Source organism: Allobosea sp. 2RAB26 (genome assembly GCF_052115465.1).
Lineage (GTDB): Bacteria > Pseudomonadota > Alphaproteobacteria > Rhizobiales > Beijerinckiaceae > Allobosea.
Genome location: NZ_JBFRGS010000018.1, coordinates 1 through 108,656, shown reverse-complemented (window position 1 = coordinate 108,656; position 108,656 = coordinate 1). Strand labels below are relative to the sequence as shown.

At 65.8% G+C, this 108,656-nt stretch carries 102 protein-coding genes and 1 tRNA gene; 40 read left to right on the top strand and 63 right to left on the bottom strand.

Annotated elements, in window-relative coordinates; all coding sequences use genetic code 11:
* Window positions 1-519: 519 nt before the first annotated feature.
* Both AB4118_RS27720 and AB4118_RS27715 read left to right on the top strand, forming a co-directional pair.
* Window positions 520-1,623 (top strand): NAD(P)/FAD-dependent oxidoreductase, encoded by a 1,104-nt coding sequence (locus AB4118_RS27720; RefSeq protein WP_441492767.1) that lies wholly within the window; start codon window positions 520-522, stop codon window positions 1,621-1,623.
* A gap of 75 nt (window positions 1,624-1,698) precedes the next feature.
* Window positions 1,699-2,151, top strand: coding sequence for a DUF1810 domain-containing protein (locus tag AB4118_RS27715; protein WP_441492766.1), 453 nt, complete (start codon window positions 1,699-1,701; stop codon window positions 2,149-2,151).
* A gap of 57 nt (window positions 2,152-2,208) precedes the next feature.
* Here AB4118_RS27715 and AB4118_RS27710 read toward each other — a convergent pair whose 3' ends face one another.
* The 9 genes from AB4118_RS27710 to AB4118_RS27670 form a co-directional block, all read right to left on the bottom strand.
* Complete coding sequence (locus tag AB4118_RS27710; protein WP_441492765.1) at window positions 2,209-4,038, bottom strand: cobalamin-dependent protein; 1,830 nt, start codon at window positions 4,036-4,038, stop codon at window positions 2,209-2,211.
* 36 nt (window positions 4,039-4,074) lie between these two features.
* Window positions 4,075-4,869 carry an aspartate dehydrogenase gene (locus AB4118_RS27705; RefSeq protein ID WP_441492764.1) on the bottom strand — a complete coding sequence of 265 codons (795 nt, stop codon included), beginning with the start codon at window positions 4,867-4,869 and terminating at the stop codon, window positions 4,075-4,077.
* A 20-nt stretch (window positions 4,870-4,889) separates the two neighbouring features.
* Window positions 4,890-5,402 carry a cupin domain-containing protein gene (locus AB4118_RS27700; protein ID WP_441492763.1) on the bottom strand — a complete coding sequence of 171 codons (513 nt, stop codon included), beginning with the start codon at window positions 5,400-5,402 and terminating at the stop codon, window positions 4,890-4,892.
* Window positions 5,399-7,015, bottom strand: a complete 1,617-nt coding sequence (locus tag AB4118_RS27695; protein ID WP_441492762.1) for an ABC transporter ATP-binding protein — start codon at window positions 7,013-7,015, stop codon at window positions 5,399-5,401. The genes AB4118_RS27700 and AB4118_RS27695 overlap by 4 nt, the downstream gene beginning before the upstream one ends.
* Window positions 7,012-7,842, bottom strand: a complete 831-nt coding sequence (locus AB4118_RS27690) for an ABC transporter permease (RefSeq protein ID WP_441492761.1) — start codon at window positions 7,840-7,842, stop codon at window positions 7,012-7,014. The genes AB4118_RS27695 and AB4118_RS27690 overlap by 4 nt, the downstream gene beginning before the upstream one ends.
* A gap of 2 nt (window positions 7,843-7,844) precedes the next feature.
* Window positions 7,845-8,825 carry an ABC transporter permease gene (locus AB4118_RS27685; protein WP_441492760.1) on the bottom strand — a complete coding sequence of 327 codons (981 nt, stop codon included), beginning with the start codon at window positions 8,823-8,825 and terminating at the stop codon, window positions 7,845-7,847.
* Window positions 8,826-8,853: 28 nt separating this feature from the next.
* On the bottom strand, window positions 8,854-10,458 hold the full coding sequence (locus AB4118_RS27680; protein WP_441492759.1) for an ABC transporter substrate-binding protein: 1,605 nt from the start codon (window positions 10,456-10,458) through the stop codon (window positions 8,854-8,856).
* A gap of 49 nt (window positions 10,459-10,507) precedes the next feature.
* Window positions 10,508-11,359, bottom strand: a complete 852-nt coding sequence (locus AB4118_RS27675) for a VOC family protein (RefSeq protein ID WP_441492758.1) — start codon at window positions 11,357-11,359, stop codon at window positions 10,508-10,510.
* A 375-nt stretch (window positions 11,360-11,734) separates the two neighbouring features.
* On the bottom strand, window positions 11,735-12,490 hold the full coding sequence (locus AB4118_RS27670; protein ID WP_441492757.1) for a GntR family transcriptional regulator: 756 nt from the start codon (window positions 12,488-12,490) through the stop codon (window positions 11,735-11,737).
* Window positions 12,491-12,627: 137 nt separating this feature from the next.
* Here AB4118_RS27670 and AB4118_RS27665 point away from each other — a divergent pair, with 137 nt between their 5' ends.
* On the top strand, window positions 12,628-13,404 hold the full coding sequence (locus tag AB4118_RS27665; RefSeq protein WP_441492756.1) for a pyrroline-5-carboxylate reductase family protein: 777 nt from the start codon (window positions 12,628-12,630) through the stop codon (window positions 13,402-13,404).
* Window positions 13,405-13,417: 13 nt separating this feature from the next.
* Here AB4118_RS27665 and AB4118_RS27660 read toward each other — a convergent pair whose 3' ends face one another.
* Genes AB4118_RS27660 through AB4118_RS27640 form a run of 5 tightly spaced genes read right to left on the bottom strand, consistent with a single transcriptional unit; the run spans window position 13,418 to window position 17,204 of the window.
* Window positions 13,418-14,173 carry an SDR family oxidoreductase gene (locus AB4118_RS27660; protein WP_441492755.1) on the bottom strand — a complete coding sequence of 252 codons (756 nt, stop codon included), beginning with the start codon at window positions 14,171-14,173 and terminating at the stop codon, window positions 13,418-13,420.
* A gap of 23 nt (window positions 14,174-14,196) precedes the next feature.
* Complete coding sequence (locus AB4118_RS27655; protein ID WP_441492754.1) at window positions 14,197-15,132, bottom strand: 3-hydroxyacyl-CoA dehydrogenase family protein; 936 nt, start codon at window positions 15,130-15,132, stop codon at window positions 14,197-14,199.
* A gap of 28 nt (window positions 15,133-15,160) precedes the next feature.
* Window positions 15,161-15,961, bottom strand: coding sequence for an alpha/beta fold hydrolase (locus AB4118_RS27650; RefSeq protein ID WP_441492753.1), 801 nt, complete (start codon window positions 15,959-15,961; stop codon window positions 15,161-15,163).
* Window positions 15,958-16,842 carry a hypothetical protein gene (locus tag AB4118_RS27645; protein WP_441492752.1) on the bottom strand — a complete coding sequence of 295 codons (885 nt, stop codon included), beginning with the start codon at window positions 16,840-16,842 and terminating at the stop codon, window positions 15,958-15,960. The genes AB4118_RS27650 and AB4118_RS27645 overlap by 4 nt, the downstream gene beginning before the upstream one ends.
* A 38-nt stretch (window positions 16,843-16,880) precedes the next feature.
* Window positions 16,881-17,204 carry an NIPSNAP family protein gene (locus tag AB4118_RS27640; protein WP_441492751.1) on the bottom strand — a complete coding sequence of 108 codons (324 nt, stop codon included), beginning with the start codon at window positions 17,202-17,204 and terminating at the stop codon, window positions 16,881-16,883.
* Between the two features lie 275 nt (window positions 17,205-17,479).
* Between AB4118_RS27640 and AB4118_RS27635 the strand changes: the two genes are divergently transcribed.
* From AB4118_RS27635 to AB4118_RS27625, 3 genes are read left to right on the top strand one after another with little or no spacing between them, the layout of a single operon-like run.
* Window positions 17,480-18,466 (top strand): thiamine pyrophosphate-dependent dehydrogenase E1 component subunit alpha, encoded by a 987-nt coding sequence (locus AB4118_RS27635; protein WP_441492750.1) that lies wholly within the window; start codon window positions 17,480-17,482, stop codon window positions 18,464-18,466.
* Window positions 18,466-19,440, top strand: a complete 975-nt coding sequence (locus tag AB4118_RS27630) for an alpha-ketoacid dehydrogenase subunit beta (protein ID WP_441492749.1) — start codon at window positions 18,466-18,468, stop codon at window positions 19,438-19,440. The genes AB4118_RS27635 and AB4118_RS27630 overlap by 1 nt, the downstream gene beginning before the upstream one ends.
* Before the next feature lie 13 nt (window positions 19,441-19,453).
* On the top strand, window positions 19,454-20,728 hold the full coding sequence (locus AB4118_RS27625) for an acetoin dehydrogenase dihydrolipoyllysine-residue acetyltransferase subunit (RefSeq protein WP_441492748.1): 1,275 nt from the start codon (window positions 19,454-19,456) through the stop codon (window positions 20,726-20,728).
* 488 nt (window positions 20,729-21,216) lie between these two features.
* On the opposite strand, the gene AB4118_RS27620 is transcribed toward AB4118_RS27625, so the two are convergent.
* Window positions 21,217-21,291, bottom strand: a tRNA-Gly gene (locus tag AB4118_RS27620).
* Window positions 21,292-21,485: 194 nt separating this feature from the next.
* Between AB4118_RS27620 and AB4118_RS27615 the strand changes: the two genes are divergently transcribed.
* From AB4118_RS27615 to AB4118_RS27600, 4 genes are all read left to right on the top strand, one after another.
* Window positions 21,486-22,010 (top strand): prolyl-tRNA synthetase associated domain-containing protein, encoded by a 525-nt coding sequence (locus tag AB4118_RS27615; protein ID WP_441492747.1) that lies wholly within the window; start codon window positions 21,486-21,488, stop codon window positions 22,008-22,010.
* A gap of 115 nt (window positions 22,011-22,125) precedes the next feature.
* A complete protein-coding gene (trxA, locus tag AB4118_RS27610) occupies window positions 22,126-23,025 on the top strand; it encodes a thioredoxin (protein ID WP_069878703.1) in 900 nt (299 codons plus the stop codon).
* 30 nt (window positions 23,026-23,055) lie between these two features.
* Entirely contained in the window at window positions 23,056-23,727 is a 672-nt protein-coding gene (locus tag AB4118_RS27605) for an LON peptidase substrate-binding domain-containing protein (RefSeq protein ID WP_441492746.1), read from the top strand.
* Window positions 23,724-25,130, top strand: coding sequence for an MFS transporter (locus AB4118_RS27600; protein WP_441492745.1), 1,407 nt, complete (start codon window positions 23,724-23,726; stop codon window positions 25,128-25,130). The genes AB4118_RS27605 and AB4118_RS27600 overlap by 4 nt, the downstream gene beginning before the upstream one ends.
* 55 nt (window positions 25,131-25,185) lie before the next feature.
* On the opposite strand, the gene AB4118_RS27595 is transcribed toward AB4118_RS27600, so the two are convergent.
* Window positions 25,186-27,579, bottom strand: coding sequence for a transketolase-like TK C-terminal-containing protein (locus AB4118_RS27595; RefSeq protein WP_441492744.1), 2,394 nt, complete (start codon window positions 27,577-27,579; stop codon window positions 25,186-25,188).
* Between the two features lie 124 nt (window positions 27,580-27,703).
* Here AB4118_RS27595 and AB4118_RS27590 point away from each other — a divergent pair, with 124 nt between their 5' ends.
* Window positions 27,704-28,186, top strand: coding sequence for an Lrp/AsnC family transcriptional regulator (locus AB4118_RS27590; RefSeq protein WP_043242082.1), 483 nt, complete (start codon window positions 27,704-27,706; stop codon window positions 28,184-28,186).
* 85 nt (window positions 28,187-28,271) lie between these two features.
* Here AB4118_RS27590 and AB4118_RS27585 read toward each other — a convergent pair whose 3' ends face one another.
* The 7 genes from AB4118_RS27585 to AB4118_RS27555 form a co-directional block, all read right to left on the bottom strand.
* Entirely contained in the window at window positions 28,272-29,039 is a 768-nt protein-coding gene (locus AB4118_RS27585) for an ABC transporter ATP-binding protein (RefSeq protein ID WP_441492743.1), read from the bottom strand.
* The gene (locus AB4118_RS27580; protein WP_441492742.1) at window positions 29,036-30,049 is read right to left on the bottom strand and encodes a FecCD family ABC transporter permease; all 1,014 of its coding nucleotides are present in this window, start codon (window positions 30,047-30,049) and stop codon (window positions 29,036-29,038) included. Before AB4118_RS27580 ends, AB4118_RS27585 begins: the two co-directional genes overlap by 4 nt.
* Window positions 30,050-30,053: 4 nt before the next feature.
* Window positions 30,054-31,088: an iron ABC transporter substrate-binding protein gene (locus tag AB4118_RS27575; protein WP_441492741.1), complete on the bottom strand. Its 1,035-nt coding sequence runs from the start codon at window positions 31,086-31,088 to the stop codon at window positions 30,054-30,056.
* Window positions 31,075-31,560, bottom strand: coding sequence for an SAM-dependent methyltransferase (locus tag AB4118_RS27570; RefSeq protein WP_441492740.1), 486 nt, complete (start codon window positions 31,558-31,560; stop codon window positions 31,075-31,077). The genes AB4118_RS27575 and AB4118_RS27570 overlap by 14 nt, the downstream gene beginning before the upstream one ends.
* A gap of 11 nt (window positions 31,561-31,571) precedes the next feature.
* Window positions 31,572-32,390 carry a molybdate ABC transporter substrate-binding protein gene (locus tag AB4118_RS27565; RefSeq protein ID WP_441492739.1) on the bottom strand — a complete coding sequence of 273 codons (819 nt, stop codon included), beginning with the start codon at window positions 32,388-32,390 and terminating at the stop codon, window positions 31,572-31,574.
* A gap of 310 nt (window positions 32,391-32,700) precedes the next feature.
* Window positions 32,701-33,489, bottom strand: coding sequence for a hypothetical protein (locus tag AB4118_RS27560; protein ID WP_441492738.1), 789 nt, complete (start codon window positions 33,487-33,489; stop codon window positions 32,701-32,703).
* A gap of 64 nt (window positions 33,490-33,553) precedes the next feature.
* Window positions 33,554-34,687, bottom strand: a complete 1,134-nt coding sequence (locus AB4118_RS27555; RefSeq protein WP_441492737.1) for a DSD1 family PLP-dependent enzyme — start codon at window positions 34,685-34,687, stop codon at window positions 33,554-33,556.
* A 143-nt stretch (window positions 34,688-34,830) separates the two neighbouring features.
* Here AB4118_RS27555 and AB4118_RS27550 point away from each other — a divergent pair, with 143 nt between their 5' ends.
* Window positions 34,831-36,651 (top strand): ABC transporter ATP-binding protein, encoded by a 1,821-nt coding sequence (locus AB4118_RS27550; protein ID WP_441492736.1) that lies wholly within the window; start codon window positions 34,831-34,833, stop codon window positions 36,649-36,651.
* Window positions 36,652-36,663: 12 nt separating this feature from the next.
* Here AB4118_RS27550 and AB4118_RS27545 read toward each other — a convergent pair whose 3' ends face one another.
* The 3 genes from AB4118_RS27545 to AB4118_RS27535 all read right to left on the bottom strand — a co-directional run bounded on the left by AB4118_RS27545 (window position 36,664) and on the right by AB4118_RS27535 (window position 39,301).
* Entirely contained in the window at window positions 36,664-37,233 is a 570-nt protein-coding gene (locus tag AB4118_RS27545) for an invasion associated locus B family protein (protein WP_441492735.1), read from the bottom strand.
* 113 nt (window positions 37,234-37,346) lie between these two features.
* Window positions 37,347-38,390 (bottom strand): GTPase ObgE, encoded by a 1,044-nt coding sequence (gene obgE / locus AB4118_RS27540; RefSeq protein ID WP_441492734.1) that lies wholly within the window; start codon window positions 38,388-38,390, stop codon window positions 37,347-37,349.
* A 44-nt stretch (window positions 38,391-38,434) separates the two neighbouring features.
* The gene (locus AB4118_RS27535) at window positions 38,435-39,301 is read right to left on the bottom strand and encodes a LysR family transcriptional regulator (RefSeq protein WP_441492733.1); all 867 of its coding nucleotides are present in this window, start codon (window positions 39,299-39,301) and stop codon (window positions 38,435-38,437) included.
* A 105-nt stretch (window positions 39,302-39,406) separates the two neighbouring features.
* Here AB4118_RS27535 and AB4118_RS27530 point away from each other — a divergent pair, with 105 nt between their 5' ends.
* Complete coding sequence (locus tag AB4118_RS27530; protein ID WP_441492732.1) at window positions 39,407-40,318, top strand: DMT family transporter; 912 nt, start codon at window positions 39,407-39,409, stop codon at window positions 40,316-40,318.
* 149 nt (window positions 40,319-40,467) lie between these two features.
* Here the strand turns inward: AB4118_RS27530 and AB4118_RS27525 are convergent, their stop codons facing one another.
* The 3 genes from AB4118_RS27525 to AB4118_RS27515 are packed head-to-tail and all read right to left on the bottom strand — an operon-like array spanning window position 40,468 to window position 45,567.
* Window positions 40,468-43,692, bottom strand: a complete 3,225-nt coding sequence (locus AB4118_RS27525; RefSeq protein WP_441492731.1) for an efflux RND transporter permease subunit — start codon at window positions 43,690-43,692, stop codon at window positions 40,468-40,470.
* 13 nt (window positions 43,693-43,705) lie between these two features.
* Window positions 43,706-44,905: an efflux RND transporter periplasmic adaptor subunit gene (locus AB4118_RS27520; RefSeq protein WP_441492730.1), complete on the bottom strand. Its 1,200-nt coding sequence runs from the start codon at window positions 44,903-44,905 to the stop codon at window positions 43,706-43,708.
* Between the two features lie 20 nt (window positions 44,906-44,925).
* Window positions 44,926-45,567 carry a TetR/AcrR family transcriptional regulator gene (locus AB4118_RS27515; RefSeq protein ID WP_441492729.1) on the bottom strand — a complete coding sequence of 214 codons (642 nt, stop codon included), beginning with the start codon at window positions 45,565-45,567 and terminating at the stop codon, window positions 44,926-44,928.
* 237 nt (window positions 45,568-45,804) lie between these two features.
* Between AB4118_RS27515 and AB4118_RS27510 the strand changes: the two genes are divergently transcribed.
* Together AB4118_RS27510 and AB4118_RS27505 are read left to right on the top strand one after the other, a co-directional pair.
* Window positions 45,805-46,608, top strand: a complete 804-nt coding sequence (locus AB4118_RS27510) for a glutamine amidotransferase (RefSeq protein ID WP_441492728.1) — start codon at window positions 45,805-45,807, stop codon at window positions 46,606-46,608.
* Window positions 46,605-47,846, top strand: coding sequence for an NAD(P)/FAD-dependent oxidoreductase (locus AB4118_RS27505; RefSeq protein WP_441492727.1), 1,242 nt, complete (start codon window positions 46,605-46,607; stop codon window positions 47,844-47,846). The genes AB4118_RS27510 and AB4118_RS27505 overlap by 4 nt, the downstream gene beginning before the upstream one ends.
* 159 nt (window positions 47,847-48,005) lie before the next feature.
* Here the strand turns inward: AB4118_RS27505 and AB4118_RS27500 are convergent, their stop codons facing one another.
* From AB4118_RS27500 to AB4118_RS27475, 6 genes are all read right to left on the bottom strand, one after another.
* Window positions 48,006-48,791 (bottom strand): succinate dehydrogenase iron-sulfur subunit, encoded by a 786-nt coding sequence (locus AB4118_RS27500; RefSeq protein ID WP_069878688.1) that lies wholly within the window; start codon window positions 48,789-48,791, stop codon window positions 48,006-48,008.
* Window positions 48,792-48,805: 14 nt separating this feature from the next.
* Complete coding sequence (sdhA, locus tag AB4118_RS27495) at window positions 48,806-50,638, bottom strand: succinate dehydrogenase flavoprotein subunit (RefSeq protein WP_043242101.1); 1,833 nt, start codon at window positions 50,636-50,638, stop codon at window positions 48,806-48,808.
* Window positions 50,639-50,643: 5 nt separating this feature from the next.
* On the bottom strand, window positions 50,644-51,036 hold the full coding sequence (gene sdhD, locus AB4118_RS27490) for a succinate dehydrogenase, hydrophobic membrane anchor protein (RefSeq protein ID WP_069878686.1): 393 nt from the start codon (window positions 51,034-51,036) through the stop codon (window positions 50,644-50,646).
* Window positions 51,037-51,047: 11 nt separating this feature from the next.
* Window positions 51,048-51,443, bottom strand: a complete 396-nt coding sequence (gene sdhC, locus AB4118_RS27485; RefSeq protein WP_441492726.1) for a succinate dehydrogenase, cytochrome b556 subunit — start codon at window positions 51,441-51,443, stop codon at window positions 51,048-51,050.
* A 156-nt stretch (window positions 51,444-51,599) separates the two neighbouring features.
* Complete coding sequence (locus AB4118_RS27480) at window positions 51,600-52,673, bottom strand: MaoC family dehydratase (RefSeq protein WP_441492725.1); 1,074 nt, start codon at window positions 52,671-52,673, stop codon at window positions 51,600-51,602.
* 180 nt (window positions 52,674-52,853) lie between these two features.
* Window positions 52,854-54,566, bottom strand: coding sequence for a serine/threonine dehydratase (locus tag AB4118_RS27475; protein WP_441492724.1), 1,713 nt, complete (start codon window positions 54,564-54,566; stop codon window positions 52,854-52,856).
* Between the two features lie 100 nt (window positions 54,567-54,666).
* Between AB4118_RS27475 and AB4118_RS27470 the strand changes: the two genes are divergently transcribed.
* Window positions 54,667-55,542, top strand: coding sequence for an HpcH/HpaI aldolase/citrate lyase family protein (locus AB4118_RS27470; RefSeq protein WP_441492723.1), 876 nt, complete (start codon window positions 54,667-54,669; stop codon window positions 55,540-55,542).
* A 108-nt stretch (window positions 55,543-55,650) separates the two neighbouring features.
* On the opposite strand, the gene ppa is transcribed toward AB4118_RS27470, so the two are convergent.
* Window positions 55,651-56,187 (bottom strand): inorganic diphosphatase, encoded by a 537-nt coding sequence (ppa, locus tag AB4118_RS27465; protein WP_441492722.1) that lies wholly within the window; start codon window positions 56,185-56,187, stop codon window positions 55,651-55,653.
* Window positions 56,188-56,341: 154 nt separating this feature from the next.
* Between ppa and AB4118_RS27460 the strand changes: the two genes are divergently transcribed.
* Entirely contained in the window at window positions 56,342-57,064 is a 723-nt protein-coding gene (locus tag AB4118_RS27460; protein ID WP_441492721.1) for a fused DSP-PTPase phosphatase/NAD kinase-like protein, read from the top strand.
* A 6-nt stretch (window positions 57,065-57,070) separates the two neighbouring features.
* On the opposite strand, the gene AB4118_RS27455 is transcribed toward AB4118_RS27460, so the two are convergent.
* Window positions 57,071-58,513: a polysaccharide biosynthesis protein gene (locus tag AB4118_RS27455; protein WP_441492720.1), complete on the bottom strand. Its 1,443-nt coding sequence runs from the start codon at window positions 58,511-58,513 to the stop codon at window positions 57,071-57,073.
* 220 nt (window positions 58,514-58,733) lie between these two features.
* Here AB4118_RS27455 and AB4118_RS27450 point away from each other — a divergent pair, with 220 nt between their 5' ends.
* A complete protein-coding gene (locus AB4118_RS27450) occupies window positions 58,734-59,741 on the top strand; it encodes an ornithine cyclodeaminase family protein (RefSeq protein ID WP_441492719.1) in 1,008 nt (335 codons plus the stop codon).
* On the top strand, window positions 59,741-60,562 hold the full coding sequence (locus AB4118_RS27445; RefSeq protein ID WP_441492718.1) for a phosphate/phosphite/phosphonate ABC transporter substrate-binding protein: 822 nt from the start codon (window positions 59,741-59,743) through the stop codon (window positions 60,560-60,562). The genes AB4118_RS27450 and AB4118_RS27445 overlap by 1 nt, the downstream gene beginning before the upstream one ends.
* Here the strand turns inward: AB4118_RS27445 and AB4118_RS27440 are convergent.
* The 9 genes from AB4118_RS27440 to AB4118_RS27400 form a co-directional block, all read right to left on the bottom strand.
* Window positions 60,559-61,515 (bottom strand): ABC transporter ATP-binding protein, encoded by a 957-nt coding sequence (locus AB4118_RS27440; protein ID WP_441492717.1) that lies wholly within the window; start codon window positions 61,513-61,515, stop codon window positions 60,559-60,561. The genes AB4118_RS27445 and AB4118_RS27440 overlap by 4 nt on opposite strands.
* Entirely contained in the window at window positions 61,515-62,147 is a 633-nt protein-coding gene (locus tag AB4118_RS27435; RefSeq protein ID WP_441492716.1) for an ABC transporter permease, read from the bottom strand. Before AB4118_RS27435 ends, AB4118_RS27440 begins: the two co-directional genes overlap by 1 nt.
* Complete coding sequence (locus AB4118_RS27430) at window positions 62,147-62,776, bottom strand: ABC transporter permease (RefSeq protein ID WP_441492715.1); 630 nt, start codon at window positions 62,774-62,776, stop codon at window positions 62,147-62,149. Before AB4118_RS27430 ends, AB4118_RS27435 begins: the two co-directional genes overlap by 1 nt.
* Window positions 62,773-64,296: an HAL/PAL/TAL family ammonia-lyase gene (locus AB4118_RS27425; protein ID WP_441492714.1), complete on the bottom strand. Its 1,524-nt coding sequence runs from the start codon at window positions 64,294-64,296 to the stop codon at window positions 62,773-62,775. The genes AB4118_RS27430 and AB4118_RS27425 overlap by 4 nt, the downstream gene beginning before the upstream one ends.
* A 25-nt stretch (window positions 64,297-64,321) precedes the next feature.
* Entirely contained in the window at window positions 64,322-65,221 is a 900-nt protein-coding gene (locus AB4118_RS27420) for a glycine betaine ABC transporter substrate-binding protein (RefSeq protein WP_441492713.1), read from the bottom strand.
* A gap of 130 nt (window positions 65,222-65,351) precedes the next feature.
* Window positions 65,352-66,035, bottom strand: a complete 684-nt coding sequence (locus AB4118_RS27415; protein ID WP_441492712.1) for a DUF1684 domain-containing protein — start codon at window positions 66,033-66,035, stop codon at window positions 65,352-65,354.
* 251 nt (window positions 66,036-66,286) lie between these two features.
* Window positions 66,287-66,829: a heme utilization cystosolic carrier protein HutX gene (gene hutX / locus AB4118_RS27410; RefSeq protein WP_441492711.1), complete on the bottom strand. Its 543-nt coding sequence runs from the start codon at window positions 66,827-66,829 to the stop codon at window positions 66,287-66,289.
* 11 nt (window positions 66,830-66,840) lie between these two features.
* Entirely contained in the window at window positions 66,841-67,188 is a 348-nt protein-coding gene (gene hmuQ, locus AB4118_RS27405) for a heme-degrading protein HmuQ (protein WP_441492710.1), read from the bottom strand.
* A 79-nt stretch (window positions 67,189-67,267) separates the two neighbouring features.
* Window positions 67,268-69,340 (bottom strand): TonB-dependent hemoglobin/transferrin/lactoferrin family receptor, encoded by a 2,073-nt coding sequence (locus AB4118_RS27400; RefSeq protein WP_441492709.1) that lies wholly within the window; start codon window positions 69,338-69,340, stop codon window positions 67,268-67,270.
* 301 nt (window positions 69,341-69,641) lie between these two features.
* Here AB4118_RS27400 and AB4118_RS27395 point away from each other — a divergent pair, with 301 nt between their 5' ends.
* The 6 genes from AB4118_RS27395 to AB4118_RS27370 all read left to right on the top strand — a co-directional run bounded on the left by AB4118_RS27395 (window position 69,642) and on the right by AB4118_RS27370 (window position 75,502).
* On the top strand, window positions 69,642-70,598 hold the full coding sequence (locus AB4118_RS27395; protein WP_441492708.1) for a heme/hemin ABC transporter substrate-binding protein: 957 nt from the start codon (window positions 69,642-69,644) through the stop codon (window positions 70,596-70,598).
* 26 nt (window positions 70,599-70,624) lie between these two features.
* Window positions 70,625-71,704, top strand: coding sequence for a FecCD family ABC transporter permease (locus tag AB4118_RS27390; RefSeq protein ID WP_441492769.1), 1,080 nt, complete (start codon window positions 70,625-70,627; stop codon window positions 71,702-71,704).
* Window positions 71,697-72,530: a heme ABC transporter ATP-binding protein gene (locus AB4118_RS27385; RefSeq protein WP_441492707.1), complete on the top strand. Its 834-nt coding sequence runs from the start codon at window positions 71,697-71,699 to the stop codon at window positions 72,528-72,530. Before AB4118_RS27390 ends, AB4118_RS27385 begins: the two co-directional genes overlap by 8 nt.
* Before the next feature lie 58 nt (window positions 72,531-72,588).
* A complete protein-coding gene (locus AB4118_RS27380; protein ID WP_441492706.1) occupies window positions 72,589-73,665 on the top strand; it encodes a tryptophan 2,3-dioxygenase family protein in 1,077 nt (358 codons plus the stop codon).
* Window positions 73,665-74,843, top strand: a complete 1,179-nt coding sequence (locus AB4118_RS27375; RefSeq protein ID WP_441492705.1) for an aminotransferase class V-fold PLP-dependent enzyme — start codon at window positions 73,665-73,667, stop codon at window positions 74,841-74,843. Before AB4118_RS27380 ends, AB4118_RS27375 begins: the two co-directional genes overlap by 1 nt.
* 173 nt (window positions 74,844-75,016) lie before the next feature.
* Entirely contained in the window at window positions 75,017-75,502 is a 486-nt protein-coding gene (locus AB4118_RS27370; protein WP_441492768.1) for a L,D-transpeptidase, read from the top strand.
* Between the two features lie 62 nt (window positions 75,503-75,564).
* On the opposite strand, the gene AB4118_RS27365 is transcribed toward AB4118_RS27370, so the two are convergent.
* Window positions 75,565-76,512: a 2-hydroxyacid dehydrogenase gene (locus tag AB4118_RS27365; RefSeq protein WP_441492704.1), complete on the bottom strand. Its 948-nt coding sequence runs from the start codon at window positions 76,510-76,512 to the stop codon at window positions 75,565-75,567.
* 239 nt (window positions 76,513-76,751) lie between these two features.
* Between AB4118_RS27365 and AB4118_RS27360 the strand changes: the two genes are divergently transcribed.
* Window positions 76,752-77,069 (top strand): DUF2853 family protein, encoded by a 318-nt coding sequence (locus tag AB4118_RS27360; protein WP_069878671.1) that lies wholly within the window; start codon window positions 76,752-76,754, stop codon window positions 77,067-77,069.
* Window positions 77,070-77,185: 116 nt separating this feature from the next.
* On the opposite strand, the gene AB4118_RS27355 is transcribed toward AB4118_RS27360, so the two are convergent.
* Together AB4118_RS27355 and AB4118_RS27350 are read right to left on the bottom strand one after the other, a co-directional pair.
* Window positions 77,186-78,487, bottom strand: coding sequence for a class I SAM-dependent methyltransferase (locus tag AB4118_RS27355; protein ID WP_441492703.1), 1,302 nt, complete (start codon window positions 78,485-78,487; stop codon window positions 77,186-77,188).
* A 64-nt stretch (window positions 78,488-78,551) separates the two neighbouring features.
* Entirely contained in the window at window positions 78,552-78,821 is a 270-nt protein-coding gene (locus AB4118_RS27350) for a DUF1674 domain-containing protein (RefSeq protein ID WP_441492702.1), read from the bottom strand.
* A 113-nt stretch (window positions 78,822-78,934) separates the two neighbouring features.
* Between AB4118_RS27350 and htpX the strand changes: the two genes are divergently transcribed.
* From htpX to AB4118_RS27315, 7 genes are all read left to right on the top strand, one after another.
* The gene (gene htpX, locus AB4118_RS27345; RefSeq protein ID WP_441492701.1) at window positions 78,935-79,861 is read left to right on the top strand and encodes a zinc metalloprotease HtpX; all 927 of its coding nucleotides are present in this window, start codon (window positions 78,935-78,937) and stop codon (window positions 79,859-79,861) included.
* A 1-nt stretch (window position 79,862) separates the two neighbouring features.
* A complete protein-coding gene (locus tag AB4118_RS27340) occupies window positions 79,863-81,224 on the top strand; it encodes an RsmB/NOP family class I SAM-dependent RNA methyltransferase (RefSeq protein WP_441492700.1) in 1,362 nt (453 codons plus the stop codon).
* A 72-nt stretch (window positions 81,225-81,296) separates the two neighbouring features.
* Window positions 81,297-83,024 (top strand): heparinase II/III family protein, encoded by a 1,728-nt coding sequence (locus tag AB4118_RS27335; RefSeq protein ID WP_441492699.1) that lies wholly within the window; start codon window positions 81,297-81,299, stop codon window positions 83,022-83,024.
* A 100-nt stretch (window positions 83,025-83,124) separates the two neighbouring features.
* Window positions 83,125-84,717, top strand: coding sequence for a bifunctional phosphoribosylaminoimidazolecarboxamide formyltransferase/IMP cyclohydrolase (gene purH / locus AB4118_RS27330; RefSeq protein ID WP_441492698.1), 1,593 nt, complete (start codon window positions 83,125-83,127; stop codon window positions 84,715-84,717).
* A 79-nt stretch (window positions 84,718-84,796) separates the two neighbouring features.
* The gene (locus tag AB4118_RS27325; protein WP_441492697.1) at window positions 84,797-85,975 is read left to right on the top strand and encodes a low temperature requirement protein A; all 1,179 of its coding nucleotides are present in this window, start codon (window positions 84,797-84,799) and stop codon (window positions 85,973-85,975) included.
* Window positions 85,976-85,978: 3 nt separating this feature from the next.
* Complete coding sequence (locus AB4118_RS27320; protein ID WP_441492696.1) at window positions 85,979-86,257, top strand: hypothetical protein; 279 nt, start codon at window positions 85,979-85,981, stop codon at window positions 86,255-86,257.
* Complete coding sequence (locus tag AB4118_RS27315) at window positions 86,254-86,721, top strand: YbaK/EbsC family protein (protein WP_441492695.1); 468 nt, start codon at window positions 86,254-86,256, stop codon at window positions 86,719-86,721. Before AB4118_RS27320 ends, AB4118_RS27315 begins: the two co-directional genes overlap by 4 nt.
* Window positions 86,722-86,727: 6 nt before the next feature.
* On the opposite strand, the gene AB4118_RS27310 is transcribed toward AB4118_RS27315, so the two are convergent.
* The 4 genes from AB4118_RS27310 to AB4118_RS27295 form a co-directional block, all read right to left on the bottom strand.
* Window positions 86,728-87,543, bottom strand: coding sequence for a DUF72 domain-containing protein (locus AB4118_RS27310; protein ID WP_441492694.1), 816 nt, complete (start codon window positions 87,541-87,543; stop codon window positions 86,728-86,730).
* Window positions 87,544-87,693: 150 nt separating this feature from the next.
* Entirely contained in the window at window positions 87,694-88,761 is a 1,068-nt protein-coding gene (locus AB4118_RS27305) for an NAD/NADP octopine/nopaline dehydrogenase family protein (protein ID WP_441492693.1), read from the bottom strand.
* A gap of 29 nt (window positions 88,762-88,790) precedes the next feature.
* Window positions 88,791-89,366, bottom strand: coding sequence for a peroxidase-related enzyme (locus AB4118_RS27300; RefSeq protein WP_441492692.1), 576 nt, complete (start codon window positions 89,364-89,366; stop codon window positions 88,791-88,793).
* Window positions 89,363-89,866, bottom strand: a complete 504-nt coding sequence (locus tag AB4118_RS27295) for a CMD domain protein (protein WP_441492691.1) — start codon at window positions 89,864-89,866, stop codon at window positions 89,363-89,365. Before AB4118_RS27295 ends, AB4118_RS27300 begins: the two co-directional genes overlap by 4 nt.
* A gap of 102 nt (window positions 89,867-89,968) precedes the next feature.
* Between AB4118_RS27295 and AB4118_RS27290 the strand changes: the two genes are divergently transcribed.
* The 6 genes from AB4118_RS27290 (at window position 89,969) to AB4118_RS27265 (ending at window position 99,134) form a co-directional block, all read left to right on the top strand.
* Window positions 89,969-91,342, top strand: a complete 1,374-nt coding sequence (locus tag AB4118_RS27290; protein WP_441492690.1) for an ABC transporter substrate-binding protein — start codon at window positions 89,969-89,971, stop codon at window positions 91,340-91,342.
* Window positions 91,339-93,282: an ATP-binding protein gene (locus tag AB4118_RS27285; protein ID WP_441492689.1), complete on the top strand. Its 1,944-nt coding sequence runs from the start codon at window positions 91,339-91,341 to the stop codon at window positions 93,280-93,282. Before AB4118_RS27290 ends, AB4118_RS27285 begins: the two co-directional genes overlap by 4 nt.
* A complete protein-coding gene (locus AB4118_RS27280) occupies window positions 93,279-94,631 on the top strand; it encodes a sigma-54-dependent transcriptional regulator (protein ID WP_441492688.1) in 1,353 nt (450 codons plus the stop codon). The genes AB4118_RS27285 and AB4118_RS27280 overlap by 4 nt, the downstream gene beginning before the upstream one ends.
* 194 nt (window positions 94,632-94,825) lie before the next feature.
* On the top strand, window positions 94,826-96,163 hold the full coding sequence (locus AB4118_RS27275) for an ABC transporter substrate-binding protein (RefSeq protein WP_441492687.1): 1,338 nt from the start codon (window positions 94,826-94,828) through the stop codon (window positions 96,161-96,163).
* A gap of 158 nt (window positions 96,164-96,321) precedes the next feature.
* Entirely contained in the window at window positions 96,322-98,034 is a 1,713-nt protein-coding gene (locus AB4118_RS27270) for an ABC transporter permease (RefSeq protein WP_441492686.1), read from the top strand.
* Window positions 98,035-98,036: 2 nt separating this feature from the next.
* Entirely contained in the window at window positions 98,037-99,134 is a 1,098-nt protein-coding gene (locus AB4118_RS27265; protein ID WP_441492685.1) for an ABC transporter ATP-binding protein, read from the top strand.
* On the opposite strand, the gene AB4118_RS27260 is transcribed toward AB4118_RS27265, so the two are convergent.
* The gene (locus AB4118_RS27260) at window positions 99,131-99,403 is read right to left on the bottom strand and encodes a hypothetical protein (protein ID WP_441492684.1); all 273 of its coding nucleotides are present in this window, start codon (window positions 99,401-99,403) and stop codon (window positions 99,131-99,133) included. The two genes, AB4118_RS27265 and AB4118_RS27260, sit on opposite strands and share 4 nt — an antisense overlap.
* On the opposite strand from AB4118_RS27260, the gene AB4118_RS27255 reads away from it, so the two are divergent.
* Entirely contained in the window at window positions 99,402-100,646 is a 1,245-nt protein-coding gene (locus tag AB4118_RS27255) for a Zn-dependent hydrolase (RefSeq protein ID WP_441492683.1), read from the top strand. The two genes, AB4118_RS27260 and AB4118_RS27255, sit on opposite strands and share 2 nt — an antisense overlap.
* Window positions 100,647-100,676: 30 nt before the next feature.
* Here AB4118_RS27255 and AB4118_RS27250 read toward each other — a convergent pair whose 3' ends face one another.
* The 9 genes from AB4118_RS27250 to AB4118_RS27210 form a co-directional block, all read right to left on the bottom strand.
* A complete protein-coding gene (locus AB4118_RS27250; protein ID WP_441492682.1) occupies window positions 100,677-101,147 on the bottom strand; it encodes an aminoacyl-tRNA deacylase in 471 nt (156 codons plus the stop codon).
* Between the two features lie 211 nt (window positions 101,148-101,358).
* Complete coding sequence (locus AB4118_RS27245; RefSeq protein WP_441492681.1) at window positions 101,359-102,594, bottom strand: metal-dependent hydrolase family protein; 1,236 nt, start codon at window positions 102,592-102,594, stop codon at window positions 101,359-101,361.
* Window positions 102,595-102,621: 27 nt separating this feature from the next.
* Window positions 102,622-103,110 (bottom strand): GAF domain-containing protein, encoded by a 489-nt coding sequence (locus AB4118_RS27240; RefSeq protein WP_441492680.1) that lies wholly within the window; start codon window positions 103,108-103,110, stop codon window positions 102,622-102,624.
* A 15-nt stretch (window positions 103,111-103,125) separates the two neighbouring features.
* A complete protein-coding gene (locus AB4118_RS27235) occupies window positions 103,126-104,040 on the bottom strand; it encodes a branched-chain amino acid ABC transporter permease (RefSeq protein WP_441492679.1) in 915 nt (304 codons plus the stop codon).
* A complete protein-coding gene (locus AB4118_RS27230) occupies window positions 104,040-104,903 on the bottom strand; it encodes a branched-chain amino acid ABC transporter permease (protein WP_441492678.1) in 864 nt (287 codons plus the stop codon). Before AB4118_RS27230 ends, AB4118_RS27235 begins: the two co-directional genes overlap by 1 nt.
* Before the next feature lie 19 nt (window positions 104,904-104,922).
* A complete protein-coding gene (locus tag AB4118_RS27225) occupies window positions 104,923-106,128 on the bottom strand; it encodes an ABC transporter substrate-binding protein (protein WP_441492677.1) in 1,206 nt (401 codons plus the stop codon).
* A 47-nt stretch (window positions 106,129-106,175) separates the two neighbouring features.
* Window positions 106,176-106,901, bottom strand: coding sequence for an ABC transporter ATP-binding protein (locus AB4118_RS27220; protein ID WP_441492676.1), 726 nt, complete (start codon window positions 106,899-106,901; stop codon window positions 106,176-106,178).
* On the bottom strand, window positions 106,898-107,662 hold the full coding sequence (locus AB4118_RS27215) for an ABC transporter ATP-binding protein (protein ID WP_441492675.1): 765 nt from the start codon (window positions 107,660-107,662) through the stop codon (window positions 106,898-106,900). The genes AB4118_RS27220 and AB4118_RS27215 overlap by 4 nt, the downstream gene beginning before the upstream one ends.
* Complete coding sequence (locus tag AB4118_RS27210) at window positions 107,659-108,312, bottom strand: TetR/AcrR family transcriptional regulator (protein ID WP_441492674.1); 654 nt, start codon at window positions 108,310-108,312, stop codon at window positions 107,659-107,661. The genes AB4118_RS27215 and AB4118_RS27210 overlap by 4 nt, the downstream gene beginning before the upstream one ends.
* Window positions 108,313-108,656: the final 344 nt, after the last annotated feature.

The following is a 108,656-nucleotide window of genomic DNA, read 5'->3' as shown; positions in this document are numbered from 1 at the left end:
ACCGATCTCTCGGCTACAAGGCCCGAAGCTCTCATGAAGCGCAGTAGAGCGGCCCCGCCAGCGGCGGCGCCGTCTCGATGGCTGCGTTATAGGCCCCACCCTCTCGACCTGTCAACGCCAAAACAAAACTTTTCCGACAGTTCGATGACAGGGCCTCATATTTTGGCAATCCGCCGTCGGGAACGCTGGAATAAAGCCAATGATCGCAATGCCTTGCTGAATTATCCACTCCCCGGGGCCCGCATCTGCTCCATTCCGAGGCGCGAGACGCCGCCATCGACGGCAGCGAAAGTCCTTGGCACGTGCACCGTCCTTGGGGGCCATCACTGACAGCGACCGGCCATTCCCACGACACGCCCGAGGGTCTGCGCTGCCGGCCTAGACGCCGAACGCGGCGCTCTGCACATTCCCAGGTCTGCCTCGCATCCGCTCGCGGCAGTCCAGGACGCCCGCCGGCAACAAGCCGGCGCGCGAACGGGACCGGATCAAGAGCGGGTTCACACCATGCCGGAGAATACTATGCCTGAGATCATCGTGGTCGGCGCCGGAGTCCTCGGAACCTCCGTCGCCTATCGCCTCGCCCTCGCGGGCGCGCGCGTCACCGTGCTCGAGGCGACACGGGTTGGCGGCGGTACGTCCGGCATCAGCTTCGCCTGGACCAACTCCTGCAACAAGGAGCCTCGCAGCTATCATGACCTGAACGTCGCCGGCATGAAGGCGCACGCAGCATTGAAGGAGGAGTTTGGCGCAACACCCTGGTGGCACGGCGGCGGTCGCGTCGAATGGAAGGCGGAAGCCGAGCGCGACGGTCAGCGCACCAAGGTTTCACGCCTGCAGGACTGGCGCTACGCGGCCGAATGGATCGACCGCAAGCAACTGCTCGAACTCGAGCCGGATATCGATCCCGCGGCGATCGGTGATGCGCCCATCGCCTGGTACCCGAATGATGGCTGGCTCGACCCGGTCGTCTACGCCCACGCCATGATGAGCGCGGCATGCCGGCTCGGCGCTGAGCTGAAGACCCAGACGCGGGTAAGGGCCCTCCTCGTCGAAGGCGGCAAGGTCAAGGGCGTACGCTGCGAAACCGGCGAGATATTTCATGCAGACCTGGTGGTGAACTGCACCGGGCGCTGGTCCAATGACACGATCGGCACGTCCGCTCCCAATGTCCCGCTGGAGCCCACGGTCGGTTTCCTGGTCTTTACACCGGCTGTGCCGGCTTCGATCCAGCGCGTGGTCTCCTCGCCGCTTTGCGATTTCCGACCGGATGGCGCCGGAAGGCTGATGGTGCATTGGGGACCGGCCGACGCGCAGGTGACGCCCGAGGTCAGCGAGCATCCCGGCATGGCGCAGGCTGCGGTCGTGATCGAACGGCTGACCAGGATCCTTCCCGGCATTGCGCCGATCCAACCCGAGGCCACGCGCGTCACCCAGCGCCCCATTCCCAGGGATGGCCTCTCGGCCATCGGGCCCGTGCCTGGCCTCGACGGCTATTATCTGATGGTCACGCATAGCGGCGCGACGCTCTCGCCGGCGCTCGGGGCCATGGCCGCGGACGAGATCCTCACTGGCATTGAACGGCAGGAGCTTGCCGATTTCCGCCCCGCGCGCTTCTTCACATAGAATGGGAATCCGCGGCGGCCCCCGGAGAACCGTCCAGCCGTGTGCTCGTCGCGCCGAATGATGGGAGGGCAAGCCGTGACGGAGGTTCACGACCTTCAGCGCTTCGTTACCGCCCAGGAGCCGATCTTCGAAACCGCGCTTGCCGAGCTGCGAGCAGGCCGGAAGCGGACCCACTGGATGTGGTTCGTCTTTCCGCAGCTGCGCGGTCTTGGCCTTTCGCCGACGGCGGAACGCTACGGCCTGGCGTCGCTGGCGGAAGCGCGTGCCTATCTCGCCCATCCCATTCTCGGCCCCCGCCTCGTCGCGTGCACCGCCGCCATCCTGGAGCTCGAGGGCCACTCAGCCCACACCATCTTCGGCTCGCCCGACGACAAGAAGCTTCGCTCGAGCTTGACCCTGTTTGCGCTAGCCGCGGCTAGCGGCGACACTATCTTCCGGCAGGGCCTGCAGCGCTATTTTGGCGGCGAACCGGATCCGCGCACGCTCGACCTGATCGGGCAGCCCCCGTCCGGCGAAATGCGCCCATAGTCCGCAAGCGGCAGATCGCTCACCAGGGGCCGTGAAGCTACCCCTGGAAGCGGATTGTCATTGCCCTGTGCTCGCGGCAACCGGCCGGCCGGGCCCACTCCCCGACCGGAGATCGCCACGCTTCGCGAGGGCCAAGGCTTCAAGCTCGAGGACCATTCGCTCCGGTGTCTCACATGGGAGGGCGCCGAGCACTGAAATCTCGCGGGTCACATCGACCGGCAAGCCCGAGTTCGAGTCGTCGGGAATCTGATTCAGCCGGCCGCCGATGCAGACCGGGATGGACCGGCCGGCCCGCTCGAGAGCGCCCAGTACCTCGCTCGCGAACCGAAGGGCGATGCCGTTATATGTGCTGATGGCGATGACATCGCATCCCCGTGCCAGCGCAATCTCGACAAGATCATCGGGGTCGACCGATGTACCGCCATCGACCGCCTCAACCCCCAGGCTCGTGAGCAGGTGCTCGATCAGATTCTTGCCGTGCTCATGGACATCGCTGCTGGCCACACAGACCGTGAGACCACTCGCTTCGATCAGACGACGGGCACTGACCGGAACCTTCGCCACCCAGGATTCAGTGGCGTGCTGGAGCTCCTCGACCCATTCGGCAAGCACAATGGCCCGCCGCCCGCCCCATGCCGCACGGTCGGCTGCCCCCGCGCCATACAGCGCCTCTAGGCGTTTCGGGCCGATTCGGCGCAGGGCCAACATGAGTGCGGCAGGATCGCGCGTGTCGATTCCGGCTTCCCGCAGGCCCGTCAAGACCTTGCCGGCAAAGGCCCGGCCGCCATCGACGAGGCTTGCGGCCATCCCGTCGACCAAAGCCAGGTCGATCAGGCCGAGATTGGCGGACGCGTGCTCGACCATCCGGGCTGCGAAAACCTGCGCATCGATGATTTCGTCGGTATCGGGTATCCGCTCGTTCTCGGTCACCGGGACCGGATTGATCGCGTGCCCACTCGCCCGGCGCTGCAGCGACCAGATATCGGCCTGGAGGTAGCTCGCCAGACTTGCGAAATTGCCGGCCGGCGTGGATCTGTAACTCACCGTGTTGCCGAAAATCATGCTTCCCGGCGTGTCCGACACCTGCATCAAGGCATGATGGAAGGCGAGCCGCATGAGCGGGGCCGTGAAATGGTGTCCGTAGCAATGCGAGACTTTGGCGCCGATCAACTCATCGACGATATATTTCTCGATCAGCACCATGCCGAGCGCCGAACTCATATCGGCGAACAAACCGGCAAAGCCGTCGTCGAGGTTCGAATGAACCAACACCTCGACGGGTTGAGCAGCGATCAACCCAAGCGCCGTCACCGTGGCCTCGGTGGTGGCGACATCGTCGTCCCAATCGGGGAGGCGGAACGTGAAATATTGGCCGAGATTCCCGACAGTGGTGACCCCGGCTGCCAGCGCGGCCCGGGTATTCTCCACGGCTCCGGGCAAGCCCAGCATGAAGTCGCCGAAATGCGCCGCGGCCGGCACGATGCCGGTGATCCGCGAAAAATCCTCGGGCCCGTCGAGGACGATGCCGGTGCCGCGCGGACGCTGGGAGCGCTGCGCGAGCGGGTACCCCATCGACCAGTCCAGGGTGATGCCGAAGCGATCGACCACCGTGCCGAGCCGGGCGCAGCTTTCATGCACGGTCCGGATTGCGTCCAGCGTTCTGTCGACGCTGCGAAAGCCGATATGGGCGTGCTGCATGATGCGCCCCTGAACGGCAGTCCTGCGCTTGTAAGCCGCCTCGGAAGGAACGCCCATCGTATCGAGGAAAAGATTGCGGCCCACCTGCCAGGTGCGCGCCATGACCGCGCCCTCTGCAAGCAGCTCGGCGCCCGGCCGAAGCGCGCCGGGAACGAGATCCGCGAGAGGCGGCAACACCGTGTTGGTCATGAAATCCTCCCGGCCATGCGCTCCTGAATTCCCGCGTCAGATGGCCACGATGTCGAACTGGCGTCGGATCGCGGCGACCAGACTGGAGGCCGTGATCGCCGAGGTCTTTGGGTTGCCGGCGGAGGGCAAGTTGGTGAAGCGCAGATAGGCCGAGCCGAGCGAGCTCTCCGCCTCGATCTCGTGAATATTTCCCCTGGCAGCGGGATCGGAGACGATCCGCGTCGTCACCCGTGCGGCACGCGCTGCGAGCGCAATGGTGAGCCCGACATTCAGGTTCCTGGGATAGAGCCGCGCCGCTTCCTCCGCGCTGCCTTCATAGAGCACGATCTCGGCGACGAGCGACCGCTCGCTAAGCCCGGCCTGCGCCAGCTCGGCCGCCCACGCGGCCGGTGGCTTGCGCGAGGTGTAGCGAATCCGGGCATCGTCGGCTTCGCGTAGCGCCGCGAGATAGTCGAGCCCCCCGACAGCCCCGGATGGCAGGATGAGCCGCGCCCCGCTCCGTGCCGCGATCCCGGTCAGGCGAGCCAGGAAATCAGTATCGGCAAGGGCGCCCGTCGAAGCCGCAATGACCGGGAGACCAGCGGCCAGAACATCCGGCAAGGCCTCCACGACGGCGGCATGCCCGGCCGCCTCGACAACGAGGTCGGGTCGGCTGGCAATCAGTTCCGGCACCGTCGTGGCGACCTCGACGCCCACCGGCACCGTGGCGCAACTCGGAGAATCCGGCCGCAACAGCACGGTGAAGTGAAAGTCCGCCGACTGTTGGAGGCGCGCATGCACCTCGCGCGCGATCGTGCCGAAGCCGATCAACCCTATTCGCTTCCTGCTCATGGCAGTCCCATTGCGACAGATCAGGGGTTGCGCTGGTCGGTCGGCGGCACGGCGAACACGGTCTGGCGCTCGATTTCGAGAACGTTGTCCGGTCGGGGGAAATTGGCCGGCGCCGCCTCGCCCGCGACCCGCGAACGGCCGATCAGACGGAAGAAATCCTCGAGGCCATTCGGCACGATCAACCAGACCCAGTGCAGGTCCTCGGTCCCCTCGTTGATGAACATATGCCGACGGCTCTTGCCGACGAAGATCGCGGTGCCGGGTTGAAGCGGAACGTCCTTGCCGTCGAGCACGGCACGCCCCTTGCCCTTGATGAAATAAATCACCTCCTCGTGTCGATCGTGGCTGTGTTCACGGACATAGCCACCGGGCGGCACGGTCTGGGTTCCCAGAGCCAATGGGTGATCCATCCGCACCCGCGCGGGGTCGACGACCACCTCGATATGGCCGTTGGCCGGAACCGGCTGCCAATAGCTCGTCGCCTGGCCGGGCTGGATAACGAATGTCTCGCCGGGTTCGTGAATTTCGGTCATGGGGTCATCTCCATTCCGTTGGCTCTTCCCGGGACGGCGGAAAGCAACTTCTGCGTATAAGGATGCTTGGGAGCAGCGAAGATCTCGGCCGTGACGCCGTGTTCGACCACCTCGCCGCGCTGCATGATCGCGATCCGATCGCAGATCTGGGCCGCGACGCGCAGGTCGTGCGTGATGAAGATCATCGACAGGGAGAGCCGATCGCGCAGTTCGACGAGCAGCTGCAGCACCTGCGCCTGGACCGAGACATCCAGCGCCGAAACCGCCTCGTCGGCGACCAGGATCTTTGGCTCGAGCGCAAGCGCTCGGGCGAGCCCGATGCGCTGCCGCTGCCCGCCCGAAAACTGATGCGGCAAACGGTCGGTGGCGCTGGGATCAAGCCCCACCAGCGAGAACAGCTCCTTGGCTTTGGCCAAGGCCTTGTCCTGCTTGACGCCGCGGGCGATCAGCCCCTGGGAGACCAGGTCCCCGGCCGTGCGCCGCGGATTGAGCGAAGCGTAGGGATCCTGAAACACCATCTGGACGAGATGACGCTGGCGGCGCAGCGTCTCGCCGCGAAGCTTGCCGAAATCGACGCCGTCGAGTTCGATCGCTCCCTGATCGGGATCGAGCAGGCGTACGATGCAGCGCGCCAGAGTCGACTTGCCCGAACCGCTTTCGCCGACGATGCCCAAAGTAGCCCGGCTCGGCAGATCGATATCGACCGCCTTCACTGCGTAGGTCACGCGGCGCTGCCGGTCGAACCAACCGCCACCCGTCCGATAGGTCTTGGACAGATCGCGCACCGTTGCGATCGTCCTATCCGGCAACACCCGCGGCGGCGGCGGTGTGATGCTCGGAACCGCTGCGATCAGCGCGCGCGTATAGTCGGCCTTGGGGTTGTCGAGCACCTCGCGGACTGTTCCGCTTTCGACGACGCGACCATGCTGCATCACCATCACCCGGTCGGCGATCTCCGCGACGACGCCGAAGTCATGGGTAATGAACAGAACCGCCATGCCGGTCCGCCGCTGGATGTCCCTGATCAGCGTCAGGATCTGCGCCTGGATGGTGACATCGAGGGCAGTGGTCGGCTCGTCCGCGATCAGGATCTTGGGTTCCAGAGCCAGCGCCATGGCGATCATCACGCGCTGGCGCTGCCCTCCCGACAACTCATGGGGATAGGCCCGGTAGGCCGAAGCCGGCTCGGGAATGCCGACCTCGTCCAGCAGCTTCAGCGCGCGCTCCCGGATCTCCTGCTTCGACAGCTTGGTGTGAGCCCGGAACATCTCCGCGATCTGGTCGCCCGCGGTGCGCAGGGGGTTCAGGGCCGTCATCGGCTCCTGGAAGATCATGCCGATCTCGGGACCGCGGATCGCACGCAGCTCGTCCTCGGAGAGGCCGAGAATGTTCCGCTCGCCGAGCATGATCCTGCCGCCCCGCACCGGCAGGCTGGTGGGAAGCAGCCCCATCAGCGCCGACGCGGTCATCGACTTGCCGGAACCGCTTTCCCCGACCACGCAGACGATCTCGCCCGGCGTGAGGGTCAGCGAGAGCTTCTCGACCGCATAAGGCCGGTCGGCCCCTCCGGGCAGGGCGATGGATAGATCTTCGATACGAACGAGAGGGGTCATCGGCCGCGGAGCCTCGGGTTCAGCGCATCGTTGAGCCCCTGTCCGACAAGGGAGACGGACAGGATCGTCAGCAGGATCGCCACGCCGGGAATCGCGGAGACGTACCACTCGCTGCGCAACACCTTGCGGCCCTGGCCGATCAGATTGCCCCAGGAGGCAATGTTCGGATCGGACAGGTCGAGGAAGGCGAGCGCGCTTTCGAGGAGGATCGCCGTCGCCATCACGACGCTGCCATAGACGATGATCGGCGCCAGCGCGTTGGGCAGAACCTCGCGGAAGATGATCCAGCGATTGGTCAGGCCGAGCGTCCGGCAGGCCTGGACGAACTCGCGATTGCGCAGGGTCAGGAACTCGGCGCGCGTCAGGCGCGCCACCGCCGGCCAGGACACGATGCCGATCGCAATCGTTACCGCCGTCATGTTCGAGCCCACCACCACCACGAGCACAAGCAGCAGGATGAAGTTCGGAAGCGTCTGGAAGGCCTCCGTCATGCGCATCAACGCGTCATCCGTCATGCCGCCATAGAAGCCGGCGATCGCACCGACGACGATGCCGATTGCAATCGCAATCAAGGTCGAGACGATGCCCATCAGCAATGTGGTGCGGGCGCCGTGGGCGATCTGTGCCGCGATGTCGCGGCCCGACGCGTCCGTTCCCAGCAGGAAGCGACCGCCGAGCGAAGGCCATTGCAGCGGCCGACCGGCAAGCCCCAGTGGATCGCGCGGGTAGAGCAGGTCGGCAAAGATGGCGAGGCCGACGATGCCGATGAGCAGGAGCAGGCCAAGCACGGCAGCGGGGCTGAACAGGAAATATCGGAGCGCCTTCATGATCAGGACGCCCCGGCCGTGATCCGCGGATCAAGGCGCGCATAGATGAGATCGACGACGAAGTTCACGCAAATGACCATGATGGCAGAGACAAAGACGATCCCGAGCAGCGTGTTGAGATCGCGCTGAACTACGGATTCGTATGCGAGCCGCCCGATGCCGGGGAGCGAGAACACGCTTTCGATGACGACCGAACCACCCAGCATCGTGCCGGCTTGCAGGCCGATCAGCGTGACCATCGGCAAGAGAGCGTTCCGCAGGACATGCCGCCGGACGATCTCGCTCTGCCTCAGGCCCTTTGCCCGGGCGGTTCGCACGAAATCCAGCGTCGAGACCTCGAGCATCGAGGCGCGCATGATGCGCAGATAGATGGCGAGGAAGATCAGGGAGAGCGTGATCGTCGGCTGGACCAGATGCCGTGCGATATCGAGCACCAGCCAAATGCCCGTCAGCCCGGCACCGATTTCCTGAAAGCCACCGGGCGGGAGCCAGGCCAGCCAGATCGAGAAGACGACGATGCTCATCAGCCCGAGCCAGAAGGACGGCGTGGCATAGAAGATGAGGCCGAGCAGCGAAATCAGCGTATCGGCCCAGCCGTTCACGCGCTGTGCCGAGACGATGCCAAGCAGCATGCCGGCAAAGAAGGCGAAGCTCAGCGCCGAGAACATCAGCAGGAGCGTTGCCGGCAGCCGCTCCAGGATAACGGTGGCGACGGGCTTGTTGTAGATCGCGGAGAATCCGAGATCCAGACGGACGAGCCGCCAGAGATAGTCCAGCAAGCGGACAGCCGCGCTGCCTTCCAGCCCATAGAAGCGACGCAACTCTGCCGCAGTGGCAGGGTCGCCACCGCCCATCTGCGCCATCAATGCATCAACCGTGTCGCCGGGCGCGAACTGAAGCAGCACGAATAATCCGGCGAGCAGGATGAGCAGCGTCGGAACGCTGCTCATCAGGCGTCGTCCGGCCAGTTTCAGAATGTGCATGGCCGTACTTTTCTGGGGCGCGCCAGGATCAGGATTCGATCCAGAGATCCGCCCAGTGGCTCGAAGGCCAGCGCGGATTGTTGTGGTGGTTCTTGAGCTTCTTGCTGGTGACCGAGATGAACTGGCGTTCTGTCGCCATCCAGAGCGGGAGCTCGGTGTTCAGCAGCTTGACGATCTCGGGATAGGCGGCCTTGCGCTTGGCCGGATCGATCTCGAAGGCGGCATCGTCCATCATCTTGTCGGCCTTGGGATCTTCCCAGCCCCACTGGTTGGTGAACGCGGTGCCCTTCGGGCTGCCCGAGCGGTACCAGACCATGGTGCTGATCGCCGGATCGGCGCGATAGATGTGCCAGCCGGTCGAGAGATCATAATTCCAGTCGCGATAGACGGCCGTGAGATAGGTCGCCGCATCGGGACGCTGAAGCTCGACCTTGATGCCGACCTGCTGCAGCGACTGCTGGATGAAGGTCGACCAGAGCGGGATGTCCTCGCCGAAGGGCGGGCTCAGCATCTTGAGCGAGAAGCGCGTGCCGTCGGAGCCGCGCTTGAAGCCAGCCTCGTCGAGCAGGGCGTTGGCCTTCTTGACGTCGAACGGATAGTCGGGCGCTCCCGCCTTGTAGAAATTGGTCGAGACGGACGGAATCGGCCCGTGCGCCCGCTTGCCGTTGCCGTACAGGAAGTTCTCGATGAAGAAATCGGTGTCGACCGCGTGTACGATGGCACGGCGGACCCGGACATCGGCGAGTTCCTTGCGACGCAGGTTGAATTCGATCGTGTTCTGGAAGGGCTGGCGCTCGTTGCCGCGCGAGGAGACCTCGAAGCGGGCGTCCTTGCCCAGCCGATCGATGTCGGCCAGCGGCAGCGAGGAATAGTTGCTCATATGGACCTGGCCGGCCTCGATCGCGGCAGTCGCCGCGGCCTTGTCGGTGATGAAGCGCCAGATGATCTTGTCGAGATAGGGGTAACCCTTGCGCCAGTAATCGGGGTTGCGCTCGGCGATGACATACTGGCCGCGCTCATACTGCGCGAACTTGAACGGGCCTGTTCCGATCGGCGCGACGTTCGCCGGGTTGTCGAGGATGTTGGTGCCTTCGTAGATGTGCTTGGGCGCGATGTAGCCCAGGTCGGGCGCGGCGCCCATGAACAGGTCCATCGGCATCGGACGGTTGTAGCGGAAGATCGCCGTATGCGCGTCCGGCGTATCGACCGCCTCCAGGGCGGAGTGCAGCGCCGTGCCGTAGTTCAGGTGCTTCTTCCACAGCTCCATCGCCGTGTACTGCACGTCAGCGGAGGTGAAGGGCTTGCCGTCGTGCCACTTCACGCCCTCGCGCAGCTTGATCGTGATGGTCTTGCCGTCCGGCGAACCTTCCCAGCTCGTCGCCAACATGGGCTCGAGTTCGCCCTTCTCGTTCAGGTCGACCAGCGGCTCCATGATCTTGGAGGCGATGACATAGACACCGGTCGAGGCCCGCAATGCGGGGTTCAGGATGCGCTGCTCCTGCGGCATGTGCACGGTCACGGTACCGCCCCGCCGCGGCTCCTGGGCGAACGCTCCGATCGGCGAGCCCGCTAGCAGCGCCGCCGCACCGGCCGATGCGAGCATCTGACGACGCGTAAATGTTGATGCAGTCATGTTCCCCTCCATTATTGTGAATTCAGGCCTGCTGGCGTCAGGCGATCGATCAAGGCCGCGCGGACCGCCTTCCGGCTTCCCAGCCAATCAGAGCCCCTTCGACGGAGGCGCAATGCAGCGGCCATTCGCCGGCTATGCTCCATTCGGCGAATGGCTCGGCGGTCGTGCCAGCCGCGACGTCGAGGACAATTCCGCAGCCTGTGCCTTGAGCCTGCGCGCCGACCTGCCAACGCCTGTCGAAACTCGGCGCATCCATGAAGACGAGATCCGCCCCCCGCGGGCGCATAGCGACGCAGAAACCACCGTCCTCGCCCCGCGCGAATGTGAGGCCGAGCATTTGCGCGCAGAGCGCCGCGGCAGCCGGCGGATCCTCAGCCACGATCTCGATGCGGCTCAGGGCGCGGGCACCATTGGCATGGCTGACGAGATCAGGCAGCCAGACGGTCTCGCGCGTCAGATGCTGGCAGGCGAAGAGGCGCACACCGGCAGGCGCTGGCTCGAGCGGCCATTGGAAGATGCGAAACCCCGCCTCTCCCACGCCGCCGCTGCCCAGTTCGACTGGCCGACGGAATTCGAACGGCCCAGTCGCCGAAATGCCGCCTCTCTTGAGCGTATCGAGCGCCGCCTGCGCATCGTCAGTCCGCATCGCGAGGCGTTCCAGCCCCGCTCCCGCGGCGAGGAAGTCGCGGGTCGGCCGATTGAAGTCCGTCGGGGCAAGCACGCCGAGCAGTTCGACGTAGTCGTCCTCGAACATGATCGTGTGATTGGCGGTGCCGAGATAGTCGCTGTGGAGACCACGCGGCGACACCGAAAACCCCAGCGCGCGCCAACGTTCGGCCGATGCCGAGAGTTCGCTCACGGCAACAACGATATGGTCCAGGCCGAGTACGTGATCGAGCATCTCACTACCGTTTTGCGCGGAGCCGCTTCCCCTGACACCAGTGACCGTGTCATAAGTGCATGCAGTTGTACAGGCACTTTTGAAACTTCGATTTCTGGCCGTTGCACAAAGATGAGAACGCGCGTGGCGCAAGGGTGGGCAGGCCATGCGAGGCCCCGCATCCAGCACCCCGAATCGCGGGGCATAGGGAATAAGAACGATCGCGATGTCAGCAGCTGGTTTGGCAGGCGGGCATTACCTGCACGCAGTCCCGCCTCGCCGGCTGACATTTGCCGGCCGAGTGAGCGCGCGCGCAAACGCGCGGCGGAAGGAAATGCGCGTCAGAGACGCAGCGGGTCTCGCCACGTCCTCATATCCCGTAGGCGGATCGGGATGTCAGTTCCGCGGAACGCGTGCCCGGCGCCGTACCGACCCCGACTCTTCCGGCACGAAAATCTTCAGAAGCGCATCCTTGAGAACACTGCGCGCCTCGGCGAAAGTCAGCGAAATATGTGCGCGCAGAATCTCGATGCCCTTTGCGGCGTCGCGCTCAGCAAGCGCCTGGACGATCCGCGAATGATCCCCGACGAGACTCGAGTGTTGCGGGCCGTTTTCGATCTGGACTCGTCGGATAAACCGGATTCGGGCGTTGACGCCGATAAGCTGGCGCACGACCTCGGGATTGCCGGCAAGCTCGGCGACATGGACATGAAAGGCTTCGTCCAGTTCGAGGATCTCGTCGGGATCGTTGTTGGCGTAGCGCCGACGCGCATCCTCCCAGAACGCCTGAAGGCGCTCGATCCCAGCCTGATCGACGCGCTCGCACGCAAGAGCGAACGCGCCGGTTTCAATGATGGAGCGCATCTCGAACAGATCGACGAGATCGTCGATATCGAGGCCGCGGAAGTAAAAGCCCCTGTTGGGCGTGAAGACGACAAACCCCTCGCTGGCCAGCCTGTTCAGCGCTTCTCGGACCGGCGTGCGCGACAGCTCCAGCATCTGCGCCAGATGCACCTCGTTGATGCGCTCCTCCGGCCGCATCTTGAATTCGACGAGCTGCTGCCGAATCGCGCGATAGGCGCGTTCTGCGCTGTCCGCCGCCCGACGCGGTGGGGCTGCCTTGACGGTCGGGGCCTTCGCGGTCTTCGGCATTCCGTCTCTCATTGTCGACGACGTTTCCCCGCTCTCGCATCACCAAGAAGCGGTCAGTGCAAGCTTCAAATCGCGCAACCGGAAAAAATCAACCAGCGCCCTCCGAATCCGGCCGGCAGCTTCTTCTTGGGATCATCATGACACGGATCGCATTTCTCGGAGTCGGCCATCTGGCCGAGGCGATGATTGAAGGCCTCTTGCGCGACCAGCAGACGGTTCCCCACCTTGCCCTGTCGCCGCGCGGTCAGGGACCGAAGTTGGCCGAACGCCATGAGCTTGAGCTGGCCGAGTGCAATTCCACGCTCATATCCGGTGCGGACATCGTCTTTCTCGCGACGCGGCCGGCCGATGCCATTGCAGCTATCTGCCATCTGCCATGGCGCCCGGAGCACATCCTGGTTTCGGCCTGCGCGGGCGTGCCCATTGCGCATTTGGAAAAGGCCGCCGCCCCTGCCCGCGTCATGCGGATCATGCCGCTCACAGCCGCATCTCTCGGCGCGAGCCCGACAACGGCGTTCCCGAGTTTTCCCGAAGTTCAGGCGCTGCTCGCACGGCTCGGCCCCGTCATCGTCCTTGAGAATGAAGCCCAGTTCGAGACCGCAACGGTCAGCGCCGCCATCTATGGCTGGGCTCAGAGCCTTATCGGCCTCGGTCGCGACTGGTCCGTCGCTCATGGCATGAGCCCTGAGGCAGCCCGCGAACTTGCCGCGACGACCTTCGTGGCGGCTGGCCGGATGATTGCCGAAAGGCCGGAGCCGGTCGAAACGCTGATTGCGAATCTCGCGACGCCAGGCGGGATCACGGAGCGCGGCCTCGCGGTGCTGTCCGAGCACGGCGCCAAAGAAGGCTGGACCGCGGCCTGCGACGCCGTTCTTGCCAAGCTCACTGACGGGAGGGCGGGCAGGCGCCCCTGAGCCCCACCCTCCTTCAGGCCGGCTGCGACTTGTAGACATGACCGCCCACAGCCTGATCGGTTGGCGACACCTCGATTTCGGTGACGTCGACATGCTCAGGAAGGGCAAGCACGGCCGCGATCGTTTCAGCGATGTCCTGCGGTTTCAGGGCCCGAACGGCGCCATACATCGAATCATGCAGGCGGGCGCGATCGCCCGCGAAGGCCTGCAGATAAATGTCAGTCTCGACGCGGCCTGGAGCGAGATCGGTGACGCGGACATTGCTGCCGGCGAGATCGTAACGCAGAGAACGACCGGCATGGGCGAGCCCCGCCTTGGCCCCACCATAGGCCGACGTTCCCGCAAACACGCCGCGTGCGGCAGTCGTCGTGATATTGATGACATGACCGCGACGACGCTCAACCATGCCGCCCAGTAACGACTGCATCAGCAGCATGGGCGCAGTGAAGTTCACCGCGATCGTCTCGGAGATTTCCTCCGCGGTCTGCTCGTAGAGCGGTTTCACCGAGGCGACCATACCGGCATTGTTGACCAGGATGTCGATCTTGGCCCCGTCGAGCGCGGCGACGATCGCCGCAACATCGCGAACATCGGCAACCACCGGGATGACCCCGGCCTCGGCGACGACGGTCGCGAGTGCATCCTCGCTACGTGCAACGCCGTAGACCGTAAGCCCAAGGGTCGCGAGCTTGCGGCAAATCGCGGCGCCGATTCCGCGCGATGCGCCCGTGACGAGGGCGGTTTGATAGGGGAAGGCGCTCTGCATCATCCGGTCCTCTTCATTGCCTGCGTTCAGAGTGCCGCACGCTGCGACATCACCCGCAGCAGGTCGACCAGCCCGGCATCGCGCTGGCTGCGCAGGTCGTCATCGCTGCGTTCGCCAATCGCCTCACGCACCGCTTTCGCCACGCGTGACACGGTCGGGGTATCAAGCCGGGCATCGCCGAGATCGTCCCAGATGTCCTGATAGGTTTTGCCGTATTTGGTCAGGAAGGATTCGATACCCTCGGCGTTGAGGTGGTTCGAGATGAACGAGCCCTGCAAGGTCCATTTCGGGCCAGGGCCGTAGCAGAAGGCTCGGTCGACATCTTCCGCCGACGCGACGCCGCTTTCGACGAGTGCGATGGCCTCGCGCCACATCGCTCCCATCAGCCGCAGGGCCAGATGGCCTGTGACCTCGCGCCGGAGCACGGCTGGCTTCTTGCCGAGATCCTCATAGAAGGCACGCGTCTGCTCGACGACCTCCGGCGAGGTCGCCTTCCCGCCGACGATCTCGACGAGCGGCATCAGGTGGACGGGATTGAACGGGTGGGCGAGGACCACCCGCTCGGGATGCGCACAGGCCGACTGCATGTCCGAGACGAGCAGGGCCGAAGAGGAGGACGCGATCACCACATCCGCAGCGATATGCTGTTCGATCTCCGCCAGCAGTGCCTGCTTCAATGGGAGTTGCTCCGGCCCCGATTCCTGGACGAAGCGAACACCGGCCATCGCGGTTGCGAGATCGCTCGCGAAGCGAATGTCTCCCGTTTCGGCCTTGGCCGGCGAAAGACGCTGCAGGTCGTCGGCAAGCGTTGCGCGCAGGGATTGAAAGGCCTCCCAGCGGGCGGGATCGGGATCATAGCAGGATACGTCATAACCGGCATGGGCAAAGGTCGCCGCCCAGCGCTGGCCGATCGTGCCCAGGCCGACGACGCCGATCGGTCCACGTCCCAGAATGTCTTGCATCGGTTCAGATCCTTGTCATGCGGGCCGGTCAGCCGCGCAGAAAATCGAGTACTGCGTCCCGGTAGAGCGCCGGCTCAGCCCGCATGGCGTAGTGACCGCCACGAGGGAGCACGGCGAGTTCGGCGCCGGGGATGGCATGCGCGAGGCGCTCGGAGTGATAGGGCGGGGTCACGATGTCGTCGGCCGCGACCACGATCCTGGCCGGACAGGCGATCGTATCGAGGGACTCGTCGACACCATGTCCCAGCACAGCCTTGATACGCGCGCGGATGGTCGCGGCGTCCCGTTCGGTCGCAGGCGCACCGCCGGTCAGCTCCGCAGTGACGCGGGCGTCGTTCTCGGCGAGCCAGTACGGCGCGTTCAGCAGGGTGACGGCATGACGTCGATAGGCATCGACGCCGAGCCGGTCGAGGATCTCGATACGGCCGGCGAACAGTCGCTCCATATAGGCGCACGGTCGCGCGAAGGTCGCCGAGAGGACGAGGCGCGAAAGACGTTGCGGATTGTCTATCGCCAATCGCTGCGCGATCGCGCCGCCGGTGGAGTGGCCGAGGATCATCGCTTGCTCAATGCCCAGATGATCGAGCAGGCCAATGAGATCGTCGCACATCGCGGCGATGCTGGTCGATCCGTCCAGTGGGCTCGAACGCCCGACGCCGCGATGATCGTAAGTGATCACGCGGAAATGGCCGGCACAGACGCTGGCGAAATCCTTCCAGAACGACGCGAGCCCGCCCAGCCCTGAGATCAGGACAAGCGGCGCGCCGGCGCCGGTCTCGGTGAAGGCGAGCGTGCCGCCATCTTGCAGGGGGGCGAGCGCGCTGGTCATGCCGCTTCGGCCCTCGCGTCCAGTGCCGTGCGGACGGCACCGTTGACGGCCGACCACGGGATCCGCAGGTCGAGCCAGGCTGCGAGACGACCTGCACACAGGATCGCCTCGTCGGTCAGTTCCGCCAGCGCAATCTCCGGGCGCCGGAACGCGGCCTCGAGCGCAAACAGGATTTCGGCGCTCTCACCGAGATGGCAGAAGTCGCGCAGGCGGGTACCGGCCTTGTTGCAGGCCAGCGCGGCGACGCTCCGCGAAACCTGCGGCTCCTCGCTCGCGAGACCGCTGCGGACCCACCACAGCAGCTCCTGCAGGATGCGCGCCTCGGATTCGGCCAGGAAGAGCGGGCCGGAGGGGTGCATGATCGCGCGCGAGGCGAGCATGCCGTCGATATCCGGCGGACTGGCCCGCCACAGCGTCTCGCGCCGCGCGACGAGCGCCTCGGGCAAGCTCGAAGCCGGGGACGCCGTCATCTGTGGCTGCGCGCCCTCGGCGAGCACCAGCCGCCCGTCGAACGCCTTCACTCCATGTCCTTCGCGCAGGCTTAGGCCAAGCGCCTGCAAGGCGGGCAGGCCACCTTCGATCTGGCCCAGCAGCGTGACCGTGGCGGTCTCGGCCTGCAGGGGTGCGAAGGTCAGCTCGAGGAACTGCCGCGCCGGCCAATACAGGAAGGCGCCGGGAGGCGCCTCCATGACATCAACCCCGCCCTCGGCGTCCTCGACGAACGGTGCATGCCAGTAGATGTGCTGGCCTGCGATCTTGGGCGTGTGGAGCTGCAGAGGCGCCGGCAGGGTGGAGGCCAGGGACCGAAGCGTGCGGGGCGCCCGCGCGGTATCGCAGGCGATCCGCCAACTCTCGTTGCCGGCAAAGAAATCGAGTTTCATGAAATCAGGATTCCGCGTGGACCGGCAAGCCGACCGGGTCAAGCCTTCGGGTTGAAGAACGACACCGGCTTCAGAATCTGGTTGCGCATGTCCATCAGCGGATGGGCCTCGACCACCTGGCGGCGATAGGCTTGCCACGCCGGATCGGCCTCCATCGCATCGCGGCGAGCTTCACGGTCGGCGAGGCTGTCGTATTTCCAGAGATGAACGACACGGCTGAGATCGCCGATATGGGTTTGGAAGAAGCCGAAGGGCTCACCCAGATAGTGGCGCTGCATCGGCAGGCCGACGTCCTCATAGAGCCGCAGGAAGTCCGGAAGACGGTTTGGTCGGGCCGTGTAGACGCGGTGGTCGAAGATCATCGTGCTTCTCCATGTTTGCGGAAGCGCTCTGCCCGCTCAACTCATGTGAGGCAGAGAAACGTCCAAGCCGATCGGGCACGAGGCCCTCTCGAGATCGAACGTTCGCCGCCATGCAAATAGTGCATTCCATTGTGCGTACACTTATAGCGCTCTGTCGGGAAATGCGCTAGAGCCGATCTCCGAAAACGCTTGGCTTTCTCCACGCATGCGCCGGTCACGCGCGGCGAACGTCTCGCATCAGGACGCTCGACTCGGCTGCGCGGAGAACACCGACGATGAGGAATTCGCCCACGATTGACGAACAGATCGAGATGTTGCGCCGCATGATTGCGGTGCGGCATCTTGAGGAACGGCTGGGTGAGCTTCACAAGGCCGGCAAGACCCGCGGCCCGATCCATCGCTGCGACGGACAGGAAGCGGTCGGCATTGGCGCGACTGCGATGCTCGATGCCTCCGATTTGCTGACCAGCACCCATCGCGGCCACGCCCATTACGTCGGCAAGGGCGTCGGACTTCATCCGATCGTGGCCGAGATTCTCGGCCGTTCAACCGGGACATGCGCTGGCCGCGCCGGTCATATGCTGATTGCCGATGTCGCGAACGGCCTTCTCGGGGGCAATGCCATCGTCGGCGGCGGAATCCCGGCAGCCACGGGCTTTGCGGTTTCGCTCCAGATGCGCAATCGCGCCGATGGCGGCGCTCGCGTCGCCATGTGCCTCTTCGGAGACGGCGCCGCACAGACCGGCATCTGCCACGAATCCATGAATATCGCAGCCTTGTGGAAGCTGCCGGTCGTCTTCGTGCTCGAGCACAACCAGTACGGCCTGACCGCGCATCACTCGACCCAGTCCTCGGTTCCGGATCTGGTGGTTCGCGCTGCCGGCTATGGCATGCCTGGCGACAGTGTCGACGGCAACGACATCACGGCCGTCTATCGGGCGGTGGCCGCAGCGGTCGACCGGGCGCGGCGCGGCGAAGGCCCCTCACTTGTCGAGGCCAAGACCTATCGGATGGTCGGGTTCTCGACCAGCGATGTCGGCGGCTATCAGAGCGCAGAAGACCGTGCAGCGTGGCGCGAGCGCGACCCGATCGTCTTCGCCCGCCGCTCGCTGGCCGCAAGCGTATCGCCGGCACACCTGGATGCTGTCGGCGCCGAAGCACGTGCTGCCGTCGATGCCGCCGTAGACCAAGCGCTGGCTGATCCGTTGCCGGGCTTCGTCGATCATGCCCCGAGTGCCCCCTACTACGCTGGAGCCGTGTGATGGCAATGATGCGTTATGCCGAAGCCCTGCGTGCCGCCCTGCGCGAGGAAATGCAGCGCGATCCCAATGTCTGGCTCTTCGGCGAGGACATCGCGGTCTATGGCGGCGTCTTCAAGGTGACGAAGGACCTGCTCGCGGAATTTGGCCCCGAGCGTGTTCGCGACACACCGATCTCCGAGCAGACGCTGACCGCCATGGCCGTCACTGCCGCGATGGCCGGCACGAGACCCGTGCTCGAAATCATGTATGCGGATTTCTTGCCTCTGAGCATCGACGCGCTCATGAACCAGGCATCGATCTACAACTATATCTGGAACGGTCAGGTCACCATGCCGTTCGTGCTCCGCACCCAGGGCGGCGGCGGGGCTGGTGCCGGGGCACAGCATTCCAAGAGCCTGGACGCGCTCGTCGCCCATATTCCCGGCCTGAAAGTGGTCGCACCGGCGACTGCCGCCGACGCCAAGGGCCTCCTGAAGGCTGCGATCCGTGACGATCACCCGGTGATCTTCCTTGAACATAAGCTCCTCTACAACAGCCGCGACGAAGTGCCGGACGGCGATCATCTGGTCGAGATCGGCAAGGCCCGCATCGCGCGGGAAGGCAGCAATGTCTCGATCATCGCCTCCTCGCGCATGGTGATCGAATCGCTGAAGGCGGCCGAACTCCTCGCGGGCGAAGGAATTTCCGCCGAGGTGATCGACCTGCGCAGCCTGCGCCCGCTCGACCGCGACACCATCCGGGCCTCGATCGCCAAAACCCATCACGCCGTAGTGGTCAATGAAGGCTGGCGCTTCTGCGGCTATGGCGCGGAGCTGAGCGCCACCATCATGGAAACGGCATTCGACGAACTCGACGCTCCCGTTGAACGCGTTGCGACCCACGATATTCCGATCCCCTACAGCGAGCCGCTCGAAAACGCCGTGCTGCCGGATGCGGCCAAGATCGCGGCAGCAGCGCGGCGGGCAGTGGCATGAGCGGAGGCCAGTCATGACGAGCGAGATCAGGCTCACCGGCGGCGCCGGCGAATACATGGAAAGCGCAACCGTGGTGTCCTGGGCGGTTGCCGTGGGCGACAGGGTGAAGCAAGGCGATGTCGTCGTCGTCGTCGAGACTGCGAAAGCAGCGACTGAAATCGAGGCGGAGCGCGACGGCATGCTCGTCGCAATCGTCGCTGCGGCAGGGGCCGAGGTCGGCGTCGGCAGCGTGCTGGGCCATATCGGCAATGACGGGGATGCGATCGGCGAAGCCGACATGCCCGAGCCAACCGTTGCGATTGCCACCCCGGAGCCTACCCGGTCCGCATCAATCAGCCTGTCCAGGGATCGAACCCCGATTTCCCCACTGGCTCGCCGCCTTGCCAGGCAGGCGGGGCTGGACACGACGGCGATGGTTGGCACGGGTCCGGGAGGTCGAATCAAGAGCCGCGATATCGAGCGGATCTTGGCCGAGCAACGGCCCGAGCCAGTACAAGTCGGTTCCGCGCCTCGGCAGGGGAGCCCTGTTGCCCGACACAAGGGCGGGCTCCCTCCGATAGTCTTCATTCATGGCTTTGGGGCCAATTCGGGCGCCTGGAACAACGTCCGCGCATATCTCGACCCCACCATCGCGTCATTCGCTCCCGATCTGCCCGGCCACGGCCGCACTGCGGCGGCGGGCAGCCCGAGCCTGAACGCGTTGGTGGATGCAACGCTCGCCTATCTCGAGGACACCGGGCTGACGGAATGCCACATCGTCGGGCATTCCCTGGGTGGCGCTGTCGCAGCCGCCATCGCCGCGAATTCGGCGATTCGTGCACGATCCTTGACCCTGATTGCGCCAGCCGGCCTCGGTCCGGACATTGATGGTGAATTTCTGGAGGGTTTCTTAACGGCCCGCTCGGCAGCCAGCCTGCTGCCTTGGCTGGAACAACTGGTCGCCGATCCCGCCTTGCTTCCCCAAGGCTATGCCGAAGCGGTTTTGCGGGAAAGGTTGCGGCGCGGCGTGGACGCGCCGCAACGGGAACTCGCAGCCCGCCTGTTTCCAGACGCGACCCAGACGATTCAGATCGGGAATGCAATCGCGTCGCTTCACATCCCGACCCGCGTGATATGGGGCAAAGCCGACCGCATCATTCCGGTCTCCCATAGCAGAGGTCTTCCGGGCTTCGTCGCTCTTCACGTGCTCGCCGACATCGGACACATGCCGCATGTCGAAGCCCCCGAGCTCATCTCGCGTCTCATCGTGCAAACGGCCAGGAGCGCGAATCTGCAGGCGGGGCAATAAGCCTGCCGGGCGCCCGACGGCCGGAAGCGAACCATCGCCGGCCGCGTTTCGCGGTCGACCAGGCTGATCGGGACGACGGCACAACCAGCGCGGAACGTAAGGAACCGATCCGTCCGCGGCGCGAGGACCACCGGCTGCGTCGGGCGGCGATATCCTGTCGAAGGCGGTGGCCTGGTTTGCGCACGAGAGCACGGCATGCCGGAACCGGCTCTCCGGCTCCCAAGGGCCCATCGGCGCGCGTTTCCGATGAGGATAATGATCAGCGTCGTCAGGAATTCCGCGCGGGACGCTGGCCTCGACACCGGCACCGAGTGCGAGGGGCCCAGCGTGAACGCCCAAACCGCGAATCGTCTGCGCAAGCGGGTGAGCTCCGGCACCACGGACGTCTGAGCGCCTGTGGCCCCCCTTCAAGCGATCGCCTCGACCTCAAAACGCAAAAAGCGCCGGGAAACCCGGCGCCTGCGACAGTCTTGGTTGGGAAGAATGTCTGGAGCGGGCGAAGGGATTCGAACCCTCGACCCCAACCTTGGCAAGGTTGTGCTCTACCCCTGAGCTACACCCGCATCCGGACATTGGCGCGCCAAGCGGCGCGTGGCGGGCTTATTGCCCAAAGCGCTGCGAAGCGCAAGCGCCTTGTTGCAAAGTTTTTCGCCGATGCCCTGATTGGCGCCCCGCCGGCGCCGGAACGGCGCCCTTGCGGTGATGCCGTCCGGCGGGCTAGGCAACGCCAAGAACTCTTTGTTTCCGACGAGTTACGATGACCTCGCCACTGACACCCGACGAGCTCTGCTCCCATCTGGCCACGCAGGGTATTCCTTTCCACAGGCTCGATCATGAGGCGGTCTTCACCGTCGCCGAATCGAAGTCTCTGCGCGGCACGATCGATGGGCACCACACCAAGAACTTGTTTCTCAAGGACAAGAAGGGCCGGCTTTTCCTGGTCTCGGCCCTGGAGAGCACACGAATCGATCTGAAGCGGCTGCATCAGACGCTGGGAGCCAGCGGTCGGCTTTCCTTCGGCTCGGCCGAACTGTTGGAGGAGAAGCTCGGCGTGACGCCCGGTTCGGTCACCGCCTTTGCCGTGATCAATGATCGCGCCGGTGATGTGACGATGGTGCTCGACGCCAATCTGATGAGCGGCGAGGCGATGAATTTCCATCCGTTGATCAACACCGCGACGCTGCGCATCGCACGCGACGACATGCTGGGCTTCCTCCGCAGCACCGGACATGAGCCGCTGATCGTCGATTTGCCAGCACCGGTCGATGGACAGAACGACTGAACCTCCCCATCTATGTGGCGCGCGGCCTATGGTCATGCGCCCGTTTTCGTATGCCCGACCGTGATCGGCCCAGCGTGGCCGCGGTCGATCTTGTTGACGAGATGAAGGAAGACCCATGCTGCTCAACAGCGATGCGGCCGAGCAACCCGGCCTGATCAAGGATACGACGACACAGGGCTTCCGGCAGGATGTCGTCGCCGAATCGATGAACCAGCCGGTTCTGGTCGATTTCTGGGCCCCGTGGTGCGGCCCCTGCAAACAGCTGACCCCGGTCATCGAGAAGGTGATCAAGGCTGCCGGTGGCAAGGTCAAGCTCGTCAAGATGAACATCGACGAGCACCCGCAGATCCCGGGCCAGCTCGGCATCCAGTCGATCCCGGCCGTCATCGCCTTCCAGCGCGGCCAGCCGATCGACGGTTTCATGGGCGCCCAGCCGGAAAGCCAGATCAAGGCTTTCATCGAGAAGCTCGTTGGACCGATGGGCCCGGGCGCGACCGAAGAGCTGGTCGCCGCCGCGCAGGAGGCGCTCGAGGCCGGCGATGCGGCCGGCGCGGGCGAACTCTATGCCAATGTGCTGGCGCTCGAGCCCGACAATGTCCCAGCGCTCGCCGGACTGGCGCGCCTGCATCTCGACATGGGTGATCTCGACGGCGCCAAGGGCATCCTGGCCACCGCTCCCGAAGCCAAGGCGTCCGATCCGGCGCTGGCTGCCGTGCGTGCCGCGATCGAACTCGCCGAGCAGGCCGCTTCGCTCGGCGATACGGCCGAACTCGAAGCGAAGGTTGCGGCCAACCCCGGGGATCATCAGGCCCGCTTCGATCTGGCGCTGGCGCTGAATGCCCATGACAAGCGCGAAGAAGCCGTCGACCAGCTGGTTGCCATCATCAAGGCTGACCGGACCTGGAACGACGACGGCGCCCGCAAGCAGCTGCTGCAGTTCTTCGAGGCCTGGGGTCACATGGACGACGCCAGCGTTGCAGGTCGGCGCAAGCTTTCGACGCTGCTGTTTTCATAAGGTGCCGCGATGGAAGGGAGCGACACGCCCATGGGCATGAATGCCGTCTATAACGGAGCCCAGGACTGCCCGCTGGTGATCCCGGTCTTCCCGCTGGCCGGTGCGCTCCTCCTGCCGCGCGGGCAGATGCCCCTCAACATCTTCGAGCCGCGCTATATCGCCATGATCGACGATGCGCTGCGGGACCACCGCACCATCGGCATGATCCAGCCCGAGCCGGAAAGCGGCCGCCAGACCGACACGCCCAGCCTGTTGCAGGTCGGCTGCCTCGGCCGGATCACGCAGTTCGCAGAGACCGGCGATGATCGCTATATCCTGACGCTCACCGGCATCGCGCGCTTCCGCATTGTCGAGGAACTCGCGGTGACGACAGCCTACCGCCAGTGCCGTGTCAGCTATGACGACTTCGCCATCGATTTCACCGCGCGTGCGGGGGAGGACGAGGTCGACCGCAACAGCCTGCTCAAGGCGCTTCGGTCCTTCGCCAAGGCCAATGACCTCAAGATCGATTGGAAGGGCATCAACGAAGCACCCAACGAGGCGCTGGTCAACGCGCTGTCGATGATGTGCCCCTTCGGTCCGCGCGAGAAACAGGCGCTGCTCGAGGCCTCCAGCCTGAAGAACCGCGCCGACGTCCTGGTCGCGATCACCGAGATCGAGCTGGCGCGCGGTGGCGGCGACCCAGAGACGACCCTGCAGTGAACCTTTCCCACGCGCCTGCGGCGGCAATCGCGCCCGTCACGTATCCGCCACGCCGGGCCGTCACGGCCTGGCTGTTCTTCGACTGGGCGGCACAGCCATTCTTCACTCTCGTCACCACCTTCGTCTTCGCGCCCTTCTTCGCCTCCGCCCTTGCGGCGGACGCAGCAGAGGGACAGGCGCTCTGGGGCTATGCCACGGGTTTCGCGGGTCTCTGCATCGCCCTGCTCTCTCCCCTGCTCGGCGGCATCGCTGACCGCACGGGCCCGCGCAAGCCCTGGATAGCGGCCTTCGGCGCGCTGCTCGTCATCGGCTCGGCCCTGCTCTGGTTTGCAAGGCCCGGCTCGCCCGCCGCGGTTCCGATCGCGCTCGCGGGCTTCATCATCGCCACGATCGGTGCCGAATTCGCCACCATCTTCAACAATGCGATGATGACGCGGCTCGTGCCGCCGGAACGGCTCGGATGGCTCTCCGGCACGGGCTGGGCCATCGGCTATCTCGGCGGTCTGATCTCGCTTGCAATCACGCTGGCGCTGCTCGCCGCAGATCCGCTCACCGGCAAGACGCTGGCAGGCCTCGTGCCGATTCTCGGCCTCGACGCAGCAGCGCGCGAGGGTGACCGCGCCTCGGGGCCGCTCACTGCGCTCTGGTTCGTCATCTTCGTCACACCGATGTTCCTGCTGACACCGGACTCACCGGGAACCGGCATGCGCCTCAGGGAAGCGGCGCAGGGCGGTCTCTCGCGGCTGAAGGCGACCATCGCCGAACTGCCGCGCCTGCCTGCACTTGGGCGCTTTCTGCTCGCCAACATGATCTATCAGGACGGGCTTGTGGCGCTCTTCGCCTTCGGAGGCATCTACGCGGCCGGCGTCTTCGGCTGGCAGACCATCGAACTCGGCATCTTCGGGATCATGCTCACCATCACCGGCACGCTCGGCGCCTGGTTCGGCGGCAAGCTCGATGACCGCATCGGCGGCAAGCCCGTGGTCTTGGGCGCCATCGCCTGCCTGCTCTTCGCCTGCCTCGGCATCCTCTCGCTCGGGCCCGACCGCATCTTCTTCGTGCTGCCGGCTACGCCTCCGGCACCAGGCGACGGGCTGTTCGCCTCGGTGCCCGAGCGGATCTATCTCGCTCTTGGCCTGCTGATCGGCCTGGTCGCCGGTCCGCTCCAGGCCTCTTCGCGCAGCCTGATGGCCCGTCTCGCACCGACGGGCCGGCATGGCGAGTTCTTCGGCCTCTTCGCGCTATCGGGCAAGGTGACCTCGTTCATGGGGCCGACCTTCGTGGCGCTAGCGACCACCGTCTTTGCCAGCCAGCAGGCCGGGCTGGCGGTGCTGATCGCGTTCTTCCTTGTGGGCGGCGCGCTGCTCGCAGGCGTCAACGTGAAACAGGGGCTGGCGAAGTAGAGCGCGGGGGCCTTTCGCCACCGCGCCTTGCCTTGCAAGGACTGATACCCCCCGCCTACGGCAGCGCCTTCAGATAGCGCACCGGCCGGCCTGGCGCCGCGGCCTGCGCCGCATGCACGATCGCGTTCGCGTCGATCCCGAAATGCCGATAGAGGTCGGCGACGCTGCCGGTCTGGCCGAAATGCTCGACGCCAAGGGCTTTCTGCTTGTGGCCGTGCACGCTGCCGAGCCAAGCCAGTGTCGCAGGATGTCCGTCGAGCACCGACACGATACCGCAATCGCGTGACAGTTCGCCGAGCAGCCGCTCGATATGACTGGTCGCGCCATGATTGCCGCGCTGTCGCGCCCGCTCGGCCGCCTGCCAGCCGGCATTGAGCCGATCGGCCGAGGTGATGGCGAGCAGGCCGACATCGCGCCGGTCTTCGCCGAGCAGCCCCACAGCCTCGATCGCCTCAGGCGCAACCGCACCGGTATAGGCGATGACGACGGAGGCGTTCGGGCCGGGCTTCCTGAGCCAATAGGCACCATCGATGATGTCGCGCTCGAGATCGGCCGTCATTGCCCGTTTCGGCTGCTCGACCTGCCGCGTCGAGAGCCTGAGATAGACGGAGCCGCCGGTCTCATCGCGCAGCCAGGTACGCTCGTCGGGATCGCCCTCGCCATCCTTCTGCAGGTATTCGAAGGACCAGCGCATCATCACGGCGAGTTCGTCGACGAAGGCCGGCTCGAAGGCGCAGAGCCCGTCCTGGCTCATGCCGATCAGAGGTGTCGCGATCGACTGATGTGCGCCACCCTCCGGCGCCAGCGTCACACCAGACGGCGTTGCGACCACCATGAAGCGCGCATCCTGGTAGCAGGCATAGTTCAGCGCATCGAGCCCGCGCGAGATGAAGGGGTCGTAGAGCGTGCCGATCGGGATCAGCCGCTCGCCGAAGATCGAATGCGAGAGGCCAAGCGCCGAAAGATTGATGAAGAGGTTCATCTCGGCGATGCCGAGCTCGATATGCTGGCCCTTCGGCGAGAATTCCCATTTCTGCATCGAGGGAATGCGCTCGTCCTTGAAGGTATCGGCCATCGAGGCCCGGGCGAACAGGCCGCGCCGGTTCACCCATGGCCCGAGATTGGTCGAGACGGTGACGTCCGGCGCGGTGGTGACGATGCGGTCGGCCAGGGGGCCGCCGAGCTTCGCCAGCTCGTCCAGCACCTTGCCGAAGCCCATTTGCGTCGACATCGTCGCCTGGATGCCGGCCTCGAGTTTCGCGGGCACAGGCAGCGACGGTGCCGAGAAGCGACGGCGCCCCTCGGAGAAGAAGGGCACCTTGTCGAGATAGCTGCGGAGCGCGGCTTCGGGCAGCGACAGCCCTTCAAACAGGTCCCACTCATGGCCGGGGCGGATCGTGTTGGCTTTCTTGAAGCCTTCCATCTGCTCCTTGGTCATCAGCCCGGCGTGATTGTCCTTGTGCCCAGCAAGCGGCAGGCCAAAGCCCTTCACGGTATAGGCGAGGAAACAGACCGGCCGGTCGTGATCGATGCCCTCGAAAGCTTCGAGCAGCGAGGGCAGATCGTGGCCACCGAGATTGCACATCAGCTTCGACAGCTCGGCGTCGGAGCGGCTCTCGATCAGCGTCGTCACAGGCCCTTGATCGCCGAGATCATCCATAAGGCGCTTGCGCCAGGCAGCGCCGCCCTGGAAGGTCAGGGCCGAGTAGAGCTGGTTCGGGCAGGAATCGATCCAGGCCTTCAGCCGCTCGCCACCCTTCTCCTTGAAGGCGGCCTGCTGCAGCGAGCCATATTTCAGCGTCACGACATCCCAGCCGAAATTGCGGAACATCGTCTCGAAGCGGTCGTAGAGCCCCTCGCGGATCACCGCGTCCAGGGACTGGCGGTTATAGTCGATCACCCACCAGGTGTTGCGGACGCCGTGCTTCCAGCCCTCCATCAGGGCTTCGAAAATATTGCCCTCGTCGAGCTCGGCATCGCCGATCAGCGACACCATGCGCCCATCCGGCCGGCTTGCGCCCCAGCCATGGGCCTTCACATAATCCTGGGTCAGCGAGGAGAAGAGCGTCTGCGCGACGCCGAGGCCGACCGAGCCGGTCGAGAAATCGACATCGTCGATATCCTTGGTGCGCGAGGGATAGCTCTGGGCGCCCTTGTATCCGCGAAAATTCTCCAGCTTCTCGCGGGTCTGCAGGCCCATCAGATAGTTGATGGCATGGAAGACCGGCGAGGCATGCGGCTTCACCGCGACCCGGTCCTGCGGCTTCAGGGCCGCCATGTAGAGCGCCGTCATGATCGTCGCCAGCGACGCGGACGAAGCCTGATGCCCGCCCACCTTCATCCCATCGCCGTTATCGCGAAGGTGGTTGGCGTTATGGATCGTCCAGGAGGCGAGCCAGAGAATCTTCTTCTCGAGTTCGGCGAGAATCGGCAGACGGGGATCGGTCATTTGGCTTCTCTCGATACGGCAAAGCCATCATGCACGCTTCCGGCAGCGATTTTTGCCAAAGATCGCCGACGATGCTTTCCATCTTAGCGCTTTCCGCTAATCCTGCGAACGAAAGCGAGACAAGATGCCAGACTATAAACTCGACGATATCGACCGGCGTATCGTCCAGGCTCTCCAGGCCGATGGACGCATGAGCAATCAGGACCTGGCCGAAAAAGTCGGGCTTTCGCCCTCACCCTGCGCAAGGCGGGTTCGCCTGCTGGAGGAGGCGGGCATCATCGAGGGTTATGTCGCGGTCGTGAACCAGGACAAGCTCGGCCTCCCGGTCTCGGTCTTCGCCTCGATCAAGCTGGAGCGCCAGCGCGAGGAGGAACTCGACCGCTTCGCTGCGGCGGTGACACGCTGGCCGGAAGTGGCCGACTGCTACCTGATGACCGGCCCGCGCGACTATCTGCTCCGCATCATCGTCAGCGACCTCGCCGCCTACGAACGGTTCCTGAAGGACAAGCTGACCCGGCTCGACAATGTCGCCTCGATCGAATCGAGCTTCGCGCTCGGGCAGGTCAAGCGCTCCTTCTCGGTGCCGGTTGAGCTGGGGCGGGGATAGCCAGGCCAGCGACCGGCCACGCCGACGCTCGATCATATCCTTCTGGATGCCTTCTGGCGGCCCCCGAGGCCACGCTCGGACAGCTCTATTCGCCCGGCAGGAACGCGACGCGGCCCGCGTCGTCCCGCACCGTCTCGATCCCGACGCCGTAGAGCTCCATCAGGCGCACCGGCGTCAGCAAGTCCTGCGCGATCCCGCTCGCCAGCATCCGCCCCTCGCGAATCATCATGACGCGGTCGGCATGCCGCAGCGCCTGATTGGGGTCGTGCGTGGTGAAGAGCACGCCCAGTCCTTCGGCCGCGAGGCGCCTGATCTGCGCCATCACCTTGCCCTGGTTGCCGAAATCGAGGCTTGCGGTCGGCTCGTCGAGGATGACGTAGCGTGGTTCCTGCGCCAGCGCGCGGGCGACCAGCACGAGCTGGCGCTCGCCGCCCGAGATCTGCGTGTAAGGGCGCTCGGCCAACCCCGCGATACCGAGGCGCTCCAGCATCGCCATCGCCACCTCGCGATCATGCCGCGAGGGGGCGGCGAACAGCGCGCCATGAGCGGTACGCCCCATCAGGACGACAGCGAAGACCGAGAAGGCGAAGGTTCCGGCATGTGCTTGCGGCACGTATCCCAGCGCTCGCGCCCGCTCTGAGACCGTCAGGCCAGCAAGCGGCTGCTCGTCAAGGGTGAGCCCGCCGGCATGTGGCGGCAGAAGGCCGAGCAGGGTTTTCAGCAGGGTCGTCTTGCCGCTGCCATTCGGCCCGAGCAGGGCAAGCACCTCACCCGCCCGCAGGGCCAGCGTGATCGCCCGGCCGATCTGGCGCTCTGGATAGCCATAGGCGAGATCGACGGCACTGAGGCTCACGACCAGCCTCCACGCGCCGACGCAAGCAGCCAGATGAAGAAGGGCGTGCCGATCACCGCGGTGAGGATGCCGAGCGGCGTCTCGACCGGGCCGATCGTTCGCGCCAGCGTGTCGATGATCAAGAGGTAGCCGCCGCCGAGGATCGCGGCGGTCGGCACGAGCTTGCCGAAGTCGGGCCCGACGAGAAACCGCGCGAGATGCGGCACGACGAGGCCGACCCAGCCGATGATCCCCGCCGCCGCAACGCTCGCCGCCGTGACCAGCGTCGCGGCCGCGACGATGGCAAGGCGCAACGGGCCGGTGTTCAATCCGAGCGCCCGCGCCTCCTCCTCCGGCAGCGACATCACGTTCATGCGCCAGCGCAGGGCGATCAGAACCACCGAGCCGAGGGCGACCGGGCCGAGCAGCGGCAGGAGATCGGGCTTGGCGGTCCCGGCAAGGCTGCCCAGCAGCCAGAAGGTCATGGCCGGGAGCTGATTATAAGGATCGGCCCAGTATTTCACGAGGCCGATTCCGGCGCCAAGCAGCGAGCCGATGACCACGCCGGTCAGGACGAGCGCCAGCACCGGGTCGCCGCGCCGGATGGTCGAGCCGACGACATAGACGGCGCCGACCGCGATCAATCCGCCGATGAAGGCTCCGAGCTGGATGCCGACGATGCCGAGCGAGAAATAGATGCCGACCACCGCGCCGAGCGCCGCGCCAGACGAAGCGCCGAGGATATCGGGCGAGACCAGCGGGTTGCGGAACAGCCCCTGGAAGGCCGTGCCGGCGATCGCGAGCGCCGCCCCGCAGAGCATGGCCGCAATCACGCGCGGGCCGCGGATATTCCAGATCACCGTTTCCAGCTGCGGCGGCAGGCCCGACGGCTGACCGCTCACCTCCGCCCAGAGGATGCGCAGCAGATCACCGGGCCCGACCGGGAAGCGTCCCAGCGCGAAGGCAAGCACGACGCCGAGCGCGAGCAAACCGAAGGCGAACAGGGTTCCGCGCGCGAAGGATGGCGACAAGGGGCTAGCCTCGCCCAGCCAGGACACGGTCGAGTTGCGCGTCGGTCGGCGTCACCTGATAGAATAGCGTGTGGAATTCGCGGGCGAGCGGGCGGATATCCTCGGGGAACTGGGCGGGATAGAGCAGCTTCGCCAGCCACCACAGCCCGATCATCCGGTTGACCGAAGGCGGGAAATCGACCCAGCCGAAAGGCAGCTTAGGGGAGAGATGCACGCGGCGATCGCGCACCGCCCGCACATTCGCCCAGGCAGGATCGCTGGCGACGCCATCGGCGAAGGCCGGATCGATGGTGACGATCACCTCCGGATCCCAGGACAGGATCTGTTCGAGCGAGACATTCGCAAGCCCGCTGCCCGGGGTCTCTGCCGCGACATTGCGCGCGCCGAGGAAGGAGAGCGTCTCGACATTGATCGAGCCGCCGAGCCCCGTCTCGAGCCCGCGTGGGCCGCGCGCGTAATAGACCGAGGGACGCTTCTCCCCGGGAATCGTGGCGATACGCCCCTTGATCGTCGCCATTGCGGTCTCGCACCAGCGCGCCAGCGTCTCGGCGCGTTCGCCGCGCCCGGCCAATTGGCCGAGGATGCGATAGCTCGCCGGAATCTGCTCGAAGCGACCATCCAGCAGCGCATAGGGAATGCCGGTCTGTTCCTGCACCCGCATTGCCAGCTCGACATAGGTTCTGCCCGTCGAACCGGCATCGACGATCAGGTCCGGCTTGAGGCCGAGCACCGCTTCGAGATCGGCGCTGTTGCCGCGCCCGGTGATGCGACCGACTTCCGGCCTGTCGCCAATTCCAGGCAGCAGGAATTCGCGCTCCTCCGCGCGATTGGCGCGCGGCCAGCCGAGCAGCAGATCGGGCGCAAGCGTATAGAGCGTGATCGCAGCAGGTGGCCCCGCCGGAAAGACGCGTTCGACCCGGACCGGAATGGCGATTTCACGCCCGGCGCCATCGCGCACGGTTGCAGCACGCGCAATGCGCGGCGCGGCGAGCGTCGCGGCAAGGCCGCCCAGAACGGTTCGACGGTCAGGTCCGCCCATGATCATGCTCCGTGCCGGCGCCCGCTTGCGGGCAGCGGTTCGGTTTGATGTCGAGAAGCGGAGTGCCGTCGACGCAGTCGAGCCCGCGCACCCGCAGCGCGCCCTCCTCCACCCCAATGAGCCTGACCCGCGACAGGGCGATCGGATTGGGCCGGACCGGCGAGCGCAGTGCAAAAGTGCCGAGGATCTGGCCGCTGGATTTCGGGCTCTGGGTCAGCAGATCCCTTCGGGCCAGGTTCATCCAGTACAGCAGGTCGAGATATGCGCAGGCTTCGACGCCGGCCAGCGCCGGCCACCAGGTCGCATCGACCTCGACATGGCAGATGGGCCCTGATTCCGGGTCTCCACGACGCGGGCATTGATCGCGTGAGGCGAAGGGCGTGCGCAGGCGGCCGATGAAGACGAGATGCGCATCCTGCCGATCGGGCAAGGCAGCGATGGTCTCGCCCCGCCGCGTCGCCTGCCAATCCATTGCCAACTCCGTCACTTCGACCCGCTATGTGGGAGCGCCGGCGCGGCAAAGCCGTGTTTTGCCAGAATCTCCTGCCCCGCCCGCGACAGGATGAACATGGCAAGCCGGTAGCCGTTTGGCGAGGCCTTGCTCATCACGGTCAACCCGTAATCGGCCCCCACCGCGAGCGCAGCCGGCAGCCGGACCAGCGTCACGCCGGGCTGCTCCCGGGCGAGTGGCTGGGTATTGGTGCAATAGGCCAGGAAGATGTCGGCCTCGCCACTGGCAAGCTTGTAGCCATAGGCATTGACGTCGTCAGGGGCGGCAACGCTGCTCGGACCGCCCGTCAGCTGCAGTGCCTTGGCCTCGAGCGCCGTCCTTGCGCCCGGCTTCAAGGCCTCGGCCCGCGCGAAGACCTCGAAAGCGTAATCGCCCGAAGGATCCGCTTTCGGCGTCGAGGTGCCGAGCCTGATGGATGGATCGAGCATGCGTTCCAGCAACGTCTCGGCGGTGACCATCAGGCCCGGCCGAACGAAGGCGCAGAGCTCGTTGCGCGCGAAGAGCACGACCGGCCCGGCCAGGCCCGCGTCCGCCAGTGCAGCCGGGTGGCCCATGTTGGCGGAAGCGAACACCTCCGCGGCTTCGTCCTTGGCCAACCGCTCGCGCAGCAATCCCGAAGGGCCATAGGCAGGTTTGACCTGAACCCCGGTCGCGGTCTCGAATGCCTGCGCCATCTCGGTCAAGGCTGCTCGCAAGCTCCCGGCGGCGTGCAGCAGGGCCGGCTGCTGCGGCTCACCGGTAGAAACCGTGTCCTGCGCCATCAGACGCTCGGCGACGACGAGAGTGCGCATAGGCTGATGCATCGGCCTGCATCGCTTTGCATGAGAAGGGCTGCGGCCGGTCGCCCCTGCCATGCGGCGATCACCTTCTGCCCTTCGGGGCTGATGAACCGATTCACGCCAACCTATCCGTCATTGATCGGGTCTCATGCGGGACTTGGCCAAGCCCCGCGCTCTGACAGGGTACTCGTTGACCTGTGGCTTGTCGCCATTAGCGACGCTGCATGCTCCGTCACGGTGCGGGTGCGGCCGGTCCTATCGCCATCGATGGTCGGCACTGCGCCGCCCTCGGTGCTCGCCCGGCCCAGGCTGACACGAACGGTCAGAGTTCGTGCGTCCGGAAATTCCTCCAGGCGCAGACGCGATGAACATATTCGCGGTCGCTTTCAGCCTCGCCAAAGGGCGCGACGAGCCAGTCCCAGCGTTCATCCGGCGGCGGTAGCGGGACACGGCGCGCCAGATCCAGCCGGTCCGTCACTGTGCCATCGCGGTCGTGCTCGAGCATCTCGACATCGCTGATCAGACAGACACGTCCCGCGAAGCGCGCAAGGTCCTGGAGATGCCAGGCGATGCAACGCGCCGGCAGATCATCCGGAAGGGCGGTTGCGCGGTCCCCGTTCTCCTCGAGCCAGTCCTCGATCGGCCAGGCGAGCTGCGACATCAGGTTAGCCGAGATTACCAGATCGACCTCCTTGTCCGCACTGAGATCGGCCAGCGGGTCGCTACGCCCCTGGCTCTCCCCCGCAAGCCAGTTCATGACGCCTGTCAGATCACGCGTCACCAGCTCGACATTGCGGCGCAGCGCCATGCGCAGCCTGACCTGGGGCAAATGGACCACGTCGATCAACACGACGCGCTGAAAGCGTGCGCAGAGCAGGTCGAGAGGCACATCGCGCACCAATCCCGAGCCGAGCACGATGGCCGTGCGGTGGCGTCCGAGCTCGCGGACGATCTGCGCGACGACCGCCTGACAGCGCTGGTGGTGCGGTGTCCAGCCTTTGCGCTGGCGTCGCCCTCGCGCCCAGAGCGCAGTGCTCTCCCGCAACAGGCCAAGCTGCCGCGTCATCCGTCCGACCGGGGTCGCAAGGGTCAGCAGGAACTCAGCCAGCATCGGGGCCTGCGTCCGAAACATGGGAAGCGAATTTCGGACGCAGCCATACGCAGTCCCTGTGTCCTCAGGTCAGCGCGCCACGCCCCGCAACTGGCCAAAGCGTCTCGACATGCGCATCGGGACCGTGCAGCCCGCGCACGCCGACATACCAGTCGTGCAGGTTCACCGTCGGGTCGCAATGGCCCGGAATGAGCAGGATGCGGTCGCCGCGATGCGGCAGCGCGATCGGATCACCGGTGAGCACGCCATGCTCGTCAGAGGGTTTGGTGTAGATGACGCCGTCGCGCTGGAACGGCATCGGCATGCCGGAATCGACCGCCGCCGCCTTGTGCCCGGCATCGACGATGGCACGGTCCGGCACGGGCTTGCTCATCACCCCGGCGAGGACGAAGAGCGCGTGTTCGAAGGCCCTGAAGGGGGTGCCGTCCGCCTGCCGATTGCGCGCGTAATCTGCATCCATGAAGATGTAGGAGCCGGCCTGAATCTCGTTCCAGATGCCGGACTGGCTTTCGAGCTCATAGGTACCGGTGCCGGCGCCGCTGACATATTCGCAGGTGAGGCCTGCCTGCCCGAGGCGCTCCACCGCGTTGCGGGCGAGCAGCCCGGCGCGCTCGATCGCCTCGCGCCGCTCGTCGATCGAGCGCATGTGCTGGGCAGCACCGTGATAGGCTTGGATGCCCGTGAAGCGCAGCGAGTTGCTGCGCGCGACCGCCTCGGCGATGCGGACGGCTTCGCCGACTGCGACGCCACAGCGGCGCCCGCCAATATCGAGCTCGACCATAACGTCGAGCATCACGTCGTGCCGCGCAGCCGCCTCCGCCGCCTCGCGCACGCCCTCGGGATGATCGACGCAAAGGCCGATCCGTGCGTTGCGCGCCAGCTTGGCGAGCCGATCGAGCTTGGCTGGACCGACGATCTCGTTGGTGACCAGAACATCGCCGACTCCGCCCGCGACGAGAATCTCGGCTTCGGAGACCTTCTGGCAGCACTGGCCGACGGCGCCATGCGCGATCTGAAGCAGGGCGATATCCGGGCTCTTATGGGTCTTGGCATGAGGACGAAGACGTACGCCATGGGCCTGCGTATAGGCGGCCATGGCGACGAGATTCCGCTCGAAGGCGTCGAGATCGAGAACGAGCGCTGGCGTGTCGATCTCGGCGAAGCTCTGGCCGATCTGGGCCGGCGGGGGCGCGGGCATGAGTATACGCTATCTCCGGAATCAGTTGCAGCACTGTGGCTATGGGACGCCAGCTTCGTGTCTGGAACAAGACCGGAGCGCGAGGAACGCCCCCGCCGCCAAGCCAGTGGCATATCGCGGTCGACCATGTTAGGCCCCGCGCCATGAAGATCGGCCGCGTTACCGACGACACCTTTGCGCTCTTCGCCCGCGTCTGGCGCGAGCGAGTCAACGCCTACCTGCCCCAGATGGCGATGATCCTGGCACTAGTGGTGGTGATCGCCGCGACAACCAGCTTCTACCCGCTTCTGATCAAGGCAGCCTTCGACGCCTTCGCCGACCCCCTATCGGCGGAAGCGACGGGCTTCGTGCGCCGGATGGAGCGTCTCGTTTCGAAGTCGATCGGGATCGAGATCGGCGTGGTCAACGCCGTTGCGGTCGTCGTCGTCATCGTCACTGCGATCAAGGGCTTCTCGCTGCTTACGCAAACGGTGATGACCAACAGCGTGGTCAGCCGAATCGAAGCGGATATGCAGTCCGCGCTCTACGCGCATCTGATCGACGCCGACCTTGCTCAGCTCCAGCGCGAGAACCCCGCGTCGCTGACCCAGCGCTTCACCACCGACTTCACCTATGTGAAGGAGGCACTGACCCGGATCATCAACATCGCCGTGCGCGATGTGATGACCTCCATCGCACTGGTCGGGGCCCTGCTCTGGATCGATTGGCAGATGACCCTTGTCGTTCTGCTGATCGCGCCGATCGTCGCGCGCCCGATCGGCCGGATCGGCAAGAAGTTGCGCCGCATGGCGATGTCGCAGCAGGAGCAGACAGGCATCATGGCAAGCCTCGTCACCGAGAGCCTGCAGGGTGCCCGCGTCGCCAAGACGGACTCGCTCGAGCCCTATCTCAAGGCGCGCGCCGCGCATGCCTTCGAGACGATCCGCTCGCTCAAGATGAAGGCTGCCAATGCCCGCGGCCGGCTCGATCCTCTGCTCGAGGTCGCCGGCGGCATGGCGGTCGCCGGCGTCCTTGCCGCCATCGGGGTCAGGATCACGGCGGGCACCAGCACGATCGGCGATTTCACCGGTTATGTCTCGGCGCTGCTGCTCGCGGCGCAGCCGATGCGTTCGCTCGGCAACCTCAACGCCATCCTGCAGGAGGCCGGGGCCTCGCTGAAACGCTACTATGCCCTGATCGACGAGAAGCCGTTGGTCACCGAGCGCTCTGGAGCGCAGCCCCTCAAGGTCGGTGCCGGCGAGATCGCCTTCCGGCACGTTCGCTTTCGCTATCGCGATGATGCCCGCGCCCTGGAAGGCATCGATCTCGTCGCACAGGGTGGCAGGATGACAGCTCTGGTCGGTCGCTCCGGCTCCGGCAAGTCGACGCTGCTCACCCTGGCGCCGCGCCTTTACGACCCGAACGAGGGCCGCATCGAGATCGACGGACAGGATCTGCGCGACGTCACTCTCGCCAGCCTGCGCGGCCAGATCGGTGTCGTCAGCCAGGATGTCATGCTCTTCGACGATACCGTGCGGGCCAACATCGCCTTTGGCCGGCCGGGAGCGACCGAGGCCGAGATCATGGCCGCCGCCAGGGACGCAGCGGCGCATGATTTCATCATGGCCATGCCCGATGGCTACGATACGCAGGTCGGCGAGCGCGGTTCGAAGCTGTCCGGCGGTGAACGCCAGCGTGTCGCCATCGCGCGGGCCATCCTGAAGGATGCGCCAATCCTGCTGCTCGACGAGGCGACGAGCGCACTCGACACCGAGTCAGAGCGGCTCGTCCAGCAGGCGCTCGCCCGGCTGATGAAGAACCGCACGACACTGGTGATCGCCCATCGCCTCTCGACCGTGCGCGAGGCCGATCTCATCGTCGTGCTGGAAGAGGGCCGGATCGTCGAGACCGGTAGCCATGATGCTCTGATCGAGCATGACGGCACCTATGCCCGGCTGCACCGGCTGCAATTCACCGAGAACTGAAACGCGCCGATCTCAGGGCTCGCGGGCAAGCGCGTCCACTGCGGACTGAAAGCCCTTGAACGAGAAGGGCAGCACGACGGCGCGGTTAGCACCATCCTGATAGCGAAGCTGGCCAGCCTCGCCAAAGCCGCGCCAACGCTTCAGCAGGTCGTCGCTCACGTTCACCTCGGCGAAGCAGCCGCCGGGAAGGCAGCGCTGGAAGTCGGCAAGCGTCCCCTCGTCCTTCTCTCCGAGCGCAAGGCGGATACCGGCCTTGGCGCCGAGGCTCACATTCGGCGGCACCTGCACCACGAGCTTGTAGGGTTCATTGCGCACCGGCCGCCCGAGCGCGATCAACGCCACCGGGCCGCGCTGCCCCTGCACCTCGAGCGTCTGCACGATCTCGCAGATCCGGGTCCCGACGCCCTGCTGGCAGCGATGGGTCCAGTCGCCATAGGTCGCCGTCGTATTGTCCGGCTGCGAAACGCCGCCAGGAGCGGCCGGAGCCTGTGCACTCGCGGAAGGACGCTGCGCCTGGGCAAGGGCTGCGCCACTGAAGATCACGACGGAAACGAACGCGAGAGGCCTAAGCTTCGAAATCACCTGACAAGTCCCCCTTTGACGGTAGCCATGACTTAGATGGTGGCGCGCGTTTCCACGCAAGCCGTTTGGAGCTCGCTGGGAACGGTCGTCAACATCCCGTGGCGAATGACCGGTTATGGGCGCCAGCCGGTTTCCAGCGCCGGAGCATCGGCCTGGGCCTCTTCCTTCCGAGCCTCTTCGACCACCGCGAAGAGGGCGCGCAAGGCATCGTCGACGCCCTGGCCAGACGCTGATGACAGCACGATCGGCGCGCGCTTGGCGGCCCGCTTCAGCCGCGCGACCTGCTCCTTGAGCAGCTCCGGGCTCAGGGCGTCCACTTTAGACAGCGCCACGATCTCGGGCTTCTCGGCCAGGCCCTCGCCATAGGCCTCGAGTTCCTCCCGAACGGTCTTGTAAGCCTTGCCGGCGTGCTCGCTGGTGCCTTCGACCAGATGCAGCAACACGCGGCAGCGCTCGATATGGCCGAGAAAGCGATCGCCGAGCCCATGTCCCTCATGCGCTCCCTCGATCAGGCCAGGAATATCGGCCAACACCATCTCGCGCCCATCGACCCGCACGACACCAAGGCCGGGATGCAGGGTGGTGAAGGGGTAATCGGCGATCTTCGGCTTTGCAGCGGTAACCGTGGCAAGAAAAGTCGACTTGCCGGCATTGGGGAGGCCGACAAGCCCGGCATCGGCGATCAGTTTCAGGCGAAGCCAGACCCAGCGCTCCTCGCCCGGCAGGCCCGGATTGGCATGGCGCGGCGCCTGGTTGGTCGAGGTCTTGAAATAGGCGTTGCCGAAGCCGCCATTGCCGCCCTTGCACAGAACGAAACGCTGGCCGGATTCGGTCAGGTCGGCAATCAAGGTCTCACCGTCTTCGTCGAAGACCTGCGTACCCGGCGGCACCTTGAGCACGATCGGCGGGCCATTGGCGCCGTGCCGGTCCTTGCCCATGCCGTGTTCGCCGATCCTGGCTTTGAAATGCTGCTGGAAGCGGAAGTCGATCAGCGTGTTGAGCCCCTGCACGCATTCGATCACGACATCGCCACCGCGTCCGCCGTCGCCGCCATTGGGGCCGCCGAATTCGATGAATTTTTCACGCCGGAAGGAGACGCAGCCCGCGCCGCCGTCACCGGCCTTCACATAGATCTTGGCTTGGTCGAGGAATTTCATTGCTTCTCAGTAGTGGGCCGCGGGCCGAAGGGCAATGCGGGCGCTCACGCGGCAAGCCGTGGCGCGGCCATTTCTTCGCGAAGCGCCTGTGCAAAGCGCCGGGCCGCGAGACTAGGGCTAGGCGCGACGATGAGACCGACCGAAAGCTCGAACAGCGGTGGCAGGCCCTCGGCGGCGCCAAGCCGGCGCAGGCTCGGCGGCACCGCACTCTCGGTGATCGCCGTGACGCAGAATCCGGCCTCGACCGCGGAGATCACTCCCGCCGTATGCGAGGAGGAAAAGACCAGCCGATGCGCCCGCCCTGCCCCGGTGAGCGCCGCCAGGACACGAGGGCGCGCCCGGCAGCCTTCGGAAAATAAAGCGAGCGGCAGAACCTCCTGCAATTCCGGGCGATGACCGCGCGCCGCAACCCAGACCAGCGGCTCGCGGCGCAGCGTTTCTCCCTTTGGCCGGACCGGATCCTGCGTGATCACGGCAATATCGAACTCGCCGGCCGCAAGCGCAGGCTCGATCCGTTTCGAGAGATCGCAACGCAGTTCCAGCTCGACACGCGGATGCTCGGCCGCAAATCGTGCGATCAGCGGACGCAAGTAGGCGTCGACATAATCGTCGGGCACGCCGACGCGCAGTCGCCCCGTGGCTGCCTCGCCGCCCAGATCAGCCAGCGCTTCGCGCTCCACCGCGAGCAGGCGGCGGGCATGACCGATCAGCCTTTCGCCGGCGTCGGTCGGTGTCACCCCACGCCGCGAGCGCTCGAGCAGCTTCTGGCCCAATTGCGCTTCGAGATCCTGGATGCGGACCGAAACCGCCGATTGCGTGCGGCCGAGCCTGACGCTCGCTGCCGTGAAACCGCCGGTCTCGGCGACCGTCACCAGCATATCGAGCGCCGCCAGATCGAAATGAGTTGCCATCGCCTCGCTCCATCGGAATTTCGAATGGAACGATGAGAATAATCCGTTTTTCCGATTGAAGGAAGCACCCTATATCGCCGGCACTGCCCGTCGCGGATGACCCTGATGACCACCCCGAGCCTCGCCCTGTCACGTCCGGCTGCACCCGGCCTTGCCATGTTCGTCGCGCTGATGACAGGCGCGACCTGCATCGGCTTTTCCGGCATCTTCGTGCGCTATGCCGATGTCGGACCGGCCGCCGCCGGCTTCTGGCGCATGCTCTTTGCCCTGCCCGTCCTCGCAGCCTGGACCGCGTTCGAACAGCGCAAGCCCAGATCGGGGGCCGCGCGCTCGGGGAGCTGGTGGCCGATCGCGCTGGCCGGGTTCGCCTTCGCCGTCGACGTGACGCTCTACAATGCCTCGCTCGGCTTCACGACGATCGCCAACGCCTCGCTGCTCGGCAATCTCTCGCCGGTCGTCGTCGTCCTGGCGGCCTGGCTCCTGCTCGGTGAGAAGCCGACCGGGCGCATCCTCGGCGCGCTTTTGCTGGCGATCGGCGGTGCGTTGATGCTGGTGCTGCCGAAATTCGCGTCTTCTACGGCCGCGGCCAGTCCGGGCAGCATTTTCGGCGACAGCCTGGCGGTCGGAGCAGCCTTCTCCTACGCCATCTACATCATCGCCATTCGCCGGGCCCGGGATTTTGCCGATGCCGGGCGCATCGGCCTGATCTCCAGCGCGCTCTGCGCCGTCTTCTGCATCGCGGTCGCGATCCTGCTTGGCGAAACCATCCTGCCGCAGAGTCTGCAGGGCTGGCTTGCGGTCATCGCGCTCGGACTCGTCTCGCATGCGCTGGGCCAGGGTTTGATCACGCTGGCGCTCGGCCAATACGGCGCCAGCGCCGCCTCGCTGGTGATGGTCTGGCCGGCACTGGTCAGCGTTCTCGCTGCCTGGGCGATCTTTGCCGAGCAGCCCTCGCCCGCGCAGGCCTTTGGCGGCGTGGCGATTCTGGCAGCCGTTCTGCTGGTGCGGAAGGGCTGAGATTTGCTGCCGGACCTGGCCCCGCCCCTCTGAAGCGGCCTGAGATTGCTCCCCCAGCCGCGGAGCACAGCAGGGTTCTGCGGCCCGATCTCGAAACTATAGACGCAAAGCCGCTTCCGCTCGGCTCCGTCCTGCCCTGCCCGTCGACCCTACTCCGCCGCAAGCCGCGGCGGCGGCAGCTTTCCACTCATCGCCTTGGCGCTGGCTTCGCCGGGCGATTCCTCATCCCCCATGGGCTCCCAGGCCGATTCATCCTCCGGCTTGCTGAAGAAGCGGCCGAAGAGCCAGCTGAAACCACGGCCGATATCGTCCATCACCGTGTAGAAGGACGGCACGAAGACGAGGCTGAGCACGGTCGAGACGATCAGACCGCCGATCACCGCGATCGCCATCGGCGCGCGGAACTCGCCGCCATCGCCGACGCCATAGGCGGAGGGCAACATGCCCGCCGCCATCGCGATCGTCGTCATCACGATCGGCCGGGCCCGCTTGCGCCCGGCTTCGAGCAGTGAGGTGATCCGGTCCTTGCCGCGGGCGACCTCCTCCACCGCGAAATCGACCAGCATGATCGCGTTCTTGGTGACGATGCCCATCAGCATCAGCAGGCCGATATAGACCGGCATCGAGACCGGGTTATTGGTCGCGAGCAGCGCAATCACCACGCCGCCGAAGGAGAGCGGCAGCGAGAGCAGGATGGTCACCGGCTGGGCGACCGAGCCGAACAGCAGGATCAGCAGCGCGAAGACCAGCATCAGGCCAGTCGTCATCGCCGTGATGAAGCCCTGCACGACCTCGCCCTGGATCTCGGCGTCACCGGTGGCGGCAATCCTGACGCCCGCCGGCAGTCCGACCTCTTTGACTATCTCGTTGAAGGTATCCTGCGCGGTGCCGAGTTCGAAACCACGTTTCAGGTCGGCGCCGATCGCAGCCCGTCGGACGCGGTCATAGCGGTCGATCGAGCTCGGCCCCTCGCCGAAGCCGATATCGGCCACCGCCGTCAGCGGAATCGAGACGCCGCTCGTATTGGTGACACGCAGGGCGGCAATATTACGGATGTCGGCACGCGCTGCCTCATCGAGCTGGACACGGATCGGCACCAGCCGGTCGCCGGCATTGAACTTGGCAAGATTGGCACCCGCATCGCCGATCGTCGCGATGCGCACCGCTTCCGAGATTGCCTCCGGCGTGACGCCGAGCGTTGCTGCCTGCTCGAGTTTCGGGGTGACGCGCAGCTCCGGCCGGCTGAGTGAGCCAGCGGTCGCGACATTGAGGTAGCCGTCGACCTGGCGCATGCGCGCCTCGATCCGGGCAACCGCCTCGTCGAGCGCATCGCCGTCCTTGGAGAGAATCGAGAACGCCATCTCGCGCTCGCCGCGCTCGTTGACATACCAGGCCCGGGCATCGGGGACGGTGGCGAGCTTCTCGGCGATGACGACCTTCAGGTCCTTTTGCTTGACCGCACGATCGCTCTTTGGCGTCAGCATGATCGTGACCGAGGCGCGCCGGACCTCGCGCTGTCCGGTCGGCGAGGCGCCACCGAGCACGAAGACATGCCTGACCTCGGGAATCGTCTTCAGCGCGTCGACGATCTGGTCGGTCGTGACGCGGGTTTCTTCCAGCGTTGCGCCCGGCGGCAACTCGACGCTGGCGACGACACGCGCAGTGTCCTCCTCCGGGAAGAAGCCCGTCGGCAGCAAGGCCGTCGCCTGGATCGAGGCGAACAGGAAGATGAAGCCGACCACCAGGGTCACATAGGCCATGTTGAATGGCAGCTTGCGCCAGCGCCCCGTCCCATCGAAACGCGGCAGCAACGGCAGGCGGATCCGCGCGAGAGTGAGCCGCAGCAAGCCGACATAGCCGCGCATGAACGGACCAGGCCTGTCATCCTCGTGCTTCACGGGTCGCATCAGATAGGCCGCCATCATCGGCGTGATCAGTCGCGCCACCAGCAGCGAGAACAGCACCGCGATGGCAACCGTCAGGCCGAACTGGCGGAAATACTGCCCGGCGATACCGCCCATGAAGGAGACCGGCGCGAAGATCGCGACGATGGTCAGGGTGATCGCGATGACCGCGAGCCCGATTTCATCGGCCGCCTCCATCGCCGCGCGATAGGGCGATTTGCCCATCTTCATATGGCGCACGATGTTCTCGATCTCGACGATCGCGTCGTCGACCAGGATGCCGGTGACGAGCGTGATTCCGAGCAGACTGACCAGATTGAGCGAGAAGCCCAGCATCTGCATCGCCCAGAAGGTGGGGATGGCCGAAAGCGGTAGTGCGATGGCGGTGATCAGCGTCGCGCGCCAGTTGCGCAGGAAGAGGAAGACGACGAGCACGGCCAGCGCCGCCCCCTCGAACAGCGTCTCCATCGCCGCCTGGTAGTTGCCATGGGTATAGGCGACGGCATCGTCGATCAGCTTCAGCTCGATCGACGGGTAGCGCTTGTTCAGCTCGTCGATGCGCGCTGCAACCACCTGCTTGACCGAGAGCTCGCTCGAACCCTTGGAGCGGAACACCGCGAAGGTGACGACGGGCTGCTTGTCCAGGCGACTGAAGGAACGCGGCTCGGAATTGGAATCCTCGACGCGGCCAAGCTCCTTCAGCCTCACCTCGCGGCCACCGGTGAGCGAGATCTTGGTCTCGGCAAGCTCTGCTACCGTACGTGCACCGGCGAGCGTGCGAATCGCCTGTTCCTGGCCGCCAACCTCGCCGCGCCCACCGGCGAGGTCGACATTGGTCGCCCGAATCTGCCGGTTGACTTCGCCAGCCGTTGTCCCGAGCGCCAGCAACCGGTCGGGATCGAGCGAAATCCTGATCTCGCGATCGACGCCACCGTAGCGATCGACACGGCCAACGCCCTTCAGCCCCTGCAATTCGCGCGCAACGACATCGTCGACATGCCAGGAGAGTTGCTCCAGCGTCATGCCGGGCGACGATGCGCCATAGCTCAGGACCGACTGGCCCTCGACATCGATGCGCTGGATCACCGGCTCGTCGATGGTGCGTGGCAAATCCGCCCTGACCTTGGCGATGGCGTCCTTGACGTCGTTGACCGCCCGGTCGGTGTTCACCTCCAGCCGGAACTCGATCAGGGTGAGCGACTGGCCGTCGGTCAGCGTCGACATCACATGCTTGACGCCCGTGATGTTGGCGACCGCATCCTCGATGCGCTTGCTGACCTGGCTTTCAAGCTCCGCCGGCGCTGCGCCGGCCTGGGTCACTGAGACCGAGACGAAAGGCACGTCGATATTCGGCATCCGCGTGACCGGCAGTGTCGAAAACGACATCACCCCAAGCACGCAGAGCACCACGAAGAGCAGGATGGCCGGGACCGGTTTGCGGATCGACCAGGCAGAGAAATTGATGTTCATTCCGCCGGCCCCGTCAATTCGTCGCGATCGGGGTAACCGCGTCGCCGTCGCGCACGAAAGTGCCCGCGCGCGCGACCACGGTCTCGCCTTCGGCGAGACCGGAGGTGATCTCGATCCGGCCGTTTCCGGTCAGTCCCAGCGTCACCTTCTTGGTGCTGACCTTGCCGTCCTTGACGCTCTGCACCAGCGCTCCATTGCGCGAATAGGTGATGGCGGAGAGCGGCAGGGTGATGCTCGTCTTGCGCCCGGTTTCGATCACCCCGCGAGCAAAGGAGCCAAGCGCGACCGGCGGATTATCCTTAAGGGCGATTCGCACGCGCCCGAGCCGAGACGCCTTGTCGACCTGCGGTGCAATCAACCTGATCTCACCGACGAGCGGCTTCTGGGCTCCCGCCGGCGTGACTGCGACCCTCTGGCCGAGCTTAAGCGAGCTAAGTTCGACCTCCGCGACATCCGCCTCGAGTTCGATCGCACCATCGGCGATGATGCGGAAGAGGGGTTCGGTAGCGGCCAGGGGCGCCATGGCGCCAAGCTTGGCGCGGCGCTGGCTGACGATTCCGGCTGCGGGAGCCTTGATCTCGGTACGCGCGAGCTTCACGGCGATATCGCGCTCCTGCGCCTTGGCCAGCGCAAGATCTGCTGTCGCGATGGCAAGCGCATGCTGCGCCGAGTTGACGCGGGCGACCGTCGTCCTCGCCGCCGCAGACCGGAGATCGAAGGTCTCGATGCTGGCATTGCCCGAATCGCGCAGGGCCTTGGTCCGCTCGAAAGCATTCTCGGCCTGAACACGATTGGCTTCCGCTTCGCTGACCTGGGCCCTGGCCTGGGCGATCGCTGCTTCGGCACGCGCGATCTGTGCCTCGTTTTGGGTGTGAAGGACGTCAAGCGTCGTCCGAGAGAGGCGTGCCAGCACCTGGCCCGCCGTCACGCGGTCCCCCTCTTCCGCAAGGATCTCGACGAGCGCGAAGCCATCGATCTCTGGCGAAACCAGAACCTCGTCGCGCGCGATCATCGAGCCGGAGACCACGACGCTCTGCACGATTTCCGCGGTCGTGGCCGGGGTAACCGTCACGGCCGGGCCATGGGCGGGAGCCGTTGCCTGCGCGGCCGCGCTGGCTGGCGTCTGGGCCGAGGCCGAGACAGACGGCAGCAGCGCCAGGGTCAGCAGGGACAGGGCAGCCAGGCGCGTCAGCGCGAGGGGAAGCGGCAACATGGTGATAACCTTCGAATCAGTCATGGCTGATTTGTGTGTGGGGATTGCAGGCGCATTGCCTGAGCCAATCCGCGCATCGCGGTGAACATCGTCTCGGCAGCAGCTTCGGTGTCGAAATTCGGATCCAAGGCGCGCCGGCAGAAGAAGCCGTCGGCAAGCATCGACATCGCCTGCAGGAAGCGGACCTCGTCGAGATCGGCCGGCAGCTCGCCGCCGTCCTTGGCCGCGGAGACCGCGACCGTCAGGCCTGTCATGACCATGCCGTCGATATCGGCGCACATCGCCGCCATTTCCGGATTGCGTGCGGCTTCCGCCCAGATCTGCAACGCGATGATGGCCTTTTCGCGCGGCTCATCGACGAGATGCCGCCGCGCAAGTGCCTCGAGCTGGTCAAGGAGGTTGCCGGCGCGCGGATCAAGCGCCGCGAAATCTGCGACGATCGAAGCCCGGTCCCGCTCGGCCATCCCAGCGATGATCACGTCCTTGGAGGCGAAGTAGCGGTAAAGATTGCCCGGGCTCATGCCGGCCTCGGCCGCAACGTCATTCATCGTTGCGGCATGGAAACCGGCGCGCGCGAAGACGCGCTCCGCCGCATCGAGGATGCGCGAATGGCGCTCCGTCAGAGCGCGCTCGGAAGAGGCGAAGGCAAAGGGTGGTGGCAAACGAGGAATCCGAAATGAGAATGAACGTTCATTCTCATGACCTATCGTGAACTTGAAGTCAAGAAGCGTGCGCTCCCGGCGGAATCAGGGCGCCGCCATGCAAAAAACACCTGCGCGCCATGCAACCCTGGCGCATGAATTGCTTGCTCGGTCCCGCATGGAACCGCATTGTCAGTTCATGGATGGATGGTGCGCCACTGGGCGCGACCTTGGCGCGTGAGCGATCCGAAGCCCGTGATGAACGATCAGCCCTTTCGTCTCAGCGCTGCCCGCAAGCTCCGCTCCCCCCTTCGCCCCAGCAGGAACAGGCCGGCACCGAAGCCTGTCCTGATCGTCCTGCACCAGGAACATTCGACCTCCGGCCGGGTCGGCCGCCTTCTGGCGGCGCGGGGGCACGCGCTCGATATCCGCAAGCCGCGCTTCGGCGATCCGCTCCCGGTGACCATGCGCGATCATGCCGGCGCCGTGATCTTCGGCGGCCCGATGAGCGCCAACGACCCCGATGATTTCGTCAAGGCCGAGATCGACTGGATCGGCACCTGCCTGAAGGAAGAGGCCCCCTTTCTCGGCATCTGCCTGGGCGCCCAGATGCTCACGCGACATCTGGGCGGCACCGTCTACACGCACCCGCAGGGCCGGGCCGAGATCGGCTATTACGATCTTGCGCTGACGGAAGCCGGGCATTCGCATGCGAGCGAGGCCGGCTTCGCCTGGCCCTCGACCGTGTACCAATGGCATCGCGAGGGCTTCGATTGCCCTAGCGGCGCCGAATGCCTCGCAACCGGGGGCGATTTCCCGGTCCAGGCCATTCGCTCGGGCCCCAAGGCCTATGGCATCCAGTTTCATCCCGAGGTGACCCCGGCGATGATGTGCCGCTGGTCGGTGCGCGCGCATGAGCGCACCCTGATGCCCGGGGCCCAGCTGCGCCATCAGCATCTCGAAGGCTGGTATCGCTATGATCCCGCCGTCAGGGCCTGGCTCGACGGCTTCCTCGACCACTGGCTGCACGTGCCGGTGGATGGAGAGACCTCCCTCGCATGACCCGTACCTCGCTTGTCCTCGGCGCCGGCATTGTCGGCGTCTCCTGTGCGCTCGCGCTGCAGAAACGCGGCTTCATGGTCACCCTGATCGACCGGCGCGAGCCCGGCAGCGAAACCTCCTACGGCAATGCCGGCGTGGTCAGCCCGACCTCCGTCGTCCCGCTCAACAATCCCTCGCTCTGGAAGAGCCTGCCGAACTATCTCGGCAACCAGCACGCTGCCGTGCGCTATCGCTGGGGCCACCTGCTGCGGAATCCCGGCTGGGTCCTGCGCTTCCTCGCCGAGACGCGCCCATCCCGTCTCGCGCCGCGCGTTGCCGCACTCCAGGGTCTGACGGCTCAGGCCCTGACCTTGCACAAGGCGTGGATGGCAGAGGCTGGAATCAGCCATCGCCTGCGTGAAACCGGTACGCTGAAGCTCTGGCGCAGCGAGGCCGGTCAACAGGCTGCCCGCACCGAGCAGCAGTGGCTCGAGGATCATGGCTTTCGTGCCGACTATCTCGATCGGCAGGCCCTTTCGGCGGTCGAGCCCGATCTCAACCCGATCTTTTCGGCCGGCCTGTGGTTGCGGGACAACGGCTCGGTCGACTGGCCGCAGGCCGTGGTCGCAGCCTATGCGGCGCTCTTCGCCGCGCGCGGCGGCAAGATCGTCCGCGCCGCCGCCTCAGGGCTCTCCAGGACACCCCAGGGCTGGCGCGCTACGACCGATTCCGGCAGCTTCGATGCCGGAATCGCCGTGGTCGCGCTCGGCCCATGGAGCACCGACCTGCTGCACCCGCTCGGGCTGAGCGTCCCGCTCAATGTCGAGCGCGGTTATCACCGCCATTACAAGGCAGGCGACGGGCGCAGCCTTTCGCGCCCGTTCTACGACGTCGAATCCGCCTACTTCCTCGCGCCGATGGAAAAGGGCTATCGCCTGACCAGCGGTGTCGAGCTCGCAAACCGGGATGCGCCTTCGAATTTCGCGCAGATCGACGCCGTCCTGCCACGGGCGAAGGAAGCATTTGACCTGACCGAGGCGACCGAAGCCACGACCTGGCGCGGAGCCAGGCCGACCCTGCCCGATTCATTGCCGATGATCGGGGAAGCGCCGCGGAATCCCGGTCTCTGGCTCGCCTTCGGCAGCCAGCATATCGGCTTTGCGACGGGGCCCGTCACCGGCGAAATCCTGGCTGCGCTGATCTGCGGCGAGAAGCCGATCGCCGATCCGGCCCCATTCGCGCCGACGCGATATCTCTGATCCCGAGGATCCGGTCGCGCGCCCAGGCGAGCCCGATATCGCCAATCAGTCTCCGGCGCATCGGGCGAGAGCCGAAGCCTCTCCCCGAAATGCGCCCAGGACGCCTAAGCCGGCGCAGGCCGTCGCGTCAGACGACCGCACCGTCGAATGAGTGGCGCCTCAGACCTGCCGCGCCACCATCATCTTCTTGATCTCTGCGATCGCCTTGGCCGGGTTCAGGCCCTTCGGGCAGGCATTGGCGCAGTTCATGATCGTGTGGCAGCGATAGAGCCGGAAGGGGTCTTCCAGGTCGTCGAGGCGCTCGCCGGTGGCCTCATCGCGGGAGTCGATCAGCCAGCGATAGGCCTGAAGCAGCACGGCAGGACCGAGATAGCGGTCGCCATTCCACCAGTAGCTCGGGCAGGACGTCGAGCAGCAGGCGCAGAGGATACACTCATAAAGGCCGTCGAGCTTCTCGCGGTCCTCCTTGCCCTGCGCCCACTCCTTCTCCGGCGCCGGCGTCGTGGTCTTGAGCCAGGGCTCGACCGAAGCGTGCTGCGCATAGAAGCGTGTGAGGTCCGGCACCAGATCCTTGATCACCGGCATATGCGGCAGCGGATAGATCGCGACCTTGCCCTTCGAGCCGCACTCATCGATGCCGGTGGTGCAGGCCAGCCCGTTCTTGCCGTCCATATTCATGGCGCAGGAGCCGCAGATGCCCTCGCGGCAGGAGCGCCGGAAGGTCAGCGTCGGGTCGATCTTGTTCTTGATCCAGATCAGCGCGTCGAGGACCATCGGTCCGCAATCCTCGCGGTCGACATAATAGGTGTCGGTGCGCGGATTCTCGCCGGTATCCGGGTTCCAGCGATAAACCTTGAACTCGGTCAGCTTCTTGGCGCCGGCCGGCTTCGGCCAGGCCTTGCCTTCGGTCAGTCGTGAGTTCGCGGGGAGATTGAATTCGGCCATCGGTCAGATCGTCCTCAATACACCCGCGCCTTGGGCTTGATGTACTCGATATCGTTCGAGAGCGTGTAGGTATGGACCGGGCGGTCGTCGAGCGTGACGGTCCGCTTCTCGTCGTCGATCCAGGACAGGGTGTGCTTCATCCAGTCCTTGTCGTCGCGTTCCGGATAGTCCTCGCGGGCATGGGCGCCGCGGCTTTCCGGTCGGTTCAGCGCCGAATCCATGGTGACGACGGCCTGCGTGATCAGGTTGTCGAACTCGAGCGTCTCGACTAGATCCGAGTTCCAGATCAGCGAACGGTCGGTGGTCGCGATGTCGGAGGCACCGGCCCAGACCTCGTGGATCAGCTTGTGGCCTTCCTGCAGCGTTTCGCCGGTGCGGTAGACGGCGCAGTTGTCCTGCATCGTCTTCTGCATACGGTTGCGCAGCTCCGCCGTCGGGGTGCCGCCCGAGGCATTGCGGAACTTGTCGAGGCGGGTCAGCGCGAGATCGGCGGAGGACTTCGGCAGCTCGGGCTGCTTTTCGCCCGGCGTCACGATTTCGGCGCAGCGCAAGCCGGCGGCACGTCCGAAGACGACCAGATCGATCAGCGAGTTCGAGCCGAGGCGGTTGGCGCCATGCACCGAGACGCAGGCCGCTTCGCCGATCGCCATCAGGCCAGGCACCACGGTATCGGGATTGCCGTCGACCTTGGTCAGCACCTCGCCATGATAGTTCGTCGGGATGCCGCCCATGTTGTAGTGCACCGTCGGCAGGACCGGGATCGGCTCGCGGGTGACATCGACGCCGGCGAAGATCTTGGCGCTCTCCGAGATGCCCGGCAGGCGCTCGTGCAGGATCTTCGGGTCGAGATGGTCGAGATGCAGGTAGATGTGGTCGCCGTTCTTGCCGACGCCGCGTCCGCCACGAATCTCCATGGTCATCGAACGCGAGACGACGTCGCGAGAAGCCAGATCCTTGGCGGAGGGAGCGTAACGCTCCATGAAGCGCTCGCCCTCGGAATTGGTGAGATAACCGCCCTCGCCGCGAGCCCCTTCGGTGATCAGGCAGCCGGCGCCATAGATGCCGGTCGGGTGAAACTGCACGAACTCCATGTCCTGCAGCGGCAGGCCGGCACGCAGTACCATGCCGCCGCCGTCGCCGGTGCAGGTATGGGCCGAGGTCGCCGAGAAATAGGCGCGGCCATAGCCGCCGGTCGCCATGATCGCCATCTTCGAGCGGAAGCGATGCAGCGTGCCGTCGTCGAGCTTGAGCGCGATCACGCCCCGGCAGACGCCATCCTCGTCCATGATCAGGTCGATGGCGAAGTACTCGATGAAGAACTCGGTATTGTAGCGCAGCGCCTGGCCATAGAGCGTGTGCAGCATGGCGTGGCCGGTGCGGTCGGCGGCAGCGCAGGTGCGCTGGGCCGGAGGACCGTTGCCGAAATCGGTGGTCATGCCGCCGAAGGGCCGCTGATAGATCTTGCCGTCCTCGGTGCGCGAGAAGGGCACGCCCCAATGCTCGAGCTCATAGACGGCCGCCGGCGCATTGCGCACCAGATACTCGATCGCATCCTGGTCGCCGAGCCAGTCCGACCCCTTGACGGTGTCGTACATGTGCCACTGCCAGGTGTCCTTGCCCATGTTGCCAAGCGAAGCGGCAACGCCGCCCTGCGCGGCGACGGTGTGCGAACGGGTCGGGAACACCTTGGAGATGCAGGCAGTCCTCAGGCCCGCTTGCGAGCAGCCGACCGTCGCGCGCAGTCCCGCGCCGCCGGCGCCGACAACCACGACGTCGAAGGTGTGATCGGTGATCGGATAGGCCTGGCCTGTATAGGCCGGGACCGATTGGGCTCTGGTGATCGCCATCGGGTTCAGCCTCCGAAAGAGAGTTTCAGGATCGCGAAGACGCAAGCTGCGCCGATCGCGATCGCAAAGAAGGTGTTGGCCATCACGGCGAGGATCTTCAGCCCTTCGTGGTGGACATAGTCCTCGATCACGACCTGCATGCCGAGACGCATATGGACGGCGCCCGACAGGGTGAAGAGCAGCATCAGGATCGCGACCAGCGGGTGCGACAGCGTCGCGACAGCAGCCGCATAGGGCTTGCCGAAGAGCGAGATCACAACGCCGAGGAAGATGATCGTCAGAAAGACGTTCGCCACGGCGGTGACGCGCTGCAGCCAGAAATGGCCGGTGCCGGACTTGGCCGAGCCGAGACCGCGAACGCGGCCGAGCGGGGTACGCATGGAAGAATTTGACGACATGACGAAACTCCTCAGCGCATCGCGTAGGCGACGATCCAGAGCAGGATCGTCAGGCCCGCCGAGACGAAGACGCTGTACTTCGCCATATTCATGCGCGTCTCGGGGTCGTAGCCGTACCCCATGTCCCAGACGAAATGGCGCAGGCCGCCGACCATGTGGTGCAGTAGCGCAAAGGAATAGCCGAACAGCACGAGGCGCCCCAGGAAGGAGCCTGCAATCGCCTGAGCCGTTTCATAGGCCCCCGGCCCCGAGGCGGCGGCCACGAGCCAGGCGGCGATGAGGACCGTGCCGGCATAGAGCGCCGAGCCGGTGACGCGATGCGCGATCGACATCGCCATGGTCCAGGACCAGCGGTAGATTTGCAGATGCGGCGAAAGCGGGCGCGCGATCGGTTTGGTTTCGGCCAAGATGAACTCTCCGACTCTGCGGCCCGCCGGGGGCCCGATCCATTTGGGAATGGTTCTAGAGTGATTGGCTCTCTATAGAAACCGTTCCCGCGCTGCAATGCGAGGCAGCGAATCGGTGGTTACATAAATCTCAATCTGTAACTTTATGCTTACCCGTCAGCGCGGCAACAGCACCCAATAATCGAGATCGAGGATGACACCACCGGCATATTGATCGCCCAGCTTCAAGGGGTACTCCCCGCAAGGCAGGTTCTTGGTCGCGACGAGACGCAGGCGCAGGGCGCCGACATCGCTGCGGCCCGGCAACTCAGCCTTCTCCAGCACCTCGCTCCAGGCATAGACCGTATCGCCCGCGAAAAGTGGCGCGACATGCCTGCCACCATTGATCGCCGCGATGTGAAGGCCGTTTCCGAGTCCGTTGTACGATAGGGCACGGGCCAGGCTGATGACATGGCCGCCATAGATCAATCTCTTGCCGAAACGCGTCTCGCGCGCGCCATAGGCGTCGAAATGCACCTTTGCGGTGTTTTGGTAGAGACGGGTCGCAAGCTGATGCTCGGCCTCCTCCACCGTCATGCCGTCGACATGGTCGATGCGTTCGCYGACCGCATAATGGCCCCAGCGAAACGCCGAGCCCGCGAGCGCATCGTCATAGGCGGTGAGATCGAGTGTCGGGCAGCCCTCGCCAAGCTCTTCGGGAGCGACGACCTTCGGAAGTTCGGGCACCTGCTCGGCATGCGCCGGGGCTCCCGGTTCGCGTTTGCGCACCAGCACCCAGCGCGCATAGCTCAGCACGATTTCGCCCAGTTGGTTCCGGCCGATCGAGCGGACATAGACGATGCCGGCATCGCCCGCCGAGGTCTGCTTCAGGCCGATCACCTCCGAGGTGGTCGACAAGGTGTCGCCCGGATAGACCGGCCTGAGGAAGCGCCCATCCGCATAGCCGAGATTGGCGACGGCATTCAGCGAGACGTCCGGCACCGTCTTGCCGAAGACGATGTGGAAGACCAGCAGATCGTCGACCGGCGCCGCGGGATATCCGACCGCGCGTGCAAAACTGTCCGAAGACTGGACCGCGAAGCGCGGCCCATAGAGCGCCGTATAGAGCGAGACGTCGCCGCTGGTCACGGTCCGTGGCGTGGCATGGACGATCGTCTCGCCCAGCCGGAAATCCTCGAAAAAGCGGCCAGGGCTGGTTTTGGAAGCGGGCAGCGTCGCAGTCTGGGACATCGGCGTCTCGCGTCTGGTCGGGCAGGCGGATTGTGCGCCGCCGTGAGAGCCTGCGTCCAGCCCCGTGCCGCTGCGACGATGGGGTAATGCGCACGCCCGGAATGGTCGGCCGAGCGACGACCATTCATCGAACGAGCCTCGCGGCCCTCCGTCGCGCCGCGACAGGAAGAGGCGCGCAGCCTAGGCTACAATCGCCTGCAGCTTGGCGAGATCGACATTCGCGCCGCAGACCAAAACGCCCAGGCGCTCGCCCGGAGCCGGCTTGTAGGCTCCCGAGATCAGCGCGCCGAAGGCGGCCGCGCCACCGGGCTCGACGGCCAGCCGGAAATCGCGCCAGAGCCGCGCCTGCGCCTCGGTGATGGCGGCATCCGGCACGAGCGCAACGTGATCGACCGTGTCCTTGCAGGCGTCATAGACCAGCTGGCCGACATTGCGGGCGCCGAGCGAATCCGCGGCCACCGAGGCGACATCGACCGCGACCGGTCCCTTGGCTTCGAGCGCCGCCTGCAAGGCACGCGAGCCCGCGGGTTCGACGCCGACCACCTTGACCTTCGATCCCGCGAACCAGGAGGCGATTCCCGAGATCAACCCGCCGCCACCGACTGCGACAAGCACCGTATCGAGATCGGGCTCCTGCAAATCCCACTCGCGCCCGAGCGTGCCCTGACCGGCGATGGTCTCGACCGCGGCGAAGGGATGGATCTTGAGCGCGCCGGTTTCCGCGACGAAGCGATCGCAGGCAGCCTGCGCATCGTCATATTGCGCGCCGCCGACCACGGCCTCCGCGCCGAAGCGCCGGATCGCCTCGATCTTGGCCGCGGGCGAAATCTCCGGCACGAAGATCGTCGCCTTCACGCCGCGTTCGCGCGCCGCATAGGCCACCGCCGCACCGTGGTTGCCCCCGGATGCAGCAGAAACCCCTGCAGCAGGCACCGGCAGGGACAGCAGGTTGTTGAAGGCGCCGCGCGTCTTGAAGGACCCCGCATGCTGCAGGCATTCGAGCTTGAGCGAGATGTCCCCCACGGATCCGAGCGCCCCCTTGTCCAAGCGCATGATCGGCGTCACGCGAGCATGGCCGGCGATGCGCGCGGCAGCCGCCTCGATCATGGAATGGGACACCGGACGGTCGGACATGGCGCGATCCTGATAGGCTGGGCGATCCGGCGCGAAGGTCCAGATCGCGATGGGAAGCCCGTGGCTATCGCGTCCCGGCGGATCGGGGAAGGGCTTTCCACGCCCGCCCCGGATGTGCCTGGCGACGATCAGCGCCGCGAACGCATCCAGCATATCGTCTGCAGCAGCTCCCCGCGGCGGCCGTGCGTGAACGCTCTCGACCGGCAAGCCTGCCGCGATCAGAAGTGCCCGTCGTTCGGCCATGCCCTCGGGGTTGATCGCCCCTCGGACCTTCTTCGGGCTCAGAAGAGGAGCGCCGCGCATCGTCCGAAAGGCAAGTTCGGGATGGGTTTCATAGACGTGCTCGCGCCACACCGGCTCCTGCCTCAACAAGCCGTCGATCTCCCGGATCTTTGGGAACAGAAAGAAGCCCTGCTTGGAGACCTTGCGCGGTGGCTCGGAGGTCGCGACGGCCACGCCGCAAGCCTCCAGATACTCTGCAGCCTGGACTGCCGAGCGCGAGGGAATGGAGAACACCGAGGATTGCCGCTCGCCGAGCAGGCTGCGCACCGGCTGCTCGGGGCCACGTCCGGAGCCGACAATCCGGTCCGGCAGGCCGATCGGCATATCGACCGCCACGAGATCGGGCGGCGCCGATCCCGCAAAGAGCTCGGAGAAATGCGAGATCACGCGCAACTGCGGACGCAGGGGCGTAGCGTCGCCCAGGATCGCAACGATCCAGCCCGCCTTGCAGCCGTCGACGCCGGCGATCCAGCCCATTCGCCCCCCTCTTCACCTTTCGATGAACTGTCGTTGCATTGCAGTCACGTCTAGTGTGCACTGCAGCGAAATTCGATCAGCCGTCGTTAAGGAGTATCCCATGACAGCGATCCGCCCACGCCGCAGCGTCCTGTATATGCCTGGTTCGAATGCCCGTGCGCTTGAAAAGGCTCGCGAGATTGCCGCCGATGCGCTGATCCTCGATCTGGAGGATGCCGTCGCCCCGGATTCCAAGGACATGGCGCGCGAGCAGGTCTGCGCCGCGGTGAAGGCCGGAGGCTATGGTCGGCGCGAACTGGTCATTCGGGTGAACGGCGTCGACACGCCCTGGTTCGAAGCGGATCTTGCCGCAGCGACCGAGGCCAGGCCCGACGCGATCCTGATCCCGAAAGTGTCGGCCCCCGAAACCTTGATCGAGATCGGCCACAAGCTGACCGGCCTTTGGGCCGATTCGGCCATCCGGATCTGGGCGATGATCGAAACGCCGCTCGCCGTCCTCGACGCGGCGCGGATTGCCTCGGCGGCGAAGGATCCCTCGACGCGGCTCGCCTGCTTCGTGATGGGCACGAACGATCTCGCCAAGGAAACCCGCGCTCGCTTCGTGCCCGGCCGTGCGCCGATGCTGCCTTGGCTGGTGACGGCCGTCCTCGCCGCCCGTGCCCATGGCATCGACATCGTCGACGGCGTCTACAACGATCTCAAGAACGAGGATGGCTTTGCGGCCGAATGCGCGCAGGGCCGCGATCTCGGCTTCGATGGCAAGACGCTGATCCATCCCTCACAGGTCGCTGCGGCCAACGCCGCCTTCGCGCCGGATGATCATGAGCTTGCCCGCGCCAAGGCGATCATCACCGCCTTCGAACAGCCGGAGAATGCCGACAAGGGCGCGATCCAGCTCGACGGCCGCATGGTCGAGCGGCTTCATGCCGAGATGGCCAGGCGCGTCGTGGCGCTGAGCGAGGCGATCGCGGCGTAACCTGCGCGATGCCCGGCCTTGCGCCGGAGGCCCGTCTCGATCTGGGTGATGGCATGAGATCATGGCCGGGACAGGCCCGGCCATGATGGCGAATACCGAGGTCTGGCCTCAGCCCTTGGCCTTCTTTGCCCGCTCCATCGCCTCGACGATGAGCTGCTTTGCCTTGGTGGCGTCACCCCAGCCGGTGAGCTTCACCCATTTGCCGGGCTCGAGATCCTTGTAGTGCTCGAAAAAATGCTGGATCTGGTCGAGCGTGATCTGCGGCAGGTCGGTGTAGTTGTGCACGTTCTCGTAGCGCTTGGTGAGCTTGGGCACCGGCACGGCGATGATCTTCTCGTCACCGCCGCCCTCGTCCTCCATCATCATCACGCCGATCGGGCGGACCGCGATGTAGGAGCCGGGAATCAGGGGGCGTGTATTGGCGACCAGGACATCGCAGGGGTCGCCATCCTCGGACAGCGTATGCGGGATGAAACCGTAGTTCCCGGGATAACGCATCGGGGTGTAGAGGAAGCGATCGACGAAGAGCGTGCCGGCTTCCTTGTCCATCTCGTACTTGATCGGCTCGCCACCAATGGCCACCTCGATGACCACATTGACTTCGTCGGGCGGATTCTTGCCGATGGAGATGGCATCTAGGCGCATGGGTCATACCTGTTGAGACAAAAAACTGGCGCGCCTTATGCGCGCTGTAGCGCAAAAGTCCAAGCCCGACCTTTAGGCGGACGGGGCATCAGGGTTTGCGCATGGCACTTCCCACTGATATCGGGCTGCAGATGATCAAGGATGGAACTTTGTGGTGTTGAACCTGCTGCGCCGCAACGATCAGCGTTATGCGCGGCGAATGGCCCGCATCGCGCGCTGGGACCGGCCGCTTACCGGCCGGGTCGACCGGCTGCGCGCCTGGGCCAACATGCTGCTGGTCGATCATGGCATCTTCCGCCTGGCCTATCTCAATGCCCACCGGGTCACGCCGCGCCTTTGGCGCGCCGCCCAGCCCGCGCCCACCGACGTCGCCTGGTTCGCCCGCCAGGGCGTCAAGACGATCGTCAACCTGCGCGGCGGTCGCGAGCACGGCGCCTGGCCGCTGCAGCGCGAAGCCTGCGAACGTCACGACATCGCACTGGTCGAATTCGTGCTGCGTTCGCGTGGTGCACCTGACCGCGAGACGATCCTCGGCTCCAAGGCCTTCTTCGAGGGCCTGAAGGAACCTGCGCTGGTGCATTGCAAATCGGGCGCGGACCGGGCTGGCTTTTTCTCGGCGCTCTATCTGCTGGTCCACGAGAACCGCCCGCTCGACGAAGCCATGAAACAGCTCTCGTTGCGCTACGGCCATTTCCGCTTCGCCAAGACCGGGATCCTCGACGCGTTCTTCGAAGCCTATGCCCGCGAGGGCGAGGCCAAGGGCATCGCCTTCCTCGACTGGGTCGAGCGCAGCTACGATCCCGAGGTGCTCGAGAGAGACTTCAAGACGGGCTTTCTGTCTTCGCTGATCGCCGACCGCCTGATCCGGCGCGAGTAGACCTGCTCAACGCGCCGCACGCGGCAGGGCAGGAGCGCCCCCCATCCGCGTCCAGGTAAACTGGATATGCGCCATCATGCGCGCGAACGAAACGCATCCGATCGCGGTGAGCAGCGCCACCGACAAAGTCCCGAACCACCACATAACCAACGCGGCACCGGCCAGCGAAACCGCATTCGTCATCATCTGCCGTCGCGGATACAGCGACAGTGAACCGATCTCGTGCAGCGGTCCGACCAGGGTACTGCAGCCATAGAACAGCGAGAGCAGCGCCATGGTCTCGCCGACCCCTTCCCATTGCGTGCCCTCGAGCACGTAGTCGGCTCCGAGTGCGGCGATGGCGACGCCGGCGAAGAGCACGACGACAATGGCAACCATGCCCATGGTGATCCGACGGGCCCAATGTTGCCGATCCGCTCCCTCGCGCTTGCGCAGATCATTCATCGCCAGCGGCGTGACCGCCGCGTTGAACAATTGCATCGGCATTTCCAGCAGGCGCATGGCAAGGGCGACATGCGCCGCCAGAAGGGCGTTGCCGGCGAAGGGCAGCGCCAGCAGCGGCGCCACCATGAAACCGAAGGACAGCAGCGCCGAGGGCAGCAGATAGGTCGGCGCCGTGCGCCAGCGTATCGCCGACTCCATCAGTTCCCGGTGCGACCAGCAGCGCAGCCTCACGAAGCCGATCAGCGCCTTGTGACGGCGCCAGACCAGGTAGATCGCAGCCATCGCGTGGCCGAAGGCATCGGCGGCGAACAGCGCAAGCGCCGTCGGGCCGAGCGGCCAGATCAGCAGGATCATCATGGCCGGCTGGACGATCGCCTGCACGACATTGCTGTTGCCGATCGTCGTGAAATCACCCTCGGCGGTCGCCTCGGCGGTCATCAGCCTGATGGCCGCACGGCTGGCCAACGAAATCAGGAAGAGCGCACCAAAGCCGCGCAGGACCCAGCCCGCGGACGCCGCGAACAGGATTGCCGCAGTCATCCCGGCAAGGAAAACCATTCCCGCAGCGAAGGCCAGTCGAAACGCCCTGCCGAGACGCACCCTGTCATTGCTCTGAAAGAACACGGCCTCGAAGCGCAGCAGAACTGCGATCGCGACGAAATTGGCCAGCGCCGAAAAGATCGCGAAATCCGCGAAAACCTTGGGTGGGCACAGGGCCGCTGCGAAGAGCAGGCCCCATACCGAAAGAATCCGCGCCTGGACGAAGCGCAGCGCCAGCATCAAGCCGTTGCGGAGACCGGTGCGCCTGACGGGAGAGCCATCGGCCGCGATCGGCTCGGCCGGAACGGGCGCCGACGCGGCCGCTGCAAAGCCGCCCCTGTCCAGTGCGAGTTGCGCAGCCATATCCACGTCCCCGGTCGGGATGTCGGGCAGGTCGTCTTCGCTCGACCGGGGGCCGTGGCGCTCGCCTGCCGGAGTTCGCTCGCGATCAACCCCTTCGATCACGTCGCTTCACTCCGCAGGCTGCACGCTGCGCCGGTATGGTTAACGCACGGTAAATTTGCAGGCACTTTCGCTGGTCGCGCCGGGGAGGGTTCTCGCTACCATGCGAGCTGTGGCGGAAAAGTGGCAAAACCCGTCATTTATCAGCGTTCTAACTGAGCTCCATTGTCATCTGAGGACGTCCCGGTCAGTGTTTCCCTCGCAGCTTGAGAGGCTTGATCCCATGACGCGCGCCCCCATCCATCTCGATTTCCTGAATGCGCTGGACGTCGAGGCACTAGGGTTGACCGACCCGGAGATCATCTCCGCAGTGGAGGCTGGGCTTGCGGCGCAAGGACGCGGCGAAACCGTGATCGAACCGCGCATGCACCTGATTCCAGGCGGCAGCAGTGGTCATTTCAACGTGCTGAGGGGCGCGTTTCGAGCGCCGATCAACCTGGCGGGCGTCAAGGTGATCGGGGACTTCGTCGACAACTACAAGGAGAACTTGCCCTCGGAGCTTGGCCTGCTCCTGTTGATGGACCCGTCCAATGGCGTGCCCAGGGCCATCATCGACGGGAGCCATCTCACCGATATGCGCACCGGCGCAGTCACAGCCATCGGCGCGAAATACCTTGCGCGCAAGGGTGCCAAGGTGCTGGGGCATATCGGAGCACGCGGCACGGCCTACTGGAACGTACGCCTGCTCGACTCGCTGTTCGACTTCGACGAGATCCGGGTGCATTCCCGCCGACAGGAAAGCCGCGAGGCTTTCGGAGCACGGCTCACTGCTGATCTCGGCAAGCCCGTCATCGTGACCGAAGACTGGCGCTCCTGCGTCGACGGCGCCGATATCGTTGTCGAAGCCTCGCGCCTCGATGCTCCCGAGCCGCTGCTGAGGACGGACTGGATCAAGCCGGGCGCTTTCGTCGTGCCCTACGGCACGATGAGTGCCGTCGAGCTTTCGCTGACCGATATCATGAGCAAGCTCGTCGTCGACGATTGGGGCCAGTGCCGATCGGGCCAGTTCGGCGCGCTACGTGCCCATGTCGAGGCCGGCAAGCTCTCGGAGGCGACCCTTCATGCCGAGATGGGCGAAATCGTCGCCGGGCTGAAGCCCGGCCGCGAGAGCGACGACGAAACCATCCTGTTCTGGCATCGCGGGCTCTCGCTCTCCGACATCGCGCTTGGCCATTTCATGCTGGAGAAGGCCGGGCGCATGGGGATTGGCCAGAGGCTGCGTTACGCCTGATGAACCCTGCCACACCGCACCTTGTCGCCAATGCGCGGATGTATGCCGTCAACCCGGCGGTTCATGCTGCCTGGACCGATCTCTTCGCCTGGATCTCAAGCCGGTCGGGGGTGCCGCTGACTGTCGTCGACCATGCCGCACCGGCTCCATTGGAGGACCTCTGGCGACGCGGCGATCTCGGCCTCGCCTTCATCTGCGGCTACCCCTTCGCAAGCGGTCGCTTTCCCGTGCAGCCGATCGCGGCTCCGATCCCGGCCGCAGCGCTTGCGGGCGGGCGGCCCTTCTATGCAACTCATCTCGTCACCCGCGCCGAAGGCCCGATCGCCACGCTCGCCGGGAGCTTCGGTCAGCGCCTTGGCTGGACGGTCGAGCACTCCCAGTCCGGGTTCAACGCCTTGCGCAGCCACCTGCTCCCCCATTGGAAGGCCGGGCCGTTGTATCGGCAAAGCATCGGCCCGCTTCTGACGCCGCGCCGGGTGATTGCCGCGTTGCTCAACGACGAAATCGATATTGGTCCGCTCGACTCGTATTTTCACGACCTGTTACTCGCGCATGAGCCTGAAACCGCTGCACGGCTGCGGACCATCGAGACGACGCTCCCAAGGCCGATGCCGCTCCTGGTCGCCTCGGACACGCTGGACGCGGCCCCGCTTGCAAACCTTCGCGATGCGCTGCTCGACGCAGCAGCCCAGCCTCAGGCGCAGGCTTTGCTGGCTCGCCTTAAGCTCTCCGGTTTCGCAGCCATAGAACGCAGCAGCTATGACGTGCTGCTCGAGGATGCACGCAGCGCGGAAGCCGCCGGATATGGTCGGCCGGGCTAGGGTTCGGCCGGGCGCCCGGCACTGCGCGCCCGGATCGCCGCAAGCGTGATACGCCCGAGCGGCCGGCTGTCGCCATCGACGATGGTCGCCCCGTCTCGCCCCTCGGTCAGAAGCGCGGAGAGCACGTTGCGCAGATTGGCCGATGCCGGAAGCCGCAGGTCGGAAACCTCTGGCGCTCCCTCTTCGACCGCATCTGCGGCGCTGACCAGAGAGAGGCGCCGTAGCGCGGCGTCAGCACCGACGAAATCGGCGACGAATGCGTCAGCCGGAGCCGCCAGCAGGCGGTCGGGTGTGTCATACTGCACTAGGCCGCCATCCTTCATGATGGCGACGACATCGCCCATGCGGATCGCTTCGTCGATGTCATGGGTGACGAAGATCACCGTCTTCTTCAGCCGGCGCAGGATCGCAACGAACTCCTCCTGGAGGCGTCCCCGCACCACGGGATCGACCGCACCGAACGGCTCGTCCATCAGCATGACCGGCGGGTCGGCAGCCAAGGCGCGCGCAACCCCGACACGCTGGCGCTGTCCGCCGGAGAGATGGCGCGGGTAGCGCGCCAGGAACTGCTCGGGCTCCAGCCCGACGAGTGCCAGCATCTCCTCCGAGCGCGACCTGATCTTCTCCGCCGGCCAGCCCAGCAGTTTGGGCACGGTCGCGACATTCTCGGCGATGGTCATGTGTGGGAACAGGCCGACCTGCTGAATGACATAGCCGATGCGGCGGCGAAGCAGCACCGGATCGGCCTGGGTGACATCCTCACCCCCAACGATGATCCGGCCGGAACTCGGTTCGATCAGCCGGTTCACCATCCGCATTGTCGTGGTCTTGCCGCAGCCGGATGGGCCGATCAGCACGCAGGTCCGGCCTTCGGGCACAGAAAGATCGAGGCTGTCGACCGCGGGACGCGCGATGCCTGGGAAGAGCTTGCTGACATTCTCGAGACGGATCATCAGGCCCCCATTCGCGCGGAACGCGTCATGGCGCGCTCGACGCTCGCAAAACCGATCTCGACCAGCAGCGCGAGCAAGGCGACCGCGACCGCTCCGGCAATCAGCTGCGGAAAATTGAAATTCGCCATGCCGGCAGTGATCAGTTCGCCGAGACCGCCGCCGCCGATGAAGGCCGCGAGCGTCGCCGCCGAGACGACCTGCACGGCGGCCGTGCGGATGCCCGCAAATATCACCGGCAGCGCCAGCGGGATCTCGATCCGCGTCATCACCTGCGCATCCGAAAGTCCCTGCCCGCGCGCCGCCTCGACGATGTCGCGGTCGACTTCGCTCAGGCCCGTATAGGTGTTGAGCAGCAGGGCCGGCAGGCCGTACAGCGTCAGCGCCACCACAGACGGCAGGAAGCCGGTGCCGAGCAGGGGCAGCATGATGACGAGCAAGGCCAGGCTCGGCACGGTGCGCAGGATGTTGACGATCGCGATCGCCGAATTGGCGAAGCTGCGATGACGCGTCAGCGCAAGTCCGAGCGGCAGTGCGATCAGCACCACGGCGAGAAGCGCCACGCCCGAAAGCCAGAGATGATTCTCGACCGCTGTCCAGAAGATGCGGGGATTGGCGGAGATCCAGCCAAGCATCAGGCGCCCTCCGCCTGGGCCGCCCGCAGGCCGAGCTCGAGCCGACGCAAGATCTCGTCGCAGGCGATGGCAAGCAGCGAGGTCATGATCGCGCCGACGACGACCTTCTCGCCGAAATCCTGGGTGATGCCCTGGAAGATGATGTCGCCAAGGCCGCCGGCATTGATGAAGGCGGCCACGGTCGCGACCGAGACCATGGTGACGACCGTGATGCGGATGCCGGCGATGATCACCGGCAACGCCAGCGGGAGCTCGATGGCGAAAAGCCGACGCCAGCGGCCATAGCCCATGCCGTCGGCGGCATCCAGAATCTCGGGCGCGATCTCGCGCAGGCCGGTTGCCGTGTTCCGGATGATGATCAGCAGGGCATACATCACGAGCGCAACGATCGCCGGGCCAAAGCCCAGCCCGAGGATGGGAATCAACAGCGCAAAGATCGCCAGTGCCGGCACCGTGTAGAGGGCGCCCGAAATCAACAGCACGACGAGGTAAAACGTCGGCCGCCGCGCCGAGATGATCCCGAGCGGCAGGCCGATGACGAGCGAGATCGCGAGCCCGATGCCAACGAGCTGGATATGCTCCCAGAGCGCGATCAGCAGGCGGTCGTAATTCTCAATGATCCAGGTCATGCCGGCAGGTCCGAAAACGCTGCGGCAAGCTCTCCCGCCGCCAGGCGTTCGGCCAGCGCCTCGAACTCGCGCCCCATCGGCCGGTCATCGTCGAGCCGGGCGACATGGGCGCGGACGAAGCCAAGTGCGAGAGTGGTGCCGACGCCGAGCCTGATGCCCTCGCGCTGCTCGGCGGCCTCGGCGGCCACGACGAGTTCGATCGCAGCAAGCCGCGCCAGGTGCTCGGCGATCATCGCCGTCTTTGCGACGATGCGCGGCGTCATCGGCGCGTAATCCTCGACACCATCGGCAACCGGCATGGTCATCGGGCCGAGCGGCAGGGCGAGATGGCGGATCTCCGCTTCCAGGGCTGCGGTCGTCTTCTGCGTGGTCGCAAACCCCGCATGCGTGCCGCCATGGCGTGTCAGGAAGCGCGGCAACCCGCTGGACGCAGGCGACATCAGCTTGGTGATACGGAACGCCGAGATCGTCGCGGCGTGGGCGACTGCCAGTCCGAGCCCCTCGAGCGCGAGTGCAAGAGCCGTCGTGTCGAAATTGACGGTCGAACGCAGGACATCCTCGGTGATCAGCACCGCCGGGCTGTCGCCGGCCCCGTTGAGCTCGACTTCGACGAGCGCCCGCGCCGTATCGAGCGCGGCGGATGCGGCTCCGTTCACGGGCGCCAGGCAGCGAAAGGACAGCGGGTCCTGCACGCGCCTGGCAGCGCCTTCATCAAGGAGATCGCTGCCGGCCAGGAGTTCGCGCAACTTCGCCGCGCCAGTGACATGGCTCGGCACCGGCCGAAGCGCGACCAGATTGCTGCCGATGGGCGAGAGATTGGCGCGGTAAGCCTCCAGCGAGAGTGCGCCTGCTGCCGTCAGCGCCTGCAGCGCCATGGTCATGGCGCGAAGCGCGAGCGCAGCCAGGCCCGCGCTCTCGGCATTGGCATTGAGCAGCGCGAGCCCGTCCTTCGGCCCCAGGGCCGGAAGCGCTATGCCGGCCAGGCGCATGGCCTCGGGGCCGGGGCGAATCCGCCCGTCGAACTCGGCCTCGCCTTCCCCTGTCAGCGGCAGAAAGAGCTGGGCCAGCGAGCTGAGGTCGGCCTCACCCAGCGAGCCGATGCGCCGGACGACAGGATGAACCCCGGAATTCAGCATCGCAGCGAGCGTCCCGACAAGGCCCGGCGAGATGCCCGACGCGCCCTGCGCAAGACCGGCAAGCCGCGCCAGCAGCACGGCCCGCACCTCGCCCCGTGACAGGCAATGCCCGACCCCGACGGCCCGCGCCCGAACGGCCCGCTGCTGGAAGGCAGCAATCTGATCCGCCGCCAGCCGCGTATCGACCGCAGCCCCGAGGCCCGTCGTCAAGCCGTAGACGGCCTCGCCGCGTTCGAGGCTGCGCTCGACCACCGCGCGAGCCCCGCTCAGCCGCTCATGCAACGCGGGAGCCAGCATGATCTGCGCAGCATCATGCGCGACGGCATGGACCTGTTCGATCGAAAGCGGCCCGGCACCGATGACGACGGCGGGGGCCGCTTGCACCAGCTCCATCCGCAGACCGCCCGCCTTAGCGGACAAGACCCTTGGCTTTCAGGAAGGCGGCGGCGACGACGCGCGGCTCCTTCTTGTCGACCTCGACCTGTCGGTTCAGCTCCTGCATCGTCGCATTGTCGAGCGCCGCCCCGACCTTCTCGAGGATCTCGACGACCTTGGCATTGCCGGCAATCTCCTGACGCACGACCGGGGCGAGGAAATAGGGCGGGAACAGCGACTTGTCGTCGTCCAGGGCTACGAACTTCTCCGCCGCGATCTGCCAGTCAGTGGAGAAGCCGTTGGCGATGTCGACCTGCTTCTGGTTCAGCGCCTCGTAGCGCAGCCGGAGCGCAGCGAACTGCTTGAACTCGGCAAACTCGGCGCCATAAACCTCCTTGAGACCCGCGATGCCATCACGGCGGTCGACGAATTCGGTACCGGCACCGAGCCGGAGCTTGGACGAGACCTTGCCGAGATCTGTCAGGGTCTTGAGGTTGTATTCCTTCGCCGTCTCCGGCCGCACCACGATGGCATAGCCGTTATTGATGCCGGAAGGCTTCAGCCAGGTCAGGTTGAACTCCTTCTCGTAGAAGGCCTTGACCATGCCGCGCACCTTCTCCGGGTCGGTTTCGGTCACGCCCTGGGCCTTCATCACGGCGTTGAGGCCGGTCCCGGTATATTCCGGATAGAGATCGATCGCGCCGCTCTTCAGGGCCTCATGCGCCACCAGCGTGCCGCCGAGATTGATCTTGCGCTCGACCTTGAAACCGGCGCCCTCGAGGGCCGCGGCATAGAGCTCGGCAACGATGAACTGCTCGGTGAAATTCTTGGAACCGATCTTGATCGTCTGGGCCGCTGCCGCCGACAGCCCGACCAGGATCATGGCGGCAACAGTACAGACCGTCTTCGCGAAGCGCATGCTGACAAGTTTCATGGCTGCCTCCTGTGATGGCTCAAGGGGTTAGCTAACGAGGGATCGAACAGCGATGCAAGTTTTGGGCTCGCGAAGGAGAAAAGCGCCTTCGCGATTCCGGTCCCGGAGAACGAACGCCCCGGGCAAGCGCTCAACTGAGGGGATTTCGTTCGCCCGCGCGGATGGCGGCGGGCAGGCGATTCTCGATGGGCGACAAAGGGCAGACCCAGGCCTCGGAATAGGCGCAGGACGGGTAATAGGCGAAATTGAAGTCGAGGATCGTACGCCCCTGCGAAGTCGCGCCGAGATCAGCGCTCTTGATCGTGTCGAGCAGGTAGCGGCCGCCGGCAAAGGTCTCCTCGCCATTGCTCGCATCGCCGAAGGGCAGGAAGGTCCCGCCGCCATAACCCTCGATCCAGTAAAGCGTCAGCTCCCGACCGAGCGCGCCCTCCAATCCGTCGGTCAGCGCGTAGGGCCGGAGCACCATGGCGCCGTCCTTTCCGGCTTCGACCCGAATGGTTTCACGCCCGATCGCGGGCCGGAGGCCGACCTCGAAGCGCAGCGCCGGATCGTAGGAGAAATAGCGGATGCCCCTGAAGCGCTGCCGCCGAGCGGCCGCAAGCGGCGACTGCCGATGCTCGCGAAACAACCGGTCGCGTACGCTTCGCCACTGCGCCCAGCCCGCTTCAGACGGCATCGCCCGGACCGCTGCGTAGAGATCGGCCACCTGCCGACGCCAATCCTGGAGCGAGGCCATGTTCTCGAGTACCGCGCTCGCAGACAGGCGAGCCCCTGATCTGGTGGATTCCGCTCCGGCAATGATCTGGTTTTTCATGGAGTGCAGCCTTCGGTTCGACTGAACGGGATCGCTTAGGCACGAGAACCGCCGCCGCCGGTCAACGCGTCAGTGACGCAGGCGTTCCCACATCGTCCATTGTGCCGATCATCCTGTCAGGCCGTGTCAGCGTTCCGGGCGGTGCCAGCAAAAATCGTCGCGTCGAGGCACAAAGCCAAGGCCAATGAAGAACGCCGCCGTCACGAGATCGCGACGACGGCGTTGAACTGGCGGATCGGAAGCCCGAGCTGTCAGGAAAATTGCGTCTTCAGGCCTTCGAAGAGCGCAACCTGCTCGGCAATCAGCGCACGCTTCTCGTCGCGCCGCACGAAGACCTTGAACATCGCTTCGCCGGCAGCATTGAAGAACTGGACCGAGCAGGAGCGGCGGCCATGGAACTGTCGATCGACCAGATAGATCGCCGTGCAGTTGCCTGCCTTGATATGTCCGCCGATCGGGCTGTCGCCATGAATGTTGTAGTAGCCATGGCCGAAGGAGCCGACGGGCAGCGAGCCTTCACATTCCAGCACGATATCGGCGGTGTGGACGATGAAGAGCACCTCGCCCCAGGTCGAGAGCGCCTGCCACAGAGCCTCGAAGCGCTCGGCATCGATGAAATGGCGCTGGTCGGCCGGCGCTGCCTCGAGCACCGCGAGCGTCGGCACGCCGACCTCGCGGGCGATGGCCTCGATCACGCCATCCGGCTTGGCTGCCAGCGCCTGCCTGACGCGCTCCATCGGGTCTGTCTGTGACGGGTCCTGGACCGCCGCTGCACTCGCCTGCGAGATCGACATGCCGTCCTCCCTCACTCTGCCGCCTGGCGGGGCAAATGCGGATTGGCCTCGCTGAGCACCGTCTCGAAACCTTCGAATTCGGGATGCCCGAGATACATCGGCGTAGCCCTGGGCTGGCCGGCATTGCGGTGTGATTCACGGAACTGGTCGGACTTCGTCCAGGCCGTGAAATCCTCCTTCGAGGCCCAGGTCGTGTGCGAGGAATAGAGGGTATGGTCTTCCTTCTCCGGCCCCTTGAGCAAATGGAAGGCGATGAAGCCGCTCATCTCGTCGAGGCGGGTCTTGCGTGAGGACCAGACCGTCTCAAAAGCGGCCTCCTCTCCCTTGACGACCTTGAAGCGATTCATGGCGATGAACATGGGTGTTTTCCTCAGTTGGCTGGCTGTTGGCTGGCTTGGTTGAACGGGAAGCGGGCAGTGCCTGGCGGCATTGCAGTCCTCATGTGCCGAAGCGCGTCGAGAAGCCGATCTTGCCGACGAAGCCCGGGCTGTTGTCACCGTCGCGGTAGCGGCGATAGCGAACGTCGCCGACATTCTCGAGCGAGAGATAGGCGCGGGCATCCGGCGTGATCTTGTAGTCGGCGTAGAGATCGACCAGCGCATAGGCCTTGCTCGCGAGCACCTGCGATCCAGGCGGCAGGCGCTTTTGATCGTCGACCAGCGTCAGCCGGGCGCCCACCGTCAGCTTCTCCTCGAAGAAGCGCAAACCGCCATTGAGGACCAGCTTGTCGGGATAGATCGACTCCAGAGGCTGGTTCAGCGTCCTGTTGTCGCCGCGGATGGTCGAGCCGGCAAGGGTCATGAACCAGCGCTTCGCGTCGTAGCCGAGTTCGGCCTCGAAGCCGGTGATGCGCGCCTTGGCAACGTTCTGGTACGAGAAGAAGGCATCGTTGCAGGCGCCCGGGATCGGCGCGCCGCAGGGAGCACCGGGATCGACGAAGATACCGTCGATATAGTTCTTCACGTCGTTCCTGTAGACGGCGAGCTTGCCGCGGAAGCGGTCGCCCTCGCTCAGGATGTCGTCATATTTCAGATTGACGCCGGCCTCGAGCGTCTTGCCCACTTCCGGCTTCAGGTTCGGATTCGGCCGGAAGATGAAGCTGGCGGGAGCCGGATGCGGCCCGTCTACCAGCGTCTCGGTCACCGACGGCGCCCGATAGCCCTCCGCATAGGTGCCATAGACCTGCAGGCCCTGCAGCGGCGTGACGCCGAGCGTCAGCTTGGGCGAGATGCGGTTGCCATCCGAAGAGGTGCGACCGCCGCTGAGCTCATAGGCGTCGTAGCGCAGCGCGCCGATCAGGTCGAAGATCGAATACTTGACGTGGCTCTGCACGAAGCCGCCATAGACGCTGCGCTTGCCGGACGGCGTCGTCTCGTCGCCATTGCTGACCGGATCGCTGGTCCTGACGCGATCCTCGAACCAGTCCGCGCCGTAAGTCAGATTCAGCGCTACCGCGCCGAGATCGAATTTCGAGGTGTTGTAGATGTCGAACCCCGTGGTCTGGACCTTGAAATAGCGCTTCGCGCCCAGGGCCGCGCCCGTACCCGAGATCTGGGTCTGGTCTGTATCCGTCGAGGTCGAATACGCACCGATGTTCAGGTTCAGCCACGGGATGTCGGGCCGCGAGAAGCTGTAGCGCGCCGTGTAGTTCTGCGTCGTGACCTCGTTGTCGCGACGCGGGGCCGTGGGGGTTCCGACACCGTTGGAGAAATCGTAACGCTGGTACTGGCCGCCGAGCTTGAGCTCCTGGCCTTCGCCGGGCGTGATCACGATCTTGCCGAGACCTGAAACCAGGTCCTGCCCGCTATCGGCGATCTTGGTGCCGTTGCCGTCGCGATAGGGATTGAGTGAGCGGAAGGAAAGCCCGACCAGGCCCGCGACGACGTCATTTGGCCGGAAGGCGCCGATGGCATTGCCGAAGACGCCGGTCTGGCGAGCGAACACGCCGGTACCGCCGATCTCGGCCGCGGCGCGCTCGCCGGGCCTCAGAATGTCCTTGGGATCGACCGTCTCGAAGGACACGACACCACCGATCGCGCCTGATCCATAGATGTTGGCAACCGGGCCGCGCGTCACGTCGATGACACGCACGAAGGAGGGATCGAGGAAGAAGGCGCCATTGGCGTTATGGCCCGAACGCTGGAAATTCTGGCGCGCGCCGTCGACCGTCACCGCGACGCGGCCGAAATCCTGCAGGCCACGAATATTGATCGCGGTCGCGGGGTCGTTCGGGTTTTCCTGCGTCGAGACGCTGGGCATCTGGTTGAGGAGGGTCCCGAGCCTTTGCGGCTGCTGCGAACGGATCTCGTTGCGCGTCATCACAGAGACCGAGGCCAGCGCGTCGATCGCGCGCTCTTCCTGCTTGCTCGCCGTCACGGTGATCTCGTCCAGCGCAATCGGCGTAGCAGCGGAGGCTGGCGCCGGTTGGGATTGAGCATGAGCGCCGAGCGACCATAGCGCGATGGCAGCCACGGAAACGGAAGCGCGCAACAGCGCGGCGTGAGAATTCATACGTCCAGCCCCGAACCTGACCTGAAGATTTTGCAGCGACTGGCTGGCTGGACGCGGGCTGCGTGTGGCTGGCTGGCGCGGGCGGTCGCACCGTCCCGGCGCGCCGCTCTTGACCCTTTGTAGTAAAGCTGAATATCACCGTCAACAACGCTTAAGCTTTATCCTTCCTTAGAATAATTAAAAACTGACAACTGCTTTAGATCACCTTTAGACGACGAGATGTCGCGCACTCTTGGCTAGACGAGATCGATTCCGATCCCATCTTCCATTGACGCGCAACCCGTGAAGCGGAGAGACCATCATGCCAAGCCCCCTGGCGCCTTCAAGGCCGCTCGGCGCACGGCCCCATCGACGCGAACTGAGCGCCGCGATCGGACTGACCTTTCTGGCCGCCGCCGGCCTCTTTGCCCCGTCCATGCTCCCCAGCCCGGCCCAGGCACAAACTCCGGATCGCATCGTCGCGGTCGGCGGCGTGATCACCGAGGTGCTCTATGCACTCGGCCTGCAGGACCGGATCATCGGTGTCGACACCACCAGCCAGTTCCCCCCCGAGGCCCTGCGCGACAAGGCCAGCGTCGGCTATGTCCGCGCACTTTCGGCCGAAGGTGTGCTCTCCCTCAAGCCTTCGCTGGTTATTGCCCTCGAGGGCGCCGGACCTCCCGGAGCGGTATCGCTGCTCAACGAGGCCGGGCTGCGCCTCGCCAGCATCCCGGAAGACAACTCGCCTGATGGCGTCGTCACCAAGATCCAGGCGATTGGCGCCGTCGCAGGTGCGGCCGAACCCGCGGCGCGCCTCGCGCAGCAGACGAAGCTGCGTTTCGACGAACTTCAGACGCTGCGCTCCGGCCTGCCGGCCAAGAAGCGCGTGCTCTTCGTCCTGTCGCTCCAGAACGGCCGCGTGCTGGTCGGCGGCCGCAACAGTTCGGCCGATGCGATCATCCAGATGGCCGGCGGCGTCAACGCCGCGACTGCGGTCGAGGGCTTCAAACCCCTGAACGACGAGGCCATCATCGCGGCCGCCCCCGACGTGATCCTGATGATGCGCAACAGCAGCAGCCATAATGCATCGCCGGAGGAGGTATTCGCCATGCCGACCTTCTCGCAGACCCCGGCCGCGGCGAAGATGGCGCTGGTCAGGATGGATGGCCTCTACCTGCTCGGCTTCGGGCCGCGCACACCGGCGGCAGCCCGCGACCTGATGGCAGCGCTCTACCCCGAGGCCGCGATCCCGCCGCTCAAGACCGCCGCTGCACCATGAGCCTCGCCGTCCGTCCAGCCGACACGATGGCCACGGCCGCGCTCGCCAGCTTCGCAGCCGGACAACGGCGGCAGGCCGTTCTGGTCATCGTCGGCCTTGTTCTGCTCTGCGGCCTGTTGATGATCGTGGCCGTCGGGCAAGGTGCGTTCTCGATTCCGCCTGGCCGGGTCGCCGAGATCCTCTGGGCCAGGCTGACAGGCGAGACCGCCCTGCTGGAAGGGCGCGACGCGCTCGTCGTCCTCAATATCCGCCTCCCGCGCGTGCTGCTCGGCGCCCTCGTTGGCGCCGCACTCGCGATTTCCGGAGCCCTGATGCAAGGGCTCTTCCGCAATCCGCTCGCGGATCCCGGCCTCGTCGGGGTCTCCGCCGGCTCCGGCCTGGCAGCGGCTGCGACCATCGTGCTCGGTGACCGCCTTCTCGCCGGCCTGACGATGAAGCTGCCCTTTGCAGCCCTCCCGTTCGGCGCTTTCTGCGGCGGCCTGATTTCGACGCTGACCCTCTATCTCATTGCGACCCGCCAGGGTCGGACCTCGGTCGCGACCATGCTGCTCGCCGGTGTCGCGCTCGGCGCGCTTGCCGGCGCGCTGACCGGCGTCCTCGCCTTCATTTCCGACGACCGACAGCTGCGCGACCTGACCTTCTGGTCGCTCGGCAGCCTTGGCGGCGCGAGTTGGACCAAGCTCGTGGTCATCGCGCCCATCGTCCTGCCGCTGCTGCTGGCGGTGCCCCTCCTGGCCCGCGGGCTGAACGCTTTGATGCTCGGAGAGGCCGAAGCCTACCATCTCGGCATCCCGATCCAGCGCATCAAGGCGCTGGCGATCCTGCTCGTGGCCCTGGCCGTCGGCGCCAGCGTCGCCTCGGCCGGCGTGATCGGCTTCGTCGGCATCGTCGTGCCGCATCTGATCCGCCTCGCCATCGGCCCCGATCACCGGCTGTTGCTGCCGCTCTCGGCGCTCGGCGGAGCAACGCTTCTCGTCGCCGCAGATATCGTCGCGCGCCTGATCGTCGCCCCGGCCGAATTGCCGATCGGCATCGTCACTGCAGCACTCGGCGCGCCCTTCTTCCTGTGGCTCCTGCTGCGTCGCGCGGATGGTCTCGATGTCTGAGCCGATCAACAACGAGCCGATCCTGTCAGGCCGGTCCCTGAGCTTCATGGCCAGCGGGCGCGCGCTGGTCAGCGAGGCTTCGCTCGATCTCAAACCGGGCAAGACCACGATCCTGATCGGCCCCAACGGCGCCGGCAAATCGACCCTGCTCAAGCTGGTCACCGGCGAACTGAAGCCTGCCAATGGCGAGGTCCTGCTCGACGGCGAGCGCCTCTCCGCGATCCCGTCCTGGCGCCTGGCCTGCCAGCGGGCCGTGATGGCGCAGCACACGCGGCTCGCCTTTCCCTTCAGCGTCTATGAGGTCGCACGCCTCGGCGTGGACGGTGTCGGGCGCGCCTTGTCGCGTCAGCGCCGCGAAGCCCTCGTCGGCGAATGCCTAGCCTCGGCCGGCGTCGCCGAGCTCGCCGCGCGGCGTTATCAGACCTTGTCGGGTGGCGAGCAGCAGCGCGTGCAGTTCGCCCGCGTGCTCTGCCAACTCGAGGCCGGTCGCAGCGTCGCTGCGCGGCAGACCCTCTTCCTCGACGAGCCGATCGCCAGCCTCGACCTCTGCCATCAGCTCGCCCTGCTCGATATGGCACGCGCGATTGCGGCCCGCGGCGTGGCGGTGCTGATCGTGCTCCACGATATCAATCTCGCCGTGACCTATGCCGACCACCTCGTCGTGATGGACCGCGGCCGCATCGTCGCCCAGGGGGCGCCGGCAGCAACGCTGGATGACGCCTTGCTGCGCAATGTCTTCAAGGTCGACCTCAGCTTCAGCCGCGCGCCCGCCGCCGGCCTGCCCTTCCTCCTGCCCCAGCAGCACCGCCCCAACGCAGCCGCTTGATCCCCCGGAGCGGTTATTTTAAGCTTGAAATAATTGCTCCGAACCGGGGTCCGCGATCATGTCCGCTTCACCGCGCAGATTGTCCTACGGACGTTATCTTCAGGTCGACGATCTGCTGGCCTGCCAGACCCTGGAGAGCGTGAAGGCCGGCACGCCGGCCCATGACGAGATGCTCTTCATCATCGTCCATCAGGCCTATGAGCTCTGGTTCAAGCAAATCCTGCATGAGCTCGACCGCATCCAGCTCGACTTCTCGGCGAGCCCGGTCGCCGACGAGAATCTTGGCCGCATCGTCGCGGGCCTCGGCCGCATTCATGAGATCCTGAAGCTTCTGGTGGGCCAGCTCGACGTCCTGGAGACGATGACGCCCGCCGGCTTCCTCGAATTCCGCGACCTGTTGACCCCGGCCTCGGGTTTCCAGTCCGTGCAGTTCCGGCTGATCGAGAGCCGTCTCGGTCTCGCCGATACGCTCCGTCTCCGGATCGACGATCAGAGCATGCGCGAACGCCTCGCGCCCGAGGATCGTGCCAAACTCGACGCCGAGCATAGACCGTCCCTGCTATCTCAGCTTGACGCCTGGCTCGCGCGCACGCCCTTCGTCGCACTTGGCGACTACAGTTTCCGTGAAAGCTATCGTGCCGCCGTGACCGCGGCGCTGCAGCGCGATGCGCGCAGCGTCGGCACCGATCCGTCCCTGCCGGAAGCGCAGCGCCAGGCCGATGCCGCCGCGATCGAAACGGCGCTCGCCCGCTTCCAGGCCCTGTTCGAGCCGGACGCCGCCGGCACGACCTGGCACATGTCGGCGCGCGCGATCGAAGCAGCCCTGTTCATCGCGCTCTATCGCGACATGCCCGTGCTGCAGCTGCCCTTCCGGCTCCTGCAAAACCTGATGGACATCGACGAAAGCCTGACGCTCTGGCGCCTGCGCCATGCGCTCATGGTCGAGCGCATGATCGGCGTCCGGCCCGGCACCGGCGGCTCCTCGGGCTCGGGTTATTTACGCGCCACGGCCGAGAAGCACCGCATCTTCATCGACCTCTTCCATCTCTCCAGTTATCTGCTCGCCGCCCGGGACCTGCCGGCCCTGCCCGAGGGGGTACGCCGGCGCATGGGCTTCAGCTACGGGGCCGCCTGATGCACGGCGACTGGACAGCTCATTTCAGCCGTTTCCGCAACGCGGCACCGGAGCGGATCAACCTCGCGGCGCATAGCCATCACGACTGGCCCGATGTCAGTTTCGCGGCGCAGGAACAGGCCTGGACCGACGCCGCCCGCCTCGCAGGCCATAAATGGAGCCTCGTCTTCGGCGAGCTGATTCCGGCGGTTCAGGCCGGCATCGCCCGCGAGCTCCGGCTTCCCGATCCGTTGAGCATCGCCTTTGCGCCGAACACCCACGAATTCCTGCGTCGCCTCCTCTCCTGCCTGCCAGCCGACCGCACCCCTCGCATACTGACCACGAGCGCCGAATTCCACACGGCTCGGCGGCAGCTCGCCCGACTGGCCGAAGAGCGACTGATCCAGCTCGACGAGATCGCCGCAGAGCCCTTCGCGACATTTCACGAGCGCCTCCGGACGGCGATCATCGCCGGTGGCCACGACCTGATCTATGTCAGCCAGGTCCTGTTCAATTCGGGAGCGACCTCAGGTGATCTCGCAGCGCTTGCCGGCGCAGTACCGTCCGAGGAAACCCTGGTCGCGATCGACGGCTATCACGGCTACCTCGCCCTGCCGACCGACCTTTCGGCGATTGCGGACCGCGTCTTCTACATCGCCGGAGGCTATAAATACGCGATGGCCGGCGAGGGCTGCTGCTTCATGCACTGCCCGCCAGGTTATGGCCCGCGCCCGCGCGACACCAGCTGGTTTGCAGCCTTCGGCGCGCTCGCGGCTCCGCCCGGCAGCAGTGTCGGCTACTCCGCCGATGGCGGTCGCTTCCTCGGCGCCACCTTCGATCCCAGCGGGCTCTATCGCATGCGAGCCGTGCTGGCATGGCTGCAGGCCAACAGTCTCGCTGCGCATCACGTCCACGAGCACGCCATCTCCCTGATGCGGCAGTTCCTCTCCGGCCTCGATATGCTGACAATTCCCTGGCTATCCCCGGCGCAGCTGATCACGCCCGTTGGCAATCCTGCGGCACATGGCAATTTCCTCGCCTTCCGCACCACGGGAGCCGGAGCGCTGGAGGCGGCACTGGCGAGGCACGGCATGGCCACGGACCATCGCGGCGACGTGCTTCGGTTCGGCTTTGGACTGGCGCTGTCGGACGGAGATGTGGCCGAGGCTCTCGATCGGATGAAGGCCCTGAACGCCTGATCGAAATCATCGGAATGATCGATTTTACGCCGGATTCATCGTGAATCCAGGCTTCACCATATCGCTCAACCGCCGGTTCACGGTCGCAGCGCCACATCTCCCGCAGAACCCGAAGCGGGAGATGAACCGTGACCAGACGCCTCGCCCCCATCGACCTGCTACTTGCAGGCGCGATGTCCCTGCTGGCCCTTGCCTTCGCCGGCCGCCCCGCGCTCGCCCGCGAACTCGTCCAGTTCCAGGACCAGCGCTACTACCCAGGCACGATCGTGATCCGCACCGGCCAGCGCAGCCTCTATTTCGTCACGGCGCCTGGTGAGGCGATCCGCTACCAGATCGCCGTCGGCAAAGCCGGCAAGCAATGGCGCGGCGTCAAATATGTCGAGGAACTCGCAGTCGAGCCAGCCTGGAGTCCTCCGGCCGAGGTCAAGCGCGCCCAGCCGAACCTGCCCAACGTCATCGCCGGCGGCTCGCCCCGCAATCCGATGGGGGCCCGCGTCATCGGTCTCGGGCCGGGTGGTGAATACGCCATCCACGGCACCAACGCGCCGGGCACGATCGGAACGGCGGCCTCCTTTGGCTGCTTCCGGATGCACAACCCCGACGTGATCGATCTCTATGCCCGCGTCCGCATGGGCACGCCTGTGGTGGTCCTGCCTTAGATTATCTCGGGTGATTGCATCGGCTGCCCCGAAAACCGCAATCCACTTTTCGGACTAAAGCTTCAGAGGGCAACCGGCGACAATAATGGCTTTCCGGAAAAGAAGGCCGCGAGGTTGCCGATGAGCAAATCCTGCTGGGCATGCTGCGCCGATTCCGCGTTGGCGCCGATATGGGGCGTCAGCACCGCATTCTCGCAGGCCCGCAACCGCTCGGAGACATGCGGCTCGTTCTCGTAGACATCGAGCGCCGCACCCGCGATCACGCCCGCCTCGAGCGCGTCGCATAGCGCAGACTCGTCCACGGCGATGCCGCGCGAGATATTGACGAGATGCGCTTGCGGACCGAGCGCCTTCAGTACCTCCGCGTTGATCGCGTAGCGGTTCTCGGCACTGGCACGCACCGAAACGACCAGCAGGTCCGCCCAGTGAGCCAGCCCGAGCAGGCTGTCGTGATAGAGATAGGGCAGGTCTGCGCGCGGCGACCGATTATGGTAGCCAATCGTCATGTCGAAGGCCGCAGCGCGACTGGCAATGCGAGCACCAATGGCGCCAAGTCCGTAAATGCCCAGCTTGCGACCAGCCAGTCCAGGCACATGCGCCATCCGCGCGACCGCATTGCCTTGCCATCGTCCGGCGCGCAGGAACCGGTCTCCGCTATTGATCTGCCGCGCGCTGGCCAGGAGCAGGCCCATGGCAAATTCCGCGACGCTTGTCGCGTTGCTGTCGGCGGCATTGCTCAGCAGGATGCCGCGCTCCTTGGCGCGCACCCGGTCGACCCCCTCGAAACCCGTGCCGTAGCACGCGATCAACCGCAGCTTCGGCAGGGCATCGATCAACGCCGCATCCGTCTTGTGGCTGCCGATGGTCAGGAGAGCCTGAACCTCCTCGGCCCCTGCTGGCAACGCATCCGGAGCTGAGCGCGCCATCGGGCCAAGCAATGTGTAGCTTTCGTTCAGACGCGCGACGAGCCGATCAGGCAGGCGCGGCGCCATGAGGATGGTCGGCTTCATCAGGAATCAAGCTCCATGGCGGTGTTGCATCGCAACATCGAACGGCAGCTTGCTCAACCCGTTTCGGAGCGGGGACCGCCATCTCGCCGACGCAATGCAACCGCTCTGAACGCCTCGCCGAAAAAGGCCAACATCGCCTAGCGTAACCTCTCGCCTGCGACAAAGAAGCGCGTTAACGTTTGCTTGCACGACTTCAATCGCGCTCGGGCCTGAAGCACCGAGCCCAACAGGGGCTATCGATGGATCATCTCGCCGACGTCAAGAAATACGCCAGGAAGGCCGTCAACGAAGCTGCCTTTGCCGGTATGTCCAAATCCTACGCGCTCGTCATGGGCAAGCCCGACACCCGCTTCGTCGCCTGCACGGATCCGGCCGAATTGGAGCGTGTCCGCGAGAACTTCCTGAAGAAGAAACTCGGTCTCAAGAGCGCCGATCTCGATGCATCCATCAAGGCAACCTGCGAGCATATGAAGGACGACAAGACCAAGTCGCGCCTGACCTTCTACTACCTGCTGGCCGAGCACTACGGGAAGCTGGATCTCTTCGTGAAGAAGTAAGACGCGCCCTGCGCGCATGCCCGGGCTGGCCCCGGGCATCCTGGATCACAAATCTATTCCAGGACGAGATGGTCGGCTCCAGGCCGACCATATTGCCTATCCGCTTCTCGCCACGCTCAGCGATAGAGGTCCGCGCGCGTCAGCGGCAGACCCGATGGTCCCTTGCGCCGCTTCGAGACCAGCGTCTGGTTGATCAGCGCGCCACCGCGCTCGAAGGCGAGCGAACAGCCCGCGAGATAGAGCAGCCACATCCGCGTCCGCTCGGGACCGATCTCCGCCTCGGCCTCGGCCTTGCGTGCATTCAGCCGCTCGAACCATAGCCGCGTCGTGCGCTGGTAATGCTCGCGCCACCCCTCGACATCATGCACCTCGAAGCCATGGCGCTCGAGATTGGCGATCGACATGCCGAGATGGTCGAGTTCACCGCCCGGGAAGATATAGCGCACCAACGCCCGGTACTCGGCCGGCATCTTGTTGAAGGCGCGCTCGGTCTTCTTGGCTCGCCGCGAGATCGTATGGTGCAAATAGAGACCGCGCGGCTTGAGCAGCCGGTTCACCGCCTGGAAATAGGCCGGGTGATTGCGGATGCCGACATGCTCGAACATGCCAATCGAGGAGATCTTGTCGAAGACCCCCTCCATCTCCGTGAAATCCTTGAGATGCAGCGTGACCTTGTCCTGAAGACCGAGTCGCTCGACCTTCTCGCGAGCCAGCGCGAGCTGCTCCTCGGCAAGCGTCACGCCATGTGCCTCGACACCATAATGCTGCGCGGCATGGCAGATCAGCGCGCCCCAGCCGCAGCCGATATCGAGCAGCTTCTCGCCGGGCTGCAGGCGTAGCTTGCGGCAGATCATGTCGAGCTTGTCGCGCTGCGCCCGCTCGAGATCGGTATGATCCTCGGTAAAATAGGCGCAGGTGTAGACCATCTCCTCATCGAGGAAGAGCCGGTAGAACGCGTTCGAAACGTCGTAATGATAGGCGATATTGGCCTTGTTGGTGGCGGGAGCGCCATCGCGGGTGGCCTTGTCGCCCTGCAGGTGCTCGACGGCCTGCGGCGCGGCGCCGGGCGCGAGCAGGAAGCGCCTCACGACATCGAACACCGCCGATTTCGGGATACCGAGCGCCAGCCGCGCGACCTTTCCCTCCGGGCGCGCCGCCGCGAGATCGAAGATCGTTCCGTTCACGATCGCGATCCGGTCGGTGACATGCAGATGCAGCAGCGTGTCGAGCTTCGGCTTGCGGAGCAGCGCTGCAACGGCGCCGGAGTCGCGGATCGCGATCGCAAGGCCGTCCTCAGGCCACTCGGAGGGGATGCGGCTCCCGTCCCATAATGCGAAGCCGAGCTTCAATCCAAGTTTCTGGTGTGCCTCGGTCAGAAGTCGCCGCAAGGCGGCGAGGCGTTTGGTGTCGCGATCCATGCGTGGCCGATCCATCCCCGTCCCGACCTGTTTGACGGCAGGCGTGGGGCTTGGCAACCACCCGTCAGAAATCGCTCGCGATTCCCTTCACTTCCCAGTCGTCGTAGCGCACCGGATCGAGACCACCGCGGCCGTTGAGCTCCTTGTCACGCTTTGCCGCCGCCGCCTTGGCGTCGATCTCGGCGCGTCGCGCCTGTGCTTCGGCCAATGCGCGCTGCGCCGCCGGCGAAAGGCTCCTGGCCCGATCGGTCTCGCTCGTCAGGACCGCGGCTTGATCCTTGGCCGAGGCTTGATCCTTGGCCGAAGTTTGATCCTTGGCAATGTCGTTCGGCATTGGCACAGCGCTCTCTTGCGGGATCGGCATGGTCTTCACCACATAAGGCGCAAATCCGCATTCGGGGAGAGCGAATTCATCATCCCGGACTGCGACCGACAAAGGGGACCAAGATGAACTACGTCCGCACCGGCATCCTGATGGCCGGCCTCACCGCGCTCTTCGCCGTGGTCGGCTATCTGCTCGGCGGCGCGGGCGGCATGCTGATCGCGCTCGGGATCGCCGCCGCGACCAATCTCTACAGCTACTGGAATTCGGATCGGCTCGCGCTCGCCTCCCACAATGCCCATGAGGTCGACGAGCGCAGCGCGCCCGAACTCTATGGCATGGTGCGCGACCTTGCCGCGCGCGCCAACATGCCGATGCCGAGGGTCTACCTGATCGACGAGGAGCAGCCCAACGCCTTCGCCACCGGGCGGAACCCGCAGAACGCAGCCGTCGCCGCGACCACGGGCATCCTGCGCACGCTGAGCTACGATGAGCTCGCCGGCGTGATGGCACACGAGCTTGCCCACATCAAAAATCACGACACCCTGACGATGACCATCACCGCGACCATGGCGGGCGCAATCTCCTCGCTCACCACCTTTGGCATGTTCTTCGGCTCGCGCGAGAACCGGCCGGGATTGCTGGTGCAGATCCTGATTTCGGTGCTCGCGCCGATGGCCGCGATGGTGATCCAGATGGCGATCTCGCGTTCCCGCGAGTACGAGGCGGACCGGCTCGGCGGCGAAATCTGCGGCAATCCGGTCGCGCTCGCGGACGCGCTTGCCAAGATCGCCGGGGGCGTCGCGCATATTCCGAACGAGACGGCGGAGGCCAAGCCTGCTACGGCCCACATGTTCATCATCAATCCCCTGAGCGGACGCGGCATGGATTCTCTGTTTTCGACCCACCCCGACACCGGCAATCGAATCGCCGCCTTGATGGAACAGGCGCGCGCCATGGGTATCGGCCGGGGTCGCAATGCCGGCGGCTTCACCAGCCAGGCCGCACAGAGCCCGTGGAACGGCTCCCACAAGCCCGGCCCGTGGGGCTGAGATGACTGAACAGGACAATTCGCGCGGCAAACCGGCACCGGCTCCCGCCCGGCCAGCCGATGATGCCCCGGGTCTGCCGGCGCGCCGCCTTGCAGCGAACCTGATCGACGAGGTGCTCCGGGCCGGCACCGCGCTCGACGAAACCTATGAACGCATGAGCCCGGCCTTCGGGCTCGACGCCGCCGACGCAGCACTGGCGCGCGCCATCGCCATCACCGCCTTCCGCCGGCTCGGCACGATCCAGCACGCCATCAATGCGCGGCTCGAACGCGGCAGCCCGAAGAATTCGGGCCCGTTCGAGCCGATTCTGGTCGCCGGCGCGGCCCAGATCCTGTTCCTCGACGTGCCGGATCATGCCGCCGTCGATCTCGCGATCCGCCATCTCCACGAGGATGCGCGTTCGGCCCGCTATGTCGCGCTGGGCAATGCGTTGCTGCGCCGGCTTGCCCGCGAGCGCGACGCGATCCTGAACGGAAGCGCCGCCCCCTTTGCCGACACCCCGCCCTGGCTCGCCGAAAGCTGGCGCAGCGCCTATGGCGATGAAACGGCCGCCGCCATCGCAGCAAGCCACGCCGACGAGCCGCCGCTCGATCTGAGCGTGAAGGGTGACGCCGAAGGCTGGGCCGAGAAACTCGGCGGCATCGTGCTGCCGACCGGATCGGTGCGTCTGCGCGAACGCTCGCCGGTGCCGAGCCTGCCTGGCTTCGCGGAAGGCGAATGGTGGGTGCAGGACGCGGCCGCCGCACTGCCGGCGCTGCTGCTGGCGCCCAAGCCGGGCGAACGCATCGCCGATCTCTGCGCCGCCCCGGGCGGAAAGACGGCACAGCTCGCGGCAGCCGGCGCCGCCGTCACCGCAGTCGATCGTTCGGCGCCGCGCTTGCGCCGCCTGCGCGCCAATCTGGAACGGCTCGGGCTCACGGCCGAGATCCTGGCGACCGACGCCGCAAACTGGCAGGCCGAGCCGTTCGACGCGGTTCTGCTCGACGCCCCCTGCAGCGCCACGGGCACGATCCGCCGCCATCCCGATGTCGCCTGGACGAAGACACCCGAGGATCGCGACAAGCTCGCCGCACTCCAGGCCCGGCTGCTCGACGCGGCGGCGCGCCTGACGCGGCCCGGCGGCCGCCTGGTCTACTGCACCTGTTCGCTTGAACCGGAAGAGGGCGAGAACCAGATCGACGCCTTCCTCGCCGCGAACCCGGATTTTGCGCGCGTGCCGATCAAGCCCGAGGAAATCGGCGGCCTCCCTGAGGCGATCAACGCCGCCGGCGACCTTCGTACCTTGCCGCATCAGCTTCGCGGCGAAAGCCCGCGGCTCTCAGGATGGACAGGATTTTACGCAAGCCGTCTGATCAGGCTATGACGAAACCGGGATTCGCAGGGCGCGACCACGTCCTCCGGGACGATTCGCATCGGGACGGGGTGAGCGGGGGCATTGAACGGCTGGACTGAGCGTAGGGGGCTTGCCCAGGCGGCGATCGGTCGGGCTGCGCGGCGTACGCGTGGCCAGTTCGTCGGCGCCGCGCGGAAGCTCTGGCCTTTCGGCCATGTCCAGGCCACCCGTCTGCTCTTTGCTCCGCATGATTTGCGCACCGCCGATCCGACTACGGCCGGCGATATCTATTCCGGGTATTATGCTTTCGCCGGACGCACGCTGAGAACCCATGGCGAATCGCCCTTCGACTGCCAGCCGCCGAGCGAGGGCTGGTCCGAGGCCCTGTACGGCTTCTCCTGGCTTCGGCACATGCGCGCCGCCGATACCGCGATCGCCCGCGCCAATGCGCGCGCGCTGGTCGACGAGTTCATCGACAGGCGGCACGACCGCAGCGAGATCGCAAGGCAGCCGGCTGTCGCCGCGCGTCGACTGATCTCCTTCCTGTCGCATTCGCCGCTCCTTCTCGAGGGCGCAGATCACGCTTTCTACGAGCGCTTCATCCGCCATGTCGGGCGGCTGACGGAGCGGCTGAGGCTGACGCTGTCCGGCGCGGTCGATGGCGCAGCGCGGCTGCAATGCCTGATCGCAGTGACCTTCGCCGCGATCAGCCTCGACGGCCAGGAGCGCCGGCTGAGGCGCGCCGAGGCCGCCCTGTCCGACGAGCTCGACGTCCAGATCCTGCCCGATGGCGGCCATCTCAGCCGCAATCCGCGGCTGATCATCGAGTTGCTGCTCGATCTCCTGCCCCTGCGCGAGACATTCGTCGCGCGCGGGCTCGAACCTCCGCGCAGTGTCCTCATGGCGATCGAGCGGATGATGCCGCATCTGCGGCTGTTCCGGCATGGCGACGGCTCGCTCGCCCTCTTCAACGGCATGGGCATTACCCCGCCCGATCTGATGGCTACGCTCGCGGCCTATGACGACGCCCGCGCGCGGCCGATCGAGCATGCCGCCTATTCCGGCTATGATCGGCTCGGCGCCGGCCGCAGCACCGTGGTGGTCGATGCCGGCGCGGCGCCGCGAGGGGCCAACTCGGTCGAGGCCCATGCAGGTTGCCTGTCCTTCGAGTTCTCAAGCGGCAGCCAGCGCATCATCGTCAATTGCGGCGCCAGCCGTTTCGGACCGCCCGAGCTCCGCTTGGCCGCGCGTAGCACCGCAGCCCATTCCACGGTGATCCTGGCGGAGCGCTCCAGCGCCTCCTTCGGCCTCGTACTCGGTGAACACCGCATCATCGCCGGCCCCTCCGACGTGCGCGTCGCGCGGCAGGACAGCGAGGCAGGCCATGAATGGGTCGCGAGCCATGATGGCTACCACCGCAATCTCGGCGCCCTGCACACCCGCCGCCTGCTGCTCAGCAATGACGGCACGACGCTGACAGGCGAAGACGAGATCGCCCTGCCCAAGGGAACCGAAACCCTGCCGGCCGTGGCACGCTTCCATCTGCACCCCGGTATCCGAACGAGCCTGATCCGCGAGGGCGAAGGCGCCCTGCTCGCGCTGCCATCCGGCGAAGTCTGGGAGTTCGAAGCCTCCGGCCTTGCCGTCACGATCGAGGAAAGCATCTTCCTCGCCGCAGCCGACGGCAAACGGAGAACCGAGCAGTTGACGATCAGCTTCGACGCTGCCGTGACGCCGCAAGTCACCTGGCGCTTGACCCGCGTCGGCACGGCACCGCGGGCAACGCGGTCGCATGAACGGGGCGGACCCGAGGCACAACTGCCGCTTTGACGGCGGGACGCCGCTCCGGACACCGCCCTTTGCATCCAGGGCCCGGCATGATACGGCCCCGCCAAGCCGCCTTCATTGCACTGCACACCGGATTGTCCCGATGCCGACTGAGCTTCGCCGCGTCGAACGCGCCCTTCTTTCCGTCTCCGACAAGACGGGGCTGATCGAATTCGCGCGCGCCCTTCACCGTCTTGGCATCGCGCTGGTTTCGACCGGCGGCACCGCCAAGGCGATCGCCGAGGCCGGCCTGCCCGTCACCGATGTCTCCGATCTCACCGGTTTCCCGGAAATGATGGACGGTCGCGTCAAGACGCTGCACCCCAAGGTGCATGGCGGCCTTCTCGCCATCCGCTCGCATCCCGAGCATCAGGCCTCGATGCTCGGCCACGGCATCGCGCCGATCGACCTGCTCGTCGTCAATCTCTATCCGTTCGAAGCAACCGTCGCCGCCGGCCGCGCCTATGACGACTGCATCGAGAACATCGATATCGGCGGCCCCGCGATGATCCGCGCCGCCGCCAAGAACCACAACGACGTTGCCGTCGTGGTGGACGCGTCGGACTATGCCGCCGTCCTTGGGGAACTCGAGAGCCAGAAGGGCGCGACCACGCTGACGCTGCGCCGCAAGCTCGCCCAGAAGGCCTATGCCCGCACCGCCGCCTATGACGCCGCGATCTCGAACTGGTTCGCCAACGAGCTGGCGGAGACATCCCCGGCCTACCGCGCCCTCGGTGGCGGCCTCGCCGAGACGCTGCGCTACGGCGAGAACCCGCATCAATGGGCCGCGTTCTACCGCACCCCCGAGCAGCGCCCCGGTGTCGCGACTGCCCGCCAGGTCCAGGGCAAGCAGCTCTCCTACAACAACATCAACGACACTGACGCCGCCTTCGAATGCGTCGCCGAGTTCGATCCTGCAGTCTCGGCCGCCTGCGTCATCGTCAAGCACGCCAATCCCTGCGGCGTCGCCAGCGGCAGCTCGCTGCTCGAGGCCTATGAGAAGGCGCTGGCTTGCGACCCGGTCTCGGCCTTCGGCGGCATCGTCGCGCTCAACCGCAGGCTTGATGCCGAGGCGGCACGGAAGATCGTCGAGGTCTTCACCGAAGTGATCATCGCGCCCGAGGCCGATGACGAGGCAATCGCAATGATCGCCGCCAAGAAGAACCTGCGGCTGCTGCTGACCGGCGGCCTGCCCGATCCGCGCGGCGGCGGGCTGTCGCTGCGCACCGTTTCCGGCGGCTTTCTCGCACAGGCTCGGGACAACGCCGTCGTCGACGACATGGAACTGCGGGTCGTGACCAAGCGCGCGCCGAGCGAGGCCGAGCTCGCCGATCTTCGCTTCGCCTTCCGCGTCGCCAAGCACGTCAAGTCGAACGCCATCGTCTACGTGAAGGGTCAGGCGACTGTCGGCATCGGCGCGGGCCAGATGAGCCGCGTCGATTCCTCGCGCATCGCGGCCTGGAAGGCGAGCGAGGCTGCGAAGGCTGCTGGCGTTGCCGAGAGCCTCGCCAAGGGCTCGGTCGTGGCCTCCGACGCCTTCTTCCCCTTCGCCGACGGCCTGCTTGCCGCGGCCGAGGCCGGTGCCACGGCGGTGATCCAGCCCGGCGGCTCGATGCGCGACGACGAAGTGATCAAGGCGGCCGACGAGGCCGGCCTCGCCATGGTCTTCACCGGCCATCGCCACTTCCGCCACTGAGGCGCGGACGCCGCAAGGGCCGCTCTCGACCACGGGCGCGGCCTGGTCCTATTCTGCCGGCGTCGCGAGCGAGGCCGGCATGACGCAGACCCATCAGCGGCGCACGCCCTTGCGGACGCGCGTTGCACACGAACACGCCAAGGTCAGCTTCGTCGAGCTGTTCTTCGATCTCGTCTTCGTCTTCGCGATCACGCAGATCTCGCACACATTGCTGGAGCATTTCACGCTGCTTGGGCTCGCCCAGGCCACGCTGCTGCTCGGCGCGGTCTGGTGGGCCTGGGTCTGCACGAGCTGGGTGACCAACTGGCTCGACCCCGACTCGACGCCGGTCCGTCTGATGCTGTTCGTGCTGATGTTCATCGGCCTGGCGCTCACGACCTCGCTGCCGGGCGCATTCGAGGATCGCGGCCTGATCTTCGCCTGCGCCTATGTCGCGATGCAGCTTGGACGCAGCGTCTTCACGCTGATCAGCCTACGGGGCCGCAGCCCCGCCAACTACCGGAACTTCCAACGCATATGCCTCTGGTTCGCGCTGTCCGGCGTGTTCTGGATCATCGGCGGATTAGCCGATGGCGGTCTCCGCTTCGGGTTCTGGGCGCTCGCACTTGCGCTTGAATATGGCGCGCCCTGGATCGGCTTCAGGGTGCCGGGTCTCGGCCGCTCCAGCACCGCCGAATGGGATATCGAAGGCGCGCATCTTGCCGAACGATGCGCGCTCTTCATCATCATCGCGCTCGGTGAATCCGTACTGGTGACGGGCGCCACCGCATCGAAGCTGGCAGCAACGCTGCCCAATTCGCTTGCCTTCGCCAATGCCTTTCTCAGCTCCGTCGCGATGTGGTGGTTGTATTTTCATGTCGGCGCCGAGCGCGGCAGCCAGCGCATCTCCATGGCGGAAGATCCGGGCTCGCTGGCTCGCAGCGCCTACACCTTCATCCCTCTGCTCCTCGTCGCCGGAATCATCCTGGTCGCCGTCGGCGACGAGTTCGTGCTCGCGCACCCGACCGGCCACACCGAGCTCAAGGTGGCGATCGCCGTCATCGCGGGGCCGATCTTCTACGTGATCGGAAATCTGCTCTTCAAGAAGGCCACGGCAGGATGGTATCCGCTGTCCCACCTCGTCGGGCTTGGACTGCTGGTCCTCTGGGCTCCGACGGGCGCGATCCTGCCGCCGCTCGCGCTGAGCTTCGGTGCAACGCTCATCCTGGTCCTGGTCGCGGCCTGGGAAACGCTCTCGCTTCGGCCGAAGGAGGCCTGACGCATGCATACGATGAAGATGCTCTCGGCCGGCTTTGCGCTGCTCGGCCTGCTGCTGTTCCTGGCGCCGCGGGTGAACCGCAGCAGCGCGCACCCCATCGCCTATGCGGTCAAACTGTTCATTCCGCTCTGGCTCGCGGTTTCGCTGATCAATCTCGTCGTTGGCGTGACCCGCGCCGGCTACACGGTTCTCGAGGAGGCTCCGATCCTGCTCATCGTCTTCGGCATCCCGATGGCGATCGCGCTGCTGCTACGCTGGTTCTTTGGAAAGGCCTCGGCATGAGTCTCGAATCGGTTCGCTCGTTCTTCGCGGAGCACGCGCCGGACATCGCCATAATCGAGACTGTAGAGAGCAGTGCGACGGTCTCGCTAGCCGCGGCGGCTCATGGCGTCGAGCCGGCGCAGATCGCCAAGACGCTCTCGCTCCGGATCGGCGAGCGGGTCGTGCTGGTCGTCGCGCGCGGCGATGCACGGCTGGACAACCGCAAGGCCAAGGCGGCCTTTGGCGGCAAGCCGCGCATGCTCGATCTCGGCGAGGTCACCGAGATCACCGGCCATCCGGTCGGAGGCGTCTGCCCCTTCGGGCTTGCCTCCCCGCTACCGGTCTATTGCGACATCACGCTGAAGGCTTTCGATGAAGTCGTGCCGGCTGCCGGATCCGCCCAGAGCGCGCTCCGCATCAGCCCACAACGCATGGTCGAGCTGACCAAGGCCGAATGGGTCGATGTCTGCCAGGAACCGGCCTGACGGGCCTCAGCCCTTGCCGCCGACGCGCTCGATCAAGGCCATTGCGGCAGCCGGGTTGCGGATCTTGTCGCCGCTGATGACATATAAAAAGACATCGCGGCCGCCCTGCACTCCTGCGGGCGTCGCGACTGTGTCGAGATCCTTCGGCACCTCGCCTTCCGCCCAGCGACGGGCGCGCTCGGCCCAGGCGTCTAGGTCTGTGGCCGAATAGCCGTTTGGTTCGGCCTCCTGCGTGCCCATGATGCGGCTATAGACGAAAGGCGCCGTCGGATCGGCAATCTGCGTGTATTTGGAATCCGCTGCAGTGACGACCGCTACGCCGTATTCGCGCAGCAGCGCGACGAAGTCCGGCGAGCGAAAACTGTCATGGCGAACCTCGACGGCGTGGCGGAGCGCGCGGCCTTCGACGGATTTCGGCAGCAGTTTCAGGAAAGCTTCGAAATCCACCGGGTCGAAGGCCTTGGTCGCCATGAACTGCCAGTTGATCGGGCCGAGCTTCTCCCTGAGCTCCAGCACGCCGCCCGTGATGAATTTCTCGATCGAGGGGCCAGCTTCCGCAAGCACGCGGCGGTTGGTGATATAGCGTGAACCCTTCAACGAGAAGACGAAGCCGTCCGGCGTCTCCTCGCGCCATTTGGCGAAGCTTTCGGGCTTCTGCGAGCCGTAATAGGTGCCGTTGATCTCGATCGAAGTCAGCTTGCTGCTGGCATATTCGAGCTCGCGCTTCTGGGAGAGACCGTCAGGGTAAAAGCTGCCGCGCCAAGGCTCGAAAACCCAGCCTCCGATGCCGATCCTGATGGCGCCCTTTGCTGCTGCGGACATGACGGCTCCTCGTTCAAGCTGGCTGGCGGCATTCTTGTCGCAAACGGGCATTGAGACCACCCGCTTTCGGAGAGCCGTCCCAACCCGTCTCGTCATATCGTGGCCAAACGGCTTGTCAGCGCCTGTCAGCAGACGTTCGACGACCCGGCCTCAGCCGTCGCGCAACCGCTTGTGCAGACCAGCGGCGTCCAGGCCGCCCAGATCCAGCAACGGCAGGAGATCGTTCTCCGCCCTGAAATCCCGCGCGCAGACCGCATTGAACAGCGCGATGCCGGCCTGATGCAACGGCACTGCCACGCCCGTGATGGCGCCGAGCAGTTCGAGCGGCACGAGCCCGAAGGGCACGTCCTCCGTGATGAAGCGGGTATCGAGCGTCTTCGGCCCCATCAGCTCCGGGCGCATGGCATAGACCGCGGTAGCCATCTCGCCGACAGGGCCAGGCGTGACGCCGAAGGACAGGGCATAGTGATCCTGCACACTGCGCACCGCGAGTCCGAAGGCCGCCGCAAGCGCGAGCCGCTCCGCGTCCATCGCATCGATGATGCGGCCGACGCCGCGCGTCGTGCTCCCGTAATTCGGCCAATCCTCGCCCTGTTCCGCGCGGGTCAGATTGCACAGCATGCTCGCCATATGCCCGGGCGGATTGAGGTTGCTCAGCATGATGGCGAGCAGGTCTTCACGGGGCTCGAACCGATCGCCGAACAATGCCTGGCAGATCGAGTGCCCCTCCGCTGCGAAGCGTCGCGGCCCGGTCGCGACGTCGAGCCGGGCACGGATGCCGGAGATGTTGACGCTGCGCGGCCCCGTCTTGCGCGCGGTCAGCGCGGTCGTCGCCCAGGCGGCAATCGGCAGCGTGATCCCGCGCTTCGCCAACAGGTCATGCAGATAGAGTGCGGCAAAGGAGCTATGCGCGCTGATGACCACGCTCTGGCCGTGATGCAGATGCTCCGAAAGCGTTTCCAGCACGGTTCGGAAGCCATTGGCCGGCACCGCCACGATGACGGTTTCGGCGCCCGCCACGGCGTCCGCACAGCTCTGCGCGACCGCGATGGGCAAGGATGCGACGATCTTCCCGGTTACCGTCAGTTCCGCGCGCCCGGCGAAATCCGAGAGGGCCACTCCGCTCGGCGACCACAGCACCGGCTGATGCCCATGTTGCGTCAGATAGGCGGCATAGCCTCGGCCGATACCGCCGGAGCCGATGATGGCGACACGCATGTTCGATGGACTCTTGCTGCGTGGACGGCTCAGTCGCGAACCGGTTCGCCGAGCGTATGCATCAGCCGGTTGGCCCAGCCGAAGATCGAGGCGGAAAGGATCAGGTCGAGGATTTCAAGCTTCGACAGTCCAAGATCGCGCAACGCGGCAATATCCGCCGGTGTCGCCTCGGACGGCGTCTTCGAGAGCCTGACCGCGAAATCGAAGATCGCCTGCTGGTGTTCCTCCAGCTCGGCATCGACGCCATCGGCGAAGATTGCTTCGATCACGTCTGTCCGCTTCGTCAACTGGTTGAAGCGCGAGGCATGCACTGCCGCGCAGTAGACGCAGCGATTGACGATCGAGGCGCCGACTGCCCCAAGCTCCCGTTCGGCCGAGGACAGTCCGCCCCTGCCATACATGATGGCGTTGAAGAGCGGCGAGCGCACCTTCAGGGATTCGGGATCATGCGCGAGCGTGAGGACATAGGCCGAAACCTTCTTGTTCGACGGCGTGATCTGCAGCGCATCGAGCTGCTCCGGCGTCGCGTCCTCGAGCGCGACCGGCGTGACATAGGGCGACCAGCGCGGCACCTCGGCCGTGAACTCATGGACCGGAGCGCTCACAGGACCTCCTCCAGCAGCCGCAGGCCGGCAATCACGCGGACCTGGTAATTGACGAAGGCAGCAAGCTCGGCGAGCCGGACGATGTCGGGCTCCGCGATGCCTGCCGCCTTGAGCGCCTCGATATCCGCCCGCGTCGCGTCCTTGACCGTCTTCGTCAGGATGTCGACATGACGCGTGACCGCGATGAGCCGCGCATCCGCGCCGAGTTGCTCAAGGGCCGCGCCCGAAGCGATCGCCGCCAGCGCGGAGGTCTCTCCGGCTTGGCCGAGCAGTTCCCGGTAGTGAGCGGCCAGCCCGGAATCCCCGTTCCATCGGGCCATCCTGACCGCCAGCGCCGCACGTTCGGCATGGCTCAGACCGCCCGGCTCGCGCGGCAGCAGGACCGCGTCATGGCTGGCCTGGCTCATCTCCATGATCCCGGAGCGCTCTGATACGGCGTCCGCAAGTTGGGAGCCCGCCTTCAGCCCCGCCAGGCTCTCGATCAGATTCGTCCCGCTCAATCCCATCTCCCCTCGCCGTGACGAGCGATGTTTAGGATCGGCGAAGGCGAAGGTCCACCCGTCGATCTATGCGGGTCCGGTTGCCGGCTATATGACAGATTCATGATCCGACGCGCGGCACGTCTCTGCCTTGCCCTTGCGGCTTTCGCCTGGCTTGCCGCCGGCCCGGCAGAAGCTCGCCGCGTCCAGATCATCACCTCGTTCCCGCCCGCCTTTTTCGAGCCCTTCCGGACGGCCTTTCGCAATCGGCACCCGGACATCGCGGTCGAGGTCGTGCAGCGCAAGACCACCGCAGCCGTTGCGGATATCCGGACGCAGCAGCGTCAGGAGGCCGATCTGTTCTGGGCCTCGGCCCCCGACGCCTTCGAGTTGCTGAAACGGAGCAGGCTGCTGGCACCGCTGCAGGCCCGGGCGACCGGCGCCCCCGAGACCATCGCGGGCTACCCCGTCAACGATCCGGATGGGCACTATCTCGGCTTTGCCGTCTCGGGCTACGGGCTGGTCTACAACCCGTCCTATCTTGCGGCGCGTGGGCTCCCGGTACCGCGCAACTGGGCCGACCTTGCCGCCCCCGCCTATGCCGGCCATATCGGCCTGACCTCGCCGGCCCGCTCCGGCACGACGCACCTGATGGTCGAAGCCCTGCTGCAATCGCTCGGCTGGGAACGTGGCTGGGCGCTCTGGTCCGAGATCGGGGGCAATCTCGCCACCATCACGGCGCGCAGTTTCGGGGTGACGGCCGGTGTGGCGCGCGGCCGCTTCGGCATCGGTATCTCGATCGATTTCCTGGCAGAAACCGCCGGCGCGGAGGGCGAGACCAGCCGCTTCCTGCTGCCGGAGGAGACGCTCTTCGCACCAGCCAGCATCGCACGGCTGGCAACGTCACCCAATCCGAAGGAAGCCGAGCTCTTCATCGACTTCGTGCTCTCGCCCGAGGGCCAGAAACTGCTGCGCGAGCCGCGGATCGGCCGGCTTGCTGTCTCACCGGCTGCCTATGGTGCCGACGAGGCGCCGCCGCATCTTTCGGATCTGTCGGGCCTCTTCAACCGGACACGCTTCGATGCCGGGCTGTCGGCCGGCCGCTACGAACTGGTCAACATCATCTTCGACGAGTGGATCACCTTCCGCCGCGCGGAGCATGCCCGGCTCTGGCGCAGCCTCCAGGGGCTGGAGGCCGCGCTTCTCGCCTATCCCGACGGGCAGGCCGCCCGCCTCCTGACCGAAGTGCGCGAAGCGCTGGTGCGGCCGCCCATCACCGCCTCGGAACTCGGCCAGCCCGAACGCTTTCGCGATCTTGTGCGTGTGCCTCGGGGCCTGGCCGTTCCAGAGGCACAGGCGCGTATCGAAGCCGAGATCCGCAGCGCAATCGCAGCCCAAGCCGCTGACGCCACAGTCAGGTTGCGACAGGCTGCCGAACGGCTCGCCGCCGCAGGGTGGACCAACTCGGATGATGGGCTGGCCGGAGGGCTGCCATGAGGCGCCTCTGGCGAGACCGACGTTTCGGCATCGGCGAACGCCTGATCGCCGCCTTTCTCGGCGTCGGTCTGTTCGCCGTCGGCGCCGGCATCGTCGGCGTCATCTCCTATGAGCGCCTGAGCACGGAACTGGCGGCCATCGCCCGCGATCATCTGCCGGGCCTGGCCTCGTCGGCGAGGCTCGCCGAAGCCAGCGCGCGCGTCATCGCCAGCATGCCCGAGCTTGCCAATGCCGAGCGGCGCGACGCCTATGAACGCAGCCGACGACTTGTCGGAGAACGGCTGGACGAGCTCGACCGGGTCCTGGCCGAGCGGGCCGAGGGAGGGTTCGCCTCGCCCGCCCTCGCCGCGGTCGCGACGGAAATCCGCAGCAATCTCAAAGCCATCGATGCGGTCTCGGAGCGGCGCTTCCCGCTTGGCGAGCGCAATCGCGCCATCGGTGAGGAACTGCGCTGGCTCCAGGCCGATCTCCTCGACGAAATCGAGCCGCTCACCGACGATGCCCGCTTCAATATCGAGACGGCGCTCGGCCAGGCCGGAACCGATGCACCAAGCGCGGCCAAGCCGAATGCCATTCGCGAGGAGACCCGCAAGAGCGCGGCGTTGATGACGCTGAATGCCCAGGCGAACCTGATCGTCGGACTTTACGGGCGGCTCGGCGTGGTCCGCACCCGCGAGGATATGGAGCAGACGGGCCACGTCATCGGCGAGGCGGTCGACCAGCTCGAAATCGAGGCCAGGGCGCTGAATGGCTGGCCCGATACCATTACCGTCAGGCAGATTGCCCAAAGGCTGATCGGACTTGCCGATGCCGGCACCGGACTACCCGCCATCAAGCGTGCCGAGCTGGCGGCCCAGGCCGACGCGCAACGCCTGATCACGGAAAGCCGGCGGCTGGTCAGCGAGCTCGGCACACTGGTCTCCCAGGAGGTCCAGAGAACGGAAGCAACCGCGAAGGCCGCTGCCGAGCGTTCGGCCACAGCGATCAGGCTCGGCCGCAACCTCCTCCTGGCGATCGCCGCCGCCTCGCTGATCGGAGCCCTTCTCATCGGCTGGTTCTATGTCCGCCGGCATCTCGTCGCGCGGCTGCGCGTGCTCACCGAAGCCGCGACCAGCATCGCCAGCGGGCAGTCCTCGGCTGTTCTGCCCCACGCGGGCAATGACGAGCTCGGCGACCTCGCCCGCGCGCTCGCGGTCTTCCGGCAGACCCGCGACGACCTGATCCAGGCGGCCAAGCTGGCCGCGCTCGGTCAAATGGCTGCCGGCCTCAGCCACGAACTCAACCAGCCGCTGGCGGCGATTCGCTCCCATGCCCATAACGGCGTGCTGCTGCTGGAGCGCGAGCGTCCAGACGAGGCCCGCCACGCCATCATGCGCATCCAGGCGCTGACAACGCGCGCCGCCGAGTTGATTGCTCACCTCAGGCGCTTCGCCCGCAAGCCGGGCGTGACGCTTTCTCCCGTCGAGGTCGGCGGTGTGGTCGAGACGGCGCTGTCGCTCTTCGGTCCGCGTCTCGATGCCGGGCAGGTGGCGCTGAAGCAGGACATGCCAGGCGAAAGGCTCTATGTCCGCGCCGAAGAAATCCGGCTGGAGCAGGTCCTGGTCAACCTCATCGCCAATGCCCTCGATGCCATCGCAGGCCGGCCGGACCCGACGCTCGCGATCGGCGCGGCCCAACGCGGCAAGGCCGTCGAGATCTGGGTCGAGGATAACGGGCCCGGCATCGACCGCGCGCATCTGGAGCGAATCTTCGACCCGTTCTTCACGACCAAGCCGGTCGGCTCTGGGCTCGGCCTCGGCCTCTCGCTCTCCTACAACATCATCAAGGACCTTGGCGGCACCCTCGCCGTCGCCAGTTCCGGTCCCGCCGGCACACGCTTTCTGATTATGCTCGAAGCCCTGCCGAGCCGCGCAATGGCTGCCATGGAAATTGACGCATGAATGCGCCAAGGATTGTTCTCGTCGACGACGATGCCGAGGTTCTCGAGGCCTGCCGGCTGACCTTGGAGCTCGAAGGCTTCGAGGTCGCGGCAAAGCGCTCGGCCGACGCAGCCCTTCCCCTGCTGACCCGCGACAGCCCCGTCGTTCTGGTCAGCGATGTCCGGATGCCCGGCCGCGACGGCTTTGGCCTGCTGGCGGCGGTCAGGGCGATCGACCCGGAAATTCCGGTCGTGCTCGTCACCGGCCATGCCGACGTCCCCATGGCGGTGAAGGCGATCCGCGACGGCGCCTGGGATTTCGTCGAGAAGCCGGCCGATCCCGTGCTCCTCACCGAGACCGTCCGCCGGGCGAGCGATTACCGCCGGCTGATCATCGAAAACCGACAGCTGCGTGCCGGAGCCACCACCGACGACCCGTGGGTCGCGCGGCTTGTCGGCGCCTCGCCGGCGATCGTCCGTTTGCGGCAGCGGCTGACCCTCATGGCCGATGCCGATGCCGATGTACTGCTCTTCGGCGAAACGGGGACCGGCAAGGAGGTCGCGGCGCGCGCGCTGCACGATCTCGGCAAGCGCCGCAGCGGCCGCTTCGTCGCGGTGAACTGCGGCGCCATTCCCGAAACCATGATCGAAAGCGAGCTTTTCGGCCATGAGGCCGGCGCCTTCACCGGCGCGCGCGAGCGGCGCATCGGCAAGATCGAGCATGCCAGCGGCGGCACGCTCTTTCTCGACGAGATCGAGTCGATGCCGATGGCCGCACAGGTCCAGCTGCTGCGCGCACTCCAGGAGCGGCGCATCGAACGCCTCGGCTCCAACCGCGAGATCGCGGTCGATATCCGCATCGTCGCGGCAACAAAGGCGGACCTCGCAGCATTGGCCAAGGCCGGCGGATTTAGAGAGGACCTAGTCTATCGCCTCAATGTCGTGACGCTTCGCCTGCCGCCCCTGCGCGATCGGCGCGAGGACATTCCATTGCTGTTCCAGCACTTCCTCGGGCTCGCCGCCGCTCGCGTCGGCCGCTCCGCCCCGCCGCTCGGCCGCGATCTGCTGCAGCGCCTGTCACGGCAGGACTGGCCCGGCAATGTCCGCGAATTGCGCAACGCCGCCGAACGCAGCCTGCTGGGGATGGACGAGGATTTCGATGATCACGAGACCGTCGCCGGACCATCGAGCGCCGAACTGACGCTGGAAGAACAGATCGCGCTCGCCGAAGCCGAGGTGATCGGCGCGGCGTTGAAACGCCATGGCGGCCGGATCGGCGTCACAGCAGCCGCCCTCGGCATCACCCGCAAGACCCTTTACCTCAAGATGCGCCGCTACGGATTGAGTGGCGCGGCAGCGCTTCCCGACTGACGTCGCGATGTTACCGTCCTGACCCATCCCCTCGACGCGACGGTTACCGCAACGACCCGCAGAGACCGCGAACTGCGCGCGCAAACCGGGATTTCCTCAACATAATCAACACGACGCCCGGTTGGCATCGTCGTTGCTGACAGATGTGCATCGGCCTCGACGCCGGGTGAGCAAAAACTGTCTTGGAGGAAATCATGGTCAATCGCAGGGTCGCACTCGCGGCCGCCCTCGGCCTGTCGCTCAGCACGTCATTCGCAACCATCGCCCTCGCCCAGGCTCCGGCCGGCAAGGTCACCGTCGTCACCTCCTTCTCCAAGGACGTGACCGACCCGATCAAGAAGGCCTTCGAGAAGGCGGTTCCGGGCGTCACGCTCGAGGTTCAGAACCGCAACACCAATGCCGGTGTGAAATATGTCGAGGAGACCAAGGCCAACAACCAGGTCGATCTCTTCTGGGCATCGGCTCCTGACGCCTTCGAAGTGCTCAAGGGCAAGAAGCTGCTGACGCCCTACAAGCCCAAGGCGGCCGGCATTCCCGAGAAGATCGGCTCCTATCCGATCAATGATCCGCAGGGCTTCTATTTCGGCTTCGCGGCATCGGGCTACGGCATCATGTGGAATGATCGCTACGCCAAGGCCAACAAGCTGCCGGAGCCGAAGGACTGGCAGGATCTCGCCAAGCCGGCCTTCTACGACCATGTCTCGATCGCCTCGCCGGCCCGCTCCGGCACGACGCACCTGACCGTCGAGACCATCCTTCAGGGCGAAGGCTGGGAGAAGGGCTGGCGCACGCTCAAGGAGATGTCGGGCAATTTCCGCTCGATCACGGAACGTTCGTTCGGGGTGCCGGAGGCGGTGAACTCCGGGCAGGTCGGTGTCGGCATCGTCATCGACTTCTTCGCCTTCTCGGCGCAGGCGTCCGGCTTCCCGGTCAAGTTCGTCTACCCGACCGTGACCACCGTCGTGCCTGCCAATGTCGGCATCATCGCGAACCCACCGAACAAGGCGGCGGCCGAGGCCTTCGTCGAGTTCCTGCTCTCGCCGGCCGGCCAGGAGGTCCTGCTCGACCCCGGCATCCGCCGCCTGCCGGTCAATCCGGCCGTCTATGCCAAGGCCGGCGCCGACTATCCCAACCCCTTCACCGATCCGCGCTTCCAGAAGATGATCGGCTTCGACGTCGACAAATCCGAAGCCCGGACCGCTGTCGTCGACACTCTGTTCGACCAGCTGATCTCCTTCCAGCTCGATGCGCTGAAGGGCGTCACCAAGACGCTGCACGAGGTCGACGCCGCGCTGGCGAAGAAGCCCAACGCCCAGGCCAAGGCTGCAGCCGATGAGGCACGCAACCTGATCGCAGCCATGCCGGTCTCGGAAGCGCAGGCTGCAAGCGCGGAACTCCGCGGCGCCTTTACCGGCGGCAAGGAGAAGGGCGCCAGACAGGCGGAGCTCGAGAGCCAGTGGGCCAATGCCGCCCGCGAGAATTACGCCAAGGCCAGGACCAAGGCCGAGGAAGCCCTCAAGCTCGCGCACTGAGCCGTCGCCGCTGCCATCATCCCTGCCGTAGCGACGTGAAGAGCCGGGATCCATGCCGGCCTCCCATTGGAGGCTCGGGCATGGATCGCGGATCTCCGCGCGGCCGTCTGGCATGATGGCGCGGGCTTTATCGATCGAGCCTCTTTCGGGAACTCCCCATGACCGCCGTCCCCGCGCTCTCGCGCCCCAAACGCATGTCGGCGACGCCTGGCCAGATCGCGCTCGCGCTGGCCATTGCAGCCTTCCTGCTCTTCTTCCTCGTGCTGCCGGTGGCAACGGTGATCTATGTCGCCTTCACCGAGAAGGGTACGAACAGCTTCACCCTGATCAATTTCTACGACTTCTTCCGCACCGAGCTGTTCATCCGGTCGTTCTGGAACTCGGTCTATGTCTCGGCCATGTCGGTGGTCTGGGCGTCGGTCTTCGCACTGCCGCTGGCCTATCTGACGACGCGTTTCGTCTTCCGCGGCGCTGCGGTCGTCCAGACGCTGGGTTTCCTGCCCCTGATCATGCCGCCCTTCGTCGGCGCGGTGGCGATGCAGCTCTTCTTCGGCCGCAACGGCTCGATCAACCTGCTGCTGGATGATTGGTTCGGCTTCAAGATCGGCTTCATGGAAGGGCTGAACGGCGTCATTTTCGTCCAGTCGGTCCACTACTTCCCGTTCATCCTGATCAATCTCTCGGCGGCGCTGCGCAATATCGACCGGGCCATGGAAGAGGCCGCGCAGAATCTCGGCTCCTCCGGCTTCCGCCTCTTCCGCCGCATCGTCTTCCCGCTTGCCATGCCGGGCTATCTCGCCGGCGCCTCGCTGGTCTTCGTCAAGGTCTTCGACGATCTGGCGACCCCCCTCCTGCTCAACGTCAAGGACATGCTGGCGCCGCAGGCCTATCTGCGCGTGACCTCGATCGGGATTGCCGACCCGATGGGCTATGTCATCTCGGTCGTCCTGATCATCGCCTCGGTCGTCGCCATGTGGCTGTCGGCGCTGGCGCTGAAGGGCCGCGACTACGCCACGACCCAGCGCGGCGGCGGCGGCCTCGCCAAGCGCGTGATGTCACCGACAGAGGCCATCTTCGGCTATGGCGTCGTCATCCTGATCCTGGCGCTGGTGCTCGCGCCGCATCTGGGACTGCTGCTGCTCTCGTTTGCGACGATCTGGTCCTATTCGCCGCTGCCGGACGCCTTCACCGTCGCTCATTACGCCCGCGTCTTCGGCGAGAGCTCCGTCTACATCAAGAACACGCTGATCTATGCCAGCATCGCAGGCGGGATCGACATCGTGCTCGGCGTCGCGATCGCCTATCTCGTGCTGCGGACGAAGCTGGTCGGCCGCGAATGGCTCGACTGGACGGCGTCGGCGGCACTGGCGATCCCGGGCGTCGTGCTCGGCATCGGCTACCTCCGGACCTTCTACGGCATCACCTTGCCGGACGGCACGCCGCTCGCCTCGCTCTGGATCACCATCGTGCTGGCGCTCGCGATCCGGCGCCTGCCCTATGCGCTGCGCGCCTGCCACGCGGCGCTGCAGCAGATCTCGGTCTCACTTGAGGAGGCGGCGGAGAATCTCGGCGCCACCAAATCCCGGACAGTGCGCCGCGTCGTCGTCCCGCTGATGGCAGGCGGCATTCTCGCCGGCTTCGTCACCAGCTTCTCGACCGCGGCGGTCGAGCTCTCGGCCACGCTGATGCTGGTGCAGTCCAACTCCGACGCGCCACTGGCCTATGGGCTCTATGTCTTCATGCAGTCCGCCGCCGGACGTGGGCCTGGTGCGGCGCTTGGCGTCGTCGCGGTCATCCTCGTCGCGGCCTGCACCTTCCTCTCCCATCTCATCATCGAACGCAGCCAGAAGGCCAAGGGAATGGGCCACTGATCATGAACGCCATCGCACCGCTCGCTACCAAAGCCGTCGCCGTCGATATCGAGGGCATCAATCTCTCCTACGGCACCAATCATGTGCTGAAGAACGTCAACCTCGCGATCCGGCCCGGTGAATTCTTCGCCTTTCTCGGGCCATCGGGCTGCGGCAAAACCACGCTGCTCCGCCTTATCGCCGGCTTCAACCAGGCCGATACCGGCCAGGTCCGGATCGGCGGCCAGGACATTTCCACCCTGCCGCCCTGGAAGCGCGATGTCGGCATGGTCTTCCAGTCCTATGCACTCTGGCCGCATATGACGGTCCGCAAGAACGTCGCCTTCGGTCTTGAGGAGCGCGGCGTCGCCCGCGCCGAGATCGAGCGGCGCGTCGGGGTCGCGCTCGACCTGGTCGGGCTCGGCCATCTCGGCGACAGGCGCCCATCCCAGCTCTCCGGCGGCCAGCAGCAGCGCGTCGCGGTCGCGCGCACCGTCGCGGTCGAACCGAAGGTCTTGCTGCTCGATGAGCCGCTCTCCAATCTCGACGCCAAGCTGCGCGTGCAGGTGCGGCGCGAGCTGCGCGACCTGCAGCAGCGCCTCGGCCTGACGACGATCTTCGTCACCCACGACCAGGAGGAGGCCAACACGATCTGCGACCGCATCGCGGTGATGAACGAGGGCATCGTCCAGCAGGTCGGCACCCCGATGGACCTTTACGAGCGCCCGGCCAATCTCTTCGTCGCGAATTTCCTTGGTACCGCCAATATCCTCGAGGGCAAGGTTGTCGGCAGCGGCACCGAACGCGCCTTCGAGGTCAAGGGCGGCGCGAAGCTCCCGATCCCGGGTGATGTAGCGGTCCCGACCGGCGCCAAGCTGGTCTTTCGTCCCCAGCATGCGACTCTCGGCGCCGCAGGCGCCACGCATGCTGGGCAAGTCGCGTTGCCGGGCAGGATCGCGCATCGCGAGTTCCTGGGATCGAGCATGCGCTACGGCGTCACGATCGGCGAAACCGAAGTCTCGGTCGACCTGCCCTTCCAGTCGGGCGGCGACCTGCATGAGGTCGCGGCACCCGTCAGCCTGTCGCTGTCGCCGAGAACCGCGCTCTGGCTGGAGCGCTAAAGCATCGGCCCGGAAAGTGAATTGAGGTTTTCGGGGAAAGCCGATGCAAGCACGGAAGCCTGGATCATCGGACCGGATACGGTATCCCGTGAGATGATCCAGCCCTGGCGAGAATCACGACCAATGCGCAGCGCCGGGCAAGGCCATGACGAATATCCATTTGCCAGAACGGTGTCGCGCCGCTCAGAGTTGATGCATCCCGTGATGCCGTGACGGCTATTTGCTTGCGCGGCATCGCTCGCCGACCTTGCGCAAGAGATCTTCGCCATGAGCCCGCCTGCCGCCGCCCGCATCGACTTCGAGCGCTTCTGGACGACAATAGAACGGTCGGGCGAGATCGGTCCGGGCCGGCCGGGCGGTCTCTCCAGGCTTGCCTTGTCGGATGCCGACAAGCAGGTCCGCGACGAGTTCGTCGGCTGGTGCCGGGAGGCCGGCCTCACCGTCCGCATCGACGGAATCGGCAATATCTTCGCCCGGCGTCAGGGCCGCGACGACACGCTGCCTCCCGTCGTGATGGGAAGCCATCTCGACACGCAGGTGAATGGCGGCCGCTTCGACGGCATCGCCGGCGTGCTCGGCGCGCTCGAAGTCTGCCGCACGCTCGATGCGCTCGGCCATCGCACGCGCCGCCCGCTGGAGATCGTGAACTGGACCAATGAGGAGGGCGGCCGCTTCTCCCCGCCCATGGTCGGCTCGGGCTGCTTCACCGGCACCTACACACTGGACTGGGCCCGCGGTCGCACCGACGATGACGGAATCAGTCTCGGCCAGGAGCTGCAGCGCATCGGTTATCTCGGCGAGATGGAGGCAAGCCCGCACGCCTTCGACGCCTATTTCGAGTTCCATATCGAACAGGGCCCGATTCTCGACCGCGAGGGCATGCAGGTCGGCGTCGTTACCGGCGGCTACCCCAGTTGCGGCATGCTCGTCGAATTCCGAGGTGAGACAGCCCATACCGGTCCCTGGCCGATGGAGCGGCGCAGGAACGCCCTGGTAGCCGGCGCGCGCCTTCTCACTGCGGTCGACGATATCGGGTGGGAGAACGCCGGCACGGGCGGCAAGGCGACAGGTTCGCGGCTCGTCGCCTGGCCGAACAAGCCCGGCATCCTGTCGGACTGGGCGCAGGCGGTTTGCGACGTCCGCCATCCCGACGCGGAGACGACCCTGGTCATGGCCGAGCGCGTGCGCCGCGCCATTGGCGAAGCCGCTGCACGCGGCGGCTGCACGGCCGAAATCCTCGACACCTGGAACTGGGGCGGACGGATTTTCTCGGGCGAACTGATCGAGGGCATCCGCTCTGTCTCGCTCGGGCTCGGCTACCGGACGCAGGATATCCTGAGCCAGGCCGGGCACGACGCCTATTTCGTCGCCCGCCATGCTCCGACGGCGATGATCTTCGCGCCGTGCAAAAACGGCATCACCCATAACAACCTGGAACTCTGCACGCGCGAGGATCTGGAGCCCGGACTGAATGTCCTGTTCCGCTCCGTGGTCGCGCGCGCCGATCGATAGGGGCTCTGTCGCCCCGCGCGATGCCGATGTCTAGGACGGGTGGCTGAAGCGAGCGACCCGCGCATCCTTCATCAGGTTGCAAAAGTCAGGTCCACTGACGCGCACCAGCGTCCTGTGGTCGCCCCCCTCGAAATAGACGTCCCTGGCGTCATGAAGGCTTTCATCGAGGATCACCGGTACGTCATAGGCTGATCCGATCGGCGGAACCGCGCCCAGGTCGCAATCGACGAACAGCGAACTCACCTCATCCTCCGAGGCGAGGCCGAGCCGCTGGTGTATCACATCCTGCAAGGTGGAGAGCTCGATCCGGTGCGTGCTGGGAACGACGGCCAGGACATAGCCGCTCTCATGGTGAACCACCACGGATTTGGCCAGCCTGCTGCCCGGGACATGCGCGGCTTGCGCCGACTGGCTGCTGGTCGCCGTACGGTGATGCGCGACGGTGTCATAGGCGATGCCTTCGCCGTCGATATAGGCTTGGAGTTTCTTTGCGATTGTCATCGGAGGCGCCCCTTTGTTGTCTGGCGACGCGTCAGGACGACATCCTCCTCTCCTCCTCCGCGAAGTCAACGGCGAATGGGCTGCCAGGGCCGGGGCACAGGCTCCGCCCGTGCGAGCCGGCGAGCCTTTGACACGCGGTTGTGGATCCGGGTTCCGGGCCTCGGCTAACCGATCGTCCCGGAACCGCTCGATTGTCTGCCCGCCAGCGGCCTCAGCTCAGGCTTGAGCGCTTCATGAAGGCGCCGCCCTTCATGATCAGCGGCATATGCCGGCCCTGGCGGGTCAGCAACGCCAGGTCCTTCAGCGGGTCGCCGTCGACGACGATCAGGTCGGCATGGGCGCCCGACGCGACCGTACCGATCTTGCCTTCGAGCCCGAGCAGCTTCGCCGCGACATGGGTGGCCGCACCGATCACCTCATGCGCCGGCAGGGCGCGGCCGCGAATGACGAACTCCTCGGACTGATGACGGTGCATCTCGCCGAGAAGATCGCTGCCATAGGCCATGGGCAGGCCCGCCTTCCTCATGATGGCGAGCGAATCCATGCCGGCGACACGGACATTCTCGACCTTGGCGATGGAATCCGGCGGGAAACCGAGCTTGCCGCCTTCGCTGGCGAGCTTGTCATAGGTCACCAGGGTCGGCACGGCGACGGCGCCCTTCGCGGCGGCGAGCTTGGCTGTATCCGCCTGGATCAGGTTGCAATGTTCGAGCGAGTGGACGCCAGCCTCGACGCAGCGGCGGATCGCCTGGTCCGTATAGACATGGGCCGAGACATAAGTGCCGGCCATCCGGGCTTCCTCGACGATCGCCTCGAGCTCGCTCACGGAATAGCCGAGGAAATGGATCGGATCGGTCGGAGAGGCACAGCCGCCATTGGCCATGATCTTGATGAAATCGGCTCCGCCCTTGAGCTCCTCGCGGGCCGCCCGGCGCACCTGGTCGATGCCGTCGCAAATGCGGCCGAGAGCGCCGAGCCGATGGCGGGTCGTCACCGCCTCGCGATCGTCATAGCGGCCGCGGAAATCGGCATGGCCGCCGGTCTGGCTCAGCGCCTTGCCGGAAATGACGAGGCGCGGTGTCGGGAAATGCCCCTCCTCGGTCGCGACCTTCAGCCCGAAATCGGCGCCGCCGACATCACGCACCGTGGTGAAGCCGCGCAGCAGCATCTCACGCATGATCACGAGGGAGCGCACCGTCACGAGGGAGTCCGGCAGCGCCGCATTGCGCCCGAGATCGGCGACGCCGGCGATGACATGCACATGCGCGTCGATCAGTCCGGGCATCAAGGTCCGGCCCGCCAGATCGATCACCTTCGCCTTGCCGGCGGACACGGTCTTGCCGACCTCGCGGATCGTCCCGCCCTCGACCAGGACTGAGACCGGTGCACCGCGCTCCGGCGCGGTGCCGTCGACGATGCGGGCATTGGTGAAGAGAGTGGAAGCCACGGCATTTCTCCAGTCGGATGGGAGCTGTCAGACAGCGCGCGCTGCTGCGCGGGCAGCCAGGAATGCGGGAACCAGCAGAGGCGCCAGCCGCTCCACCAGCGGCACATGCTCCTCGCGATAGAAGCCTTCCGGCGCGAGCAGGTTGATCGTGCCGACGACCTTGCCGTCATAGAGCGCCGGGACATTGATGACCGAGCCGAGGCCCATGCTCTCGATCAGCACGTGATCGAAGAAGGCCCAGCGGATTCCGGCCTTGTCGCGCCCGAGATAGGGCTTGCGCCCCTTGAGCACATGGTCGCCCCAGGGCGTCGGCCCCATCGTCTTGCGGCCCGAGACCGGATATTCGGCCGGGCGGTTCGAATAGATCCGCGCGACCTCCTCGCCATCGACATAAAGCAGGGTGAAGAGCTCATGCCCGACGAGCTGCTTGGTCGCAGCCTCGAAAGCCTTGAACAGTGTGTCCGGCTGGCCGGGCTCTGCAAGCAGGCGCGACAGGGCGGCAAGATCATCGGACATCGTGAACTCCGGGATTCAGGCTTTGAAAGGGACGGGTTTGGGTGCCCGTGGAATGCGTTCGGGCAGGAGCCCCTGCGGCCGCAGGTGCAGGACGAGGATCAGCGCGAGCCCAACCAGGATCTCGCGCAGTGCCGCGACCTGGACAGGCTGCAGACCTGGCACCCATTCGGTGGCGAAGCGCGTCGCCTCCAAGAAGATCACGACGAGATAGGCGCCCACGACCGCGCCGCTCGGGCGACCGACCCCACCGGCAGTCACCGCCAGGAAGATGTAGATCGTGATCAACGGCTGGAAATGGTCAGGCGACACATAGGACTGGAAATGCGCATAGAGCGCGCCGGCCAATGCCGCGATGGCAGCTGAGAGCGCGAAGGCCTGGAGCTTGAAACGCAGCACCGTCTTTCCGGCGAAGGCCGCAAGCTGCTGATCCTCGCGGATCGCCTTCATTGCCCGGCCATAGGGCGAGCCGTCGAGCCGACGCAGCAGCAGCCAGACGCCGGCCACGATCAGCGTGACCAGACCGAGATAGAACAGGTTGAAGCCCATGAGGCCGAGCTCGGCCTTGAGAGGCGCCTTGATCCCGGAAATGCCGTCGGATCCCTTGGTGAGCCAGCGCTCGTTCAATGCAACGAGCCGGATTACCTCGGCAAAGCCGAGCGTGACGATGGCGAGATAGTCGTCGCGCAGGCGCAAGGTCGCGAATGTGACGACAAGCCCGACCACCGCGCCGACCGCGAGCGCCGCGGTCCAGCCGAAGAGCACCGGCGCCCCTGCCCCGGTCGCCAGCGCAGAAGCATAGGCCCCGACCGCGAAGAACCCGGCGAGACCGAGATTGACCAGTCCGACGCCGCCCCAGATCAGGTTCAGGCTGAGCGCGAGCAGCGCGTAGATACCACAGAGCGTCAGGGTGAAGATGACGTAGGACAACATCAGACCGCCCTCTCGCCCAGGATGCCGCGTGGACGGAAGGTCAGCATGATCAGGATCGCGATGAAGCCGACGGCGGTGCGATAGGTTGCGGGCACCGCGATCAACGCCAGTTCCTCGGCGATGCCAAGCGCAAGCGCTCCAACCACGGCGCCAGGGATCGAGCCGAGCCCGCCGAGCACCGCGGCGGCGAAGACCGACAGCAACACGCGATAGCCGGTGAGCGGGTCGATCGAGGTATCGAGGCCGATCAACACGCCGCCGACACCGGTGAGCCCTGCACCCAGGAAGACGGTGACGATGGCGATCCGGGCCGGATCGATACCCTTCAGCCGGGCGAGATCGGGATTGTCGGCGACTGCGCGCATGGCCTTGCCGAAGCGCGTATAGCGCAGGAAGGCAAACATCGCGGCCATGATCACGACCGCCAGCGCAAGGCTCTGCAGCTGCTGCGGGCCGATCCGCAGATCGCCGAAGCGCATGTCGCGCATCAGAGGCAGATCATAGCCGCGCATGTCGTTGCCGAAGGCGAACCGGACGATATTCTCGAGCACGAGATTGAGCGCGATAGAGGCGATGGCGACGATGAGCGCCCCGTTCCCGCGCAGGCGGCTGAGCGCACTCTCCTCCGCGACCACGCCGACGGCTCCGGCGATAGCAAACGCAATCACGAGAGCCGGAATGATCGGCAGCCCCAGCACCACATTCGCCCACCATGCGGCAAAGGCGCCAATGGTGGCATAGGATGCGATGGCGAAGTTGGGATAGCGCAGCACGGCGAAAATGGCCGAGAAGCCGACAGCCGGGACGGCAATCAGCGCCCCGGTCATCAGCCCGTTGATGAGCGCCTGCAGGAAAAGGGTCACGCGCGCGGGTCTTTCGGGATCAGGCGATCTTGACCAGAACGATCTTCCCGCCCTGGACCTGCTCGTAGCGGAACTTCGAGTCGCTGATATCGCCGGTCTCGGTGAAGTCGCACGGGCCGCTGGCGCCGTCATAGTCGACGGGCTGCTTGGCTGCGATCGCCTTCAGGCCGTCAATGGCATTGTCGATCTTGGTGCCGCCCGGCGCCTGGCTGGCCTTGCGGATCGTGTCCTTGATCGCCGTACCGGACGCATCGCCGGCCAGCGCGATCGCCATCAGCACCAGGTTGATCTGGTCATAGATCTGCGTCGTGTAGGGATCGGGCGAAGCCACGCCGATCAGCTTGACCAGGCGCTCATAGGCCTTCGAGCCTTCCGCCGACGAGGGCGAGATCGTGTAGGTCTTGTCGACGACATCGGCCGGAACGCTGTCGACGAGCTTCTGGTTCACCGAATAGCCGAAGGCGACCTTGAGCCCGCCGAAGCCGGCCCGGAAGAGGTCTTTCAGCATCACGGCGGTGTCGGGCGTATAGCCGCCGAACACGACCGCGTCGGGCTTGAAGCGCAGCACCTCGTCGATCTCGGTGCGATAGGCAGGCTTCTTGTCGTCATAGATCAGGGACGCCGTCTCGCCGCCGCCCTTCTTCACGGCCTCGGTGATGTTGTCGAACTGGCTCTTGGCGAAGGGCGTCTGCGGCGACAGGAAGAAGACGCGCTTGGACTTCTCGGCGATGACGAACTCGCCGAACTTGCGGCCCTGCAGCGTCGTCGTCGGCTGCGTGCGGATCAGATAGCCCTGATGCGGCAACTGCGTGATCGAGTCCGCGCCCGAGACGGTCGCCAGGAAGGTCTTCGATTCCCAGCAGAGCGGCGCGACCGCGGTCGTGACCGAGGAGGCCCAGGTGCCGAGAATGGCCGAGACCTTGTCGACGTCGATCAGCTTGCGCGCCGCGCGGACGCCGGCTTCCGGATTGGTCTGGTCGTCCTCCGAGATCAGCTCGATCTTGCGCCCGAGCACGCCACCTGCCGCATTCACCTCATCGATGACGGCCTTGACCGCCTTGACCATCACCGGGCCATAGGGACCACCCGAGCCGGTCAACGGCGTCAGGGTGCCGATCCTGATCGGCGCGCCCTGGGCGAGCGCGAGCTTCGGTAGCGCACTGACACCGGCGAGCGCGGCGGCACCCGTCAGAAGCGTCCGGCGGTTCGTCATGAAATCAGCCATGGTGATCCCCTTGTCCTTATGTTTCTTGAACTGTGTCGGCGTCGGCTTCAGCCGCCCAGGAAGAGGCGGCGGATATCGGGGTCGGAGGCGAGAGCAGGTCCCGCCCCCTCTCGGCTGTTGCGGCCAGAGACGAGCACATAGCCCCGCGTCGAGATTTCGAGCGCTTCGAGCGCGTGCTGCTCCACCATCAGGATCGGCAAGCCCCCCCTGTTCAGGGCGACGATCGCCTCGAACAGTTCATCAGCCGCCTTGGGCGAGAGCCCGGCTGTCGGCTCGTCGAGCAGCAGCAGGCTCGGCGCATTCATCAGCCCCATCGCCATCGCCAGGATCTGCCGCTGTCCGCCCGACAGCGTACGCGCCAGCGCGCGCCGCTTCTCCGCCAGCATCGGATAGCGCTGATACATCTCTTCGCTGCGCGTCCTGACTCCGCCGGGATCCTGGAAACCGCTGATCTCCAGGTTCTCGGCAACCGTCATCGCACCAAAGACATTGCGTTCCTGCGGTACGAAGCCGATGCCGGCCCGCGCCCGGCCAAGCGCATTCGCAGCCGTGATATCCGCGCCGTTCAGGCTGATCTGGCCCTTGCGCGCCGCAACCAGCCCTGCGACGGTCTTGAGCAAGGTCGATTTACCGGCCCCGTTCGGCCCGATGATCGAAACGATCTCGCCTGGTGCGACCCTGAGCGACGTGCCCTTGAGAATTTCTTCGGCCGCGCCGTAGCCGGCGACAACACCGTCGACCGAGAGCAGGGCGGCGCCCGCAGCCGCGCTCAATGCCGCCTCCCGAGATAGGCTTCCTGCACCCGGATGTCGGCGGCGACCTCCTCGAACGAACCCTGGGTCAGGGTCCTGCCCTCAGCCATGACGACGACCGGTTGGCAGAGGCGCTTGATCAGCGCCATGTCATGCTCGATCAGGCAGATCGTCAGGCCTTCACGGTTGAGCCCGACGAGATGCTCGGCGATCTCGTCGGCCAGGCTCGGATTGACGCCCGCCATCGGCTCGTCGAGCAGCAGGATTTTCGGCTTGGCCATCAGGGCTCGCCCGATCTCGACCAGTTTTTTCTGACCGCCGGACAGCGCCGTGACTGGATTATCAAGCACGTGGTCGAGCTTCAGCCGGCGCGCAATCTCGAAGGCGCGCTCTGCCAGCTCGGCTTCGCGGCGGCGTGCGGCAGCAGAGCCGAACAACCCCGCGAGCAGATTCTCGCCGGGCTGATCCGCGCCATAGAGCATCAGATGTTGGAAGACGCTGAGCTTGGGGAAGCCCCGTGCCAGCTGAAAGGTCCGCACAAGCCCCGCCGCGACGAGTTCTTCCGGTGCCAGGCCCGTTGCATCCTTCGGCCCCAGCGCGACTGTACCGCCCTTGGGCCGGTACAGTCCGGATACAGCATTGAACAAGGTCGATTTGCCGGCACCGTTGGGGCCGATCAGGCCGGTAAAGCTTCCGGCCGGCACGGCGAGATCGACACCGCGCAGCACATGCACGCCGTAGAAGTCGAGCTTCAGGCCCGTGACCGTCAGCAGCGGCGTCATGAAGCCTGTGCCCCCGCAACCGACCGGCGTGAGGGCGATGTCTGTGTCGGAAAATGCTGGCGGACCTGAAGCTTCCAGAAATTCAGCATCTCGGCGTAATAGGCTGGGTCCTTCCGCAGCACGGTCTGGGCGATCATGCCGCGCACCAGACACATCGTGGCGTTCATCACCACGCGGGTATGGTCCGCATCGACCTTGGTGCGGGCGGCGAGTGCGGTCCAGACCGCATCCAGACCAGCGTGGAATTCTCGCACCACGGGCACGAGATCAGCCCGGAACTCGTCATTGTGCCGCGCCTCCGGCAGGAACTCCATGGTCACATAGAACAGCCGGTCCGACATCATCTGCCAGATGTAGTCGACGATCTCGTCGCTGGAGCCACCCCGCTCTGCGAAGGCCTCGGCGAAGCGATGCAGGTTGCGCGAGGAACGCCCGAGCAGATCGGCGACAGAAGCCGTGATGATCGCCTCGCGCCCGGCAAAGTGATGCGTCAGCGCGCCACGCGAGACGCCGGCGGCGCGGGCAATTTCGGGGGTGGTCGTGCGTGCGAGCCCGCGATCATGCATCAGATCGATCGTCGCATGCATCAGCCGCGCAGAGGTGTCCGCGCTGCGTTCCTTCTGCGATCGCCTCTTGCCGGTTCCGGTCAAGCTGCCCCTCCACTTTCAGCCGAGAGCAAGCCTGTGATCGCATTTACAAACAGTCAAGACTGTTTCTACGACGACGGTGCTGAGTTGCGTGCTGAACGGGTAAGCGGCAAGACACACTGAGGATCCGGCCAAAGCCAAGGCCGGTCAGCCCGCGGATTCTGCAGGGAGCCATGGCATGTCGTTCAGCTGGGACGAGGCCGTTGCCTACGCACTGACGCTTCCTGGCGCCGGGATTTCAACCAGCTATGGCATGCCGGCGGTCAAGGTGAAGGGCCGGGCGTTTCTGTCGCCCGGGCACGAAGCTGGGTCCTTCTGCATCGCGATCGATCGTGACACGGTCACCA

What these genes read in the sequence shown, in the direction of transcription:
- AB4118_RS27720 (WP_441492767.1), top strand. Translation starts at nt 520, where the DNA reads ATGCCTGAGATCATCGTGGTCGGCGCCGGAGTCCTCGGAACCTCCGTC.
- AB4118_RS27710 (WP_441492765.1), bottom strand. Translation starts at nt 4,038, where the DNA reads ATGACCAACACGGTGTTGCCGCCTCTCGCGGATCTCGTTCCCGGCGCG.
- AB4118_RS27705 (WP_441492764.1), bottom strand. Translation starts at nt 4,869, where the DNA reads ATGAGCAGGAAGCGAATAGGGTTGATCGGCTTCGGCACGATCGCGCGC.
- AB4118_RS27700 (WP_441492763.1), bottom strand. Translation starts at nt 5,402, where the DNA reads ATGACCGAAATTCACGAACCCGGCGAGACATTCGTTATCCAGCCCGGC.
- AB4118_RS27695 (WP_441492762.1), bottom strand. Translation starts at nt 7,015, where the DNA reads ATGACCCCTCTCGTTCGTATCGAAGATCTATCCATCGCCCTGCCCGGA.
- AB4118_RS27690 (WP_441492761.1), bottom strand. Translation starts at nt 7,842, where the DNA reads ATGAAGGCGCTCCGATATTTCCTGTTCAGCCCCGCTGCCGTGCTTGGC.
- AB4118_RS27685 (WP_441492760.1), bottom strand. Translation starts at nt 8,825, where the DNA reads ATGCACATTCTGAAACTGGCCGGACGACGCCTGATGAGCAGCGTTCCG.
- AB4118_RS27680 (WP_441492759.1), bottom strand. Translation starts at nt 10,458, where the DNA reads ATGACTGCATCAACATTTACGCGTCGTCAGATGCTCGCATCGGCCGGT.
- AB4118_RS27675 (WP_441492758.1), bottom strand. Translation starts at nt 11,359, where the DNA reads ATGCTCGATCACGTACTCGGCCTGGACCATATCGTTGTTGCCGTGAGC.
- AB4118_RS27670 (WP_441492757.1), bottom strand. Translation starts at nt 12,490, where the DNA reads ATGCCGAAGACCGCGAAGGCCCCGACCGTCAAGGCAGCCCCACCGCGT.
- AB4118_RS27665 (WP_441492756.1), top strand. Translation starts at nt 12,628, where the DNA reads ATGACACGGATCGCATTTCTCGGAGTCGGCCATCTGGCCGAGGCGATG.
- AB4118_RS27660 (WP_441492755.1), bottom strand. Translation starts at nt 14,173, where the DNA reads ATGATGCAGAGCGCCTTCCCCTATCAAACCGCCCTCGTCACGGGCGCA.
- AB4118_RS27655 (WP_441492754.1), bottom strand. Translation starts at nt 15,132, where the DNA reads ATGCAAGACATTCTGGGACGTGGACCGATCGGCGTCGTCGGCCTGGGC.
- AB4118_RS27650 (WP_441492753.1), bottom strand. Translation starts at nt 15,961, where the DNA reads ATGACCAGCGCGCTCGCCCCCCTGCAAGATGGCGGCACGCTCGCCTTC.
- AB4118_RS27645 (WP_441492752.1), bottom strand. Translation starts at nt 16,842, where the DNA reads ATGAAACTCGATTTCTTTGCCGGCAACGAGAGTTGGCGGATCGCCTGC.
- AB4118_RS27640 (WP_441492751.1), bottom strand. Translation starts at nt 17,204, where the DNA reads ATGATCTTCGACCACCGCGTCTACACGGCCCGACCAAACCGTCTTCCG.
- AB4118_RS27635 (WP_441492750.1), top strand. Translation starts at nt 17,480, where the DNA reads ATGAGGAATTCGCCCACGATTGACGAACAGATCGAGATGTTGCGCCGC.
- AB4118_RS27630 (WP_441492749.1), top strand. Translation starts at nt 18,466, where the DNA reads ATGGCAATGATGCGTTATGCCGAAGCCCTGCGTGCCGCCCTGCGCGAG.
- AB4118_RS27625 (WP_441492748.1), top strand. Translation starts at nt 19,454, where the DNA reads ATGACGAGCGAGATCAGGCTCACCGGCGGCGCCGGCGAATACATGGAA.
- AB4118_RS27615 (WP_441492747.1), top strand. Translation starts at nt 21,486, where the DNA reads ATGACCTCGCCACTGACACCCGACGAGCTCTGCTCCCATCTGGCCACG.
- trxA (WP_069878703.1), top strand. Translation starts at nt 22,126, where the DNA reads ATGCTGCTCAACAGCGATGCGGCCGAGCAACCCGGCCTGATCAAGGAT.
- AB4118_RS27605 (WP_441492746.1), top strand. Translation starts at nt 23,056, where the DNA reads ATGGGCATGAATGCCGTCTATAACGGAGCCCAGGACTGCCCGCTGGTG.
- AB4118_RS27595 (WP_441492744.1), bottom strand. Translation starts at nt 27,579, where the DNA reads ATGACCGATCCCCGTCTGCCGATTCTCGCCGAACTCGAGAAGAAGATT.
- AB4118_RS27590 (WP_043242082.1), top strand. Translation starts at nt 27,704, where the DNA reads ATGCCAGACTATAAACTCGACGATATCGACCGGCGTATCGTCCAGGCT.
- AB4118_RS27575 (WP_441492741.1), bottom strand. Translation starts at nt 31,088, where the DNA reads ATGGGCGGACCTGACCGTCGAACCGTTCTGGGCGGCCTTGCCGCGACG.
- AB4118_RS27570 (WP_441492740.1), bottom strand. Translation starts at nt 31,560, where the DNA reads ATGGATTGGCAGGCGACGCGGCGGGGCGAGACCATCGCTGCCTTGCCC.
- AB4118_RS27565 (WP_441492739.1), bottom strand. Translation starts at nt 32,390, where the DNA reads ATGCGCACTCTCGTCGTCGCCGAGCGTCTGATGGCGCAGGACACGGTT.
- AB4118_RS27560 (WP_441492738.1), bottom strand. Translation starts at nt 33,489, where the DNA reads ATGCTGGCTGAGTTCCTGCTGACCCTTGCGACCCCGGTCGGACGGATG.
- AB4118_RS27555 (WP_441492737.1), bottom strand. Translation starts at nt 34,687, where the DNA reads ATGCCCGCGCCCCCGCCGGCCCAGATCGGCCAGAGCTTCGCCGAGATC.
- AB4118_RS27550 (WP_441492736.1), top strand. Translation starts at nt 34,831, where the DNA reads ATGAAGATCGGCCGCGTTACCGACGACACCTTTGCGCTCTTCGCCCGC.
- obgE (WP_441492734.1), bottom strand. Translation starts at nt 38,390, where the DNA reads ATGAAATTCCTCGACCAAGCCAAGATCTATGTGAAGGCCGGTGACGGC.
- AB4118_RS27535 (WP_441492733.1), bottom strand. Translation starts at nt 39,301, where the DNA reads ATGGCAACTCATTTCGATCTGGCGGCGCTCGATATGCTGGTGACGGTC.
- AB4118_RS27530 (WP_441492732.1), top strand. Translation starts at nt 39,407, where the DNA reads ATGACCACCCCGAGCCTCGCCCTGTCACGTCCGGCTGCACCCGGCCTT.
- AB4118_RS27525 (WP_441492731.1), bottom strand. Translation starts at nt 43,692, where the DNA reads ATGAACATCAATTTCTCTGCCTGGTCGATCCGCAAACCGGTCCCGGCC.
- AB4118_RS27520 (WP_441492730.1), bottom strand. Translation starts at nt 44,905, where the DNA reads ATGTTGCCGCTTCCCCTCGCGCTGACGCGCCTGGCTGCCCTGTCCCTG.
- AB4118_RS27510 (WP_441492728.1), top strand. Translation starts at nt 45,805, where the DNA reads ATGAACGATCAGCCCTTTCGTCTCAGCGCTGCCCGCAAGCTCCGCTCC.
- AB4118_RS27505 (WP_441492727.1), top strand. Translation starts at nt 46,605, where the DNA reads ATGACCCGTACCTCGCTTGTCCTCGGCGCCGGCATTGTCGGCGTCTCC.
- AB4118_RS27500 (WP_069878688.1), bottom strand. Translation starts at nt 48,791, where the DNA reads ATGGCCGAATTCAATCTCCCCGCGAACTCACGACTGACCGAAGGCAAG.
- sdhA (WP_043242101.1), bottom strand. Translation starts at nt 50,638, where the DNA reads ATGGCGATCACCAGAGCCCAATCGGTCCCGGCCTATACAGGCCAGGCC.
- sdhD (WP_069878686.1), bottom strand. Translation starts at nt 51,036, where the DNA reads ATGTCGTCAAATTCTTCCATGCGTACCCCGCTCGGCCGCGTTCGCGGT.
- AB4118_RS27475 (WP_441492724.1), bottom strand. Translation starts at nt 54,566, where the DNA reads ATGGGCTGGATCGCCGGCGTCGACGGCTGCAAGGCGGGCTGGATCGTT.
- AB4118_RS27470 (WP_441492723.1), top strand. Translation starts at nt 54,667, where the DNA reads ATGACAGCGATCCGCCCACGCCGCAGCGTCCTGTATATGCCTGGTTCG.
- ppa (WP_441492722.1), bottom strand. Translation starts at nt 56,187, where the DNA reads ATGCGCCTAGATGCCATCTCCATCGGCAAGAATCCGCCCGACGAAGTC.
- AB4118_RS27450 (WP_441492719.1), top strand. Translation starts at nt 58,734, where the DNA reads ATGACGCGCGCCCCCATCCATCTCGATTTCCTGAATGCGCTGGACGTC.
- AB4118_RS27445 (WP_441492718.1), top strand. Translation starts at nt 59,741, where the DNA reads ATGAACCCTGCCACACCGCACCTTGTCGCCAATGCGCGGATGTATGCC.
- AB4118_RS27440 (WP_441492717.1), bottom strand. Translation starts at nt 61,515, where the DNA reads ATGATCCGTCTCGAGAATGTCAGCAAGCTCTTCCCAGGCATCGCGCGT.
- AB4118_RS27435 (WP_441492716.1), bottom strand. Translation starts at nt 62,147, where the DNA reads ATGCTTGGCTGGATCTCCGCCAATCCCCGCATCTTCTGGACAGCGGTC.
- AB4118_RS27430 (WP_441492715.1), bottom strand. Translation starts at nt 62,776, where the DNA reads ATGACCTGGATCATTGAGAATTACGACCGCCTGCTGATCGCGCTCTGG.
- AB4118_RS27420 (WP_441492713.1), bottom strand. Translation starts at nt 65,221, where the DNA reads ATGAAACTTGTCAGCATGCGCTTCGCGAAGACGGTCTGTACTGTTGCC.
- AB4118_RS27415 (WP_441492712.1), bottom strand. Translation starts at nt 66,035, where the DNA reads ATGAAAAACCAGATCATTGCCGGAGCGGAATCCACCAGATCAGGGGCT.
- hutX (WP_441492711.1), bottom strand. Translation starts at nt 66,829, where the DNA reads ATGTCGATCTCGCAGGCGAGTGCAGCGGCGGTCCAGGACCCGTCACAG.
- hmuQ (WP_441492710.1), bottom strand. Translation starts at nt 67,188, where the DNA reads ATGTTCATCGCCATGAATCGCTTCAAGGTCGTCAAGGGAGAGGAGGCC.
- AB4118_RS27400 (WP_441492709.1), bottom strand. Translation starts at nt 69,340, where the DNA reads ATGAATTCTCACGCCGCGCTGTTGCGCGCTTCCGTTTCCGTGGCTGCC.
- AB4118_RS27395 (WP_441492708.1), top strand. Translation starts at nt 69,642, where the DNA reads ATGCCAAGCCCCCTGGCGCCTTCAAGGCCGCTCGGCGCACGGCCCCAT.
- AB4118_RS27390 (WP_441492769.1), top strand. Translation starts at nt 70,625, where the DNA reads ATGGCCACGGCCGCGCTCGCCAGCTTCGCAGCCGGACAACGGCGGCAG.
- AB4118_RS27385 (WP_441492707.1), top strand. Translation starts at nt 71,697, where the DNA reads ATGTCTGAGCCGATCAACAACGAGCCGATCCTGTCAGGCCGGTCCCTG.
- AB4118_RS27380 (WP_441492706.1), top strand. Translation starts at nt 72,589, where the DNA reads ATGTCCGCTTCACCGCGCAGATTGTCCTACGGACGTTATCTTCAGGTC.
- AB4118_RS27375 (WP_441492705.1), top strand. Translation starts at nt 73,665, where the DNA reads ATGCACGGCGACTGGACAGCTCATTTCAGCCGTTTCCGCAACGCGGCA.
- AB4118_RS27370 (WP_441492768.1), top strand. Translation starts at nt 75,017, where the DNA reads ATGTCCCTGCTGGCCCTTGCCTTCGCCGGCCGCCCCGCGCTCGCCCGC.
- AB4118_RS27365 (WP_441492704.1), bottom strand. Translation starts at nt 76,512, where the DNA reads ATGAAGCCGACCATCCTCATGGCGCCGCGCCTGCCTGATCGGCTCGTC.
- AB4118_RS27360 (WP_069878671.1), top strand. Translation starts at nt 76,752, where the DNA reads ATGGATCATCTCGCCGACGTCAAGAAATACGCCAGGAAGGCCGTCAAC.
- AB4118_RS27355 (WP_441492703.1), bottom strand. Translation starts at nt 78,487, where the DNA reads ATGGATCGCGACACCAAACGCCTCGCCGCCTTGCGGCGACTTCTGACC.
- AB4118_RS27350 (WP_441492702.1), bottom strand. Translation starts at nt 78,821, where the DNA reads ATGCCGAACGACATTGCCAAGGATCAAACTTCGGCCAAGGATCAAGCC.
- htpX (WP_441492701.1), top strand. Translation starts at nt 78,935, where the DNA reads ATGAACTACGTCCGCACCGGCATCCTGATGGCCGGCCTCACCGCGCTC.
- AB4118_RS27340 (WP_441492700.1), top strand. Translation starts at nt 79,863, where the DNA reads ATGACTGAACAGGACAATTCGCGCGGCAAACCGGCACCGGCTCCCGCC.
- purH (WP_441492698.1), top strand. Translation starts at nt 83,125, where the DNA reads ATGCCGACTGAGCTTCGCCGCGTCGAACGCGCCCTTCTTTCCGTCTCC.
- AB4118_RS27325 (WP_441492697.1), top strand. Translation starts at nt 84,797, where the DNA reads ATGACGCAGACCCATCAGCGGCGCACGCCCTTGCGGACGCGCGTTGCA.
- AB4118_RS27320 (WP_441492696.1), top strand. Translation starts at nt 85,979, where the DNA reads ATGCATACGATGAAGATGCTCTCGGCCGGCTTTGCGCTGCTCGGCCTG.
- AB4118_RS27315 (WP_441492695.1), top strand. Translation starts at nt 86,254, where the DNA reads ATGAGTCTCGAATCGGTTCGCTCGTTCTTCGCGGAGCACGCGCCGGAC.
- AB4118_RS27310 (WP_441492694.1), bottom strand. Translation starts at nt 87,543, where the DNA reads ATGTCCGCAGCAGCAAAGGGCGCCATCAGGATCGGCATCGGAGGCTGG.
- AB4118_RS27305 (WP_441492693.1), bottom strand. Translation starts at nt 88,761, where the DNA reads ATGCGTGTCGCCATCATCGGCTCCGGCGGTATCGGCCGAGGCTATGCC.
- AB4118_RS27290 (WP_441492690.1), top strand. Translation starts at nt 89,969, where the DNA reads ATGATCCGACGCGCGGCACGTCTCTGCCTTGCCCTTGCGGCTTTCGCC.
- AB4118_RS27285 (WP_441492689.1), top strand. Translation starts at nt 91,339, where the DNA reads ATGAGGCGCCTCTGGCGAGACCGACGTTTCGGCATCGGCGAACGCCTG.
- AB4118_RS27280 (WP_441492688.1), top strand. Translation starts at nt 93,279, where the DNA reads ATGAATGCGCCAAGGATTGTTCTCGTCGACGACGATGCCGAGGTTCTC.
- AB4118_RS27275 (WP_441492687.1), top strand. Translation starts at nt 94,826, where the DNA reads ATGGTCAATCGCAGGGTCGCACTCGCGGCCGCCCTCGGCCTGTCGCTC.
- AB4118_RS27270 (WP_441492686.1), top strand. Translation starts at nt 96,322, where the DNA reads ATGACCGCCGTCCCCGCGCTCTCGCGCCCCAAACGCATGTCGGCGACG.
- AB4118_RS27265 (WP_441492685.1), top strand. Translation starts at nt 98,037, where the DNA reads ATGAACGCCATCGCACCGCTCGCTACCAAAGCCGTCGCCGTCGATATC.
- AB4118_RS27255 (WP_441492683.1), top strand. Translation starts at nt 99,402, where the DNA reads ATGAGCCCGCCTGCCGCCGCCCGCATCGACTTCGAGCGCTTCTGGACG.
- AB4118_RS27260 (WP_441492684.1), bottom strand. Translation starts at nt 99,403, where the DNA reads ATGGCGAAGATCTCTTGCGCAAGGTCGGCGAGCGATGCCGCGCAAGCA.
- AB4118_RS27250 (WP_441492682.1), bottom strand. Translation starts at nt 101,147, where the DNA reads ATGACAATCGCAAAGAAACTCCAAGCCTATATCGACGGCGAAGGCATC.
- AB4118_RS27240 (WP_441492680.1), bottom strand. Translation starts at nt 103,110, where the DNA reads ATGTCCGATGATCTTGCCGCCCTGTCGCGCCTGCTTGCAGAGCCCGGC.
- AB4118_RS27235 (WP_441492679.1), bottom strand. Translation starts at nt 104,040, where the DNA reads ATGTTGTCCTACGTCATCTTCACCCTGACGCTCTGTGGTATCTACGCG.
- AB4118_RS27225 (WP_441492677.1), bottom strand. Translation starts at nt 106,128, where the DNA reads ATGGCTGATTTCATGACGAACCGCCGGACGCTTCTGACGGGTGCCGCC.
- AB4118_RS27215 (WP_441492675.1), bottom strand. Translation starts at nt 107,662, where the DNA reads ATGACGCCGCTGCTGACGGTCACGGGCCTGAAGCTCGACTTCTACGGC.